Annotated in this window: 103 protein-coding genes, 3 tRNA genes, 3 rRNA genes, 1 other RNA gene and 6 pseudogenes (2 of these 116 running past the window's edge); 93 read left to right on the top strand and 23 right to left on the bottom strand. The window is 42.5% G+C overall.

The features are described 5' to 3' along the window. The 8 genes from STRCR_RS12095 to STRCR_RS01125 form a co-directional block, all read left to right on the top strand. A protein-coding gene (locus tag STRCR_RS12095; protein WP_004229265.1) for a hypothetical protein crosses the window boundary here: on the top strand, positions 1–108 show its 3' portion. 42 nt of this gene lie to the left of the window's left edge; only the last 108 of its 150 coding nucleotides appear in the window; the start codon falls outside the window, past its left edge; its stop codon occupies positions 106–108. 12 nt (positions 109–120) lie between these two features. Next, entirely contained in the window at positions 121–480 is a 360-nt protein-coding gene (locus STRCR_RS11290; RefSeq protein ID WP_050897008.1) for a hypothetical protein, read from the top strand. Continuing rightward, complete coding sequence (locus STRCR_RS11285) at positions 470–958, top strand: hypothetical protein (RefSeq protein WP_142743697.1); 489 nt, start codon at positions 470–472, stop codon at positions 956–958. The genes STRCR_RS11290 and STRCR_RS11285 overlap by 11 nt, the downstream gene beginning before the upstream one ends. Further along, positions 955–1101 (top strand): hypothetical protein, encoded by a 147-nt coding sequence (locus tag STRCR_RS12090; RefSeq protein WP_004225805.1) that lies wholly within the window; start codon positions 955–957, stop codon positions 1099–1101. Before STRCR_RS11285 ends, STRCR_RS12090 begins: the two co-directional genes overlap by 4 nt. Positions 1102–1113: 12 nt before the next feature. Further along, entirely contained in the window at positions 1114–1947 is an 834-nt protein-coding gene (locus tag STRCR_RS01140; RefSeq protein ID WP_004229812.1) for a hypothetical protein, read from the top strand. A gap of 163 nt (positions 1948–2110) precedes the next feature. Then, entirely contained in the window at positions 2111–2356 is a 246-nt protein-coding gene (locus STRCR_RS01135) for a hypothetical protein (RefSeq protein WP_004228364.1), read from the top strand. A 380-nt stretch (positions 2357–2736) separates the two neighbouring features. After that, on the top strand, positions 2737–4398 hold the full coding sequence (locus tag STRCR_RS01130) for a CHAP domain-containing protein (RefSeq protein ID WP_004228075.1): 1662 nt from the start codon (positions 2737–2739) through the stop codon (positions 4396–4398). Between the two features lie 154 nt (positions 4399–4552). Further along, complete coding sequence (locus STRCR_RS01125; protein WP_004229053.1) at positions 4553–6448, top strand: M13 family metallopeptidase; 1896 nt, start codon at positions 4553–4555, stop codon at positions 6446–6448. A gap of 343 nt (positions 6449–6791) precedes the next feature. Here the strand turns inward: STRCR_RS01125 and STRCR_RS01120 are convergent, their stop codons facing one another. The 6 genes and pseudogenes from STRCR_RS01120 to ptcA all read right to left on the bottom strand — a co-directional run bounded on the left by STRCR_RS01120 (position 6792) and on the right by ptcA (position 12889). Beyond that, the gene (locus STRCR_RS01120; protein ID WP_004229595.1) at positions 6792–7358 is read right to left on the bottom strand and encodes a hypothetical protein; all 567 of its coding nucleotides are present in this window, start codon (positions 7356–7358) and stop codon (positions 6792–6794) included. Between the two features lie 288 nt (positions 7359–7646). Then, positions 7647–7717 (bottom strand) — tRNA-Cys (locus tag STRCR_RS01115). A 102-nt stretch (positions 7718–7819) separates the two neighbouring features. Next, the gene (gene arcC, locus STRCR_RS01110) at positions 7820–8770 is read right to left on the bottom strand and encodes a carbamate kinase (protein WP_004228731.1); all 951 of its coding nucleotides are present in this window, start codon (positions 8768–8770) and stop codon (positions 7820–7822) included. Positions 8771–9341: 571 nt separating this feature from the next. Next, positions 9342–10439 (bottom strand): annotated as a pseudogene (aguA, locus tag STRCR_RS01105) (agmatine deiminase). Between the two features lie 31 nt (positions 10440–10470). Continuing rightward, positions 10471–11823 carry an APC family permease gene (locus STRCR_RS01100; protein WP_004229732.1) on the bottom strand — a complete coding sequence of 451 codons (1353 nt, stop codon included), beginning with the start codon at positions 11821–11823 and terminating at the stop codon, positions 10471–10473. 52 nt (positions 11824–11875) lie between these two features. Further along, entirely contained in the window at positions 11876–12889 is a 1014-nt protein-coding gene (gene ptcA, locus STRCR_RS01095) for a putrescine carbamoyltransferase (RefSeq protein WP_004228040.1), read from the bottom strand. Between the two features lie 232 nt (positions 12890–13121). Between ptcA and STRCR_RS12450 the strand changes: the two are divergent. The 11 genes and pseudogenes from STRCR_RS12450 to STRCR_RS01040 all read left to right on the top strand — a co-directional run bounded on the left by STRCR_RS12450 (position 13122) and on the right by STRCR_RS01040 (position 26958). After that, a pseudogene (locus STRCR_RS12450) lies at positions 13122–14066 on the top strand (helix-turn-helix transcriptional regulator). A 162-nt stretch (positions 14067–14228) separates the two neighbouring features. Next, positions 14229–15005 carry a 30S ribosomal protein S2 gene (gene rpsB, locus STRCR_RS01085; protein ID WP_004229073.1) on the top strand — a complete coding sequence of 259 codons (777 nt, stop codon included), beginning with the start codon at positions 14229–14231 and terminating at the stop codon, positions 15003–15005. A gap of 264 nt (positions 15006–15269) precedes the next feature. Next, positions 15270–16310: a translation elongation factor Ts gene (gene tsf / locus STRCR_RS01080; protein ID WP_004226391.1), complete on the top strand. Its 1041-nt coding sequence runs from the start codon at positions 15270–15272 to the stop codon at positions 16308–16310. Positions 16311–16673: 363 nt separating this feature from the next. Next, positions 16674–17139 (top strand): annotated as a pseudogene (gene tnpA / locus STRCR_RS01075) (IS200/IS605 family transposase). 1173 nt (positions 17140–18312) lie between these two features. Continuing rightward, a 16S ribosomal RNA gene (locus STRCR_RS01070) occupies positions 18313–19869 on the top strand. A 202-nt stretch (positions 19870–20071) separates the two neighbouring features. Beyond that, positions 20072–20144 (top strand) — tRNA-Ala (locus STRCR_RS01065). A gap of 354 nt (positions 20145–20498) precedes the next feature. Beyond that, a 23S ribosomal RNA gene (locus STRCR_RS01060) occupies positions 20499–23399 on the top strand. A gap of 129 nt (positions 23400–23528) precedes the next feature. Then, positions 23529–23644 (top strand): 5S ribosomal RNA (rrf, locus tag STRCR_RS01055). Together the 16S, 23S and 5S rRNA genes with 2 tRNA genes alongside form the textbook arrangement of a ribosomal RNA operon. 5 nt (positions 23645–23649) lie before the next feature. Further along, positions 23650–23723 (top strand) — tRNA-Asn (locus STRCR_RS01050). 333 nt (positions 23724–24056) lie between these two features. Further along, a complete protein-coding gene (locus STRCR_RS01045; RefSeq protein WP_004228934.1) occupies positions 24057–24524 on the top strand; it encodes a CtsR family transcriptional regulator in 468 nt (155 codons plus the stop codon). Beyond that, positions 24517–26958, top strand: coding sequence for an ATP-dependent Clp protease ATP-binding subunit (locus STRCR_RS01040; protein WP_004227079.1), 2442 nt, complete (start codon positions 24517–24519; stop codon positions 26956–26958). The genes STRCR_RS01045 and STRCR_RS01040 overlap by 8 nt, the downstream gene beginning before the upstream one ends. Before the next feature lie 267 nt (positions 26959–27225). On the opposite strand, the gene STRCR_RS11455 is transcribed toward STRCR_RS01040, so the two are convergent. From STRCR_RS11455 to hslO, 4 genes are all read right to left on the bottom strand, one after another. Next, a protein-coding gene (locus STRCR_RS11455; RefSeq protein WP_100207970.1) for an IS630 family transposase occupies positions 27226–28279 on the bottom strand; the annotation gives its coding sequence in 2 pieces (ribosomal slippage) (positions 27226–27840 and positions 27842–28279; 1053 coding nt in all). Positions 28280–28767: 488 nt separating this feature from the next. Then, the gene (locus tag STRCR_RS01025; RefSeq protein ID WP_004228560.1) at positions 28768–29529 is read right to left on the bottom strand and encodes a TDT family transporter; all 762 of its coding nucleotides are present in this window, start codon (positions 29527–29529) and stop codon (positions 28768–28770) included. 36 nt (positions 29530–29565) lie between these two features. Beyond that, a complete protein-coding gene (dusB, locus tag STRCR_RS01020) occupies positions 29566–30546 on the bottom strand; it encodes a tRNA dihydrouridine synthase DusB (RefSeq protein ID WP_004228134.1) in 981 nt (326 codons plus the stop codon). Further along, a complete protein-coding gene (gene hslO, locus STRCR_RS01015) occupies positions 30533–31405 on the bottom strand; it encodes an Hsp33 family molecular chaperone HslO (protein WP_004225769.1) in 873 nt (290 codons plus the stop codon). The genes dusB and hslO overlap by 14 nt, the downstream gene beginning before the upstream one ends. A 187-nt stretch (positions 31406–31592) precedes the next feature. On the opposite strand from hslO, the gene yajC reads away from it, so the two are divergent. Next, a complete protein-coding gene (gene yajC, locus STRCR_RS01010) occupies positions 31593–31940 on the top strand; it encodes a preprotein translocase subunit YajC (RefSeq protein WP_004227868.1) in 348 nt (115 codons plus the stop codon). A 48-nt stretch (positions 31941–31988) separates the two neighbouring features. Here the strand turns inward: yajC and STRCR_RS12445 are convergent. After that, positions 31989–32261: pseudogene (locus STRCR_RS12445) on the bottom strand (hypothetical protein); the annotation flags it as partial. A 334-nt stretch (positions 32262–32595) separates the two neighbouring features. On the opposite strand from STRCR_RS12445, the gene STRCR_RS01005 reads away from it, so the two are divergent. From STRCR_RS01005 to STRCR_RS00915, 20 genes and pseudogenes are all read left to right on the top strand, one after another. Further along, complete coding sequence (locus STRCR_RS01005; RefSeq protein WP_004226957.1) at positions 32596–33351, top strand: isoprenyl transferase; 756 nt, start codon at positions 32596–32598, stop codon at positions 33349–33351. Between the two features lie 11 nt (positions 33352–33362). Continuing rightward, positions 33363–34157 (top strand): phosphatidate cytidylyltransferase, encoded by a 795-nt coding sequence (locus tag STRCR_RS01000; protein ID WP_004225314.1) that lies wholly within the window; start codon positions 33363–33365, stop codon positions 34155–34157. A 45-nt stretch (positions 34158–34202) separates the two neighbouring features. Then, positions 34203–35468, top strand: a complete 1266-nt coding sequence (gene rseP, locus STRCR_RS00995) for an RIP metalloprotease RseP (protein ID WP_004229258.1) — start codon at positions 34203–34205, stop codon at positions 35466–35468. Between the two features lie 76 nt (positions 35469–35544). Further along, positions 35545–37407: a proline--tRNA ligase gene (locus STRCR_RS00990; protein ID WP_100207969.1), complete on the top strand. Its 1863-nt coding sequence runs from the start codon at positions 35545–35547 to the stop codon at positions 37405–37407. 125 nt (positions 37408–37532) lie between these two features. Next, complete coding sequence (locus STRCR_RS00985) at positions 37533–38309, top strand: MBL fold metallo-hydrolase (protein ID WP_004226647.1); 777 nt, start codon at positions 37533–37535, stop codon at positions 38307–38309. Continuing rightward, positions 38309–38806, top strand: a complete 498-nt coding sequence (gene tadA, locus STRCR_RS00980; RefSeq protein WP_004225286.1) for a tRNA adenosine(34) deaminase TadA — start codon at positions 38309–38311, stop codon at positions 38804–38806. The genes STRCR_RS00985 and tadA overlap by 1 nt, the downstream gene beginning before the upstream one ends. 39 nt (positions 38807–38845) lie before the next feature. Continuing rightward, an RNA gene (ffs, locus tag STRCR_RS11270) (signal recognition particle sRNA small type) lies at positions 38846–38931 on the top strand. A gap of 330 nt (positions 38932–39261) precedes the next feature. Next, positions 39262–40611: a glucose-6-phosphate isomerase gene (locus STRCR_RS00975; RefSeq protein WP_004226807.1), complete on the top strand. Its 1350-nt coding sequence runs from the start codon at positions 39262–39264 to the stop codon at positions 40609–40611. A gap of 395 nt (positions 40612–41006) precedes the next feature. Further along, positions 41007–41807 carry an SDR family oxidoreductase gene (locus tag STRCR_RS00970; protein WP_004228296.1) on the top strand — a complete coding sequence of 267 codons (801 nt, stop codon included), beginning with the start codon at positions 41007–41009 and terminating at the stop codon, positions 41805–41807. A gap of 141 nt (positions 41808–41948) precedes the next feature. Next, positions 41949–43814 (top strand): BglG family transcription antiterminator, encoded by a 1866-nt coding sequence (locus STRCR_RS00965; protein WP_004229056.1) that lies wholly within the window; start codon positions 41949–41951, stop codon positions 43812–43814. Beyond that, entirely contained in the window at positions 43814–44287 is a 474-nt protein-coding gene (locus tag STRCR_RS00960) for a transcriptional regulator GutM (protein ID WP_004228593.1), read from the top strand. Before STRCR_RS00965 ends, STRCR_RS00960 begins: the two co-directional genes overlap by 1 nt. 61 nt (positions 44288–44348) lie before the next feature. Beyond that, positions 44349–44894 (top strand): PTS glucitol/sorbitol transporter subunit IIC, encoded by a 546-nt coding sequence (srlA, locus tag STRCR_RS00955; protein WP_004229962.1) that lies wholly within the window; start codon positions 44349–44351, stop codon positions 44892–44894. A gap of 23 nt (positions 44895–44917) precedes the next feature. Beyond that, a complete protein-coding gene (gene srlE, locus STRCR_RS00950) occupies positions 44918–45916 on the top strand; it encodes a PTS glucitol/sorbitol transporter subunit IIB (protein WP_004226316.1) in 999 nt (332 codons plus the stop codon). 26 nt (positions 45917–45942) lie between these two features. Continuing rightward, positions 45943–46311, top strand: coding sequence for a PTS glucitol/sorbitol transporter subunit IIA (locus tag STRCR_RS00945; RefSeq protein ID WP_004226475.1), 369 nt, complete (start codon positions 45943–45945; stop codon positions 46309–46311). A 169-nt stretch (positions 46312–46480) separates the two neighbouring features. Further along, positions 46481–48556, top strand: a complete 2076-nt coding sequence (locus tag STRCR_RS00940) for a BglG family transcription antiterminator (protein WP_004229197.1) — start codon at positions 46481–46483, stop codon at positions 48554–48556. A 1-nt stretch (position 48557) separates the two neighbouring features. Further along, a complete protein-coding gene (locus STRCR_RS00935) occupies positions 48558–48866 on the top strand; it encodes a PTS sugar transporter subunit IIB (protein ID WP_004225481.1) in 309 nt (102 codons plus the stop codon). 26 nt (positions 48867–48892) lie between these two features. Further along, positions 48893–50176, top strand: a complete 1284-nt coding sequence (locus STRCR_RS00930; protein ID WP_004226970.1) for a PTS sugar transporter subunit IIC — start codon at positions 48893–48895, stop codon at positions 50174–50176. Positions 50177–50208: 32 nt separating this feature from the next. Continuing rightward, positions 50209–50606: pseudogene (locus STRCR_RS00925) on the top strand (tetratricopeptide repeat protein). Between the two features lie 2 nt (positions 50607–50608). Continuing rightward, positions 50609–51466, top strand: a complete 858-nt coding sequence (locus STRCR_RS00920; protein ID WP_004227647.1) for a class II fructose-bisphosphate aldolase — start codon at positions 50609–50611, stop codon at positions 51464–51466. A 9-nt stretch (positions 51467–51475) separates the two neighbouring features. After that, positions 51476–52078, top strand: a complete 603-nt coding sequence (locus STRCR_RS00915) for a P-loop nucleotide/nucleoside kinase family protein (protein ID WP_004225497.1) — start codon at positions 51476–51478, stop codon at positions 52076–52078. A gap of 191 nt (positions 52079–52269) precedes the next feature. Here STRCR_RS00915 and STRCR_RS00910 read toward each other — a convergent pair whose 3' ends face one another. The 3 genes from STRCR_RS00910 to STRCR_RS00900 all read right to left on the bottom strand — a co-directional run bounded on the left by STRCR_RS00910 (position 52270) and on the right by STRCR_RS00900 (position 54814). Beyond that, positions 52270–52659, bottom strand: a complete 390-nt coding sequence (locus STRCR_RS00910; RefSeq protein ID WP_004226530.1) for a hypothetical protein — start codon at positions 52657–52659, stop codon at positions 52270–52272. Positions 52660–52846: 187 nt separating this feature from the next. Beyond that, complete coding sequence (gene galU / locus STRCR_RS00905; RefSeq protein ID WP_040804741.1) at positions 52847–53749, bottom strand: UTP--glucose-1-phosphate uridylyltransferase GalU; 903 nt, start codon at positions 53747–53749, stop codon at positions 52847–52849. Between the two features lie 36 nt (positions 53750–53785). Continuing rightward, positions 53786–54814 carry an NAD(P)H-dependent glycerol-3-phosphate dehydrogenase gene (locus tag STRCR_RS00900; RefSeq protein WP_004226263.1) on the bottom strand — a complete coding sequence of 343 codons (1029 nt, stop codon included), beginning with the start codon at positions 54812–54814 and terminating at the stop codon, positions 53786–53788. 434 nt (positions 54815–55248) lie between these two features. Between STRCR_RS00900 and STRCR_RS00895 the strand changes: the two genes are divergently transcribed. The 8 genes from STRCR_RS00895 (at position 55249) to STRCR_RS00860 (ending at position 62422) form a co-directional block, all read left to right on the top strand. Continuing rightward, a complete protein-coding gene (locus STRCR_RS00895; protein WP_004226255.1) occupies positions 55249–55695 on the top strand; it encodes a dUTP diphosphatase in 447 nt (148 codons plus the stop codon). 24 nt (positions 55696–55719) lie between these two features. Further along, positions 55720–57084: a DNA repair protein RadA gene (gene radA / locus STRCR_RS00890; RefSeq protein ID WP_050897007.1), complete on the top strand. Its 1365-nt coding sequence runs from the start codon at positions 55720–55722 to the stop codon at positions 57082–57084. Further along, positions 57081–57818, top strand: coding sequence for a 23S rRNA (guanosine(2251)-2'-O)-methyltransferase RlmB (gene rlmB, locus STRCR_RS00885; protein ID WP_004228523.1), 738 nt, complete (start codon positions 57081–57083; stop codon positions 57816–57818). Before radA ends, rlmB begins: the two co-directional genes overlap by 4 nt. 341 nt (positions 57819–58159) lie before the next feature. Continuing rightward, positions 58160–58672, top strand: coding sequence for an NYN domain-containing protein (locus STRCR_RS00880; protein ID WP_004226936.1), 513 nt, complete (start codon positions 58160–58162; stop codon positions 58670–58672). Positions 58673–58822: 150 nt separating this feature from the next. Next, entirely contained in the window at positions 58823–59683 is an 861-nt protein-coding gene (locus STRCR_RS00875) for a DegV family protein (RefSeq protein ID WP_004229784.1), read from the top strand. 851 nt (positions 59684–60534) lie between these two features. Then, a complete protein-coding gene (locus STRCR_RS00870; RefSeq protein ID WP_157769173.1) occupies positions 60535–60990 on the top strand; it encodes a hypothetical protein in 456 nt (151 codons plus the stop codon). 12 nt (positions 60991–61002) lie between these two features. Beyond that, a complete protein-coding gene (locus STRCR_RS00865; protein WP_004227182.1) occupies positions 61003–61713 on the top strand; it encodes a CPBP family intramembrane glutamic endopeptidase in 711 nt (236 codons plus the stop codon). A 34-nt stretch (positions 61714–61747) separates the two neighbouring features. Beyond that, entirely contained in the window at positions 61748–62422 is a 675-nt protein-coding gene (locus tag STRCR_RS00860) for a CPBP family intramembrane glutamic endopeptidase (protein WP_004225180.1), read from the top strand. A 419-nt stretch (positions 62423–62841) separates the two neighbouring features. On the opposite strand, the gene proC is transcribed toward STRCR_RS00860, so the two are convergent. Together proC and pepA are read right to left on the bottom strand one after the other, a co-directional pair. Next, positions 62842–63642, bottom strand: a complete 801-nt coding sequence (gene proC / locus STRCR_RS00855; RefSeq protein ID WP_268739570.1) for a pyrroline-5-carboxylate reductase — start codon at positions 63640–63642, stop codon at positions 62842–62844. 34 nt (positions 63643–63676) lie between these two features. Beyond that, positions 63677–64744 carry a glutamyl aminopeptidase gene (gene pepA / locus STRCR_RS00850; RefSeq protein ID WP_004226003.1) on the bottom strand — a complete coding sequence of 356 codons (1068 nt, stop codon included), beginning with the start codon at positions 64742–64744 and terminating at the stop codon, positions 63677–63679. A 108-nt stretch (positions 64745–64852) separates the two neighbouring features. On the opposite strand from pepA, the gene STRCR_RS00845 reads away from it, so the two are divergent. The 7 genes from STRCR_RS00845 (at position 64853) to groL (ending at position 70323) form a co-directional block, all read left to right on the top strand. Next, a complete protein-coding gene (locus STRCR_RS00845; RefSeq protein ID WP_040804737.1) occupies positions 64853–65143 on the top strand; it encodes a DUF4651 domain-containing protein in 291 nt (96 codons plus the stop codon). After that, positions 65136–65453, top strand: coding sequence for a thioredoxin family protein (locus STRCR_RS00840; RefSeq protein ID WP_004227759.1), 318 nt, complete (start codon positions 65136–65138; stop codon positions 65451–65453). Before STRCR_RS00845 ends, STRCR_RS00840 begins: the two co-directional genes overlap by 8 nt. A gap of 20 nt (positions 65454–65473) precedes the next feature. Then, positions 65474–66100 (top strand): YtpR family tRNA-binding protein, encoded by a 627-nt coding sequence (ytpR, locus tag STRCR_RS00835; RefSeq protein WP_004227402.1) that lies wholly within the window; start codon positions 65474–65476, stop codon positions 66098–66100. A gap of 372 nt (positions 66101–66472) precedes the next feature. Continuing rightward, positions 66473–66868 carry a single-stranded DNA-binding protein gene (locus STRCR_RS00830; RefSeq protein WP_004227959.1) on the top strand — a complete coding sequence of 132 codons (396 nt, stop codon included), beginning with the start codon at positions 66473–66475 and terminating at the stop codon, positions 66866–66868. 130 nt (positions 66869–66998) lie between these two features. Beyond that, on the top strand, positions 66999–67790 hold the full coding sequence (locus STRCR_RS00825) for a Cof-type HAD-IIB family hydrolase (protein WP_004229683.1): 792 nt from the start codon (positions 66999–67001) through the stop codon (positions 67788–67790). A gap of 422 nt (positions 67791–68212) precedes the next feature. Continuing rightward, positions 68213–68497 carry a co-chaperone GroES gene (gene groES, locus STRCR_RS00820; protein WP_003048875.1) on the top strand — a complete coding sequence of 95 codons (285 nt, stop codon included), beginning with the start codon at positions 68213–68215 and terminating at the stop codon, positions 68495–68497. A 200-nt stretch (positions 68498–68697) separates the two neighbouring features. Next, entirely contained in the window at positions 68698–70323 is a 1626-nt protein-coding gene (gene groL, locus STRCR_RS00815) for a chaperonin GroEL (protein WP_004226944.1), read from the top strand. Between the two features lie 398 nt (positions 70324–70721). Here groL and STRCR_RS12225 read toward each other — a convergent pair whose 3' ends face one another. Next, a complete protein-coding gene (locus tag STRCR_RS12225) occupies positions 70722–71276 on the bottom strand; it encodes a DUF975 family protein (protein ID WP_234944252.1) in 555 nt (184 codons plus the stop codon). Between the two features lie 331 nt (positions 71277–71607). Next, positions 71608–72480, bottom strand: a complete 873-nt coding sequence (locus STRCR_RS00800) for an RluA family pseudouridine synthase (protein WP_004226472.1) — start codon at positions 72478–72480, stop codon at positions 71608–71610. A gap of 68 nt (positions 72481–72548) precedes the next feature. Between STRCR_RS00800 and pbp2a the strand changes: the two genes are divergently transcribed. The 3 genes from pbp2a to secE all read left to right on the top strand — a co-directional run bounded on the left by pbp2a (position 72549) and on the right by secE (position 75513). After that, positions 72549–74894 (top strand): penicillin-binding protein PBP2A, encoded by a 2346-nt coding sequence (gene pbp2a / locus STRCR_RS00795; protein ID WP_004228797.1) that lies wholly within the window; start codon positions 72549–72551, stop codon positions 74892–74894. Between the two features lie 251 nt (positions 74895–75145). After that, positions 75146–75298, top strand: coding sequence for a 50S ribosomal protein L33 (gene rpmG, locus STRCR_RS11445; protein ID WP_081478736.1), 153 nt, complete (start codon positions 75146–75148; stop codon positions 75296–75298). 26 nt (positions 75299–75324) lie between these two features. Then, positions 75325–75513, top strand: a complete 189-nt coding sequence (gene secE / locus STRCR_RS00785; protein ID WP_004229424.1) for a preprotein translocase subunit SecE — start codon at positions 75325–75327, stop codon at positions 75511–75513. Between the two features lie 520 nt (positions 75514–76033). Here the strand turns inward: secE and STRCR_RS00780 are convergent. Next, positions 76034–77110 (bottom strand): hypothetical protein, encoded by a 1077-nt coding sequence (locus STRCR_RS00780; protein ID WP_040804288.1) that lies wholly within the window; start codon positions 77108–77110, stop codon positions 76034–76036. Between the two features lie 199 nt (positions 77111–77309). Here STRCR_RS00780 and nusG point away from each other — a divergent pair, with 199 nt between their 5' ends. Beyond that, positions 77310–77852: a transcription termination/antitermination protein NusG gene (gene nusG / locus STRCR_RS00775; protein ID WP_004227945.1), complete on the top strand. Its 543-nt coding sequence runs from the start codon at positions 77310–77312 to the stop codon at positions 77850–77852. A 701-nt stretch (positions 77853–78553) separates the two neighbouring features. Here the strand turns inward: nusG and STRCR_RS00770 are convergent. Then, on the bottom strand, positions 78554–79738 hold the full coding sequence (locus STRCR_RS00770) for an SAM-dependent methyltransferase (protein WP_004229586.1): 1185 nt from the start codon (positions 79736–79738) through the stop codon (positions 78554–78556). A 1022-nt stretch (positions 79739–80760) separates the two neighbouring features. Between STRCR_RS00770 and STRCR_RS00765 the strand changes: the two genes are divergently transcribed. From STRCR_RS00765 to STRCR_RS00730, 8 genes are all read left to right on the top strand, one after another. Continuing rightward, on the top strand, positions 80761–82194 hold the full coding sequence (locus tag STRCR_RS00765) for a 6-phospho-beta-glucosidase (RefSeq protein ID WP_004227159.1): 1434 nt from the start codon (positions 80761–80763) through the stop codon (positions 82192–82194). Between the two features lie 39 nt (positions 82195–82233). Then, positions 82234–82629, top strand: coding sequence for a hypothetical protein (locus tag STRCR_RS11280; protein ID WP_234944251.1), 396 nt, complete (start codon positions 82234–82236; stop codon positions 82627–82629). A gap of 181 nt (positions 82630–82810) precedes the next feature. After that, positions 82811–83128 (top strand): PTS cellobiose transporter subunit IIB, encoded by a 318-nt coding sequence (locus STRCR_RS00755; RefSeq protein WP_004230081.1) that lies wholly within the window; start codon positions 82811–82813, stop codon positions 83126–83128. Between the two features lie 23 nt (positions 83129–83151). Beyond that, complete coding sequence (locus STRCR_RS00750) at positions 83152–85137, top strand: BglG family transcription antiterminator (RefSeq protein ID WP_004225931.1); 1986 nt, start codon at positions 83152–83154, stop codon at positions 85135–85137. Between the two features lie 4 nt (positions 85138–85141). Beyond that, positions 85142–85462, top strand: a complete 321-nt coding sequence (locus STRCR_RS00745) for a PTS cellobiose transporter subunit IIA (RefSeq protein WP_004226597.1) — start codon at positions 85142–85144, stop codon at positions 85460–85462. A 17-nt stretch (positions 85463–85479) separates the two neighbouring features. Next, the gene (locus tag STRCR_RS00740; protein WP_004228740.1) at positions 85480–85992 is read left to right on the top strand and encodes a hypothetical protein; all 513 of its coding nucleotides are present in this window, start codon (positions 85480–85482) and stop codon (positions 85990–85992) included. 20 nt (positions 85993–86012) lie between these two features. Continuing rightward, positions 86013–87359 (top strand): PTS cellobiose transporter subunit IIC, encoded by a 1347-nt coding sequence (celB, locus tag STRCR_RS00735; RefSeq protein ID WP_004227765.1) that lies wholly within the window; start codon positions 86013–86015, stop codon positions 87357–87359. Positions 87360–87472: 113 nt separating this feature from the next. Next, positions 87473–87817 (top strand): DUF6568 family protein, encoded by a 345-nt coding sequence (locus tag STRCR_RS00730; protein ID WP_004229179.1) that lies wholly within the window; start codon positions 87473–87475, stop codon positions 87815–87817. A 115-nt stretch (positions 87818–87932) separates the two neighbouring features. Here the strand turns inward: STRCR_RS00730 and gshAB are convergent, their stop codons facing one another. Then, positions 87933–90188, bottom strand: a complete 2256-nt coding sequence (gene gshAB, locus STRCR_RS00725; protein WP_004225492.1) for a bifunctional glutamate--cysteine ligase GshA/glutathione synthetase GshB — start codon at positions 90186–90188, stop codon at positions 87933–87935. Between the two features lie 224 nt (positions 90189–90412). Then, entirely contained in the window at positions 90413–91366 is a 954-nt protein-coding gene (locus tag STRCR_RS00720) for an IS30 family transposase (protein ID WP_004225294.1), read from the bottom strand. Between the two features lie 265 nt (positions 91367–91631). Here STRCR_RS00720 and STRCR_RS00715 point away from each other — a divergent pair, with 265 nt between their 5' ends. The 18 genes and pseudogenes from STRCR_RS00715 (at position 91632) to STRCR_RS00640 (ending at position 103279) form a co-directional block, all read left to right on the top strand. Beyond that, complete coding sequence (locus tag STRCR_RS00715) at positions 91632–92924, top strand: adenylosuccinate synthase (protein ID WP_004228346.1); 1293 nt, start codon at positions 91632–91634, stop codon at positions 92922–92924. A gap of 158 nt (positions 92925–93082) precedes the next feature. Further along, a complete protein-coding gene (locus STRCR_RS00710) occupies positions 93083–93364 on the top strand; it encodes a TIGR04197 family type VII secretion effector (protein ID WP_004229719.1) in 282 nt (93 codons plus the stop codon). Between the two features lie 458 nt (positions 93365–93822). After that, positions 93823–94431 (top strand): hypothetical protein, encoded by a 609-nt coding sequence (locus tag STRCR_RS00705; RefSeq protein WP_040804284.1) that lies wholly within the window; start codon positions 93823–93825, stop codon positions 94429–94431. Then, positions 94428–96212, top strand: coding sequence for a DUF3114 domain-containing protein (locus tag STRCR_RS11275; protein WP_004227496.1), 1785 nt, complete (start codon positions 94428–94430; stop codon positions 96210–96212). Before STRCR_RS00705 ends, STRCR_RS11275 begins: the two co-directional genes overlap by 4 nt. Beyond that, positions 96209–96811 (top strand): hypothetical protein, encoded by a 603-nt coding sequence (locus STRCR_RS00695; RefSeq protein ID WP_004226098.1) that lies wholly within the window; start codon positions 96209–96211, stop codon positions 96809–96811. Before STRCR_RS11275 ends, STRCR_RS00695 begins: the two co-directional genes overlap by 4 nt. Next, entirely contained in the window at positions 96808–97497 is a 690-nt protein-coding gene (locus tag STRCR_RS00690; protein WP_004225510.1) for a DUF3114 domain-containing protein, read from the top strand. Before STRCR_RS00695 ends, STRCR_RS00690 begins: the two co-directional genes overlap by 4 nt. 43 nt (positions 97498–97540) lie before the next feature. Beyond that, positions 97541–98119, top strand: coding sequence for a hypothetical protein (locus STRCR_RS00685; protein WP_004228590.1), 579 nt, complete (start codon positions 97541–97543; stop codon positions 98117–98119). Positions 98120–98139: 20 nt separating this feature from the next. Continuing rightward, the gene (locus tag STRCR_RS12395; protein WP_081478735.1) at positions 98140–98337 is read left to right on the top strand and encodes a DUF3114 domain-containing protein; all 198 of its coding nucleotides are present in this window, start codon (positions 98140–98142) and stop codon (positions 98335–98337) included. Further along, positions 98313–98819: pseudogene (locus STRCR_RS00680) on the top strand (DUF3114 domain-containing protein); the annotation flags it as partial. The gene STRCR_RS12395 and the pseudogene STRCR_RS00680, both read left to right, overlap by 25 nt. A gap of 48 nt (positions 98820–98867) precedes the next feature. Further along, a complete protein-coding gene (locus STRCR_RS00675) occupies positions 98868–99491 on the top strand; it encodes a hypothetical protein (protein ID WP_003048816.1) in 624 nt (207 codons plus the stop codon). Positions 99492–99521: 30 nt separating this feature from the next. Further along, complete coding sequence (locus STRCR_RS12475; RefSeq protein ID WP_081478765.1) at positions 99522–99857, top strand: DUF3114 domain-containing protein; 336 nt, start codon at positions 99522–99524, stop codon at positions 99855–99857. A 5-nt stretch (positions 99858–99862) separates the two neighbouring features. Beyond that, the gene (locus STRCR_RS00670) at positions 99863–100468 is read left to right on the top strand and encodes a hypothetical protein (RefSeq protein ID WP_004229156.1); all 606 of its coding nucleotides are present in this window, start codon (positions 99863–99865) and stop codon (positions 100466–100468) included. Positions 100469–100498: 30 nt separating this feature from the next. Next, positions 100499–100702, top strand: coding sequence for a hypothetical protein (locus tag STRCR_RS00665; protein ID WP_004228907.1), 204 nt, complete (start codon positions 100499–100501; stop codon positions 100700–100702). A 5-nt stretch (positions 100703–100707) separates the two neighbouring features. Beyond that, positions 100708–101322 carry a hypothetical protein gene (locus STRCR_RS00660; protein WP_004229296.1) on the top strand — a complete coding sequence of 205 codons (615 nt, stop codon included), beginning with the start codon at positions 100708–100710 and terminating at the stop codon, positions 101320–101322. Then, positions 101312–101590, top strand: a complete 279-nt coding sequence (locus tag STRCR_RS00655; protein ID WP_004229913.1) for a DUF3114 domain-containing protein — start codon at positions 101312–101314, stop codon at positions 101588–101590. The genes STRCR_RS00660 and STRCR_RS00655 overlap by 11 nt, the downstream gene beginning before the upstream one ends. A gap of 75 nt (positions 101591–101665) precedes the next feature. After that, positions 101666–102280, top strand: coding sequence for a PAS domain-containing protein (locus tag STRCR_RS00650; protein WP_004227856.1), 615 nt, complete (start codon positions 101666–101668; stop codon positions 102278–102280). Beyond that, positions 102252–102677 carry a DUF3114 domain-containing protein gene (locus STRCR_RS00645; RefSeq protein WP_004228985.1) on the top strand — a complete coding sequence of 142 codons (426 nt, stop codon included), beginning with the start codon at positions 102252–102254 and terminating at the stop codon, positions 102675–102677. The genes STRCR_RS00650 and STRCR_RS00645 overlap by 29 nt, the downstream gene beginning before the upstream one ends. Next, the gene (locus STRCR_RS00640; RefSeq protein WP_004225642.1) at positions 102674–103279 is read left to right on the top strand and encodes a hypothetical protein; all 606 of its coding nucleotides are present in this window, start codon (positions 102674–102676) and stop codon (positions 103277–103279) included. The genes STRCR_RS00645 and STRCR_RS00640 overlap by 4 nt, the downstream gene beginning before the upstream one ends. Positions 103280–103493: 214 nt before the next feature. Here the strand turns inward: STRCR_RS00640 and STRCR_RS00635 are convergent, their stop codons facing one another. Then, complete coding sequence (locus tag STRCR_RS00635; RefSeq protein ID WP_004226876.1) at positions 103494–104204, bottom strand: UTRA domain-containing protein; 711 nt, start codon at positions 104202–104204, stop codon at positions 103494–103496. A 212-nt stretch (positions 104205–104416) separates the two neighbouring features. Here STRCR_RS00635 and malQ point away from each other — a divergent pair, with 212 nt between their 5' ends. The 8 genes from malQ to STRCR_RS00595 form a co-directional block, all read left to right on the top strand. Further along, positions 104417–105910 carry a 4-alpha-glucanotransferase gene (gene malQ, locus STRCR_RS00630; protein WP_004228747.1) on the top strand — a complete coding sequence of 498 codons (1494 nt, stop codon included), beginning with the start codon at positions 104417–104419 and terminating at the stop codon, positions 105908–105910. 17 nt (positions 105911–105927) lie between these two features. Further along, positions 105928–108189, top strand: a complete 2262-nt coding sequence (gene glgP / locus STRCR_RS00625; protein ID WP_004228042.1) for a glycogen/starch/alpha-glucan family phosphorylase — start codon at positions 105928–105930, stop codon at positions 108187–108189. A 221-nt stretch (positions 108190–108410) separates the two neighbouring features. Continuing rightward, a complete protein-coding gene (locus tag STRCR_RS00620; RefSeq protein ID WP_004228824.1) occupies positions 108411–109202 on the top strand; it encodes an endonuclease/exonuclease/phosphatase family protein in 792 nt (263 codons plus the stop codon). A 244-nt stretch (positions 109203–109446) separates the two neighbouring features. After that, on the top strand, positions 109447–111621 hold the full coding sequence (locus STRCR_RS00615; protein ID WP_004229271.1) for a PTS transporter subunit IIBC: 2175 nt from the start codon (positions 109447–109449) through the stop codon (positions 111619–111621). Positions 111622–111806: 185 nt separating this feature from the next. After that, a complete protein-coding gene (gene tgt / locus STRCR_RS00610; protein WP_004228222.1) occupies positions 111807–112949 on the top strand; it encodes a tRNA guanosine(34) transglycosylase Tgt in 1143 nt (380 codons plus the stop codon). Positions 112950–113069: 120 nt separating this feature from the next. Next, positions 113070–113372 carry a CHY zinc finger protein gene (locus STRCR_RS00605; RefSeq protein ID WP_004229337.1) on the top strand — a complete coding sequence of 101 codons (303 nt, stop codon included), beginning with the start codon at positions 113070–113072 and terminating at the stop codon, positions 113370–113372. Between the two features lie 330 nt (positions 113373–113702). Continuing rightward, on the top strand, positions 113703–114242 hold the full coding sequence (locus STRCR_RS00600) for a biotin transporter BioY (RefSeq protein WP_004225971.1): 540 nt from the start codon (positions 113703–113705) through the stop codon (positions 114240–114242). A 169-nt stretch (positions 114243–114411) separates the two neighbouring features. Next, on the top strand, positions 114412–115343 hold the 5' portion of the coding sequence (locus tag STRCR_RS00595; protein WP_004227032.1) for a DUF975 family protein. It continues 325 nt past the right edge of the window; 932 of the gene's 1257 nt are visible here — the first part of the coding sequence; the start codon lies at positions 114412–114414; its stop codon lies beyond the right edge, outside the window.

The following is a 115343-nucleotide window of genomic DNA, read 5'->3' as shown; positions in this document are numbered from 1 at the left end:
GAAGATAATATGATAAGTAACCAAATCCTTTTCGATAAAGATGTCGTTTCCTCGGCTGGCAAGGGCTTCTCAAAAATGGCCTCAGCGGTAGGCGGCTGGTTCGGCTAGGAGGTGATTCAGATGAAGCAGACAATTTTTAACGCCTCTCTGGAGGAGAGCATGAACCTCGTCACCGATAAGTATATTCAGACATCTATGGAGGAATCTAAGCATAAAAAGATAATAAAAAAAATATTTGGTGGTCTGTTTATCCTTTTGGTCATGTACTTATTCTCACTTATGAAAGTTTATGCAAGAGCAGAGGGAGTAACTTTCCTATTTTTAGATGTCAATATATCTTTTTGGTTTTTGATTTTATGCGCATTTAGTGTTTTTATTAGCTATATCTATAAATTATTTTCAGTCAAGAATTATAGTATTTTATCCTATTGTTACTATATGCAAAGTTTTTCTCTGCTGGCATTTTTTTTTGGCACTTGAAATAGCTGTTCTTAGTATTGCTGGGGCTGGTATTGTATTAGGTAATATATGGTCGACGATCATTTATGGAGTATTTTACTTAGTTATTTTTATCGAACGCTACTTATCTATAAAGAAAGATTTCATGAATACCCTGTACGGTGAACAAATAGCTTCTAATAAACTTATGAGTGTATTAGAAAACTTTACAGAGATATCAAAACGATATGGTGGCTTTGTTGTGCTTATTATCATAGTTTTGCGATTTTTTATGACAGATAATATTTATCAAAATGATATTACTCGAACTATTGGATTATTGGGATTTCCAATTGTTATAGGATTTGGTCTTTACTTTGCTTTTGCACTAATAATAGATAGTTTTTCTGGCTATTATCTCAAAAAATATTTGGAAGATTATCGTAAATTATCGGGTTATTCTATTGAAGAGTGGTATGGGCCAAAATCGAAAAAATACAAAGAATCACTAACAAAATGAGATTAAAGAATTGGTTTTACAGCGCTGTTGATGCCGTCTCCAAGGCCGGTAAGGCAGCGGCTGCCAAGGTTGGTGATGTCGTTTCCTCGGCTGGCAAGGGCTTCTCAAAAATGGCCTCCGCAGTAGGCGGCTGGTTCGGCTAGGAGGTGATTCAGATGAAGCAGACAATTTTTAACGCCTCTCTGGAGGAGAGCATGAACCTCGTCACTGATAAGTATATTCAGACATCTATGGAGGATATCAATGAAAAAGGGGTTAAACGGAAAGTTTTAGGGTTTATCACGATACTCTTTTTCATGTATTTAGACTGTCTGGTAGGAAATATAGTAGATGGCTTAAAGGTCACCTTTTTATTCATAACCCCATCCTATATAGCTAAGTTTTTCTTTGTTTTAGGCTTTATTCCAATAACCCTTTATTTTTATTCTATTTTTAGGCTTCGTAACAATCGAATTTTATCTTATTATTACTATAATATCTATGCCTATCTGTTGACATTTTTATTTTGTTTACAAGCGGCAGTATTATTTATTGCAGCATCATCAATAGCTTTGGGACCGATACTATCTACTTTGATATACGGTGTTCTTCTAATAATTCTCTTATTAGAACGTGCTAACTGGTTTAAACGTTCCACTTTAAAAGCATTATATAATCAAGAAAAATTTGTTAATGCTCAATCTGATTTTATGGAGAAATTCGTTGCCTTTTCTAAAAAATATGGGGGTGTTGTTCTTTTTATCCTTATTATTCGCTGGTTCTTGCCAGGGCAGGCTAAGGATAATGATTTCACTAGGATGTTAGGATTAGCTTTTATGCCGCTGCTATTCCTTCTGGGGATTTATTTTACCTTGTCATTAGTAAGTGAAAGTATCGAAGGCTATTATCTCAAAAAATATTTAGAAGACTATCGTAAATTATCGGGTTATTCTATTGAAGAGTGGTATGGTCCAAAGTCGAAAAAATACAAAGAATCGCTGACAAAATGAGATTAAAGAATTGGTTTTACAGAGTTGGCAGCTCGAGACCATCAATATATTCATGATAATGTTCAATCGGCTGTTAAAGATTATTTCCGACCAGAGTTCTTAAATCGTATTGATGAGACAGTTGTTTTTAGACCTTTGGATGATGATAATATTTTAGAGATCATTGCTGCAGCAGGAACAAGTTATACTGGCACAGCAAGGAATTGAAGCTGATTTTGATGAAAAAGTTGCAGCTTATATTGCAAAGGCATGTTTTGATCCTATCAACAGTGCTCGTCCAATCAAACGAGGGATTGCCCGTCTAATTGAAGATAAGCTATCTCAACTTTTGATTTATCAAGAAATTACAAAAGGCGATCATATCCTGATTACAGAAGATAATCAAGAAATTAAAATTGTCAGATATTAATTTTTGGATGGGCGGATAGCAGCCAGATAAAGCAGTTAATCAAAGCTTTCAGATATAAAACAGTCCGCCTGCGCTCCAAGTTTCTATATGGATGAACCTTTGTTTTAAAAGAGCCAGAAATATAGCAATTTTGAGCTCAATCGATTGACAAAGAGCTACCCAATGGCATAAAATTGTTTATATACCAGTGATAAGAGCCACTTTTTAAAAGCGTAGTCCTTTTCACAGACTTAGTATTTTATTACAAGAGCAGAGCATCTACTCTACTAAAAGCTTCAAGAAAAAGATTACCGCTCTTATCTTCAAAGACATGGCCTTACTCTCTTATTTTTTCTTGACGCCTTTAGTATTCTACAAAGAAAGGAAAGTGATAATCACTTATGAAACTCCCTAAATGGCTATCTTTAGCCATGCTGGTGACCCTTTCGGGGCCTTATCTAGCACCAAGTTTAGTTCTAGCACAAACGAATGATAGTCTTTTGCCATCCAGCGAAACCGCTTCGCAACAGCCCCAAGAGTCTTCCAAAGCTCAAGAGGATAATGATCATAACGGCATTCCCGACCATGAGGAAGACAAGAACCATAACGGTGTCCCAGATGACGAAGAGGATGCCAATAAAAACGGTATCCCTGATGATTTAGATGCCAAAGAGGAGCAGTCCTCATCAAGTTCTGAAGCTAGTTCTAGCCAAGAGACAGGCACTGACCAGGGGCAGTCTCAAGCTGCTTCGAGTCCGCAAAGCTCTCAAAGCAGTTCGGCGACTGAACCTAGCTCAGATGAATCTGATGATCAGTCTAAAACTGAAAGTTCTGCATCATCGTCTAGTGAAGAGGGGACAAAGACTGGTCCTTCAAGTTCGAAGGAAAACGATACACCCGCTAAGGAAGAGCCTAAAACTAACATAGATAAAAGTTCAGCTGAAAGTAAAAGGCAAGTTGTCTTAAATTCTCTTCAAGTAGACTTCAAGCTCCCGTCAAGCTCAGTGAGTGGCCCGACACAAACCCATCAAGCTGATTGGTCTGGACCTGTTGATAATATTCCGACAACACCGCCAAGTTATACCGCCTATGTTGAGCACTGGTCTGGTGACTCTGCCTACACATCCAACCTCCTCGCCCATCGTTACGGGATTACGGCTGAGCAGTTGGATGGCTATTTGAACTCTCTGGGAGTCGCTTACGATCATAATCGGATTAATGGGAAACTCTTGTTGCAATGGCAAAAGGATAGTGGTTTGGATGTTCGGGCGATTATCGCTATTGCTATGGCTGAAAGTTCTCTTGGAACTGCAGGTGTTGCCACCATTCAAGGCTCTAATATGTTTGGCTATGGTGCTTTTGATACGAACCCTGATAATGCAGCTAACTTTTCTGATGATAAGGCCATTACCAAAATGACAGCTGAGACCATCATTCAAAATAAAAACTGGACTTTCAAGATTCAGGATGATAAGGCAAAAAAGAATGCTATGGGTCAGCTTAATGCTGTCATTGACGGTGGTGTTTACTTTACGGACACCTCGGGTACTGGCAAGCGCCGGGCACAAATCATGCAGGAGGTGGATACTTGGATTGACCAGCATGGCGGGACACCGCCTATTCCAGAGGAACTCAAGCACCTCGGTGGGACCAGTACACAAATAGTACCGGCAGGCTATCAGATTTCACATCCAATGCATACAGACAGCTACCTTGCGGCTTCTTACCCTTGGGGGCAATGCACTTGGTATGTATATAACCGCGCTACAGAACTGGGTTATAGTTATGATTCTTATATGGGAAATGGTGGAGACTGGCAGCATAAGGCTGGTTACGAAACCACACATACGCCAAAAGTTGGCTATGCCGTTTCCTTTGCACCAGGACAAGCCGGAGCCGATCCTAACTATGGCCATGTGGCTATTGTCGAAGAGGTCAAATCCGATGGCTCTATCCTTATTTCTGAGTCCAATGCCATGGGACTTGGCGTCATCTCTTATCGGACGTTCTCAGCCCCTCAAGCAAGCACCTTAACTTATGTCGTTGGACAAAAAGTACATTGAGAATATGTTAAAAGTAGTCTAAATGGCTGCTTTTTTGTTACAATAAACCTGTTCTGTTGTTTCTATAGAAAATTTAAAGTGGAAGTCAGTCGGTAGACTAGATAATGAATATTGCCCCCACTTCCACTAGATAGACGAAAGGTTGAGTATTATTATGGTACGTTTACAAGATGATTTTTTTGAAGCGGTCAATGGTGAATGGGAAAAGACGGCTGTGATTCCCGATGATAAGCCCCGTACTGGCGGTTTTTCTGATCTATCCGATGAGATTGAAGCCTTGATGTTGGCGACCACAGATGAGTGGTTAGCGGGTAAAAATTTACCTAGCGACCAGATTCTAACCAACTTTGTTAAGTTCCACAAATTAGTAGCCGACTATGATCAACGCGAGGCTCTAGGTGTGGCTCCTGTTTTGCCTTTGATTGAAGAGTATCAAGCTTATAATTCTTTTTCGGAATTCGCCCAAGACGCTGGCAAATTAGAAATGTTGGGCAAGCCAAATCTTTTGCCATTCAGTGTCTCACCTGATTTTCTGGACGCCAGAACTAATGTTCTCTGGGCAGAAGCGCCAAAAACTATCTTGCCGGATACTACTTACTATGCGGAAGGTAATGATAAGGGCAAGGAGCTCCTAGCCCTCTGGCGTAAGTGTCAAGAAGACCTCCTGCCTAAGTTTGGTTTCTCAAAACAAGAAATCGCTGACATGCTGGACAAGATTTTGGAACTAGATGCCAAGTTGGCCAAGTACATCCTCTCTAACGAGGAATCTTCAGAGTATGCTAAGCTTTACCACCCATACAGCTGGACTGATTTCACCAAGCTGGTTCCCGAATTGCCTCTGGATACTATCTTTATGGATATCTTGGGCCAAGTTCCAGACAAGGTCATTGTGCCTGAAGAACGCTTTTGGATTGATTTTGCAAAAGATTATTACAGTCAAGCTAACTGGCCGGCTCTTAAGGCTGTCTTGGTTCGCTCTGCAGCCTGTTCTTACAATTCCTACCTAACCGATGAGATTCGTGTGATGTCAGGAGCCTTTGGACGTGCTCTTTCAGGAACTCCGCAAGCCATGGACAAGAAAAAAGCAGCCTACTATTTGGCTCAAACACCTTACAATCAAGCTATCGGGCTCTGGTATGCGGGTGAAAAATTCTCCCCTGAAGCCAAAGCAGACGTAGAAACTAAAGTCGCGACCATGATTGAAGTTTACAAAGAACGTTTATCTAAGAATGATTGGCTCCAAAAGGCTACGATTGATAAGGCTATCACCAAGCTCAATGCTATTACGCCACACATTGGCTACCCTGAAAAATTACCAGAAACCTACGAGAAAAAGATTATTGACGAAAGCTTGTCACTAGTAGAAAATGCTCAAAAGCTGGCTCAAATTTCTATTGCCCATGCTTGGAGTAAGTGGAACCAGCCGGTAGACCGCAGTGAGTGGCACATGCCTGCCCACATGGTCAATGCTTACTACGATCCGCAGCAGAATCAAATTGTCTTCCCGGCAGCTATTTTGCAAGCGCCATTTTATTCACTGGAGCAAAACTCATCGGCTAACTACGGTGGTATCGGAGCTGTCATCGCTCACGAAATCTCCCACGCTTTTGATACCAATGGGGCTTCATTTGACGAAAACGGCAGTCTCAAGAACTGGTGGACTGAGGAAGACTATGCAGCCTTCCAGAAGCGCACAGATAAGGTAGTTGCGCAGTTTGACGGGATTGACTTTGCTGGCGGCAAGATTAATGGGAAGTTAACTGTCTCAGAGAACGTGGCTGACTTAGGAGGTCTGGCCTGCGCCCTAGAAGCAGCTAAAAAGGATGCAGATTTTTCAGCCAAGGGTTATTTCATCAACTTTGCCACCATCTGGCGGATGAAGGCAAGAGAAGAGTACCTACAACTTCTGATTTCCATTGATGTTCATGCCCCAGGTAAGCTCCGTACCAATGTCCAAGTGGCTAACTTTGATGATTTCTTTAGTACCTTTGAGGTCAAAGAAGGTGATGGCATGTGGCGAGCTCCAGAGGAACGGATCCTTATTTGGTAAAATTTTTCTTCAGCAACAGTTATTAAGGTCACTTTAAGTGATCCCAGTTATACTATAGTTAATCCTAAATAAACTTTTCTTTTTCATAATCTCCGGAGAGTGCCTGACCGTTTGGTCAGGTTCTTTCTTTATATCCAAGCAAACAATTTTTTCTAATGACTCCGCTGCGTATGCAGGCCGTCCGTACTTTTAATTGTCAAGAAAGAGTTTTGATTTAGCTGGTTTCTTTTGGTAGAGCTCAGGACCTAATATAGCTCCGCTGACTTAAACTCGACTCGTCTAGATTATCACTTTAATCATAAAAAATGCCCAGCCAAAAGCTGAGCATTTTTGAATTTAAATATTATTGTTGGTTGAGTTCATCCACCAAATCTTTGACCTTTTTATTGTAATTGTCAATTCTGGGGAGGTTATATTGACTTTGCAGGCTGGCAAGCCCTGTTGAATTGGAAGGATCCAAGGTTGTCCCATCTGTTAGGTTTACTTGATAGGAGCCATCCTCGTAGGTGGTTAAAGAAATTCCCTTAGCAGTTGTTAGGAAGTAAGTCTCATCTGCATAGGTTCTCGCTTCGGCCCCATCTCTAGTTTTGAAATCATAGGTATTATCAGCGTATGTAGTCAATACTGAACCATCTTGATAGTTGGCTTTAAGGGTTTGATTTTCATTGACTGTGACTTGAGCCCCATCCTTGGTCTTATATTGACCAGGTTTAGCCTTGACAATAGTCGTCTCCAACTGGACAGCCTCACTGCTGCTTGTTGATGGTTGACTCACTGCCTGACTCGTCGACGCTTGATTAGTTGTAATAGCAGTAGCGCTAGTCTTAACCCGGTTAGGATTGATGATAACGGCTAAAATTGTTGCTACCGCCACTAACAAGGTTAGATAGGTCAATTTTTTCATAATCATTTATATCTCCTTAACTTGTATTATACTAGAGGCACAAATAGAAGGCAAGAAAAAATCTGCAGAAAGACAAAAATTTAACTTAATCTTAATAAAATGGAGAGATAAAAAGCAAGACTAAAATGGGAGTGGGATCAATCCAAAAATTGAAAATTTTGGTTCTCCCCCACACACAGTTGGCTAGGTTTTCCGATTTGGCCTTGTGGCAAAAGGAAAACTAACCACTGTGCTAAAAGTTTATTACAAAACAAGAAGACTGGACGAGTTTTTGTCCAGCCTCATAGATATTTAAGGCGGTAGACGGATTTGAACCGACGATCAAGCTTTTGCAGAGCCGTGCCTTACCACTTGGCTATACCGCCCAATAACGAAGACTATTCTATCTTAAAAATGCTACTTCGTCAAGTAGACGGCAAAGTGAATATTAACGATTAAGAAATGGATCTCAAATTATAAGTTTATATCTAGCCTTTAACGATCCAAGTTCCTACCCCTTCTTTAATGGCCGTGCCAAGGTTTTGGAGAGAAGTAATAATGGCTTGTCGTTTAGGATTGTTTTCAGTAAAAAGAATGGCTGAAGATACTTTTGGTAGCATACTGCCAGCAGCAAATTGTCCTTGATCAATATAGTCCATCAATTCAGATGTTGTCACTTGTTCCAGTCGCATTTGATTACTTTGGCCGAAATTGATATATACATAATCCACCCCAGTTAAGATTATTAATAAATCAGCATCAATGAGATCAGCTAGGGTTTGGCTAGCAAAATCTTTATCGATTACGGCCTCAATTCCTTGTAAATCTCCTGTGTCAGTTCGGACAACAGGAACTCCGCCCCCTCCAGCAGCTATTGTAACTATTCCAAGATTTAGGAGGTCTTCAATAATTGGACTTTCCTTAATGGAAATAGGCAAAGGTGAAGGAACAACTTTGCGCCATCCCCGGCCAGAATCTTCCTTGAAAACAACAGATTTACTACGCTTAGCCTCTTTCAGAGCTTCTGTATGTGTTAAGAATGGACCGATTGGTTTGCTGGGTTTTGTAAAAGCAGGGTCTTTTGCAGAAACCTCAACTTGAGTCACTAAAGCAGCGACTTTCTTGTTAACTCCTCTGCGGTTCAAAACATTATCTAAAGCATTCTGTAGCCAGTAGCCAATAGCTCCTTCAGTCATGGCTCCACAAGTATCGAGCGGCATAGCAGGATTATTTTCAGAATCAGCAGCCATCTGCTGCAAAAGTAAATTTCCAACTTGGGGCCCATTACCGTGAGTAATAACAAGCTCATAGCCTTCTTCAATTAAGTCAGTCAAGTATTCAGCAGAGTCAGCCACTGCTTGCTGCTGACTAAGTGCAGAGGCGTCCTTGGATAAGATAGCATTGCCACCAAGGGCTATAACTGCTTTTTTATGTATCATACCGTTCCTCCTAAGTAGCTTTCCCTAATAAAATGTGCTGGAGTTAGAACTTGTATTCACATTTTTTTGACAGTTAGCCTTATGTGCTAAGGATGCAAGCGACCTCCTAACGGAGTTCCATTGCTCATTTTCAAGCCTAGGGTCTTGAAAATCCCCTCGACGATTGACTTAAATAGGGCCAATCGTCTTTTTACCACGACGGCAACTGTCTGTTTTGAAAGTGGGACAGAAGTCGATTTTTTATATAAATTGACTTCGTTGTCCCACCTCCGCACAGTTGATTAGGATGGCCGCTAACACTTGCGGAGTCGTTAAACAGTCCAGTGGACTGTTTAAGGGGGCGCCTGGAATAAGACAGCATCTCAGGTCAGGACCTCCAATCAACAGTGGTTCATTGGTGCTAAAGCACCTAATGAACTGTGCAGGGGAAAGATTTCTTGGCAGTGCCAACAAGTCTTTCTCCCAACCCCTGCGTCAAACTGTTATTACTGCAAAAATAGAAGGCTGGAATACTTTTTTTCCAGACTTTTTCCAGCTGACGCTAAGAATTTAAACTTGTGAATACAGTTTCTTAAATAGCTGGCTGTTGTTGAGTGATGCAGTGAATATTGCCTCCCCCGTAAGCAACTTCTTCACTTCTAACACCAACTATCTTATAATCTGGGAACATAGCCTGAACCTGTTGGATGGCTTAGTCATCATTGTTATCGCCATACTGAGGCAAGATAATTCCGCCATTAACAATAAGAAAGTTCATATAGGAAGCAATGGAAATTTCCCCTTCTTCACGAGGAAGAGTCCCTTCCACCAAGTCGATGGTATCAGCATCCTTAAGATAGCAAGGCTTTTCCGTGACACAAAGTTTGTGAACTTTTAGCTTTCGACCTTTGGCATCTGTTGCATGACTCAAAGTTGCATAGGCCGCCTGAGCGACCTTGTAGAAGGGGTGGTTCTGATCCTCGGTATAGATACAAGCAACTTCACTAGGGCGAATAAAGCAGGCGACATCATCAATATGCCCATTGGTTTCGTAAGGATCAATGCCATCCTTAATCCAAATAATCTTTTCCAAGTTGAGATGGTTCTTTAATTTAGCTTCAATTTCTTCCTTGGTCATGCTCGGGTTGCGACCAGGGCTGATCAAGCACATCTCTGTTGTGATAAGGGTGCCTTCTCTATCAACTGTGATCGATCCACCTTCTAAAACAAAATCATCGGTCCGATAGCTATCTACCCCTTCGATTTCACAAATCTTCTGGGCCACTTGGTCGTCCTTATCCCAAGGGAAATAAAGTCCATCTACTAAACCACCCCAAGCATTGAAGGTCCAGTCGTTAGCTCGCATTTGACCTCTATCATTTACCACAAAAGTGGGGCCTGAATCCCGCCCCCAGGAATCGTCGCTGGCTATTTCAATGACTCGGACTTGACTAGGTAGCTGGGCTCTAGCATTTTGATACTGACTTGGATTTACACACATAGTAACAGGTTCAAATTGGCTGATAGCTGTTGCTACATTGACGAAAGTCTTTTGAGCTGGTTTAGCTCCCCAACGCCAGTTGTCTGGTCGTTCTGGCCATACCATCCAGATTTGTTTTTGAGGTTCGAATTCGGCTGGCATCCGGAATCCATCTTGCTTTGGAGTAGTGGTTTCAATACGTTTTGCCATAATAAAATCCTTTCAATAATCTGTAGGAGCACTACTTTTTAATTTTTTTCATCAAAATAATGGCCTCGCCGATGGCGATGCAGATAATGGAACCAATAGTAATTGGAAGTTTTTCGCCAAGTTCATTTATCGATAGAGGCAAGGCTGTAAAAATTAAGGAAATTAGGATAATCCCCATTGGGAGAAGAACTAAAAATTTTAAGAAGTCATCCTTGCCACTTACTTTAAAGGGACGAGGGGTATCTGGATCGATTTGTCGCAAGCGGTAAAAGGCTGGAAAAACAGGTACATAGGAGAGTAAGAACATGACTAGATTAAGAGAGAAGAAAGCCCAGAACAAATCTTGATTAGGAAGAAATGGTGCGATAATAACAACTAAACTGGCTACAACCCCATTCATAATAGCTGATCCAATTGGCATTTGATTTTTCTGGCTGCGTTTAGCGAAGAATTTTGGCATATCCCCATTTTCAGCAGCATAGCAGGCGGTATTATTAACACCGAGTGACCAAGAAAGCATATTACCAAAGAGAGTTAGCAAGAAGAGAAAGGCCATGGACATAATGAACCATCCTCTACTTGAATTAGTCAGGAGTTTAAAGCTGTCCATCATTCCACTGCTAGTCGAAATGTCGCTGGTAGGAACAGCTACCCCAATACCAAAAGCTGAGAAAATATAGATAGCAGCAATCACTAAACCACCTACAATAATGGCCTGAGGAATCTGCTTCTTAGGCTTTTCCATACCATCAGCGAAAGTACAGATAACTTCAAATCCCAATAGGTTAAAGATGATGACTGAAATAAAGGATAGGCTATTGAGATCGAAACTTGGCAATAAAGAACTTAGGGTCATCTTGTTGGCCATTCCCTTGGTTAAGGCGACATAGACCCCTAGTCCGCCAACTAAGAGAGCTAGTATCATCTTAATGACAGCAGCCCCGTTGAGAATCCAAATACTGTCGCTGACTGGATAAAAACTAATCCAGATAATAATCCAAGTGAAAACTAACTCAGCCACAATACTGGCTAGAATAGAAAACTGGTAGCCAGTTATCGTTTCAATAAGAGTAGGAGTCATGACGGCTAGAGAGGCCAACCACAGGGGAAAATTAATCCAATAGTACCAGGAAACTCGAGCTCCCCATCTATGACCGAAGGCCTTAGTAACCCAATCGTAGATACCTCCTTCCCCAATATAGGTAGTGCCCAGCTCTGAAGATATGAGACCATAGGGAAGCAAAAAAGCTACCAAAAGGAAAATCCACCAAAAGAATTGAGAGTTACCAATTGCGGCAACTGGAGCTGCAGCCTCTGCCACAAAAACGACACAAATAACAGATAAAACTGCACTAAATAAGCTAAATTTTTTCTTGCCATCCATAGTTGCCATCCTTCCCAATGAGAGACTAATAGGCCTCGTCTCTAGTCCCTAACTAATTATTTAAGAAGTACTCAAGTTCTTTCCTAGCTTGAGCCTGTTTGTCCAAGTCATAAGGGTTTTTATCGTCGTAGTCCCTGAGAAGATAAACGAGGATACCTCGAATTGAGGTTAGACGGTTTTCAGCTTCGTCGAAGCAAATGGAATTCGGGCCATCCATAACTTCATCAGTGACTTCTTCGCCTCGAGTGGCAGGCAGGCAATGCATGAATTGGCAGTTTTGACCAGCTTTTTTCATCATGGCCGCATTTACTTGATATTTAGGATAAAAAATTTTCATCCGTTCTTCTTCAGAAAGTTCAGCTTCATAGAGTCCGTACCAAACATCCGTATAGAGAAAGTCGGCACCGACAATTGCATCTTCATTATCTGTAATAGTATATTTTCCGCCTGAAATAGTACAGACTTCATCTAGCTTGGCCTTGTGCGTCTCGTTGAGTTGGAAACCCTTTGGACCAAAATGAACAAATTCCATACCCATCTTAGTCGTTATCAATCCTAAAGAGAAGCAGACTTGGGTAGCATCTCCAACAAATACCACCTTGCAGTCTTCCAACTTCTTATCTCTAGGGAGGTGTTCGATCATGGTGCAGAGATCGCCTAGTTCTTGAGTAGGGTGGTTGTAGTCGGACATTCCGTTGATAACAGGAACAGAAGAAAATCTCGCCAAGTCTACTACACTCTTATGACGTTCAACGCGAGACATGATTATATCGGTTAGCCGAGAAACGACTTGAGCGGTGTCTCCAATCGTTTCATGTCCCCCAAGTTGAATTTGGCCAGGAGCCAGATATTGCGCGTGCCCCCCTAATTGGGTCATAGCCGTTTCGAAAGAAACCCGTGTCCTTGTGGATGACTGTTGAAAAATCATCCCTAGGGTTTTATTTTTTAAGAGAGGAGGGTAATAGCCGTTCTTGATACAGGCCTTGAGTTTAAGAGAGAGTTCAACGATATGCAGCAATTCTTCCTTACTATAGGTTTCAGTTGTAATATAATCTCTTTTAGCCATAGGAAGAGACCCCTTTCTTGATGTGTTAATGTTAGTCTAATAAAGTTTGGAAGGGTTTACAATAAACTGTTCAGAAACATTCAGTTATAAAAATGTAAACTTCTTCTAATAGCCCGGTTTTATTAGGTCTATAAGATGAAATTATAGTGGAGTTTAGATAAGTTTAGACTCAGGGATTAGAGGCAAATGAAAGCGCTTGTGTTATACTAAACCTGAGATTAGGAGAGAAAATATGGCAATTGTTAATTACTTATACAACACCCTGTTGTTAATTGTTTATTCCATCACAATGGCTCTGGCATTTAATTATGCTTTCAAAGAGAAGGAAAAAGCCCGAAGTCAGCTCTTTTTTGTGCTGGGAATTTATCTTCTTTTCTTCATTCTTGACAATTTGATTGTCTCTTTGACAGAAATCTTTGCCAGTTTTGCCCATGTTTATAATAGTGGCTTTATGGGAATGCCCTTTGCCAAAACCCTAATCTATACAGTTAATAATTTTTGCCAAGTTTGGATTTTAAGGCGCTTAGTGGGGAAATCTGTTCAAATTCCTCAATGGCTCATTTTAATTTTTATAACAGCTTGGATGTCTCTCATCCCTCTCTCTAGTAGCTCAGCTTTTACCGTTTATCTTTACTACTTGCCTAATTAGTTGTTTTTAATCTACTTGGCCTGGTTAGCTTGGCATCAGAAAAAAGATCTAATAGGCGAGAATTTTCTAGTTCCCTCCTACTTGACTTGGATAAGCCTCATCAGTCTAGTCTTTGGCCTGTTAATTTTGCTGGAAGATAGTTATGTGATTTTCCATGTTGATAGCTACCACTCCTTGAACATCAAAATTCAGAATCGAAATTTCTCTGAGGACATTTTTAGTATTTTTATTTGTCTGATCGCTAATCATTACTTCTTATTCGATTATCCCAAGAAAAAACATCTGGCTAATGGGAATACCAATCAATTAACAAAGAAAGAGGAACAATTTTTCAGTTACTATAGATTGACAGATAGAGAGTGTGAAATTTGTCAACTCTTACTCGAGCATAAAAATAATCAGGAAATTGCTGATTGCCTCTATCTATCCATTGGAACAGTCAAGGCACATATCCATAATATCTATCTTAAGATGGCTATTCATCAACGGGACCAAATCTATACTCTCTTCGAAAATTTCCAAGTGTAAAAGAGTAGTTAATGACTTGCAAATACGCGAGATTTCTGTTACGATAATGAAGTCGCGGTCTGCGATAATACTCATCTTGGACGAATCGTGGGTCTGTTGCCTTTGAGGTTGACTTGCGAGTTGAAATCTAAGAGAGGAAAAAAACAAAAGGAGAAACTACTCATGTCAGTAATTTCAATGAAACAATTGCTTGAGGCTGGTGTTCACTTTGGCCATCAAACTCGTCGCTGGAATCCTAAGATGGCTAAGTACATCTTCACAGAACGTAATGGTATCCACGTCATCGACTTACAACAAACTGTAAAATTGGCTGATCAAGCTTACGAATTTGTTCGTGATGCTGCAGCTAACGATGCCGTCATCTTGTTTGTTGGTACTAAGAAGCAAGCGGCTGAAGCGATCGCTGAAGAAGCAACTCGTGCTGGTCAATTCTACATCAACCACCGTTGGTTGGGTGGTACCTTGACTAACTGGGATACTATCCAAAAGCGTATCCGCCGTTTGAAAGAGATTAAACAAATGGAGGCTGATGGCACTTTCGAAGTGCTTCCTAAGAAAGAAGTTGCTCTTCTTAACAAGCAACGTGCCCGTCTTGAAAAATTCTTGGGCGGTATCGAAGATATGCCACGGATTCCGGACGTGATGTATGTTGTTGACCCACATAAAGAACAAATCGCTGTTAAAGAAGCTAAGAAGCTTGGTATTCCGGTTGTTGCTATGGTTGATACTAACACCGATCCAGATGACATTGATGTCATCATCCCAGCAAACGATGATGCTATCCGTGCTGTCAAATTAATTACTTCTAAATTGGCTGATGCTATTATTGAAGGTAAACAAGGCGAAGACAACTCAGTTGAAGAAGAAATGACCGAACAGGCTGCCTCAACTGAATCTCTTGAGGAATTAGTTGAAGTTGTCGAAGGTGATAACAAGTAAATAGAGTAGCAAAAACCTTTATGATAGGAAACTGATGGAGAATTTTGGTTTTTTTAAGACTGTTTATATCTAAATAGTTATAGATTTAAGAGCTAGAACTCTAACCTTATTCCTTTTTCATTAGGATTTTGTGCTATTACAATTCAGAAATGATTCATTGGTAATCGTTTTGAATTGTCTTATTGTTGTAAAACTACGAAAGGGGCGGGGCCGGCCTAGCCCTCGTCCCTTTCTTTCATTATATAATTTGGAGGAAGAGAACTCATGGCAGAAATTACAGCTAAGCTGGTTAAAGAATTGCGTGAAAAATCAGGTGCAGGCGTTATGGACGCTAAGAAAGCCTTGGTTGAAACTGATGGAGACATGGACAAGGCCATCGAATTACTTCGTGAAAAGGGTATGGCAAAAGCTGCTAAGAAAGCTGACCGTGTTGCTGCTGAAGGTTTGACTGGTGTTTATGTTTCTGGTAACGTAGCTGCAGTTGTTGAAGTTAACGCTGAAACAGACTTTGTTGCGAAAAACGCTCAGTTCGTTGAATTGGTAAATGAAACAGCTAAAGCTATCGCAGAACAAAAACCTGCTGATAACGACGCTGCTCAAAACGTTAAATTAGCTTCAGGTGAAACCTTGACCGATGCCTACGTTAATGCAACGGCCACAATCGGAGAAAAAATTTCTTTCCGTCGTTTTCAAGTTTTGGAAAAAACAGATGCTCAACACTTTGGTGCTTACCAACACAACGGTGGCCGTATCGGTGTTATCACTGTTGTTGAAGGTGGCGATGAAGCCTTGGCTAAACAAATCTCAATGCACATTGCTGCAATGAATCCAAAAGTTTTATCATACAAGGAACTGGACTCGCAATTTATTCATGACGAATTGGCTCAAATGAACCACAAAATTGATCAGGACAATGAAAGCCGTGCAATGGTTAACAAGCCGGCTCTTCCGCACCTGCAGTATGGTTCTAAAGGTCAATTGACTGATGAAGTTCTGGCTCAAGCAGAAGCAGATATCAAGGCTGAATTGCAGGCCGAAGGCAAACCAGAAAAAATCTGGGATAAAATCATCCCAGGTAAGATGGATCGCTTCAAACTAGACAACACTAAGGTTGATCAAGAATACACATTGCTTGCTCAAGTTTACATCATGGACGACAGCAAGACTGTTGAAGCTTACCTTGACTCAGTAAACGCTAAAGTTACTGAATTTGCTCGTTTTGAAGTTGGTGAAGGAATTGAAAAAGCTTCTAACGACTTTGAAAACGAAGTAGCTGCAACAATGGCTGCAGCGCTAAACAAGTAACAAGCTAAGTTACTAGCGGCTCAAAGGATTAGATAGGCCCTCTAACCAAACTTGAAAATAAAAAATCAAGGTATAAAAAACAGGCGAAGGGGTATTGGGCTCCAATTCCACTTTATCCTTTTTAATAAAGAGTGGGAGGGCGACCTTAGTTCAGCCCAACTAGTCCGTGTACAAATATTGAAGGAGCTTGGGATTGCTGTCCCAAGCTCCTTTAATTATGTGACTTTTAGTCCGTCTCGCTCCGTAAGGTGCGAGACAAATAAACCACCCGCTATGCGGGTGCGCAAAGGAGGTTATACCAAAAACTCCAAACGCGTTACAATAGAGGTGTTCAAGCCCACTGTAAAGCGAAAAGAGAAAAGTATGGCACAAAAGGCGCATAGTTTATCACACACAAAGTGGAATTGTAACTATCACATTGTGTTCACCCCTAAGTATAGACGAAAAATTATCTATAATCAATACCGCAGCAGTCTAGGCGAGATATTCCACCGTTTATGTCGCTACAAAGGTGTTGACATTATTGAAGGTCATCTCATGCCAGACCATGTTCATATGTTGGTTAGTATTCCTCCAAGAATCAGTGTATCAAGTTTTGTGGGGTACTTAAAGGGTAAAAGTGCACTTATGATGTTTGACAAACACGCTAATCTCAAATATAAGTTTGGGAATCGCCATTTTTTGGGCAGAGGGCTATTACGTGAGTACAGTCGGTCTTAATGAAGCCACAATAAAGAAATAGATTCAAGAACAGGAAAAGCATGATATTGCACTTGATAAACTGAGTGTGAAAGAATATGAAGATCCCTTTAGGGATAGTGGCAAGTAATACTAGCACCTCTTTGAGAGGTTTGTGACGAGTCAAGAGCAATGAGGCTTGAACAAAGTGAAAGCCAGCGTCTTTAGGCGCTGGCTGGTGATGTGGGCTTATAGCCCTTGTTCAAACCACCCGTTTGACGGTGGTTATGACTACTGACTTACAAGTCCGTCTCACGTCCGTTGGCGCGAGGCAATATGGGCAAAAACTTGTCTAGTATCCTTGTTTCGGAATGAACTCTTGGCGCAGTGGTTAGCAGGTTTCCTTTTGCCACGAGGCCAAAACGAAAAACCTAGCCAACTGTGCGGGAGTGGAATACGAATCAAAATTTTCAATTTTTGGGTTCTTTCCCACTCCCATGATTTATGTAGCATTAAATTGACATAGCGGAAAATTAGAAAGCTTCATTTCTCGTTACCGCAAGTGGATGGCGGCCAACCTAATAATAAACTGGAGGTAGAAATGAAAGGCTCCAATGTAAGGTTTTGATCCAATCTTATACATTAAAGGACAAGGGAAATCAGAGCTTTATCCACGTATTTCTGATCCACTATCTTATAGATGACGTGATTGTACGGGAAGTACGCGGGTGTCTATTCATTCTTTTGTTTCTAAAAGCTCCATAAACTTTCTCACTTTTTGCAGTCACAATGACCCGATGCGAGTCTATTAAGGAATTTTGACATTAATAGTCGACTGTACCCAATTGGGAGAGTTAGATGCACAGATGCTAGGCGGAATCATCCTGCACCCTGAGTATCTGTCAGAAACTAAAAAGATGATTTCTATTGGTTTCCTATTACAAAAATGGAGTATGTGGTTTAATTCAAAGCAACACGAAGAACCTTATCAGTTCTTGACATCCCAGTGACCATCCTAGATATAGGATTTTTTTCGGAACACTGAAGACAGGTGGTGCATGGTTGTCGCCAGCTCGTTAATCTTTCAGGCGGTTTGTCCCTTTTCCAGCCGGGCTTGACATAACTTTGAACAGGAATCACTAAAAAAATAATAAAAAAGTATTGACAGAGCGGTAGGTGTTTGCTAGAATAAAGGAGCTGTCCTCGACAGGGGACAAGACCTTTGAGAACTGAATAGAGACGAACCAAGACGTGCGGGTTAAGAGATTAACCTGTCAAGGAACAATAAACGGATAAGCCAGAGTGCTTAGCCGGACAAACTAGCATTAATGAGAGTTTGATCCTGGCTCAGGACGAACGCTGGCGGCGTGCCTAATACATGCAAGTGGAACGCTTCTTTTTTACCGAGTGCTTGCACTCACAAGGAAGAAGAGTCGCGAACGGGTGAGTAACGCGTAGGTAACCTGCCTGGTAGCGGGGGATAACTATTGGAAACGATAGCTAATACCGCATAATAGTGATTAACTCATGTTAATGACTTGAAAGGTGCAATGGCACCACTATCAGATGGACCTGCGTTGTATTAGCTAGTAGGTAGGGTAAAGGCCTACCTAGGCTGCGATACATAGCCGACCTGAGAGGGTGAACGGCCACACTGGGACTGAGACACGGCCCAGACTCCTACGGGAGGCAGCAGTAGGGAATCTTCGGCAATGGGGGGAACCCTGACCGAGCAACGCCGCGTGAGTGAAGAAGGTTTTCGGATCGTAAAGCTCTGTTGTAAGAGAAGAACGTTGAGTAGAGTGGAAAGTTACTCAAGTGACGGTATCTTACCAGAAAGGGACGGCTAACTACGTGCCAGCAGCCGCGGTAATACGTAGGTCCCGAGCGTTGTCCGGATTTATTGGGCGTAAAGCGAGCGCAGGCGGTTTAGTAAGTCTGAAGTTAAAGGCATTGGCTCAACCAATGTTTGCTTTGGAAACTGTTAAACTTGAGTGCAGAAGGGGAGAGTGGAATTCCATGTGTAGCGGTGAAATGCGTAGATATATGGAGGAACACCGGTGGCGAAAGCGGCTCTCTGGTCTGTAACTGACGCTGAGGCTCGAAAGCGTGGGTAGCGAACAGGATTAGATACCCTGGTAGTCCACGCCGTAAACGCTGAGTGCTAGGTGTTGGGTCCTTTCCGGGACTCAGTGCCGGAGCTAACGCATTAAGCACTCCGCCTGGGGAGTACGACCGCAAGGTTGAAACTCAAAGGAATTGACGGGGGCCCGCACAAGCGGTGGAGCATGTGGTTTAATTCGAAGCAACGCGAAGAACCTTACCAGGTCTTGACATCCCGATGCCATCCCTAGAGATAGGGAGTTACTTCGGTACATCGGTGACAGGTGGTGCATGGTTGTCGTCAGCTCGTGTCGTGAGATGTTGGGTTAAGTCCCGCAACGAGCGCAACCCTTATTGTTAGTTGCCATCATTGAGTTGGGCACTCTAGCGAGACTGCCGGTAATAAACCGGAGGAAGGTGGGGATGACGTCAAATCATCATGCCCCTTATGACCTGGGCTACACACGTGCTACAATGGTTGGTACAACGAGTCGCAAGCCGGTGACGGCAAGCTAATCTCTGAAAGCCAATCTCAGTTCGGATTGGAGGCTGCAACTCGCCTCCATGAAGTCGGAATCGCTAGTAATCGCGGATCAGCACGCCGCGGTGAATACGTTCCCGGGCCTTGTACACACCGCCCGTCACACCACGAGAGTTTGTAACACCCAAAGTCGGTGAGGTAACCTTCGGGAGCCAGCCGCCTAAGGTGGGACGGATGATTGGGGTGAAGTCGTAACAAGGTAGCCGTATCGGAAGGTGCGGCTGGATCACCTCCTTTCTAAGGAAAAACTAAGTAACGGAGGGCGTTTAAAAGCGACTTGATTTTAGGAAACCAAGGCAGTATGCTTGCATACAAGGTGGTTTATCTAAATCACAAGCTTTTAGCCCGAGTACAATTTAGCCGATAAGGTTAATGGTACCCTTATTTAGCTACGGAAGCACGTTTTGGGGAGTGTCTATTTAGTTTTCAGAGGTTTTGTGGGGCCTTAGCTCAGCTGGGAGAGCGCCTGCTTTGCACGCAGGAGGTCAGCGGTTCGATCCCGCTAGGCTCCATTATCTAGGATACAAAGAGATGTTCGGCTTGCCGAAATTTCTGTAGAAAAATAGGAAATCGACGCAGTGTGTCTTGCACACAAGGAGATTTATCTTTTTTCCTAAGAAATTAATCTCGTGTTCAACTAGATAAGCTGATATTAGAATACGATCCTAAACTTTCTAGGAATAAGTCAAAACCACCTAGTGTCTTAGCGACACGTCGTTGGTTGTCTCCTTATTCTACGCAAGTTTTGCGACAGGTCGCACCGGATCTTGATATCATGCACTTGTCCATTGACAATTGAATATCTATCAAATAGTAACAAGAAAATAAACCGAAACGCTGTAAATATTTAATGAGTTAATTAATAAGGTTAAGTTAATAAGGGCGCACGGTGGATGCCTTGGCACTAGGAGCCGATGAAGGACGTGATTAACGACGAAATGCTTTGGGGAGCTGTAAGTAAGCAGAGATCCAGAGATATCCGAATGGGGGAACCCGGCAACTACAGGTTGTCATCACTAATTGTTAAGATTAGTTGAGGGAAGACGCGGTGAACTGAAACATCTCAGTAGCTGCAGGAAGAGAAAGCAAAAGCGATTGCCTGAGTAGCGGCGAGCGAAAGGGCAAGAGGGCAAACCAGGATGTTTACATTCTGGGGTTGTAGGACTGCAATGAGGACTTATAGATGATAGAAGAAGACTCTGGGAAGGGTCGCCAAAGAGAGTAACAGCCTCGTATTTGAAATCGTTTATAAGCCTAGCAGGATCCTGAGTACGGCGAGACACGAGGAATCTCGTCGGAAACTGGGAGGCCCATCTCCCAACCCTAAATACTCCCTAGTGACCGATAGTGAACCAGTACCGTGAGGGAAAGGTGAAAAGCACCCCGGAAGGGGAGTGAAAGAGAACCTGAAACCGTGTGCCTACAAGAAGTTCGAGCCCGTTAATGGGTGAGAGCGTGCCTTTTGTAGAATGAACCGGCGAGTTACGTTATTGTGCGAGGTTAAGTTGAAGAGACGGAGCCGTAGGGAAACCGAGTCTGAATAGGGCGAGTGAGTACAATGATGTAGACCCGAAACCAGGTGACCTACCCATGAGCAGGGTGAAGGTGAGGTAAGACTCACTGGAGGCCCGAACCAGAGTACGTTGAAAAGTGCTTGGATGACTTGTGGGTAGCGGAGAAATTCCAAACGAACTTGGAGATAGCTGGTTCTCTCCGAAATAGCTTTAGGGCTAGCGTCGACATTGAGAATCTTGGAGGTAGAGCACTGTTTGGGTGAGGGGTCCATCCCGGATTACCAATCTCAGATAAACTCCGAATGCCAAGTATTTATGGTCGGCAGTCAGACTGCGAGTGCTAAGATCCGTAGTCGAAAGGGAAACAGCCCAGACCACCAGCTAAGGTCCCCAAATAATTGTTAAGTGGAAAAGGATGTGGGGTTGCACAGACAACTAGGATGTTAGCTTAGAAGCAGCTATTCATTCAAAGAGTGCGTAATAGCTCACTAGTCGAGTGACCCTGCGCCGAAAATGTACCGGGGCTAAAACAATTTACCGAAGCTGTGGATTCCGAAAGGGATGGTAGGAGAGCGTTCTATGTGTGATGAAGGCATACCGTGAGGAGTGCTGGAGTGCATAGAAGTGAGAATGCCGGTATGAGTAGCGCAAGACAGGTGAGAATCCTGTCCACCGTAAGACTAAGGTTTCCAGGGGAAGGCTCGTCCGCCCTGGGTTAGTCGGGACCTAAGGAGAGACCGACAGGTGTATCCGATGGGCAACAGGTTGATAGTCCTGTACTAGAGTATAGAGTGAAGGAGGGACGCAGAAGGCTAACTCAACCAGACGATTGGACGTGTCTGGCCAAGCAGTGAGGCGTGAACTGAGTTAAATGCTTAGTTCTGTAACGTTGAGCTGTGAAGGGGAGCGAAGTTTAGTAGTGAAGTGAGTGATGTCACGCTGCCAAGAAAAGCTTCTAGCGTTAATGTATACTCTACCCGTACCGCAAACCGACACAGGTAGTCGAGGCGAGTAGCCTCAGGTGAGCGAGCGAACTCTCGTTAAGGAACTCGGCAAAATGGCCCCGTAACTTCGGGAGAAGGGGCGCTGGCTTAAAGTCAGCCGCAGTGAAAAGGCCCAAGCAACTGTTTATCAAAAACACAGCTCTCTGCGAAATCGCAAGATGAAGTATAGGGGGTGACGCCTGCCCGGTGCTGGAAGGTTAAGAGGAGTGCTTAGCGGTAACGCGAAGGTATGAATTGAAGCCCCAGTAAACGGCGGCCGTAACTATAACGGTCCTAAGGTAGCGAAATTCCTTGTCGGGTAAGTTCCGACCCGCACGAAAGGCGTAATGATTTGGGCACTGTCTCAACGAGAGACTCGGTGAAATTTTAGTACCTGTGAAGATGCAGGTTACCCGCGACAGGACGGAAAGACCCCATGGAGCTTTACTGCAGTTTGATATTGAGTATCTGTACCACATGTACAGGATAGGTAGGAGCCATAGAAGCCGGGACGCTAGTTTCGGCAGAGGCGCTGTTGGGATACTACCCTTGTGTTATGGCTACTCTAACCCGATTGGCTAAACGTCAATGGAGACAGTGTCTGACGGGCAGTTTGACTGGGGCGGTCGCCTCCTAAAAGGTAACGGAGGCGCCCAAAGGTTCCCTCAGATTGGTTGGAAATCAATCGCAGAGTGTAAAGGTATAAGGGAGCTTGACTGCGAGAGCGACAACTCGAGCAGGGACGAAAGTCGGGCTTAGTGATCCGGTGGTTCCGCATGGAAGGGCCATCGCTCAACGGATAAAAGCTACCCTGGGGATAACAGGCTTATCTCCCCCAAGAGTTCACATCGACGGGGAGGTTTGGCACCTCGATGTCGGCTCGTCGCATCCTGGGGCTGTAGTCGGTCCCAAGGGTTGGGCTGTTCGCCCATTAAAGCGGCACGCGAGCTGGGTTCAGAACGTCGTGAGACAGTTCGGTCCCTATCCGTCGCGGGCGAAGGAAATTTGAGAGGATCTGCTCCTAGTACGAGAGGACCAGAGTGGACTTACCGCTGGTGTACCAGTTGTTCTGCCAAGAGCATTGCTGGGTAGCTATGTAGGGAGGGGATAAACGCTGAAAGCATCTAAGTGTGAAGCCCCCCTCAAGATGAGATTTCCCATGATTTTATATCAGTAAGAGCCCTGAGAGACGATCAGGTAGATAGGTTGGGAGTGGAAGCATGGTGACATGTGAAGCGGACCAATACTAATCGCTCGAGGACTTATCCAAAGGTATTGACAGCGAGAGGTTGAGCTTGGTACAATAGATAGGTATTCAATTTTGAGTGCACAAACAATCCAGAGGATTGTTTGGGTTGGGGAATCAGGAAACGACGTTTCCCACCTAACCCATTCATAGTTAAGTGATGATAGCCTAGGAGAGACACCTGTTCCCATGCCGAACACAGCAGTTAAGTCCTAGCACGCCTGAAGTAATTGGGGGTTGCCCCCTGTGAGATAAGGGAGTCGCTTAGCGTTGATCCGCCATAGCTCAGTTGGTAGTAGCGCATGACTGTTAATCATGATGTCGTAGGTTCGAGTCCTACTGGCGGAGTAGAGATATCACTTGAAAGAGTTCTTCTAAGAACTCTTTCTTTTTTTAGTTAGCCAAGCGAGGTTGGGAGTGTCACCAGCCTTTAGTGCTGCCATCACTTGGCGGGAAGTTTTATCGTTGTTGGACATCGGTAACTAACTTGTAACTAGATGTAAGTCGAATTTTTTCAAGTATAAATTTTCAAGTATAAAAAGGAAGATGGTTTACCCGCTGTGTTTAATGGTTCTTATGTTAATCTTGCTATTGACTTCTGAGTTCTTGCTTTTAGCTTTTAAAATTTTCTCTTTTAGGGTATAATAGTCAAAGTTAGTCAAAGATAAGGAAGTGGAGTCTATGCCTGTGAAAAATACTTCGGATAGTATCGAAGAATATATTAAAAACATTTTGGCCCAGTCGGGGATTGTAGAACTTAAACGTTCCCACCTAGCGGACTCATTCGATGTTGTCCCCAGCCAAATTAACTATGTCATCAAGACTCGCTTTACTGAAAGTCGTGGCTATGTGGTTGAAAGCAAGCGAGGTGGCGGTGGGTATATCCGTATTGCCAAGGTTGCTTTTTCGGACAAGCACCACCTACTTAATGCTCTGGCAAACTCGATTGGAGAAGCTATCAGCAGTCAGGTCTTTGATGATCTTATCCAACAGCTCTATGATCAAGGAATTATTAGCGAGCGGGAAGGAAATATTATCCTAGCTTCATCCTCTGATGATGTCCTAGGTGCTGATGCGGCGCGGATTCGCGCCCGAATGCTTAAGAGAATTATTCAACGAGTAGATAGAAAAGGAAATCCAGATGACTGATTATTCCCTGAAAATGCAAGAAATCTTTAGCCGTGCCCAGTATCAGGCCACTCGTTTTCAAAGTCAATTTTTGGAAACTTGGCATGTCCTTTTGGCTATGGTCGATACTGATGAGACAGTGGCCCACCTAGCTCTAATGGATTTTGCTGATCAAATTGATTTGGACGAATATGAGGATGCGGCTGTCTTGGTAGTTCGTCGCAAGCCCCTTAAAGCTGTCAAGGTCCAAGAGATTTTACCAGCTTCAAGAGCCTTGGAGCGAATTTTGACTCATGCTGGTCGGATTGCTCAGGCGGTTAAGTCACCTGAGATTGGCAGTGAACATGTTCTTTTGTCTATGATGTTTGGCCGCGATAATCTAGCAGCTCGGATTTTAGAACAGGTTGGTTTTCGCTTTCAAGACGAAGGCAAGGATACTCTCCGTCTGATTGATCTGCGTAAGGTTTTAGAACGTTATGCTGGTTTTTCTAAGGAAGATGTTAAAGCCATTTTTGACTTGGCTAAACCGAAGAAATCTGGTAATAACAATTTTAGCAATATGATGGGACCTCAGCCCACTGCTGGGGATCTAGCTGATTTCACAAGAGATCTGACAGCCCTAGCCGCTCAAGGACAATTGGATAGGGTTATCGGCCGTGATGAAGAAATTACCCGTATCTTGCAAATTCTCAGCCGCAAGACTAAGAACAATCCAGTCTTGGTTGGTGATGCTGGTGTCGGAAAAACTGCTCTAGCTTACGGCCTAGCTCAGCGGATTGTTGAAGGAGAGGTTCCTTATGAATTAGCTGAATTTCGAGTCTTAGAATTAGACATGATGTCAGTTGTGGCTGGTACCCGTTTCCGAGGGGATTTTGAAGAGCGGATGAATCAGATTATTGCTGATATCGAAACTGATGGTCATATTATCCTCTTTGTTGATGAAGTCCACACCATCATGGGGTCTGGTAGTGGTATTGATAGCACTCTAGATGCTGCCAATATTCTCAAGCCAGCCCTCTCAAGAGGAACCCTCCACATGATTGGGGCAACGACCCAGGAAGAATATTCTAAGCACATTGAAAAAGATGCAGCTCTTTCGCGTCGTTTTGCCAGGGTTTTGATTGAAGAACCTTCAGTTGACGAGGCCTATCAGATTCTTTTGGGACTTAAAGGAAGTTATGAGGCCTACCACAATGTTACCATCTCTGATCAAGCTGTTTTGACGACTGTAAAGTCAGCCCACCGCTATTTGACCAGTAAGAATCTTCCGGATTCAGCCGTCGATTTGTTGGATGAGACTAGTGCCATGGTGCAAAATACGGTTAAACGTTCTCTGCCAACCTTCCTAAGTTCAGCCGACCAGGCCCTCTTATCGGGGAATCTAGGAGCGGTCGCAAATCTACTTCGTGTGGAGGATAAGCAAAAGATTCGCAAGCCTGTTGCTGTCGGAGAAGAAGATATCCTGCGGACCCTCAGTAAGCTGTCTGGCATTCCGTTAGAGAAGATGACTCAGGCCGATAATCAACGCTACCTTAATCTGGAAAGGGAACTCCATAAACGAGTTATTGGCCAAGAGGATGCCGTCTCTGCTGTTTCTAGGGCGATTCGCCGTAACCGGTCGGGAATTCGAACAGGCAAGCGCCCAATCGGCTCCTTCATGTTCTTAGGGCCAACTGGAGTCGGTAAGACTGAGTTGGCCAAGGCTCTGGCTGAACTTCTCTTTGACGATGAGTCAGCCTTGATTCGCTTCGATATGTCTGAGTACATGGAAAAATTTGCTGCCAGCCGTCTCAATGGGGCACCTCCAGGTTATGTTGGCTATGAAGAAGGTGGCGAGTTGACTGAAAAAGTTAGGCAGAAACCCTACTCTGTTCTTCTTTTTGATGAGGTAGAAAAGGCCCACCCAGATATCTTTAATGTCCTCTTGCAAGTTTTGGATGATGGAGTATTGACCGACAGTCGCGGTCGTCAGGTCAATTTTTCTAACACTATCATTATCATGACCAGTAATCTGGGGGCAACTGCTTTGCGTGATGATAAGACTGTTGGTTTTGGAGCCAAAGCCATCAGTCATGACTATGAAGCTATGCAGAGTCGGATTATGGAAGAACTCAAGAAAACCTACCGTCCGGAATTCATTAATCGAATTGATGAAAAGATTGTTTTCCACAGTCTGACACCAGACCATATGCGTCAAGTTGTTAAGCTAATGATCAAGCCATTGGAAGCTACCTTGGCTGAAAAAGATATCGTTCTAAAGGTTCAGCCGTCTGCTCTCAAACTTTTGGCAGAGCATGGCTATGACCCTGAAATGGGAGCTCGTCCGCTACGTCGGACCATCCAAATAGAAATTGAAGATAAGTTATCTGAATTGCTCTTGTCAGGTCAATTAAAAGCAGGTGCGAGCTTGAAAATTGGCAGCCATAAGGGAACCTTGAAATTTAATCTGGTATAAGATAAAAAGAGAGTGAGACAGAAGTCAATTCTTTATATAAATTGACTTCGTTGTTCCACCTCCGCACAGTTGATTAGGATGGCCGCTAACACTTGCGGAGTAGTTAAACAGTCCAGTGGACTGTTTAAGGGGGGCCTGAAAATAAGACAGCGTCCCAGATCAGGACCCCCAACCACTGCATCAAACTATTATTACTGCAAAAATAGAAGGCTGGAATACTTTTTCCCAGCCTTTTTGCCTATAGAGATTAAATGACTCTCTTTATACTCAAAGAAAATCAAGCATAGCCGAAGTCCATTTTCTATGGACAATCGTTTTTAACTCTTTCCAATGAAAACTTTGAATAACCTCTTGAAGTTGATTAATAACCTCCTCCAAAGTTTTGAAGGCTTTGTTTTTAAACCCACGTTTTCTTATTTCAGCCCAGACCTGTTCAATAGGATTCATTTCAGGAGTATAAGGCGGAATAAAAGCAAAGTCTATATTATGTGGAACTTCTAAAGCCTTTGATTTATGCCAAATGGCATTATCCATAACCAAAACAATGTAATCGTCAGGAAAAGCTTGACTTAATTGTCTTAAAAATTCGTTCATCCATTCAGTATTACAACCTCCTGCGATGAGGAAAAAAGATTCTCCTGTATGGGCATCAACGGCTCCGTAACAATAACGGTATTCTCGAATGTAGTGGCTGGCTACATGTGGCCTATAACCTTTAGGTGCCCAACAAGCTCCTAGCTTACTGATACGACCAAAACCCGCTTCATCTTGATACATGAGACGGACTTTCTTGTAACGTCGGCTATGCTTAAAGCGCTTTCTTGTCTTCCTGAATATAGATTTTATTTTTTGACGCATAAATCGTTTTAGCGTCTGCTTTTTTAGGATGTTTTGGACGAGGAGTTACCTTTCGCCATCCGTGGCGTTTTAATAAAGCATAGAATCCCTCACGAGTGGTTGACTTTCCAACTTCAGCTTGATAGGCTTCAAACAAGCTTTGAACAGTTACGTGCTCCCCCTTTAATGCCCGTTCTAGTTGTTGGTTTAGGAATCTTTCTTCCTCTTCGATGGTCATATAAGCACGTCTACGACCACCGCGATTTTCTTTAAATAGAGCTGTTAGTCCCCCCTTTTGATAACGGGTAATTAAGTTGCGAACAGACTGGTGAACGAGCCCAACCTCTTTGCCGATTGCTGTTAAGCTCATTCCTTGTGAACGAAGGAGGAGGGCATGCAATTTGCGATAATGAGTATTATTTTTCTTATCTTTAATAGCTTTTTCTAACTCTTGGATTTGTAAATCGGTAAATTCTTTTTTCATACAACCATTATATAGCTATTTTTGAAATTTGTTTAGTATTAGTTATCGGAGAAGCGCCATAGCTATAAAAAGTACTGAGTCATGGAAAATCTGTTTGTGCCAGCCTCTCTGAATAATCAGAGTGAGGATGCTTGCGGGTAAATCGCACTCTCCTTATCGATGTAACTGATAAAAGACTCTTGTGTTTCCATTGAACCATTTTCCAAACTACGATTATTATTAAAATCAGTAATCAGATTTAAAAAGCTGGATAATGAGATAAACATTGATGGTTAAGAACCGACCGCAGTTAAAGTCATATAGCTCAAGCCAAGAATTATACTATTCCTAAAAATTGTTTTTGAATCTAGGTTAGATTCTAGATCTAAGGAGATAGCAGCAGTAAGCAAGAGTAACATAGACAACAATAACTGTAGCTAAACTAATTTCAAAAATACTCAGACCAGCAAACCAGTATTGAGTCAGATGTAGTCTAATCAGACCTAACTTTAAGGCCGTTGCTGTGCTGACACTGGGGAAAGTAAAGGCTGAAAACTGGGAGCAAACCAAGTTTTGATACGGCATACAAGGTAGAGAAAGGTTCCCCAATAAAATCCTTGCGATAGTAAGAGTAGGAGGGTTAGAAAAACAGAATGTCCACAAGGGTAAAGTTGCAAGAAGGCTAAAAGTAACAGAGAACTCGGAGCTGCCATGATGGCCATGTTGGGCAATTCCTGCTCACTCAAAGGCCACTTAGATAACCGATAAAACAAGGCAACCATCAGGATCAGATAGGCTAGAAAGGTCAAGTAAAAAATCATCTGCCCTAAAAGAATCTGTCCAACCACTCTGGCTGTTATAGAAGCAGCAGCTGGCCCAACATAGATAACAAACCAGCCTGGATAGACCTGCTTCCATGTTGCTTGTTTTTTAGCCCTGATACTAAACATCCCCAGAAAAACTAAGTGTCCAACTAAACCGATAGCCCAGATGCTGAGTAGGTAAGGCCTGGCTAGAGGAAGAACCAAAGGCGAAAGCATCATGGCCATGAAATAGGTTGGAAAAGTTGAAGCTGTTAAGAGGCTGGTCAATTGTTTTTGGCAGTCTTCTTTTTCCAGACAGAAATAGACCGTTAAAAGAAGCCACAGCCCTAGACTTAGAAAGAGCAGCCCCTGAGCTGCGAGCGGATTGACAAATTTGAAAATTAAGTTCGTCAGAGCAGTCAGTCCCAGTAAAAGCCCTGTCAGAGCCAATGGCAGTCTACTTTTCATTATTTTCCCCATTCAAATGCTTCGGAACAGAATTCCTTAGGTTGGAATACCATCAAAAATTTCTTTGACTTGGGCTAAACTTTCAGCCCGAGCGACAGCCCCGCGGATTTTAGCAGCACCAGAGGTTCCTCGCAGATAGTAAGGGGCTAAGCCACGGAATTCTCGTACAGCAATTGTTTCGCCCTTGAGGCCAACCAGACGGCTGAGGTGGTCATAGGCAATCTCTAACTTTTTAGCGAAGGTAAGATTAGGTAGAACTTCCCCAGTCTCGAAGTAGTGGTTGATTTGGGTAAAGAGATAAGGATTGTTGAGGGCTCCACGACCAATCATAACAGCATCGGTACCGACTTCTTCCAGCATGAACTTAGCGTCTTCAACAGTCTTAATATCCCCATTACCAATGAAAGGGATCGTTTTGAGGGCCTCAGCTACCCTAGCTAAGGTTTCATGGTCACAGCGACCAGTGTACATCTGCTCACGGGTCCGACCGTGCATGGCCAGAGCAGCTACACCAGCTTCCTCTGCAGCCAGAGCATTTTCCACAGCCAAGGAGCTGTCAGCCCAGCCTGTTCGCATTTTAACAGTCAGCGGGATATTGAGGACAGACTTAACAGTTTTTACCACCTGATAAATCTTTTCGGGATCCTTGAGCCACATGGCACCAGCTTCATTTTTGACAATCTTATTGACGGGGCACCCCATATTGATGTCAACTATGTCAGTCTCCGTATTGGTTTGAATAAATTCGGCAGCTCGCGCCAAGCTATCGCCATCATTGCCAAAAAGCTGGATGGAAACAGGATGTTCACCTTCGTCAATGTGGAGCATGTGAAGAGTTTTTTCATTATTGTAGAGGATTCCCTTATCAGAAACCATTTCCATAACAGCTAAGCCGGCTCCAAATTCCTTAGCGATAGTACGAAAGGCTGAATTAGTTACACCAGCCATGGGAGCTAGAACTGTACGGTGGGGAATTTCTACATTCCCAATCATAAAGGACGAATTAAGCTTGGTCATCAATAATTTCCTCCAGATCTTTTTCATCAAAGTTGTAAGTTTTACCACAGAACTGGCAGGTGATTTCAGCACCATGGTCCTCATCCTTCATGGCCTGTAGTTCATCTTTACCCAAACTGGCCAGAGCAGCCCGAAAACGCCCCTTGCTACAATCGCAGGCAAAACTCAACACTTCCTCAGCCAAAATCTTGTAAGAGTCGTCACCATAGAGGGCATCGATCAGTGCCTGTGTATGATTGTCGGACTCCAAAAGAGTAGAGATAGCAGGCATCTCTTGAATACGTTTCTCGAAACGGGTAATGTCTTCTTCTTTGGCATCTGGCAGGACTTGAAGCATAAATCCTCCAGCCACCTTGACTTGGTCCTTGTCATCCAAGAGGACATTGAGGCCTACAGCAGACGGAGTCTGTTCACTTTCGGTCAAGTAGTAGGCGAAGTCTTCGCCGATTTCTCCGGAAACCAATGGCGTTGTCGAAGTATAAGGACGACCTGTTCCGTAGTCAATGATGGAGACAAATTGTCCCTGACCCATGAAAGGTCCCACCAAGACTTCACCGGTCTCAGTTTTCTTAATATCAACACCGGGATTTTGAATGTAGCCCTTAACATGACCAGCCGTATCTGCGACAGAAATGATGTGACCAAAAGAACTGTTACCGATAACCTTGACCGTCACCTTGGCCTCTCCTTTTTGGTTGGCAGCTAAAATTTGATTGGCAATCAAGGTTCGTCCCAAAGCGACAGTTGATGATGACAGGGTGTGGTGTTTGTCTTGGGCAGCCCGAACAGTTTCGGTACTATCCAAGATATAGGCCCGGAAAGAGCCAGATGTTGCAATTGTTTTAATCAGTTTATCCATAATGCCTCTATTATAGCATAAAACAGAGATTGAAAGGGTCCGGTTGATATGAGAAAGGAGTGGAACAGACCGTTACAAACGGTACTGACTTTGGAGCTTTACATTGGTTATATCCAGCAAGTTTTCTTGCCCGCCTTGGCAAAATTTGATATAGTTATGGTTAGTTATATTCTTGGAGGGATTTTTTATGCAATACACAACCATTCTTATTTTAGCCATCTTTCTCGGAGGAATGATATTTGTTAATTCTCGCGCTCAAAGAAAACAAAAACAAGCGCGTGATGATATGCAAAATAAGCTAGTCAAGGGAGCGGAAGTTGAAACTATCGGTGGTTTAATTGCGACCGTGGATGAAGTCGACCAAGCCAACAATCGTATCGTTCTCGATGTCGAAGGCGTTTACTTGACTTTCGACTTGAGCCGTTCGATTTTAAAAGTCAATGCCTCACCAGCAGATACTTCAGTTGTTTCAGCTGAGTCAACGGATGACCAAGCGGAGGATAATGATAAAACAGAATCAGCTATTGAAGACTAAGGAATTTATAGTATCTCGCTTTTGAAGCTAGAGCTGCCCAGTCTATCACCACTGAGCTGTTGACTGCAAACTCGGCGTAAACTTATTAAAGCGACTCAATTCTCGCTTACAGATAACGTGATAGCCCGATTTAATTGTTGACCTATACTCTCCCTGAGTGGTAAAATGCAGGGGAGTAATGGTAGGAAAATCAGGTTGAGAACTCTCACTCTCAACAGGCTTCGATACTGTCCTTGAGGCGTTAGCTCCTAAAGAATCGGGATTGCGATGCAAACCGTCCGCATTACTAAGCTCTTGGCTTTGGCTAAGAGTTTTTTCTTGCTATGGTCACTAGGATTTGTTCATCAAGTTCCTTTATCTGCTGTTGAATTGATTCTTATTCCAGTCAGTCAATAGTCAAGTCTAAGATTCGCTGTTGCTGGGCAAAACGATTTTCATTTTAGAATTTCTCTGCCACCATTCCATGTTTCTTAATACTAAAAGTCAAAAATGAACAAAATTAGAATTTTCTTCACCAGAACTCTAACTCTGTTCGTTTTTTAATGCTGTCGGTGGACTTTTTATAAGAGCAGGACAGACAGCTTTTTGAAGTTGCTGATTGCGTGTCACAACTAGAAGTGCAATCTCCCTTGATTTATGGTAAAATTCTAAGAGTATGGCTGTATTTAAGTTTAAGAAAAAACAAGAGACGCAAATTCTGGAAAAAATTCCCAAACATATTGGGATTATTATGGATGGCAATGGTCGCTGGGCTAAGAAACGCCTGCAACCACGTGTCATGGGCCACAAGGCAGGAATGGATGCCCTGCAAAGAGTGACCATCAAGGCCTCTGAGCTTGGTGTTAAGGTCCTGACGGTCTACGCCTTTTCAACAGAAAATTGGTCACGGCCTGCTGATGAAGTTAAATTCATTATGAATCTTCCGGTAGAATTTTTTGATAAATATGTTCCAGAACTCCATAAAAACAATGTTCGGGTTCAGGTTATCGGGGATACCAGTAAGTTGCCTCAGGCTACTTTTGAGGCTATGGAGCGGGCCTGTACTAAGACTCAACATAACTCAGGACTGATATTAAATTTTGCCCTCAACTACGGTGGCCGAGCAGAGATTACAACAGCTGTTAAGGCTCTGGCGCAAGAAGTGAAAGATGGTCACTTGCAACCGGAAGCTATTGATGAAGACCTGATCGCTAGGCACTTAATGACTAAGGCCCTTCCTTATTTGTATCGCGACCCTGATCTGATTATTCGAACGAGTGGAGAGCTGCGGCTTAGTAACTTCCTGCCCTGGCAGGCGGCCTACAGTGAGTTTTATTTTACCAAGGTGCTCTGGCCTGATTTCAATGAAGACGAACTAGTCAAGGCTATTGCAGAATTCAACCACCGCCAAAGACGCTTTGGTGGTGTCTAAAGGAGACAAGTATGCGTGAACGTGTGATTTACGGAGGGATTGCGGGTGCTATCTTCCTGGCCTTTTTAGTGCTGGGGCATCTCCCCTTTCAATTATTCGTCGGAGTTTTGGCTATGGTTGGCATCTCCGAGCTTTTCAAGATGAAGGGGTTAGAAATTTTTTCTTTTGAGGGAGTTCTAGCTATGTTGGCAGCCTTTGTCCTGACGGTTCCTATGGGGACCTATCTGACCTTCCTGCCTCTAGATGCTAGTTGGACCTGCTTTGGCCTACTCAGCTTTATAATTTTGGCTGGGACAGTGCTTAATAGTGATACTTATTCTTTCGATGATGCGGTCTTCCCGATTGCTTCAGCGGTCTATATTGGTTTTGGTTTCCAAAATTTGGTCAATGCTCGGCTGGATAGTGTCAATAAGGTTCTCTTCGCCATCTTTATTGTCTGGGCAACCGACATCGGTGCCTACATGATTGGTCGGCAATTCGGTCAGAATAAGCTCATGCCGAAGGTATCCCCCAACAAGACCATTGAGGGGAGTTTGGGAGGAATTCTCTCAGCCTTGGCTGTCTCCTTGATTTTCATGTTGGTGGACAAGTCTGTTTACAGTCCCAAATCCTTCCTAGTTACCATGATTTTAGTTGTTGTCTTTAGTATCTTTGCCCAATTTGGCGATTTGGTAGAAAGTGCCATCAAGCGTCATTTTGGTGTTAAGGATTCAGGGAAATTAATTCCTGGACACGGAGGAATCTTGGACCGTTTCGACAGTATGATTTTTGTTTTCCCAATCATGCATTTCTTTGGATTATTCTAAGCACTGGGTGGGTTAAACCTACCCAGCATTATTTAGAGGTTATCAATGCTTTTAAACATTATTATCTTTATCATCGTCTTTGGTGTCATCGTAATGGTACATGAATTTGGTCACTTTTATTTTGCTAAAAAATCTGGCATTCTAGTTCGTGAATTTGCCATCGGGATGGGGCCAAAGATTTTTGCCCATATCGGGCAGGATGGTACGGCTTATACCATCCGCATGCTTCCCCTTGGTGGTTATGTTCGGATGGCTGGATGGGGCGACGACAAGACGGAAATTAAGACAGGAACACCCGTCAGCCTGACTTTAAATGATCAGGGCCTTGTCAGTCGGATTAATCTGTCTGACAAACAACTGGATACTGACAGCCTGCCCATGAATGTGACTGCCTATGATTTGGAAGATCAGCTGCACATCACAGGTCTGGTTCTCGATGAAACCAGAACCTACTCGGTTGATCACGATGCCACAATTATTGAAGAAGACGGGACCGAAATTAGGATTGCTCCGCTGGATGTTCAGTATCAGAATGCCAGTGTCTGGGGACGGATGATTACCAACTTTGCTGGCCCCATGAACAATTTTATTTTGGGAACTGTGGTTCTCATCATCATGGCTTTCGTACAGGGAGGAGCACCCAATCCCAATACCAACGCTATCCGTGTTGCTGACGGTGGACCAGCTCAAACAGCTGGAATTAAGTCTGGCGATAGAATCTTAAGTATTGCGGATAAAAAGGTCGAGAATTGGGATGACCTAACTGAGGCAGTCGCCAGCTCAACCAAGGAGTTAAAAAAGGGCGAGCAGATTAGCCTTACCATCCAAGATAAATCTAAGCACACTAAAAAGGTGCAGGTCAAGCCCAAAAAGGTTAATGGCAGCTACCTAATTGGTGTTCAGCAAGCTATAAAAACCGATTTTTGGAGCAAACTAATCAGTGGCTTCAATTTAGCTCTGACCGCCATGACCCAACTGATTCGAGCTGTGGGAAATATTATTCTCCACTTTAGTCTTAATAAGCTAGGGGGGCCTGTTGCTATGTATCAGATGGTCGGTCAGGCAGCTCACTCAGGTCTTGTGGATGTCCTCTTTCTCATGGGGATGCTGTCTATGAATCTGGGAGTGGTCAACCTTTTCCCAATCCCAGCTTTAGATGGCGGCAAGATTCTCATCAATATCATTGAGGCGATTCGTCGCAAACCCCTCAGGCAGGAAACAGAAACCTATATCACTCTAATCGGTGTGGCTATTATGTTGGTACTCATGGTTGCCGTCACTTGGAACGACATCATGCGGGCCTTCTTCTAAAAAATAATTAGTTTCCCTACAGTCATTACTCTAGTTGAAAGGAAAGCCTTGTCCAGCGATAGGGCAAAACAAACTCATGAAACAATCTCAAATGTTGATCCCAACCTTGCGTGAAATGCCAAGTGATGCTCAGGTTATCAGTCACGCCCTCATGGTTCGGGCTGGCTATGTCCAACAAGTTACCTCTGGTGTTTACTCTTATCTACCTCTGGCCAATCGGGTTATTGAGAAATTCAAAACCATCATGCGAGAAGAATTTGATAAGATTGGTGCAGTGGAAATGCTGGCACCGGCTCTTCTGACAGCGGACCTCTGGAAGGAGTCAGGTCGTTACGATACTTATGGTGAAGACCTTTATAAGTTGAAAAATCGCGATCAGGCTGATTTTATCCTAGGACCAACTCACGAAGAAACCTTTACAGCCATAGTGCGAGATGCAGTGAAATCTTACAAGCAGCTGCCAATAAATCTTTACCAAATTCAGTCTAAATATCGTGATGAGAAACGTCCCCGTAATGGGCTCCTACGGACACGTGAATTTATCATGAAGGACGGCTACAGCTTCCATGCCAACTATGACAGCTTGGACGATACCTATGAAGATTACCGCCAGGCTTATGAAGCCATCTTTACCCGAGCTGGTCTTGATTTCAAGGGCATTATTGGTGATGGCGGTGCCATGGGCGGTAAGGATAGCCAAGAATTTATGGCGGTTACCCCTGACCGAACTGATCTAGAGCACTGGCTGGTGCTGGATAAATCCATTGCTTCTGTGGATGAAATTCCAGAAGATGTTCTGCTCCAAATCAGGGAGGAACTCAATAATTGGTTAGTTTCAGGAGAAGATACAATTGCCTACTCTAACCAGTCCAACTATGCGGCTAATCTGGAAATGGCTACTAGCCTTTACAAACCCAGTCAGGCTGTCACGATTCAGGAAGACTTGACCAAAGTTGAAACCCCAGATTGTAGAACTATTGATGAAGTGGCTGCCTTCCTTAAGGTTGATGAAGCGCAAACCATCAAGACTTTACTCTTTATGGCAGATGATCATCCAGTTGTCGCTCTTCTGGTTGGTAATGACCAAGTCAATGATGTTAAGCTCAAGAATTATCTGGGGGCTGATTTCCTTGAGCCAGCCGATGAAAAACAGGCTAAGGCTACCTTTGGAGCTCATTTCGGTTCACTGGGGCCGGTTGGTCTGCCAGAAGAAGTGACAATCATCGCTGACCGTAAAATTCAAGACTTGGCTAATGCTGTCGCTGGTGCCAACGAGGATGGCTATCACTTGACTAGTGTCAACCCAGGTCGTGACTTTACGCCTAAAGACTATGTTGATATCCGCGAAGTCAAAGAGGGAGAACCGTCACCAGACGGTCAAGGCACCCTTAAATTTGCGCGTGGTATTGAAATCGGTCATATCTTTAAATTGGGCATTCGTTATTCAGATAGCATGGGAGCCAATATTCTCGATGAAAATGGCCGTTCAGTCCCAATCATTATGGGGTGTTACGGCATTGGTGTTAGTCGAATTCTCTCAGCGGTCATCGAGCAGCATGCCCGCCTCTTTGTCAACAAGACACCAAAAGGATCTTACCGCTTGGCATGGGGAATTAACTTCCCTAAAGAGCTGGCGCCATTTGATGTTCACTTGATTACGGTTAACATCAAAGATCAGGAAGCTCAAGATTTAACAGCTAAGTTGGAATCTCAGCTGACAGCAGCTGGCTATCAAGTACTGACTGATGACCGCAACGAGCGGGTTGGATCTAAATTCTCAGACAGTGACCTGATTGGCTTGCCAATTCGTGTTACCGTTGGCAAGAAGGCTGCCGAAGGTGTTGTTGAAGTCAAAATCAAAGCGACTGGAGATACCATTGAAGTTAATGCCGAAAATCTCTTAGAAACCCTGCCAATCCTAACGAAGGATGCGGATTAACTATAAAATAAATAAAGGTCATCGCTCAGTGATGGCCTTTTATCGCAAAATCAGTACTGGATTTGCTACCTATTTTTCATCTGAGTTTTGTTATAATAGACCTACTAAGAAAAGAAGGTGATTCTATGAAACTAACGACTTTAGGGCGCTGGGGAGCCTATCCCTACCAAGACGGAGGAACAACGTCCTATTTGGTGACCGGCCATGATGGTTTTCAGTTACTCATGGATTGTGGCAGTCGGGCTGTAACCGAGCTGGAAAAGGAAATCAGTCCGCTGGATTTGGATGCGGTCATCATCAGTCATTATCATCCCGACCATGTGGCTGATCTGGGTGTGCTGCGTCATTATTTTCAACTCTATCCCAAACACCTTTGGGAGCCAAAGGTGCTCCCCATCTATGGTCATGATGAAGACAATTATGAGTTTGCCAAGCTGACCATGGACGGAGTCTCTCAAGGTCATGCCTACGATGTGACAGGTACTCAGCAAATCGGTCCTTTTGATATTCGTTTTATCAAGACAGTCCATCCTGTGCCTTGTTATGCCTTTAGGATTTTGGAAAGAGAAACTGGGCAGGTTCTGGTCTTCACGGGAGATACGGGTTATTTCGATGGTCTAGCTGATTTTGCCAAGGGAGCGGATCTCTTCTTAGCGGATGTCTATCTTTACGAAGGAAATGAAAATCACCCAGCCCACCTGACTTCTAAGGAAGCTGGTGAGATGGCTAAGCAAGCTAGTGTCAAAAAGCTAGTCCTGACACATGTCCCACCCCTACCACCGCAAGAGATCGATCCCGATCAGCACCTAGAAATTCTGCAGGAGCAAACTCAGGGATCTGCTGGGGCTATCCCAGTAGAATTGGCTGAACCCCACAAGGCTTGGAATCTGGGAGCTAACTGATGACGGAGTTTACCCAGAATCAAAAAGAAGTCTTCATGCGAGAAGCTCTCAAGGAGGCGCAGAAGTCTTTAGCCAAGGAAGAAATTCCCATCGGCTGTGTTATTGTTAAGAACGGCCAAGTTATCGGCCGAGGTCACAATGCGCGTGAGGAGCTCAACCAAGCCATCATGCACGCCGAGATTATGGCTATCAATCAAGCCAACCAAGCAGAAGGCAACTGGCGGCTTTTGGACACGATCCTCTTTGTTACCATTGAGCCCTGTGTCATGTGCAGCGGGGCTATCGGGCTGGCTCGGATTCCTCAGGTCATTTATGGGGCTCCTAACCAAAAATTTGGAGCCGCCGGCAGTCTTTATGATATTTTGAGCGACCAGCGCCTCAACCATCGCGTTCAAGTTGAGGCTGGTGTTCTGGAAGCAGACTGTGCTAGGATTATGCAGGACTTCTTTCGCAAACGACGGGAGAAGAAATCCCAGCCCAATCTTAGCCGGACTTAATTTTCAAGTTTGCAGGCTGTTAAAATTATGCTATAATAGTCACCGGAGCGACACTTTCGCGTGAAGTGGGTCAGGGGAGGAATCCAGCAGCCCTAAGCGATGCTAAGTGTGTGCTCTTTTTACGTATAGAAAAAACCTATGAAATCAAGGCTTCACGGGATTTTATAGTGTATTGCAAAATAAATGAGACAAAGCAAAAGACAATCCAGATAGCCCCCCTCGTTTTCGCAGTTTAGGATGCGGGTAAAAGAGACACTTTGATTTTAGCTTGATTTTTCTACCATGATATTAAGGTTTATGAAAAAGACAAAGGTCGATATGATGTGTTATACTAATGATTTTGACAAGGAAGCGGCACGACTGTTACCGTTTTCTTTTTTTACCAAAAAGGTTGAAAAATCATTGATAAAAGGGTACACTGTATAGGAAATATTGTTTTTAAAAGGGAGTACGTAATGGGACATATTAAATTTGATTATTCAAAAGTGCTTGATAAATTTGTGGCAGCTCAGGAAATTGATTATATGCAGCCACAAGTAACAGCGCTTGATAAAATGTTGCGCGATGGATCAGGCCAAGGCGGAGAAATGACAGGCTGGCTTAACTTACCGGAAACCTACGATAAGGAAGAATTTGCCCGTATCCAAAAAGCAGCAGCTAAAATTCAATCAGATAGCGATGTACTCGTCGTTATCGGTATTGGCGGTTCGTATCTCGGTGCCCGTGCTGCCATTGACTTTTTGAATAACGCGTTTGTCAACTTGCAGCCAGCTGATAAGCGTAAAGCACCGCAAATTCTTTACGCTGGGAACTCCATTTCTTCAAATTACTTAGCCGATTTGGTTGACTACGTGGCTGATAAAGACTTCTCTGTCAATGTTATCTCTAAATCTGGTACAACAACAGAGCCAGCTATTGCCTTTCGTGTTTTTAAGGAGCTCTTGGTTACAAAGTATGGTCAAGAAGAAGCTAATAAGCGCATTTACGCGACAACAGACCGTGCCAAGGGTGCCGTTAAGGTTGAAGCAGATGCCAACGGTTGGGAAACATTTGTCGTTCCAGACAGTGTCGGGGGGCGTTTTACCGTCCTGACACCAGTTGGTCTTTTGCCAATTGCTGCTTCAGGAGCCGATATCACTAAATTGATGGAAGGAGCTAATGCAGCTCGCAAGGCTTACTCATCAGACAAAATTGCAGAAAACGAAGCTTATCAATATGCCGTTATTCGTAATATCCTTTACAGAAAAGGCTATGTGACTGAAATCTTGGCTAACTATGAACCATCTCTTCAATACTTTAGCGAATGGTGGAAACAGTTGGCTGGTGAGTCAGAAGGTAAGGACCAAAAGGGTATCTACCCTACATCTGCTAACTTCTCAACTGATTTGCACTCACTCGGTCAATTTATCCAAGAAGGGATGCGCAATCTCTTTGAAACAGTTATCCGTGTTGAAAAACCTCGCAAGAATATCACAGTTCCAGAAATGACAGAAGATCTTGATGGCCTGGGCTATCTCCAAGGTAAGGATGTTGACTATGTCAACAAGAAAGCGACAGACGGTGTGCTTTTGGCCCACACAGATGGCGGTGTTCCAAATACTTATCTGACCCTCCCAGAACAGGATGAATATACGCTGGGTTACACTATTTACTTCTTTGAGCTGGCTATCGGTCTATCTGGTTACCTCAATGGTGTCAATCCATTTAACCAGCCAGGTGTAGAAGCATACAAGAAAAACATGTTTGCCCTGCTTGGTAAACCAGGTTTTGAAGAACTAGGCGCTGAATTGAACGCCCGTTTGTAAAAGTATCTCCTTATTAAGACTAATCAGAAGCAGTTCCCTTGGGGTTCTGCTTTTTTGGTGGCAATTAGTGCACGATTTTTTATGAGCTTGCAAAAAAGAGTGTCTTAATTATTTTTTGTAAGCGCTTTATAATGTGATTAGAAAGCAACTGATACATTGAAATCGCTGATACTTCTGTGAAAAAAGGTCCATTGAATCTATGTAATTCATCGTCAGGTTTCTTATTTTTCTTTGGAGTGCTTCACGGTTTAGTATCTTGTTGTCTGTTAATTGAGCACGAGCTGAAATCTTAATAAAAAAGATAAACTTCCTTGTGCCTTAGTGGCACGATGTCAGTTTCCTATTTTTATATAGATTTTTAAAGCTCTTTATATCTTAAATAAAGGAGTAAGAAGATGAAAGATTGGTTAAATATCGCTGGAAAAACTGTTATTGTTACAGGCGCTTCATCTGGAATCGGTCACGCCATTGTAGAAGAATTGCTTGATTTAGAGGTTAATGTTGCCAACTTTGATATTACTGACAATGCTGTCAAGCATGACCACTATCTCTTTGTGAAAGTTGATGTGACTTTGCGTCAAGAAGTTGAGGCAGGTGTGACAGCAGTGCTCGAGCGCTTTGGTACGGTTGATGCAGTTGTCAACAATGCTGGAATTAATGTTCCTCGTCTCCTTGTCGATCCTAAAGATCCTCACGGTCAGTATGAACTGGATGATGCGACCTTTGAAAAGATTACCATGATTAATCAAAAGGGTGTTTTCCTCGTTAGTCAGGCTGTCGGTCGTATCTTGGTAGATAAAAAACAAGGGGTAATCATCAATATGGCTTCTGAAGCAGGTCTCGAGGGTTCCGAAGGTCAAAGCGCTTATGCAGCAACCAAGGCAGCTGTTTATAGCTATACGCGATCTTGGGCTAAAGAACTTGGTAAGCATGGTGTTAGAGTTGTCGGAATTGCCCCAGGAATCATGGAAGCAACCGGACTGAGAACGCTTGCATACGAAGAAGCTCTTGGTTATACTAGAGGAAAAACAGTAGATGATATCCGAGCTGGCTATGCCTCAACGAGTACAACGCCACTTGGTCGTAGCGGTAAGTTGAGTGAAGTGGCTGATTTAGTTGCTTACTATATTTCAGATCGTTCGAGTTATATCACTGGAATTACAACCAATGTAGCCGGAGGTAAGACTCGTGGATAATTAAAAACAGGATACAAAGGGCGCCCGCGGATAAAGTCAAATTAGGGAGTGCGACGACGAATCCCTAAAGATTCTAGGAAGCCCCATCTTTTTGGCACAATCCGCAGCCCGTGTTCAATTAAATTAGAAGGATTAGGAAAAGTGGCAGTAGTTAATCGCTGGTATCGAATCTTAGATGTCCTAGTTGCTCAACATCATGTTTCGGTAGATGACATGCTGGAGATACTCGGAGTCAGTCCTCAAACGCTTCAAAGCAGCATTGAGCAACTAAACGATATCTTAGATCGAGATATTCAAATTAGACAAGAAGCTAATACTCTTTATCTAAATGTGCTTGACTATGCTCGTTTAGAAGATATTTTATTGGGGCAATTGAGAAAAGAGACAGATTTCAATTCCTCCAGCAAGAGGGTGTCCTATTTAATTAAGCGCCTTTTGCAAACAGCTCAGCCCCTTCTCATTGATGATTTGGCTGAGGATATGGGGGTCAGCCGCTCAACCATTAATAAGGATTTAAAGAAGGTTAAGCGGCTGGCTAGCGATTATCAGGTCACCATCACAGGAACCCCTAATCGAGGCCTAGAAGCGGAAGGAAAAGAGCTCAGCCTCAGACTCTTTTACATTGATAATGTTTATACCTATTTTGAATCCAGTCACCTAAAAGATGAGACCCAATTATTCCTAGATCAACTCCGAGAAGACTATTTTCTCCCTAAAAACACTGAGGACTTGCTCAAAAAGGTTTTAGCCATCACAGTTTCGCGTATCAGTCGTCAACGATTCTTACCCGATGAGATTCCTTACTTCACTAATGAGCTGAGAGAATCCGAGATTATGGCGAAGTTAATTTACCATGTGGAATTAATTTATCAAATTTCCTTAAGTCAATACGAGCAGGACTTCCTCAGTTATCCGCTCAATATTCAGTTTATTGACGGACTGGATTATCAATCTTCTTTATCTAGTAATTTAAAGCTCATTTATCAGGCCATGGTTGACCATGTAAAAGAGACACTTGATATTGATTTTGATCAAAACAAGCTCTTCCAAAACTTACAAACACATTTTAAATTCATGATTAATCGCTTGATTTTTCATGCTCAGGCTAATGATATTTTCCATGGTGAGATTCGTTTAAAATACCCCTTTGCCTATGAAATGTCACGAGTAGCTGTTGAAAAGTTGCAGACTTATTTTAAGTATCCGATTGCTCCCTCAGAAATCAGCTATCTTGCCCTGTACTTCGAATTAGTGTTAAATGAACGGGATTTAGAATCAACGGCTCCCCGTCCCCAAATTGCGGTTGTTTGTACAACTGGACGGGGAACAGCAGCGATGATTAGTCACCAACTCACACATGTTCTAGGAAATAATGTCGAGATTACTCAATTCTCTGAGGAAAACTTTAATCCGCAAAATGACGATAATTATTTTGCTATCTTTACAACCATTCCTTTAAAACTGGAACAGTTAAAATCTCCCGTTATTAAAATCAGCAACCTCTTTGATGACCAATGGTTGCGGGAGGAATGGCAGAAGATTAACGCTTACCATAAAAGTCGTTTGGAGACAGTCCAGCTGAGATTTGTCAGACTGGCTCCCAGCAAGTCCTATCTGCACTATCTAGAAACGATGTGTCAGTTACTTGCTGATGAGGGATTGGTCGATAGTGACTTTAAAAGGCGCATTTTGAGCCGTGAGCAAAGGCAGTCAACCATTTTTAGTAATGATATTGCATTTCCCCATGCTATTAATCACGCGAGTAGGCAAACAATTTTAATGTTAGGTGTACTAGAGGAGACCTACAAGAGTGATAATTATTCGGTCGATTTCATCTTCATGGTAGCTATTTCTGAGCAGGTGGATGAACGAACCGAGGCAGAGCTCTTAGATCTCTATGATGATATTTTCCGCATTGCCAGTGACCAGTCCATCAAGGATGAGTTGAAGTTGGTTGAGACTCAGGAAGATTTTCTCGATTTAGCTAAAAGCAAAGGAGTATTCTAATGAATTATATCTATACTTTTGCGGCCTTTGTAGTACTTGCCTACCTTGTGCAAGTAATCTTAGGCCTGCGACAGCTCAAACATTTCAACCAAGTTTATGCCCGCTTACGGCAAAAAGGCCGTGTTGCGATTGGCCGTAATTCGGGGCGGATTAAGGCTGGAACCATTGTCATGTTTGCTATTGATAAACAGGGGACGGTCCTAGAGGCACAAAAAATGCAAGGGGTCACAATCGCAGCTAAATTTAAACCCATGCCAGCTTATCTTGGTCAGGACATTCATTACTTTGATCACTATAATCCTTTGGTTCGCCAAGAGAATAAATTGCTGCAGGCAGCCATTGAAGATGCTCGGGATATCTTTTTAAAAACAGAGGCTGGTGTTTATCGCGATGCTCCACAATCGAGTCCGTTTTCAGATCTCGGCTTGCGTGCTAAGCTCTTCTTGGCCCGCTTGAAAAATCATACACAGTAAATGCAACTAAGTTTTAAAAATCATTACTGATAAGACTAAAAGATCATATAAGGAGTTTCTTATGAATTACGTTACGAAATTTGCTGAGGGCTTTATGAAGCTCTTCCAGTCAGGCGGTGAAACCTTCATGTCTTGGATGACAAGTATTGTTCCGGTTGTCCTCATGCTTCTGGTCGCCATGAATGCCTTGATTGCTCTCCTAGGTGAGGAGAGGGTTAATAAGCTGGCTGCGATTTCTGCCAGTAACCCGATCAGTCGTTACATGATCCTACCCTTCATCTCAGCTTTCATGCTGGGGAATCCTATGGCAATTAGTATGGGACGCTTCATGCCGGAATACTACAAGCCTAGCTATGTTGCCTCACAAATGCAATTCTGTCATACCTCGAACGGTGTGTTCCCTCATATCAATCCAGGTGAACTCTTTGTTTGGTTAGGGATTGCTTCGGGAATCAAAACTTTGGGATTAAGCCAGATGGATTTGGCAATCCGCTATATGCTGGTAGGGATTATTATGAATTTCCTTGCTGGCTGGATTACGGACTTTACAACCGCTTGGGTTTGTAAGCAACAAGGTGTTAGCTTGAGCAAGTCATTGAACAGTTGATGTGAGCGAGAAAGAGGTTTCTTATGAGTTACAGAAGTATACAAGTCGTCAAGGGGAATGGTGGTTTTGGTGGCCCTCTGATCATTACCCCAACGGATGAAAAGCATAAATTTATCTATATTACAGGTGGCGGAGAAAAGCCAGACATTGTGGATAAAATCGTTGAATTAACCGGAATGGAAGCTGTCAATGGTTTTAAGACTTCTATTCCAGATGAAGAAATCGCCCTTGCTATTGTTGACTGTGGCGGAACTCTCCGCTGCGGTATTTATCCAAAGAAGGGCATTCCAACCATCAATATTGTGGCCACTGGTAAAAGCGGTCCGCTGGCCCAATACATTACAGAAGATATCTATGTTTCAGCCGTAGGTCTCAATCAAATCACTGCTACCGATGAAGTTGGAGAAGCTAGCCAGCCTGTCGCTGCTAGTCCTGAAAGCTCGTCAACAAGTACTTATGATACCAGTAAAAAAATTACAGAGCAACGGGCTGAGACAAGCCTTGTGGCCCGAATTGGTATGGGAGCTGGTAAGGTTGTAGCTGTCTTTAATCAGGCTGCGCGTGAAGCGATCCAAACTATGTTGAATACCATTCTCCCTTTCATGGCTTTTGTGTCCCTCTTGATTGGTATTATCAATGGTTCAGGAATCGGGAACTGGATTGCTAAGCTGATGATACCTCTAGCTGGAAATATCTGGGGGCTAATTCTAATTGGATTTATTTGCTCCCTGCCATTCCTCTCTCCCCTTCTAGGGCCAGGGGCCGTAATCTCCCAAATTATCGGTACCCTGATTGGTGTTGAAATTGGTAAGGGCCATATTCCTCCTCAAATGGCCTTGCCAGCCCTATTTGCTATCAATACTCAAAATGGCTGTGACTTTATTCCAGTAGCCCTCGGTTTATCTGAAGCTAACGCTGAAACGGTTGAAGTCGGGGTACCATCTGTCCTGTATTCTCGTTTCTTAAGCGGTGTTCCCCGTGTTATCGTCGCTTGGCTGGCCAGCATTGGTCTGTATCAATGAGAAAATAAGTTAGAAAAGAGGTCCGCATGGTGAAGATATTTGAAACAAAAGTACTTGAAGTTGGTCCAGAAGCTCAAGGGATGATTGATGGGGCTGATATGATGATTCTCTTTGGAGAAGGAGCTCCTCAGGATTTAGCAGAATACTGCTTCATGATTGATAATAAGAATTTAACTGGTTCAATAAAAGTTGGCGGCCGCCTAGTTGTTGATGGAGAAACCTTTCCCATTACCTCTGTTGGTGAGGTTGTTGAGAAGAATCTCGTCAACCTAGGGCATATCACCATTTCCTTCGATGGTGATAAAGAAGGTAGCCTACCTGGCACCTTGCATGTTTCTGCTCCAGACAAGGTTCAGCTGAGATCGGGCTCAATCATCCAGCTATTTAGTGATTAAAAATAATACAGTCAATCAGGCTTGACATTCAAGCCTGATTTTCTTTTATGTTCAGTTAATCTTCATCAATTAGGAGGTGGAGTTTTTTGCCATTTATTTTGGAAAAAACATCTACTTTTTAATACCATGAAAACGCTTTATAATTGAAACAGATGGGAGAAAGAATCGTATGAAGGACAGAACGCATGCCATCTTGGATCGCTTGTTAGACTCTGAAATTCCGCTAACCGTAAGGTACCTTTCGACAGAATTTAAGGTCAGTGAAAGAACCATTCGGAATGAAATAAGTGCCATAAACGAGCTATTGCGACAGTGCCAGCTACCTTTAGTAGATGCCATCCGCTCCAAGGGACTAGAGTTAAATCTATCTCAGCTCGATAGAGAACGGCTAATAACCTTTATTGGCCAGCATTCAGGCTTCAAGTATCTTAGTCGAGAAGAGAGAGTACTAGATTTAATTTTGGATATAGCCTTTGGAAAAGAGCCCGTCTTTTTAAAGAAAAAGGAGGAATGTTATCAGGTGTCAAAATCTTCTATTGATGAAGATATTCGGCAGGTCAGAAAAAGTTTAGCCTATTACCAAGTAGAAGTTGTTAGCCTACCTAAGCAAGGTCTAAAGTTTCAAGCCAAAGAACAATTTATCAGGACCATGCTTTTTTCAATGGTGAGTTCAGTTTTAGTAGCTGAGGAGCAAGGGAAAAAAGAGCTTGTTTATAAGTATGTTGATAAAGAACGGCTGCATCATTTAGATACTATATATAGTAATTGCATTTCGCAAGTAGAAGTAAGTCCTTATCGGATAAACTTTAACCTTTTGACCTATATTTGGCTTAATCGTCTCAGTCGTGGTCATTACATTTCGCCTTCCAATGAAAGCGAGCGTCGCAGAGAGAAAAATGATCGCATTTCAGCTTATATCAGTCAGGTTTTGCGTGAGTTTAAGATCGAATCGAGCACAGAAGAAGAGCGGTATATTTATTTTTTGCTGAATAGCCTGAATAAAGAAGAAGCCTATCATCCCTCCAATTGGTTGGATCTTCAGCTATTAATCATGCAGCTTATTCAGTTTGTGGAGGAAGAAACGGGAATCCCCTTTAATAAAAAGGAAGCCCAGCTACAAGAAGCCTTATACGGCCACATGATTGGCATGGTTGACCGCATTAAAAACGGCCTCCAATTGGTCAATCCCCTTAAAGATAAAATCAAGCAAGCCTATGGTCAGGTATATTCTGGTCTTGAAAAATTTTTAAGAGGAGAACAGGACAAACTCGGCGGAATTATTACCGATGATGAAATTGCCTTTTTGACGATTCATTTTTCGACAGCCTTGAGCGAAATCAACCAAAATAACCAGTATTGGTACCGTGCCATTGTGATTTGTAACTATGGGATAGCAACAGGTCGTTTGCTGGCAGAAAACCTGAAAGAGTACTTCAATATAGAAGTTCTAGCAGTTTTAAGCAGCCGCGAAATTGACTTAGTCGAAAAATTTGATGTTGATCTAGTTTTTTCAACAGTGAAGCTTAACTATAAAGCTAAGCCCATCATGATTATGGATACTATTTTCAATGAGGAAACGAAGCTGATGGTCCACAATTTTCTAGAAGCGAATCGACAGCATCAGAGGTTGATTACTCGAAAAAGCGACTATACAGAAATGTTTCAAATTCTACTCAAAACGATAGAATCCCAGTTCGGAAAGTTGACTAAAAATTTTTATAACGATTTGGAAAACCTATTTCGAAAAAATGGGCTAACAATCAACCAAAAGGAGGTACAGCCTATGATTCAAGATGTGCTATCTGATGATAATATCTTGTTTGAAAAGGGAGATTTTACATGGCAGGAGGCCATTCAGCAGGTCGCCAAGCCATTATTGAGGAAAAAGAATATCACCGAAGACTATGTTCAAGCCATGATAGAGGATGTTAAAAAGTACGGTCCTTATATTGTGATCGGTCCCCATCTGGCTTTAGCACATGCTCGTCCGGAAGACGGTGCAAATCAGCTGGGGTTAAGTCTGGCTATTTTCCAGAAACCTGTCAGCTTTGGTCATGAATTCAACGACCCTGTGAAAGTTATTTTCTGCCTATCTGCGGTGGATTCCTATTCGCATTTAAATATTATGAAAAGTTTAGTCAGCCTGATTAGAAAGGAGGACAATATAAAAAAATTAGCTGACGCCTCAAATATTCAAATGGTTAAAAAAATTTTGTTTACAGATGATTCGGAGGAGGAAAAATAATATGGCTAAAAAATTAAATATCTTGTTTGTCTGTGGAGCAGGATTAGGTTCTAGCTTTGCTGCTCAAATGGCTGCAGAGGATGTCCTCAATAAATATGGTATAGATGCTAAATTAGATCACGTTGATATTTCGACAGCCGCCTCGGTTGGCCCTGATGTTATCATTACTGCTCAGAACTTTGAAAAACAATTTGCTCAGTTTTCAATTGACCCAGAAAAAACAGCCTTAGTTTTTTTGAAGAATATTGTTTCCAGTCAGGAGATAGAAGAAAAATTACTGCCGGTTTTGCGAGAACGTAACTTCATTTAGGTCACTACCATAAGGGAGGTAATACTATGGGAATCATTAATTTTATTATCAATAATATTTTGACCCAAGCCTCAATTACGATTGCTTTAATTGCTATGCTTGGGCTGATCCTGCAGAAAAAATCCATAGGTCAAATTATTTCAGGGACGCTAAAAACGCTGCTCGGTTTTCAAGTCTTGAGTGCGGGTTCTAACATCATTGTGGCTAGTTTGACCTACTTTGGCAAGATTTTTCAAAAGGGTTTTCATACCCACGGCATTGTTCCTTCAATCGAAGCCATTAATGGTCAAGCCATGAATGATTTGGGCTTGGGTAGAGAGATTGCCTTAACCTTTCTAGCTATCTTTATTGTTAATATTTTAATTGCCCGTTTTACAAAATGGAACTATATCTTTTTAACTGGTCAGGCCTTACTCTGGATGGCTACCATGACCACGGTATTTGGTTATTTTGCTGGCTTACGAGGTCTCTTACTGATTGTAATTGGCGGTATTGTTGGTGGAATTTTTACAGTCGCCATGCCTGCTCTAGCTCAGCCGATTATTCGTAAAGTCACTGGTAATAATGATATAGCTCTGGGACATTTTTGCACTATTGGTTATTTATTTGAAGCCGGTGTCGCAAAAATATTTGGAGAACGCGGAGACAAAAAGAGGTCTATTGAAGACATTGAAATGCCCAAGTCCTTTGAATTTTTGCAAGATACGTACCTATCTGTAATGGTTGTTATGGTTCCACTGTACCTCATTACAGCAGCCTTTGCAGGATCAGGAGCCGTTAATACGGGTAGCCAAAACTATTTGATGTATGCTTTCTTGCAGTCCATTCAGTTTGTTGTTGGGATCTATGTCTTGCTGGCGGGTGTTCGACTCTTACTCGGAGAAATTGTTCCTGCCTTCCGCGGTATTGCGATGAAGCTGGTTCCAGATGCTATTCCCGCCTTGGATTGCCCCGTCTTCTTCCCCTATTCTCCTAACGCTGTTATCCTAGGCTTTATTACAACCACCATTGGTACTATCGTGGCCATGTTTGTCCTACCAGTATTTGGATTAGCCATGATTCTTCCAGGAATGCTGACCAATTTCTTCGCTGGCGGTACCGCTGGGATATTTGGAAATGCTGTAGGCGGACGCAGAGGAGCGATTATTGGAGGAATTGCTCATGGCTTTTTCATCACGCTTTTACCAGCTTTATTGGTCACAGCCTTTAGTTCATTGGGCTTTGTCAATGCAACAGCTACTGATGTTGATACGGTGACTGCAGCGCTCCTCTACTACTGGATACTAAGTCCCATTTTCAAAATGTTTTAGCTAACCTATCAATTTAAGGAAGGAGGATAGCCATGTTCAAATTTTTAAAGAAAACAACCAAACCCAGCTCGGAAAGCCAAACAGCTCCTCCAAAATACAGTGAGGAAGAGCTTAAAAAATTTAAGCAGGAACTTGAAAACTTGCTGCAGGTAAAAGAAGAGCACCTAGAAGATGCCCAATACTTTGAAAAGTTAGGCTTGCTCTATGCCCAAGTTTCTCAAGAAGAGGATGCGATTAAAAATCTTGAAAAGAGCCTGTCCATTAAATTATCTATGGGGACGGTTATAAAAAGCTGATGTCGCTGTACAATCAAAAAAGAAAAGAAGCGGCCCGCTCTCAGGATGATGAATTGATAGCGTACTATATGGGAAAAATGGATGATATGCGAAATATCGCTAAAAAAGTGACCTTAACGGCCAAGGAGGATTAGAGATGTATAAAACCTTAAAAGAAATTACAGATGCTGCAGATAAATTAAATATGACTGTCGGAGCCTTTAATATGCACAATTTAGAAATGCTCCCCAGCATGATCAGAGGCGCCCAAGAAGTTGGTCTCCCAATTGTGATTCAAACCAGTGTAGCCACGGCTCAATACATTGGCTATGACGTTATTGTAGCCGTATGTAAGCAGTTAGCTAATAATGATTTGGTTGATGTCGCCCTTCACTTGGATCACGCCAGAGATTTTGACGCGATTAGAGCTGCTATTGCAGCCGGCTATTCGAGTGTCATGTTCGACGGCTCAAACCTGCCCTTTAAAGAAAATATTGCAAAAACCAAGGCAGTCGTTGATTATGCTCATGCTAGAGGCGTTTCGGTAGAAGGGGAACTGGGCACTATTGGGGGAACAGAAGAAGGCATTTCGGTTTCTGAGGATGATAAGGAATATACGAGACCTAATGATGCTGTTCGATTTTTAGCAGAAACTGGGGTTGATGCCTTAGCAGTCGGCATTGGGACTAACCATGGCCAATTCAAATCTAAAACCAATGTCAAGATACCTCTGCTAAAAGAAATTCATAGTCTTGTTGATGTTCCGCTCGTTATACATGGAGGGACTGGTGTTAAAGAAGAGGATTATCCAGAATTAATTAATAATGGCATTAGAAAATTTAATGTCGGGACTGAGCTACTGGTCGGCTGGACAGCGGTTGCTAAGGAAACATTTGGAGCAACTGAGGTTAATAAATCCCTGCGTTACAATATTATTCCATGCAATGATAAGGTCAAAGAAATTGTCAAACACAAACTAAGCCTCTTTATGAATAGTGACAGTCCTCTAAAATAGGAGGAGTCAATGAAAGAAACCTTACTTTTAATAGCTGGTCCGCCGGCGACAGGAAAATCTTATTTAGTCGGTTTAATTGAAAAAATTCAGCCAACCTTATATAAAATAACACCTGATGAACTAAAAGAGGCAATTGCTGACAGTAAAGGATTTAACAGTTTAGAAGAAAAGGCAGCTTTGGAAATCATTGTCTGGAAATCTTATTATCAAGCCTTGGAGGCTTATATGATGGTTGGTAAAAAGATTGTTGTCAGTGAGTATCCTTTTTCCGATAAACAAAAGCCTGCTTTGCTAGCTTTAGCGAGCCGTTATTCATACGAAATCATTACCGTTCGCTTGGTGGCTGATTTTGAGGTTCTGTGGCAAAGACGCTATCACAGAGATCGCGAAATCAGTAGGCATCTGAGCCATATTATGACACATTATCACTACGGCGATCAGCTACTCCAGCGTGAATTAGCAGATAATCATATTACAAAAAACGAATTTTGGGATATCCTCAAGAAGAGAGATTACAATCATTTTCAATTAGGTCAACTATTTGAATTTGATGTCAGCGATTTCGCAAGGGTTGATTACACTGACCTTTTGTCCTACCTTGCCAAATTATAATTTGCGGTTCCCCCTTTGGAAACCCAAATGGTACGTTGTACACTATCGGACAAAGTCTTGCCTGCACTTTGGTACCTTATCTATTTTGAATTTCTTTGAAATAGGGAATCCCAATCCCTTAACAAAGAGAAAATACCGTCATATACTAAAAAACAGCCCCATTGTTAAAGTGGAGCTGTTTTTGAAGAGGGTTAGTATTCTTTCGTCGTATGCCGTTTTCCCGCTGCAATAGCGTCGCTTTCTTTCATTTGAACAACTCGACTTTTATTCGTATTTGCGGGCATATTATCCATTGAGTACCAGTAAACATCAGCCGTCCCGTCACGAGCCACATAAACTATCCGGTCTTGTTCTTGACTTGGCTGTTCTTCATCTGATATTTGAGGCACTGTCTGTGATGGCTCTGACTGCACACTAGAGGAGCCTTCCTGAGTTGATGAAGAAGAGTCTGCCCTTTCAGAAGAGCTTTTTGAAGTTGTAGAATACTTAGCCGGATGATTGGTTGAAGTTGAATCATCGCTACAAGCGCTAAAAGCAACAATGGCTAATAAGGCTACTAATATGTAAGTGATTTTTTTCATAGAATCCTCTCCTATATGAAATAATAGTATTTACAAAACTATTATATAAGTTATTTTTTAATAAAATAATAAAAATTTTAAAAATTAACATAAATATGAATATAATATTATAAAATTACAATTTAAAAAGAGCGTAAAAAAGCCCTCTAGGCTTTATTCCTAAAGGATAGGGATTTACTATAGTTTTTCACTTTGCTTGCTTCCCAGACAGTTCTTTACCCAGTTGAATGATGTAATCTTTGAGATCATCCTTAACCTGTGGATGTTGTAAAGCATAATCAATAGAGGTTTTCATAAAGCCGAACTTATCGCCGACATCATAGCGTTTACCGGTAAATTCACGTGCAAAGACGCGTTGGGTCTTATTGAGGGTATCAATAGCATCGGTCAATTGAACTTCGTTACCTGCTCCCGGTGCTTGGGTTTCCAAGATTTCAAAAATTTCTGGTGTCAGGAGGTAGCGCCCGATGATAGCTAAATCACTTGGGGCATCTTCAGGCTCTGGCTTCTCGACAAAAGTTTCAACGGAGTACAGTCCCTTGCGCCCTTCACCTTGGGGAGCAATGACCCCGTAGGCAGAAACATCTTCGTGAGGGACAGGCATAACGGCGATGGTGGAGGCATGAGTTTCCTTGTAATCATTGATGAGTTGCTGAGTCAAAGGAATAGCCTTGTCATCAGTAATATCCATCAAGTCGTCCCCCAACATGACGACAAAGGGCTCGTTTCCAACGAAAGCTTTGGCTTGCAGGACAGCATCCCCAAGACCGCGTGGGTGGCTCTGGCGGATAAAGTGGAGGTTAATAGCTGTTGTATCATTAACCAATTTAAGTAGGTCAGTTTTGCCCTTCTGCTCCAAGTTGTATTCTAATTCAAAGTTAGAGTCAAAGTGGTCTTCGATGGAGCGTTTGGCTTTACCAGTTACCACCAAGATGTCTTCAATCCCTGATTTGAGGGCTTCTTCAACAATAAATTGGATAGTCGGTTTGTCTACAATCGGTAACATTTCCTTAGCTAAGGCCTTGGTTGCTGGCAGGAAACGAGTTCCTAACCCAGCAGCTGGAATGACGGCTTTTCTTACTTTAGTCATACTGTCTTTCATTTCCTTCTCATTTATTCTTTTAGTTTACTTTTTATCTTCCTGCCATTCATTTTCTGAACGCAGTTCATTAGACATCATATTAAAGATGGATTCCTTAATATCAGCACCTTCATAGATGGCCTTATAAATAGCTGTGGTGATCGGCATATAGACACCGAGTTGCTGCGCTAATTCATAGGCCACCTTTGTCGTTGAAATGCCTTCAATCACCATCCCCATGTTGCGCTCAACATCTTCTAATTTTTCACCGCGTCCTAGGGCATCACCAGCCCGCCAGTTGCGAGAATGGACAGAAGTCCCCGTAACAATCAAATCACCGACCCCAGACAGACCGCTATAGGTCAGAGGATTGGCTCCCATCTTAACGCCCAGACGGGTGATTTCAGCCAAGCCACGAGTGATAATAGCTGCCTTGGCATTGTCACCATACCCCATACCGTGAAGAGCACCAGCTCCAACGGCAATGATGTTTTTCAAAGCTCCAGCTGTTTCTACTCCAATGACATCTTGATTAGTATAGAGGCGGAAGTAATGGTTACTGAAGATAGCCTGAACATATTTGGCAGCTTCCAAATCTTTAGAAGCGGCTGTAATCAGGGTGATATCACGGACAATGGTTTCTTCGGCATGACTTGGACCAGAAACAACCACGATTTCACTGCGTAAATCAGCAGGAATCTCTTCTTCCAGAATGGTTGATAGGCGTTCATGGGTACCAGGCTCTAAGCCTTTGGAAGCGTGCATAATGATAACCTTGTGGTCGAGAATATCAGCCACCTGCTTAGCCACTAGACGTGTTACCTTGGTTGGCACTACAAAAAGAATAGCATCAATTCCATCCAAAGTTTGTCCTAAGTCCTTGTACGCTTTAATCTTACCATCCAGCACAACATCCTTGAAATACAAGGTGTTAGTATGCTGATCATTGATTTCATCAATCTGTTCGGGGATATTTCCCCAAATACGGACCTCATGCCCGTTGTCATTAAGTACCTGAGCGAGGGCAGTCCCCCAAGAGCCCGGTCCCAAGACAGCAACTTTTTGTTTTGTCATAATAGGTCTCCATATCATAGTATCGCTTTCATTATAACATAAAATGAAGATACCACGGACAAAGCAAGTTAAAATAATTCAAATGACTTGCTAGGGGGAGTGGAACAGACAGCCATGATGGTTTTGCCTTTATCTACAAATTAATGTCATCCCTGAAGATTAGGCATAAAAACCGGTAAATCGTTGTGAAATGGCAATTTCAATTTTCCTTGCTCTCCCATTTTAAGGCGGCAGGCTTTGGCAGTCTGTCTTTAGACCGCAAAATCGAGGGTCTAGTTTTCACAAGGTCTTAGTCCAATCAACTCAACGACAATTAATCCAGCTTGCTCGAAGATTTTCTTGAGAAATTCATAGACTAGGCTGGTTTTTTCCTTTTTAATGACGAATATCTTAGTGTATAATAGAAAACAGTAAAAACTGATGCGAGGTTAATAATGGCAAAAATTCGTGGTTTTGAGCTGGTCAGCTCTTACAGCAATCAAGATCTCTTACCCAAGCGTGAGACAGCTCATGCAGCTGGTTATGATTTGAAGGTGGCAGAAACCACCAAAATTGAACCGGGGGAAATTGTTCTCGTGCCGACAGGGGTCAAGGCTTATATGCAGCCAGGAGAGGTTCTCTATCTCTACGACCGTTCTTCCAATCCTCGAAAGAAAGGGTTGGTCCTCATTAACTCGGTTGGGGTTATCGATGGTGACTACTACGGCAATCCCAATAATGAGGGGCATATTTTTGCCCAAATGCAAAACATCACCCAAGAGCATGTGACTTTGGAGATCGGTGAGCGCATTGTCCAAGCTGTCTTTGCCCCTTATCTGGTAGCAGATGGCGATCAGGCAGAGGGAGTTCGCTCAGGTGGTTTTGGCAGTACAGGCCGATAAGTAGGTAGAAGGAGGATAAGGACTATCGCTAAGAAAAAATCAATCTTTGTCTGTCAGGAATGTGGTTACAATTCTCCCAAGTATCTGGGCCGTTGTCCTAACTGTGGCTCTTGGTCCTCTTTCGTTGAAGAAAAGGAGGCCGAGGAAGTCAAGAATGCTCGAGTGTCTTTGACAGGGGAAAAAACAAAACCAACCAAGTTAAAAGATGTCTCCTCTATTGATTATGCCAGAACCAAGACGAACATGGAGGAGTTTAACCGAGTACTCGGCGGCGGTGTTGTACCTGGCAGTCTGGTCCTTATCGGTGGGGATCCCGGTATCGGGAAGTCAACTCTCTTGCTGCAGGTCTCGACCCAGCTGGCCAATAAGGGAACGGTGCTCTATGTTTCTGGGGAAGAATCGGCCGAGCAAATCAAGCTGCGCAGTGAGCGCCTAGGCGATATTGACAATGAATTTTACATCTACGCTGAAACTAATATGCAAAATATCCGCTCTGAAATCGAGCGTCTGAAACCGAATTTCCTAATTATCGACTCTATCCAGACGGTCATGAGTCCTGAAATTACCAGTGTTCAGGGTTCCGTTTCTCAGGTGCGGGAGGTGACGGCTGAGCTTATGCAGCTGGCCAAGAGCAATAATATCGCCACCTTTATCGTGGGTCATGTGACCAAGGAAGGGACCTTAGCTGGTCCGCGGATGCTGGAGCACATGGTAGACACGGTTCTTTATTTTGAAGGGGAACGCCACCATACCTTTCGGATTTTGCGGGCAGTGAAAAACCGCTTTGGCTCAACCAATGAGATCGGGATTTTTGAAATGCAGACGGGTGGTCTGGTCGAGGTCCTCAACCCTAGTCAGCTCTTCTTGGAAGAGCGCTTGGATGGGGCGACAGGTTCGGCTATTGTCGTCACTATGGAAGGGACACGCCCGATTTTAGCTGAAGTTCAAGCCCTAGTCACACCGACGGTTTTTGGCAATGCCAAGCGAACCACAACAGGACTTGATTTCAACCGTGCCAGCCTGATTATGGCCGTCTTGGAAAAACGCTGTGGTCTCCTCCTGCAAAATCAAGATGCTTACCTCAAGTCAGCTGGTGGGGTCAAGCTGGACGAGCCAGCTATTGATCTGGCGGTGGCAGTCGCTATTGCATCTTCCTACAAGGAAGCACCGACTAATGCTCAGGATGCCTTCATCGGTGAAATCGGTTTGACAGGAGAAATTCGCCGTGTCAATCGAATTGAGCAACGCATCAATGAGGCTGCCAAGCTTGGTTTTACCAAAATCTATGCACCCAAGAATGCCCTGCATGGGATTGATATCCCCAAAAACATTGAAGTCATTGGAGTTTCAACAGTCGGGGAAGTTCTGAAGAAAGTGTTTAAATCATGATAGAAAAACAAACAAACGACATTGTCTATGGTGTCCATGCTGTAACCGAAAGCCTGCAAGCTAATACAGGTAATAAACTCTATATTCAAGACGACCTGAGGGGCAAGAATGTTGATAAAATCAAGGCCTTAGCAGCTCAGAAAAAGGTTGCTATTTCTTGGACTTCCAAGAAAGCTCTGTTCGAGATGACCCAGGGAGCTGTTCACCAAGGCTTTGTCCTGCGGGTTTCAGAATTTGCCTACAGTGATTTGACGACAATTTTAGCCAAGGCAGATCAGGAAGAAAATCCGCTGATTTTGATTTTAGATGGTTTGACGGACCCCCATAATTTCGGTTCGATCCTACGAACAGCCGATGCGACTGACGTTGCTGGTGTTGTTATCCCTAAGCACCGGGCGGTTGGCGTTACTCCAGTTGTTGCCAAAACATCAACAGGAGCGGTAGAACATGTCCCCATTGCCCGTGTGACCAACCTCAGTCAAACCTTGGATAAACTGAAAGAGTCTGGCTATTGGATTTTTGGAACTGATATGGATGGCACGCCCAGCCAAAAGTGGAATACAGCTGGCAAGCTAGCCCTGATTATCGGCAATGAGGGCAAGGGGATTTCCCCCAACCTCAAAAGGCAAGTGGATGAAATGATTACTATCCCTATGACTGGTCATGTGCAAAGTTTAAATGCCAGCGTAGCTGCGGCTATCCTCATGTACGAGGTTTTTCGGCATAAGCTCTAAGCAAAGTATGGAAATCTGATCTCCATCCGTTTAGAGGTCAGGCACAACCTTGTCCAATATTCCTTTTTTTGGAATAAACTCTTAGCGCAGTGGTTGCTTAGCAAGAGATGGGGCAAACAGTTTGGGAGACTGTTTGAGAAAACCAATATCAACTGTGCGGAAGTGGGCGTGAAATGCCCCAGTGGAGTTGGTCAGTCGGGGATAGACTGACAAAGCCTACCATCTTAAAACAAGAGTGCGACAGCAGTCTAAGCCTTGAAATGGGAGAGCAAGGAAAATTGAAATCGCCATTTCAATTTTCCCCACTCCTTTTTAGCTCCCTAAGAAAAGGAGGCCTTTTCGTGAAAAAGAAAATTCTTTTAGTTGATGGCTACAATATGATTGCCTTTTGGCAGGAAACCCATCGTCTCTTTAAAACCAACCAGCTGGATGCAGCTAGAACTATTCTGCTACGAAAACTCAGCCATTATGCCAGTTTTGAAGGTTTGGAAATTATCTGTGTCTTTGACGCCCAGTATGTTCCTGGCAGTCGCCAGAAGTATGATGACTACGCTCTGACAGTTATCTTTACCGAGAAAGATGAGACAGCTGACTCCTATATCGAGCGGACGGCTGCTGAGTTGAACAGTCCCCTCAATCGGGTCGAAGTAGCTACTAGCGACCTCAATGAACAATGGACGGTCTTTTCTCAAGGGGCTCTGCGAGTCTCTGCTCGAGAACTTGAAGAACGGGTTAATGTGGTCAAGTCAAACTTGGACAAGATGTCTAAAAATATTGATCTCTATACCCCTCGACTAGGATCTCTAGATAACGAACAGCTCGCCAAACTCCGATCTTATTTGGACGATCTTTAACTGGAGAGCAGGAAGAGTAAGCCGATTTTCTTTCATTTAATCAACACTATTGGCACGGTGCTTTTTAATGAAAGAAAATCATTTACAAATGCTTCAAAGTCGGTTATGCTAGTCTTTGGAGAGAGAACCATCATAAAAACGGAGGTTGGCATGACTTTTAAAATCATTACTGATTCGACTGCCGATTTAGACGAAAACTGGGCTCAGGCCCAAGATATTGATATTCTCGGATTAACCATTACCTTAAACGATAAAACCTATCCCACGGTTGGTCCTGAACGCGTGACAAGTGAGTTTCTTTTGCAGGCCATGAAAGCTGGTGCTCAGCCGACGACTAGTCAGGTTAATGTTGGTCAATTTGAAGCTAGTTTTAAAACTTATGCCCAAGAAGGGCGGCCAATTCTCTATCTAGCCTTTTCCTCGGTTCTTTCAGGGACTTACCAGTCCAGCCAGATTGCTAAAGATCTGGTCCTAGAGACCTATCCAGAAGCAGTCATTGAAATTATTGATACTAGGGCCGCTGCTGGAGGGGAAGGCTATCTTTCTATCCTCGCCGCTCAAATGCGGGACCAAGGGGCTAGCCTTGAGGAGGTCAAGGCAAAAATTATTGATGTTTTGCCTCGCTTGCGAACCTTCTTTTTAGTAGATGACCTTTATCACCTTATGCGAGGGGGGCGTCTATCTAAGAGTTCTGCTCTGATTGGCAGTTTAGTTAATATCAAACCCCTGCTTTGGCTGGATGCTGAGGGCAAGCTAGTTCCCTTAGCAAAGTTGCGGGGGCGTAAGAAGGCTATAAAGGAAATGCTGGTTCGGGCAACTCAGGATGTGGAAACCAGCACTGCTGTTGTCGCCTATTCTAACGATGAAGCCAGTGCCCAAGATCTCAAGGCTAGATTGCTGGAAAATTCCGCTATTTCTGAGGTACTCATGATGCCGCTGGGACCAGTTATCTCGGCCCATGTTGGCCCTAAGACCTTAGCCATCTTTACGATTGGCCATGAACCTCGCTAGGCGGGCCAGTACTGACAATTTTCGATGGCGAAATGGTTTTGACTGATTTGTAAACGGTGAGCTTTAACCATAAAAAAATTCAAGTTCTTGAACCACAATGTTCAGGAACTTATTTTTTCTTTTTACGAAAATGACCTTGTAGAATCGCCTTTGTTATGTTATCATGGTACAAAATTTAAATGAAGCTTTAAGAAAAGAATACTATGGCAATGTAAAAACCGCGCATGTCTATTAGGTTAGTCTGGAAATACTGGTCGTTACTGAAATCTTCATACGAGGACTGGGTTGCTTTATCGCTATTTGATTGCCCTTGTCCAAGATGGTGCCCTCCTTCTTATTTGCTGTTTTTTTTTCAGTGAGAAATTTATAGTTCTGTACGAAGGTGCTATTGGATTTTGACGACAAGTAAGCTAGTTTTATACGCAATTTTCAGAGCTTACAATATTTTATGGGTAATTGCGCAGCAATCACGGCTGTCTGTCCCCTTATCGTGTCCTCTTTATTAGGAGAAATTACCTTCATCGCAAGATTTGTTGGCATCTTCCTTATCCTTTGGTCTTGCAGCGAGTATTCTTGAAGGGTATCTTTTTATAGTCCTGATTCTAGGCTATTTGAGTAAGGAAGAAGTCCTGCCATAAGCAAAATCAAATAGGCAGTAACTTTTCAGGTCTTAGCTTTAGTAGCGGTATACGTGTTAACGTACTGGTTTGTACCAGTCTTGCCTTGATTTACTTTTTGTCCTCCTGTGTTGTAAGAAATTAGAGGAGCTCTACCCAATTTCTGGAAAATCCAGGTAATGCAGAAGTCAGCGAGGTTCTAAATTGTTAAACAAGAAAAAACAAGGAGAGGAAATGATGTCTGGAAAGATCAAACGAGGTCACCTAAAACTTTGGCAGAAAGCTACTGTAGTCTTGACCGGTTTGGTAACACTGCTAGGAGCTGCTGTCGTAATCTATACCCTATTTAGTGAGGGTTCCACATCTCCAAAATCCATTCAGAATGACTTTTTAATGGTTTTAACAGGGATTTTTATGATAGTAATGCTGATCTTTGTGGTTCTCTTACTGCTGGGAAAAGGCTGGGAGCAACTGGGGCCAGAGGAAATGTCACCGCAGGAGCGAAAATTTCGCTTTCGCTGGAGTAATTTCAACATGGGTAACATAATCTTGGTAGTCTTACATCAGATTTTTCATCTTCCCTTTTGGCTGGCTGCTCTAATTGATGTCATTGTACTCATCAATTTCTGTATTCTGATCTATGTCATGCTTACTCATAAAACCATTCGCTCAGACGAAAACTTACTGTAAAATGGAGATACTATGAAAATATTTTTAGAAAAACTCAAATGGATTGGTCTTGCTCTTGGCCTCTTTCTGGCCGAGCAGGCAGGAGTATTTGTTATTAGTTTTGCGGCTGTTGTTAAAACAATAGCAAAATATGGCCGACAAGCCGATTCCAATCATCTTTTACCGGCTGGCCCAGTTGGTGTTGGTCTAGCTGTCCTAGTGGAGCTGGGAGCTCTGGCCTTGGCCGTTTGGCTCCTTTATAGGTGGAATTTTATTAAGAAGAAAGGGCTGAACTGGAAAATCTTAGTTTTTGGTCTTATTCTTTCTTATGCTTTGGTGCTAGGGATTGAGCAGGTGGCTAGTTTTGTCATGCAGCTGGAAGACAAAACCAATACTTCCAACCAACAGGCTGTAGAAAGTATGCTGTCCTACGTTCCAGCTTTCTTTATGATTATTGCGGTGGCTATCACAGCACCGGTTATTGAAGAATTAATTTTTCGTGGCTTTATTCAGCAAAAGCTCTTTCGCAATCCTTGGCTGGGCTATCTCTTTGGCAGTCTAGCTTTTGGTTTGGCGCATACCCCTGATTCTTGGGGAGCAGCGCTGGCTTACATTGGTATGGGAGCTGTTATAGGTTTCTTTGCCTTTAAATACAAACGGCTGGAATATGGTATTGCTCTGCATATCCTCAATAATTTTATTTCTGTTTTAATCATGTACCAAATGATTAGCCTTCCTTGGTAGGTCAAGTTAGTAATTAAATGGGAAAGGAAAAGATATGAAAATTGCTTTTAATAAGTTGAAATGGCTGTTGTTAGCCTTCCTACTTTTTTATCTGGATAATGCTCTCCAAGTTTGGTTTATCCTTGGGAAAAACTTAAGCAAGACAGGAACCTCTCTAACGGCTACACTTGTATTTTTACTGGCCACTCTCCTTTTGTTTTTACTCTTTAAGTTTTTGAGAGAACCTCTGTCCATTAAATCCTTGGCCAGCACTAAGTTTGCTTGGTATTTATTAGCCCTGCCAGCTGTTTTTATCACCAATGTTATTGGCAGTTTGGTTCAACAACTGTTAACACATTCTAGCGCCAGCGCCAACCAAAATGCCTTGATGAACTTAGGGATGCCCTTTTATTTAGCGATTGCTTTTTTGGTTATTTTCGCTCCTGTTACTGAAGAATTGATTTTCCGCAAGTGCCTCTTAGAAAAGGTTTTTGGCTTTGAGGGCTACTGGAAATGGATTGGTTGGCTGGTGACGGCCGTCCTCTTTGCTGCCATTCATCTCATTCGGGATCCTGCTAATATTGGCGGTTGGATTACCTATGGAGGTATGGGCTTGGTCTTTGGTTTTGTGGCGATGCAATCCAAGCGGGTTGAATATAGCATCGCTATTCACATGTTTATGAATGCTTACGCTACCTTCATCATGATTTTGATGACCTTAGGTCAATAAGGGTTAAAGAAAAAAGCTGAAAGGCGAACGTCCGACTAAGCGGGCTAGATGTAATTGATAGCTGGCACGCCTGATTCTAGGCTCTATCGCATTGGTAACCCTGCTAGTCCCAACTTTACGGGATGCTTGCCTGATGGCAGGAAAATACTAAAACTCCTCAGAAACCAGTATTTCTGAGGAGTTTTGTTAAAGATAATATCTAAAGAAAATCAAAATAGACAAAGCGGACCTTAGTTAAATCTGCTGTCTCTGAATTTAACACGTCAAGTTTTATAGGATCGTGTCTAAGCCTCCATTAAAACACACCGATGACAAAACATTGATTGCTAGGGCTCGTGTCATAAGGCCCTTATAGACTGGGCGCACTTCTACCCATTTAGCCAAAGGTAGAAACGGGGAGTATTAACATTAAGTCAGGCTCAGAGCTCCTTAGCTCGAGCGATAGTGGCATCAATGCTGGAAATGGCAGAAGCGGTTAAACCAGTCTTTTCCAAATCTGCCAAGCCTGCGATGGTAGTACCGCCAGGGCTGGCAATCTTATCAATTAAATCATGGGGACTTTCCTGTCCCTGACTGAGATTCTGTGCACTGGCTAGGACAGTTTGTGTAACAATGCTCAGGGCTTGATCCTTAGGAAAGCCATGCTTGACACCAGCCAGAGCTAAGGCCTCCATGAAGAGGTAGATGTAGGCTGGACTTGACCCAGCCAGAGCTGTGAAAGTATCAAAATCCTTCTCAGCAATTTCAAAGGTAGTTCCGAAACAATCGGTGATGGTTTTCGCTAAGTCCCAGACTTGCTCATTCACATGCTGATTGGCGCAGATGGCTGTAGTACTTTGCAAAATCTGAGCATTAATATTAGGCATAATCCGAATCAGAGGTAGGCTAGGGTCGGTTAGCTCGGCCAAACGCTTTAGGCTGACCCCAGCTGCCATGGATATGATGGGTTGATGAAAGTCCAAGGGTGCAAGAACGGTAGGTAAGACCTGAGGCTTGACGCCCAAGATGATGAGGTCCGCCTCCGCAACTAGATCTGTTTGATTTGACAAGGCCCGGACACCCAATTGTTCAGCTTGACGGGCTGTTTTTTGCGGGTCACGTCCGGCCGCTAAAATATCAAAGTCTGTTTTCTCTAGGCCCTTGATGATGGCTGTTGCCATCTTTCCAAGGCCGATAAATCCAATTTTCATAGCTGATAACCAAGACTTCGCAGCCCGCAGACTAACACCAGTTGCGTTAGCAAAGTCCCTTTCCTTAATAGTTTTTGATCAGATTGACTGTTGAGCGATCCAATTTTTTAATAATTGCTTGCAAGAAAGCTTGAGCCTGATAAAAGTCGTCTATATTGTAGAGAGTTTGGTGGGAGTGGATGTAGCGAGCACAAACACCAATGGTCGTTGACGGCACCCCGCTGTTTTGCAGGTGGGCAGCTCCAGCATCAGTTCCCCCCTTAGCTGCATAGTACTGGTACTTGATGCCGGCTTCTTCAGCTGTTGTCAAAAGGAAGTCTCGCATATTAGCCAGCATAATATGACCTGGATCGTAGAAACGAATCAAGGTACCATCACCGATTTTACCTTGGTCCCCATAAACATCGCCTGCAGGTGAGCAATCAACGGCAAAACAGAGTTCAGGGTTAAACTTGTTTGTTGAAACATGAGCTCCTCGCAGGCCAACTTCTTCTTGAACATTGGCGCCAGCAATCAGGGTATTGTCCAGCTGGCTTGCTTTCAGACTGTCTAAGAGCTCAGTCACCATGAGAATTCCATAGCGATTATCCCAAGCCTTGCTGATGACGTTTTTCCGATTGGCTGTCAGGATTGCTTGACTGTCTGGCACAATAATGTCACCAGGAGTAATACCGAAGCTGTAAACCTCACTTTTATCACTAAAGCCCCCATCAAAGATAATATCAGCAACTGCTGGCAGGCTGGCCTGACCATTTTGTCCTCGCAAGAAATGTGGCGGAAGGGATCCCGAAATAATAGGCAGGTTCTGACCCGAGCGCGTGATTAAAGTAAAACGCTGCGAGGAGAGGACCAGTGGATTCCATCCTCCTATGGCAACAGCCCTCAGGGTACCGTCTTCCTTAATGTCACTAACCATAAAGCCGACTTCGTCCATGTGAGCAGCCACCATGACTCGCGGAGCATCAGACCTTGTACTTTCTTTAATCCCAAAAAGTCCTCCAAGCCCGTCAGTTTCAATTCTATCAACATGAGGTTCGATAGCCTGACGCAGGTAGTCTCTCACTTGACCTTCATGGCCAGCCAAACCTTTAAGATTTGTCACTTCTTGAATTTTTGTAAATAAGTCTGTCATTGCGTCCTCACTTTCTTAGTCTTATTTTAGCATAAAGCTAGTTGGATGGCTGTCCTTGTCCGATTTTGCCTGTCGCCAAAGGCCCTTATTTATGATAAAATGAAAGGCATGAAACATAAGAAATTACTGCTAACAACGGGTCTGGCAGGTCTAGCTGGATTGACAGCTCTGGGCTATGGTCTGCAACAAAAGATGGCTGACCGTAAGCAGGCCCGCATTGTAGCTGAAATCCGCGCTTATTTTAGTAAAATGGGGGACATTCAGGTTCTCTATATCAAGGATTATGAGACACAAGGTGCCAGTTTATCGGGCGGTCTGGTCTTTGAAGATGGCCGCGTCCTTGATTTTATCTATGATGACGGCCATATTTCCTACAGCGAGGGTCAAGAAAATGCTTAAACCAGAAACTTACGAAGAATTAGCTGCTTATTTAGAACAAGACGGCCGTTTTGTCTTCTTATTCACAGCGGATTGGTGCCCCGATTGCCAGTTTCTCTATCCGTTTTTGGATGAGTTAGAAGCCGACAATCCCCATGTCACCTTTATTCAAGTAGATCGTGACGCCTTTATGCCCTTGGCTCAAAAATGGGATATTTTTGGGATTCCCAGTCTGATTGTCGTGGAAAATGGTCAGGAGATTGGGCGCCTGGTCAATAAGCTTCGCAAGACCAAGCAGGAGATTAACAGTTTTTTAGCAGGATTGCATTAAACGAAAGGAAGTCAGTACCCATGATTTTTGCTTATAATAAAGAACAAGTCGGCGATGTCCTTATGGTCATCCTCCAAGATACCAAGCCAGTCGCCCGTCAAGTTGAACGCAAGGGCAAGATCGCCCGTATTTATGCAGAAAAAGACGGGCGTACCCTAGCTTGGAATATTTTTGAAGTTTCCAGCCTGATAGAGCTGACTGGTAATGGTCAAGTCTTTCCAAGCGAAAAGGATATAGAGATTCTCAATCAAGAATTAGCCAAGGAAGGCTTTGAGGAAAGTTTAGAAGTAACTCCTAGTCCAGTTTTTGTTGTTGGACAAATTAAAGATATGGGGCCTCATCCCGATAGCGATCACCTCAATATTTGTCAGGTAGCTATTGGCGGAGGCCAAACCATCCAAATAGTAGCTGGAGCTCCAAATGCTGCTGTTGGCCTTAAGACCATTGTAGCTCTGCCCGGAGCTATGATGCCCAGTGGCAGCCTGATTTTTCCAGGGAAGCTTCGAGGAGTGGATAGTTACGGCATGATGTGTGCCCCTCGGGAACTAGCCTTGCCAAACGCTCCGCAAAAGCGCGGCATCATTGAACTGCATGATACTGCCGTGGTCGGCGAAGCTTTTGACCCAGCCAAGCATTGGCAAAACTAGACCTGTCCAAATTTCAATTTGCTGGAGATATTTATAGAAATCAGGAAAGTGGGACAGACAGCTATGAGTGCCATACTCCTCACCCATAGAATACGATCTTTTTTGAAGGTGACGTATAAAAATCTATAGATGACAGCCTGATTTTTCTTACACTTTAATTTCTAAACTTAGGTTGGAATCCCCTTGCTGGAGCATTTCAATCTCGCTTCTGGGAAATGCTTTGTCATTAATCCATACATGATACGGAAAATCAAAAAGCGAATGAGATTAGATTTCTACTACGAAAATTCTAATTTGTTCGCTTTTTAATTTGTTTGTCCTAATCCTCCTTTTTAATTTCTTTTACGAATAAAAAAATAAGGAGGTGAAGATATGTATAATAAAGTCATTCTTATCGGCCGTTTGACAGCGACTCCCCAGATGGTTAAGACTCCTTCGGATAAATCCGTCTCTCGCGTGACCTTAGCTGTCAATCGCCGTTTTAAAACTCAGGACGGAGAGCGCCAAGCTGATTTTGTCACTGTCGTTTTATGGGGTAAACTGGCTGAAACGCTTGTCTCTTATGCTGGCAAAGGCAGTCTGGTTTCTATTGATGGTGAAATTAGGACTCGCCATTATGAAAAGGATGGACAGACCCATTATGTAACCGAGGTTCTGGCCCAGTCCTTTCAATTACTGGAAAGCCGTGCTCAACGAGCCTTACGTGAAAATAATGGCACCAGCGACCTGACAGACTTAGTGCTCGAAGAGGAAGAACTCCCTTTTTAAATCCTACATTCCTTATTTTGATACAACCGTACCTTTGTCTGGGGCGGTTTTTGTTTGTTTTAGAAATCATACGAAATACAAGCTTAGAAAATGTTATAATGGGGATAGTTAGGTTTAAGGAGGCTGACTTATGCAAATAATTTTCAGTGATATAGACGGTACTCTTCTCAATAAAGATCATCAGGTAACCCCAGCGACTGCCCGATCTATCAAGTTGTGTGTGGATAAGGGCCTCTATTTTGTGCCAGTGTCTGCTCGGATGCCTGAAGCCATTCGCCCAATCATTGATAACATCGGTATTTCTAGTCCCATCATCGCTTACAATGGTGCCTTGATTCAGGCTCAGGACGGGACAGTTGTCGATAGCAAGACCATAGCCATGCCTGAGGTCCTATCAGTCTGCCATACGGTTGAAAATCTGGGGCAGGATCTGGCCTGGAACATCTATAGCTATAGTGATTGGTATTCATCCCATCAAGGTCATGATTTGGTTCACAATGAAGAAGTGGTGGTTGACTTAGAGTCGCAAGTTGCCGATCTTGAACAGTTAGCCAGTCTTAAAGAAGCTCACAAGGTTTTAGTCATGTGTCCACCTAATCGGACTGACCAAGTTTTGCAGGCTCTCAAGCAGGGCTATCCGGACCTATCCATTGCCAAATCTGCTGCTCATCTGATTGAGGTCATGGCAGCAGGAATTGATAAAGGTCAGGCTGTTAAAACCTTAGCTGACTACTACAGAGTTCCTATAACTGAGACTTTGGCTTTTGGCGACAACTATAATGATTTAGAAATGTTGGAAACTGTCGGTTATGGCGTCCTCATGGGCAATGCTCCCAAAGCTCTGCAGAATCGAATTGGCAAGGTTACCTTGGATCATAACCACGATGGCATCGCTAAAGTACTGCAAGAAGAAATTCTCTGAGAAGTTCTTCTGGAGAATTCTGGGATGATGCTATTTAAAGGGCTGGTTTTTTAAGAACTTGTATTCACATTTTTTTGACAGTTAGCCTTATGTGGTAGGGACGTAAGCAACCTCCTAACGGAGTTCCACTGCTCATTTTCAAGCTTAGGGTCTTGAAAATCCCATCGACGATTGACTTAAATAGGGTCAATCGTCTTTTTACCACAACGGCAACTGTCTGTTTTGAGCGACCTTATGGTCGCTTTTTCCAGCTGACGCTAAGAATTTAAACTTGTGAATACAGTTTCTAACTTTTAGCATGTGGAAAAACTTTACCAATTTGGTAGAGTTTTTTCTTGACTATTTTTGACCAAATGCTAAAATAATAAATGTAATTAGCACTCGCACTGATAAAGTGCTAAAAAATTAATGGAGGTAAGACAATGTTAAAACCTTTAGGTGATCGTATTGTTGTAAAATTTGAAGAAGTAGAAGAAACCACAGCTAGTGGCTTTGTTTTGGCAGGTGGCTCGCATGAAGCAACGAAAACAGCAACCGTTTTAGCCGTTGGACCAGGTTCTCGGACACTGCATGGAGATTTGATTGCTCCGAGTGTAGCTAAGGACGATAAGGTTCTGGTTGAAAATGGCGCTGGTTTGGACGTTAAAGATGGTGATGATAAAGTTTCCATCGTCCGTGAATCTGATATTTTGGCTATTCTTAGCTAGGAGTAGGACTGAACCTCATTCAAAATTGTTAGCTACTAGCAAGTTAAGATAAAAAATTCTTAGGTTAGTTCTCATTGAGGAGAAGCTGCTAATGTCCTAGGTGCTCCCGAACGTGAAAAACTTAAAGGGCCCTGAAGCCTATCCTCCCCTAAAGTAGCTAGCCTAAGCAATATATAAACAAGAAAGACAGGTAATCATAAATGGCAAAAGATATTAAATTTTCAGCAGATGCGCGTTCTGCAATGGTGCGTGGTGTAGATGTTTTGGCTGATACCGTTAAGGTAACGCTTGGCCCTAAAGGTCGTAACGTTGTTTTGGAAAAATCCTTTGGTTCACCCTTGATCACGAATGACGGTGTCACTATTGCTAAGGAAATCGAACTAGAAGATCATTTTGAAAATATGGGAGCCAAATTGGTTTCAGAAGTTGCTTCAAAAACCAATGATATTGCCGGTGATGGTACAACAACTGCCACCGTTTTAACCCAAGCCATCGTTCGCGAAGGGCTTAAAAATGTAACAGCAGGAGCTAACCCAATCGGTATCCGTCGCGGTATCGAAAGAGCTGTTGCAACAGCTGTTGAAGGTCTAAAAGCTATCGCTCAACCAGTTTCTGGTAAAGAAGCTATTGCGCAAGTTGCTGCTGTATCTTCACGTTCTGAAAAAGTTGGTGAATACATTTCAGAAGCTATGGAAAAAGTTGGCAATGACGGTGTCATCACCATTGAAGAGTCTCGCGGTATGGAGACTGAACTGGACGTTGTTGAAGGTATGCAATTTGACCGCGGTTACCTCTCTCAATACATGGTAACCGATAACGAAAAGATGGTTGCTGATCTTGACAATCCTTACATCTTGATTACCGATAAGAAAATTTCAAATATCCAGGATGTCCTTCCTCTTTTAGAAGAAGTGCTTAAAACCAGCCGTCCGCTTTTAATCATTGCCGACGATGTTGATGGTGAAGCCCTGCCTACCTTAGTCCTTAATAAGATTCGTGGTACCTTTAATGTCGTAGCCGTTAAGGCACCTGGCTTTGGTGACCGCCGCAAGGCTATGCTGGAAGATATCGCTATTTTAACGGGCGGTACTGTTATCACGGAAGATCTTGGATTAGAGCTCAAAGATGCCAGCATCGCTTCGCTAGGTCAAGCTGCTAAAATTACTATTGATAAGGATTCAACGGTTATCGTTGAAGGAGCAGGCCAAGCTGATGCAATCGCAGAACGGGTCAATGTGATTAAGTCACAATTGGAAACAACAACATCAGACTTTGATCGTGAAAAATTGCAAGAACGGTTAGCAAAATTATCTGGCGGTGTTGCAGTTATCAAGGTTGGTGCTGCGACTGAAACAGAATTAAAAGAAATGAAACTTCGCATTGAAGACGCCCTTAATGCAACCCGCGCTGCCGTTGAAGAAGGCATCGTTGCCGGTGGTGGTACAGCCCTTGTTAATGTCATTGAAAAAGTTGCCTCTCTTGATGTGAAAGGGGATGAAGCAACTGGCCGTAACATTGTTCTGCGTGCGCTTGAAGAACCCGTTCGTCAAATTGCCCGTAATGCTGGCTATGAAGGTTCCGTTATCATCGAAAAACTTAAAGCTAGCGCTGTTGGTACAGGCTTTAATGCAGCCGATGGAAGCTGGGTAGATATGGTTGAAGCAGGAATCATTGATCCTGTCAAAGTTAGTCGTTCAGCCCTGCAAAATGCAGCTTCTGTAGCTAGCCTCATTTTGACAACTGAAGCCGTTGTTGCCGATCATCCAGAAGAAAAAACTCCAGCTGCCCCAGCAATGGATCCAAGTATGATGGGCGGCATGATGTAATAGAAAAAAACTATCTAAGCAGCAAAGACACCTGATAGTTAACGGGAGTGGGATCAACCCAAAAATTGAAAATTTTGGCTCTCACCACTTCCTAATTTCTAGGCGGTGACCTGAAACGGTCTCTCCCCAGACCGTTTCACTCTCCCTCTGTGTCAAGAGGTTGAATAGGCATACTGGACGAGCTTTTGTCCAGCCTCAATCTCTCTTACTAATCATTTAAAAGAGACAGTGTTATCAGCTGTCTCTTTTTCGTATCGTAAGGTTAATGGCTTTCTAGTTATCAACATTAGCTGAAAGATTAGGCTGGCTTGCTATGATGAAGGAACTATATTCCTCACTAACTTATAAAAACGGAAGGCTCATCTGAACCTTCCGTTTTTTCAATATGGGAGTAGCTTTTAATCTGCTAAGACAGTTGGATTTTGAGCAATGAGGCCACGATAGAACTCGGCGCGTGTCGTTAGGATGTAAGGGTAGAGCCAGAGATAGCCGATTCCAAGGGTTAAGGTTGCTAAGAACCACCAACCAAGAAAACTGAGATCAAGGACGAAAAGTTCCCATTTGTGTCCCTTCATCAAATGCTTAGATCTGGTAATTGCTTCAGTAGCGGATAGATTTTTTCCTTGCCGTTTAAGATCATCAACGATATAAATAGACATGGCATAAGAATAAGCTTTGATGATGCCAGGAATAATGAGGAGCAAAGTCCAAAGTAGTGTAAAAATATATTGAAGAATCCAAGTCAGAATGAAGGCCCAAATACGACCTTCCGTAAATCCTGCGAAAACACTGGCCAGAACATTTTCATCCTTACGATTGTCAATGAAGTGCAGGAAGCCCAGAATAGTACTAGCAGCAATCAGGCCAAGGACTAGGCCTCCGGTCTGTACCAAGGGTGAAATATAAAAAGTGATATGTACACCAGTGATAAGGCCATTGTGATGAGTAAGCATTTCCTTTGTGGTTAGGATATCATGGATGCTATTCACTTGAAGAAAAATTTGAATAATTCAAACGATGGCAACAACCCCGATAGCCCATTTCCAATTGCCAGAAAGCTTTTGTTTAGCTCGGGATTTTAATTCACTGCGTTTCATGATTGTTCTCCTTTGAACGCTAACTTTTTTGTGGGAAGTAACGATAGCGTAATTTCTTTTAGTATCATTGTATAATTGAACCACTTCCTTACTACAATAATTATAATGGATCTCCTGAAATCTGTAAAGCCCTAAATTGAAAAATTCTCCTAAATCGAAATCTGCTGGAAGTAAAAAACGGCCTGCCTTATTTGGGCAAGCCCTTTTCAAAACTAGGGGATTGAGCCTTGATAGTGATTTTTTCACGACTGAAAGGATGGAGAAAACTGAGTTCATGTGCATGAAGCATGAGCCGTTCAGCAGGGACCTTGCTGTAGAGAGGATCCCCGATAATAGCGTGGCCGTGGTGGGCTAGGTGGACTCGAATTTGGTGGGTGCGACCGGTTTCCAGCTGACAGTTGACTAGGCTATAGGGGCCCTTGGGTCCACAATATTCTTTGAGGCTCTTGACATGGGTGATGGCAGATTGGCCCTTAGCGGTTATCAGACGTTTTCGGCGGTCGTGGCGATCCCGGCTAATTTTATCACGATAGGTTATAGATTCTTTTGGTAACCATCCTTGAGCAAGAGCCCAATATTGTCGAGAAATTTTCTTATCCTCCAGCAGTCGGTTAAGAATAGGCAGAACAAAAGGATTTTTGGCAAAGAGGACCAGACCGCTGGTCTCCTTATCCAGCCGATGGACCACATAGCAGGTATCTCCGACGTAGGCTGAGACGTGGTTGAGGAGGGCAATTTCGTTGGGCTGGTTAGCGTGCGTCTTCATTCCTTCGGGCTTATTGACAATAATCAAATGTTGGTCTTGATAGAGGCAGTCCACCAGTTGAGCTTGACCCATGGGGAGACTCTTCTTGGGATAATCCTCTTCGTCAAAAATCAGACTAATGTTGTCTCCAGCTTGAACTTGGCCTTGCCAGTGAATGCTTTGACCGTTGACTAAGAGATGTTTCTTAGTTCTAAGAAAATGACGGATTTTTCGCGGGACCAGCCAATGATTTTCCAAGAGGTCTTTGACAGTCGTTGGCGGAAAGGAAACTGGAAGTTTGATATGAAATTTCATGCTTTCGATTTTAACACAAAAGACGTTTTCTCTCTAGGTTTTTAGAAGAAACTTGCTATAATAGGGCTATGAAGTTTTTAGAAATGATTAAAAAGGGGGTCAAGAAACTTGGCAGTAAGCTCTTGACTCTGATTTCGAATAAAAAACAAAATAGACAATCATCTGTTAAGGCCAGCCCATCTGATGAGGATAATGGCCTGTCCATGACTCAAAAGCTGGAGTCGGTCCCAGTTCGTGAAAGTGATTATCATCGTAGTCGAACTCATCATCAGAGCCGTCTGGATAAGTTAGTTGAGAAGTATCCTAGACTAGCCTTTCTCAAGCTTATTATTCCTGACAAGCAGTCTTGGATTCGTCGTTTCTGGCGCCGTTACAATCTCAGCCGGATTTTACTGCTGGGGGTCAGTCTTTTTGTCCTCTTTACAGCGGCCTATCTCTTTTATCTGGCTAAGACGACCAATGTCTCTGACCTTCAGGATGCCCTCAAGTCCTCAACGGTTATTTATGATCGCAAGGGCAAGGAAGCAGGTACCCTTATGGGGAACAAGGGTACCTATGTTGAACTGGATCAGATTTCCGATGATTTGGAAAATGCAGTTATTGCAACGGAAGACCGCAGTTTCTATAAAAACCATGGGATCAACTACAAGCGTTTTTTCTTGGCAGTCTTTACAGCTGGTAGGTTTGGCGGTGGCTCAACCATTACCCAGCAGTTGGCTAAAAATGCCTACCTTAGTCAGGAGCAGACAGTTACACGGAAAGCCAAAGAATTCTTTTTGGCTGTTGAGCTCAATAAGAAATATTCCAAGAAGCAAATCCTGACCATGTACCTCAACAATGCCTACTTTGGTAATGGGGTTTGGGGAGTAGAGGATGCCAGTCAAAAATATTTTGGCACCTCGGCTGCTGATTTGACCACTGATGAAGCAGCAACCTTGGCAGGCATGCTCAAGGGGCCGGAAATTTATAACCCTCTCTACTCAAAAGAGAATGCGACCAATCGCCGTGATACTGTCTTGCAGAATATGGTCAATGCCGGGTTCCTCAAGGAAGCTGATGCTAGGTCTTTTAAGGCGGTGGATGTGTCCAGCCGTTTGCAAGATACCTACTCAGGTAAGAATGAGTCCTATAACTATCCCTCCTATTTCGATGCTGTGGTCAATGAAGCCATCAATAAATATGGGGTGTCTGAGAAAGATATCCTCAATAATGGTTATAAAATTTATACAGAATTAGATTCTGACTATCAAGAAGGAATGCAGACGGTCTATTCAGATACGTCGATCTTTCCAACTTCTCCTTATGATGGCTCATCAGCCCAATCGGCTAGTGTTGCTGTCGATCCGTCGACTGGTGGGGTCCGCAGTCTGGTTGGTCGCCTTAATTCGACAGAAGATCCAACCTTTAGGAGCTACAACTATGCGACTCAATCGTCGCGAAGTCCAGGATCAACTATTAAACCCTTGGTGGTTTATTCTCCAGCTATATCAGAGGGTTATGATATTGACGAAGACCTACCCAATACGGTTCAGGATTACGATGGCTATGCCCCATCTAACTATGCAGGCATCGAGTCTGATAAAATCCCTATGTATCAAGCCTTAGCCAACTCTTACAATATTCCAGCCGTCTACCTCTTGCATGAAATGGGAGTGGATACTGCCTTTGACTATGGTAAGAAGTTTGGTCTAAATATGGATAAAGTACCGAAAAATCTGGGAGTTGCTCTGGGTGGCAGTGTAACGACCAATCCTTTGGAAATGGCACAAGCTTATTCGACCTTCGCCAATGATGGAGTCATGAACGAGGCCCACTTTATTACTAAGATTGAAACAGCCTCAGGAAAACCTGTAGCGGAATACAAGAAAGCCTCTTCTCGTGTTATCAGCAAGTCGGTCAGCGACAAGATGACCAGCATGATGCTGGGTACTTTCTCCAATGGTACGGCGGTCAGTGCCAATGCCTATGGTTATACCATGGCGGGTAAGACCGGGACAACCGAAACCAGCTTTAATGAAGATCTGATTGGTGATGAGTGGGTTATTGGTTATACTCCTGATGTAGTCATTGCCCAATGGATGGGCTTCGAGCATACCGATGAAAATCATTATATCGTTGATGACTACGGAGCTTCGGACAATGTCTTTAGCCAGACAGCGAGTTATATCCTCCCTTATACCAAGGGAACGGAGTTTACGCAGCGGAACGCCTATGCTTCGGACGGTCAAAGTCTAACCTACGATGCTAGTAATAAAGATAGCAGCAGTAATTCCGATGAATCCAAAGATATTATTGATAAAATTCAAGATGCTGCAGAGAATGCTAAAGATAAGGTCAACAAGGCTGTTGATGATTCTGGTCTGGTGGATAAAGCCAAAGATGCTTGGGATACTGTCAAAGGATGGTTCCAATAAAGGGCTAGCCGTCAGCAGCAAGCTGAACAGTGTTAAGAAGTGCAGGTGCTGAAAACATCGGGGATGAACTGACTAAGAATATTGTTAAAAGTTATGTTGAAGCTGCTACGATGGTGGCCGTCATCAAGTCCGTGTGGATATGCTTAATAAAATGCCTGAACAAAATTTACGCCCCCTACCTGCCTAGTGCCTCAGCTTGCCTACTAGCTAAAATCATGGTAAAATAGTTTGGATTAAAAGGGGAGGCAGCTATGGCGCAAAAAAAAGCAAGCCTAGCCTGTTCGGAATGTGGCTCACGAAACTATTCAATTGCTGTGAGTTCTACTCCTAAACCGACACGCTTGGAAGTCAATAAATATTGTAAACATTGTAAAAAATATACCCTACACAAGGAAACTCGCTAACAGTCGAGCAGAAAGAGAGAGACATCGTGAAATTTTTAGCAGGAATTTTTCAAATCCTAGAACACACTAATTGGCCAACGCCTAAGCAGCGTTGGAAAGATTTTCTGGCTATCTTAGAATATACATTCTTCTTTACCGTTATCATTTACGCATGTGATTTAGCTTTACATTGGGGAGTTAATTACCTGCTCAATCATGTGAACCTACCTTTCTAGGAGAAAATTTAGCAAATAAAAGAAATGAGGCTGGACGAAAACTCGTCCAGCCTTCTTGTTTTGTAATAAACTTTTGGCGCAATGGTTGGAAGCAAGACTTGTTGGCTAGGCCAAGAAGCACCCCCTGCACAGTTCATTAGAGAGTGAGACAGTTGATTAGGATGGCCGCTAACACTTGCAGAGTAGTTAAACAGTCCGGACTGTTTAAGGAGGTGCCTGAAATGAAGCTTGCAAAGCAAGTGTCAAAAACGGTCTGGGAAGAGAGTCTCAGGTCACCGCTTAGAAATTAAGAAGAGTCTGGGACAAACAGCCATGATGGCTTCGCTTTCACTCACAAAACATTGTAATCTTTGAAGATTACGTATAAAAAGTTTCAGGTCAAACAAAAACATTCCATTTTTTCTTTATGATTTTAAAAAATAACGAATCGATAATGTATTTGACTGAGAAGCAAGTGGCTCGATTAACTTAGCTTGCTCTACTAAAAAATCCTTGAGAAGAGTCTCAAGGATTGGGCTTCTTAACCAGCTTGGAAATCGCTGTGATCAGAGTCATCAACATTTGAATAGTCATCTGAGTCATCGCCATTCACTTTATTGTAGAAATCTTTGTAGGAAATGTAGTAGTCTTTAGCATTGCGCTTAGCTTTTTTAGCGCGAGCACCTGATATTGACTTGTAAGTTTCCTTGAAATAAGGCTGATCATCATCGTAATAAACAATAGTCAGCTCTTGATCCTTGACAAAGAACTTAGCCTTCAAATCATCGAATGGGACATGATCCTTCGTTTTAGCAGGGTAATAGTTGAAGTAGTCATCATCATCAATCCTGACCTCAACAGCCTGACCCTTTTTATTAATGTTGAAAGTCAAAGAAGGGTGGGCAGGAGAAGCAAAGGCAAAAATATAATCCCCATTATAGGTTGAAACCGTAGTAGCGTTATAAGAAACAAGGCCCCCATTTTTGCTGGTTAGATAGGTATCGAATTGAACATTTTCATAATCTGATTGAGAGTCGCCGTCAACAATCTTGCCATCCCGAGAGAAGGTCGTCCAGTCGTCGCTCTTATAGTAGGCGGTTTCAGTCAGCTGCCAGTCACCAGAGATGTCCTTTTGCGAAGCTTTCTCTTGGGCACTGTGGCCAAAAATCCCCAAAATTAAGAGGACCAAGGCAATGACCACCATAATGCCAATATTGAGCCAGAGAGGCCAACCTTTATGGCCGTCTTTTTTCTTGAAGGCTTGGCCCATTTTTTTGAAAACCGATGGCTTAGCTGGGGCAGCTATTGGAGCCATCGCAGGAGCAGGTGACGCTGGTCCATTGGCGGGAGTGACTTGAGGCTGGCTGGGAATTGACGTTGCTCCTGTTGCAGCTGTCATTGGCTGGGTATTTTGCTCAGTCGAACCTGTAGCAGATACGGGATTGCTGGGCTCTTGTTGTTTGTTCAGCCCCTCAGCAGGAGTCTGATTAGCCGGCTCAACAACGGTTTGGTCAGGCTGATATTCGCCAGCTAAAGCAGCTTTTTGATAATCCTCAGGCTGAGGTTTTCGTCCTTGAGTTAATTCAAAAAACTCAGCCCATTCTTTTTCATTCATCATAGCAATGGTCTCCTTGGTTAAATTTTCTTCTAAAAGAGCTAGATAGCAATAGTATATCATTTTTTAAGAAATTTTGAAAATCTGCTAAAAATTCTTTGCAAGGTCTAGAAATATGCTATAATAGTGAGGAAGCAAAGCCCAAGAAAGGCTTTTTTATATTGCTCTTAGCTAGCTAAGAAGGAAAGAAAGGAAAATTAAGATGTTAGATTCATTTGATAAGGGCTGGTTTGTTCTGCAAACTTACTCTGGTTACGAAAACAAGGTTAAGGAAAACCTTCTGCAGCGCGCTCAAACCTACAACATGACAGAAAATATCCTGCGCGTGGAAATCCCAACCCAAACCGTTAATGTTGAAAAGAATGGTAAGGTTAAGGAAGTTGAAGAAAATCGCTTCCCCGGTTATGTCCTTGTAGAAATGGTAATGACCGATGATGCTTGGTTTGTCGTACGTAATACCCCTAATGTTACCGGTTTCGTCGGCTCCCACGGGAACCGTTCAAAACCAACGCCACTCTTGGAGGAGGAAATCCGTGCCATCCTTGTTTCTATGGGACAAACCGTTGACGTGATTGATACCAATATCAAAGTTGGTGATGTCGTACAAATTATCGACGGCGCCTTCATGGGACAAGAGGGGCGTGTTATTGAAATTGAAAATAACAAAGTCAAAATCATGATCAACATGTTTGGTTCTGAAACAGCCGCTGAAGTCGAGCTCTACCAAATTGCAGAATTAAATTAAGAGGCTAAGGGCGTTAAAAAAGATGTATGATTTTAAGGGCTTCTCAAAAAATCCTGATTTTAGAGAGAAGACATCTAAATCACTGGTCTTTTTACCTGAGCTCAATCGAACTAAGATACAAAGCCGTTAAGCAAGGCAAAGGAATTTAAGAAAATCTCCTAGGTGATAAAACACCAAGGAGATTTTATACTGTCAGCAGCCATATTGTAAGAGGCTGGAAAAAGGTATTCCAGCCTTCTATTTTTGCAGTCATAACAGTTTGGCGCAGTGGTTGGGAGTCCTTATCTTGGGGTGCAGTCCCATTTTCAAGCACCCCCTTAAACAAGTCCACTGGACTGTTTAACTACTCCGCAATTGTTAGCGGCCATCCTAATCAATTGTGCGGAGGTGGGACAACTATGTCTCTAATTCTACAGCATTGTAGGCGTGTTCAATTATTAGCTATCACTTGCAGGGGTAAGACTAAGTTGTCTTAGCCAACAAGTCTTACTCCCCTCTACTGCATCAAAGTGTTTAACGAGTTAAAGTGTGAGGAAGCAAGGCTTTTCTCTGCCAAGGGATTCCTTACTAAGTCCATCAAGAAGGCGTTTTGGCTGTCGCGTTTTCATTTGTCACGAACCAAGCAAAGCATTATTGTCTGAAAATCGCTAAAATTAAAAAGCTGGGCCTAGGAAAACTCCTAGACTCAGCTTTTTGTCTGTTTATTTATACATATAGTCCCTAGTCATGGGCATGGTAGATTTTGTTTTGCCTTTCGATAGCAAGTATTGAACAACATCAATATTTCCTGCTTGGAAGGAGCCGGCACAAGCCTGTAAATATAAGTCCCACATTCGGATGAAGCGTTCGTCGTGGAGTTTCCGAACCTCTGGCAGGGCCTTGTGGAAGTTCTCTGTCCACATCTCAAGAGTCTTTTGGTAGTGACGACGCAGGAATTCAATATCAGCAACTTGAAGTCCTGCATCAGAAATATGGTCTAGATTTTCAGTTAGCCGAGGAATGTAACCGCCAGGAAAAATATATTTATTAATCCAGCCATTATAGCCATTGCCATGGTTTCCTCCAGCTTGACCAGTAATCCCATGAATCAGAGCTAGGCCATCATCTGCAAGGTAACGAGAGATAGTGTCAAAGTACTGGCCTAAATTCTCTTTACCGACATGTTCAAACATGCCAACACTAGTAATATAATCATAAGGCCCCTCTTCAATATCGCGGTAGTCTTTGAGAATGACTTTTGCTCGATCCTCTAGGCCCTTTTCTTTGATGCGTTGATTGACATAGTTGGCTTGTTCTTCACTAAGTGTAATACCTGCGACTTTTAAGCCATATTCTTCACAGGCTGTCAGCATGAGAGTACCCCAGCCGCAGCCAATATCTAATAATGTTTTTCCAGACTTAGGGTTCAGTTTCTTAATAATATGGTGGACCTTATTGATTTGGGCGTCTTCCAAGCTATCATCCTCATGTTTGAAGTAAGCACAAGAATAGGTTGCTGTTTTATCCAGCCATAGGCGATAAAAATCATTTCCAATATCATAATGACTTTGGACATCGGATTTACTATCACTCTTAGTATGGGATTGCTTCGGCAAGAAGCGGGCAAATTTACTATTTTTCAAAAAACTATCAGAGGCACGGTAGGCCGACACAATCAATTCTTGAATCGAACCTTCAATTTCAATATCGCCATCCATGACAGCTTCCCCTAAAACAATAGAAGCATTTTGGGTAAGATTAGCTACCGAAATTTTCTTATTAAATTTAATTTTGACCCGTGGATTTTCGCCATTATAAACTTCAGTTTTGCCATTAGGGTAGGTAACCTGCAGCGGAATATCGAATGAGTTTTTTATGAGTTGCTTAACAATTAAGTTATCCATCATGGAACAAAAAACCTCCAATTCTATTGTTAGTCCTATTATAGTTCTTGGAGAAGCTGAGCGTAAAAGATTTGATTTGTTCTTGGACAAATCTGGAAAAGATGTCTAATTTTAAGAAAACAGTATGTTTTGGCTGTTTGATGATTTGGCATCAGTGCTGATACAGGGGCTTTTAAAGTGCAAAAACGCTCTATTCTCCAGTGGATAATTGGAAGTAGGAAATAGCGCTTGCCCAGCAAGTTCAATGAAAGGCACAAGAGAGTGGGACTCAATCAGTAAACCGTGATAAAATCATGGCCTTGATTTTCCTCGCTCTTCCATTTTAAGGCTCAGGCTTCTGCCACTTTCCTATTTTTAGGTGACAGGCTTTGGCAGCCTATCCCCAGACTTCCCCACTACCTCTGCACAGAGCCTGAGACAAAAGCAGTCCCAGACTCTTCGTATTAATTGTTGCTTTTTAATTTAGGAACCAAGCTTCAACAGTCTCTACCCAGCTTGCTGAACGCCTTAGAGTGGCAAGTGGATTCAAAATAAACCGAAACCGTTTTCCTTATTGGTGCGGAAAAAGTTTAACTGGTCATTTTTCATCTCCCCTCTTATAATGTAAGTGAATAAGTGGGTGACTGTTCAGAAATCAGATCAAGTATCTTTAGTGGCCTTGCTTCTTCAAAAACTTGGCTGTTTAAGGGCTCAGCGCTACGACATTTGCTATCAAGTACAAAGCACTTAGATAACCAGCCTCTGCCGTATCTTGAGAATTGCGACACTTCGAACCTGCGGTCGATCATACCGAAGGTTTGAAGTTAGTAATTGGCATAGCAAACTACCATAGTAGTTTGCGTAGTAGAGCAAGACCTAAGGTCTTAGCGATACTTTGTCAATTGAACACGGGACTAATTCCCTTGGAAAAAAGATAGCTTGTCTCGGAAATCAGGATTTCCGGTCAACCTTCTATTTTTCTGTCGGGAATTTTCGCTAAAGCGAACCGTCCCTTTGTATCTTAAATTAAATAAAGGAGGCAGATTATGTCTAAATTATCAAACAACTTTTTATGGGGCGGTGCGGTAGCGGCCCATCAACTGGAAGGCGGCTGGCAGGAAGGCGGCAAGGGGATTTCCGTTGCTGATGTCATGACAGCAGGCCGACACGGTGTCCCGCGTGAAATCACTGATGGTGTGATTGAAGGCAAATACTATCCCAATCATGAAGCTATTGATTTCTACCATCATTACAAGGAAGATATCAAACTCTTTGCAGAGATGGGTTTTAAGTGTTTCCGGACGTCCATCGCCTGGACCCGCATCTTTCCCAATGGGGATGAAACTGAGCCCAATGAAGCAGGCCTGCAATTTTACGATGACCTTTTTGATGAGTGCTTGAAATATGGTATAGAGCCGGTTGTAACCCTGTCGCATTTTGAACTGCCCTACCATTTAGTAACTGAATACGGCGGTTTTACCAACCGCAAGGTTATTGATTTCTTTGTCCGTTTCGCAGAAGTTTGCTTCTGTCGTTATAAAGACAAGGTTAAATATTGGATGACCTTCAATGAAATCAACAACCAAGCCAACTATCAAGAAGATTTTGCTCCCTTTACCAATTCAGGCATTGTCTATAAAGAAGGCGATGACCGTGAAGCCATCATGTACAAGGCTGCCCACTATGAACTGGTGGCTTCTGCGCGTGCAGTCAAGATTGGTCACGAGATTAATCCTCATTTGCAGATTGGCTGCATGATTGCCATGTGCCCGATCTATCCGGCAACCTGCAAGCCATCTGATGTTTTGATGGCGCAAAAGGCTATGCAAAAACGTTATTACTTTGCTGATGTGCATGTGCATGGCTATTATCCAGAACATATCCTAAAATACTGGCAACGTAAAGGTATTGAAGTTGATGTGACAGAAGAAGATAAGGCTGCCCTGCTGGCTGGTACAGTAGATTATATCGGCTTTAGCTACTATATGTCCTTTGCTATTGACAGCCACCGTCCAAATAACCCACATTATGACTATCTGGAAACCGAAGATTTAGTCAAAAACACCTATGTTAAAGCATCTGAATGGGACTGGCAGATTGATCCTGAGGGTCTGCGCTATGCCCTCAACTGGTTTACTGATATGTATCACTTGCCGCTCTTTATCGTAGAAAATGGCTTTGGCGCTATCGACCAAGTGGCAGAAGATGGTATGGTGCATGATGATTACCGGATTGATTACCTTAAAGCTCATATTGAACAGATGATTAAGGCTGTCGATGAAGACGGTGTTGACCTCATGGGCTACACGCCTTGGGGCTGTATCGACCTTGTATCTGCTGGAACAGGTGAAATGCGCAAGCGCTATGGTTTCATCTATGTGGACAAGCACGATGACGGTTCAGGAACTTACGCTCGTTCGCCGAAGCTGTCCTTTGACTGGTACAAGAAAGTTATTGCTTCAAATGGAGAGAACTTATAGGCTGTTAGCCTAGTTGCTATATCTAAGGGCTGAAAATCCATGTCATGTAAAAAGGCTCTTGATGTTGTTACAGAAAGAAAGGTGACGTTTATGTGGTATAATATTTTAGGAATTTTGGTTACCGTTGCTATAATAGGCTTGGTATTTTACCTTATTTTTGGGGTAAGAAAAAGAATAACCACGCCTACCTATCAGGAGAAAAATGGCAAAACAGCTAGTACTTATTTCATTAATTTTAAGGGAACTGATAAGCCAGATATTCGCCAAAATTCCAAACTGATGGATATTTTATCCATAAAATATGAAACGTCGGATGGTTTTGTAGTCGCATCAACCATTAATGATGTTAAATTGCGGCAGTTAATCATGCAGGAATATCAATTGAAGCTCAAAAACGTTATTGTAACTTACCGTCAGGTTGGGCTTTATCTATAAAGACAGGAGATCAACTGTAAGGTTGGTCTTTTTTTGCGGAAATTTTAAAGAAATAGATTTCCATAGTTTCCGTATCCATAGAGAGATTTTCCGTTGAGATACGGAAAAAGTAGCCATGCACATATTGAAAACGCTGTTATATAATAAAGGCAGAAATAAACTAATAAAGGAGTTTAATATTATGGCAAAACAAGCATTGATTATCTGCGCAGGCGGTATGTCTTCTTCGATGATTGCTAAAAAAACAATGACTATGCTGCAAGAGCAGGGAGAAGATATTGAAATGGATGCGGTAGGCGTACCAGAAGGTCAAAAACGTATTGAAGCAGACAAATATGATCTTTATCTAGTCAGTCCGCAGACAAAAATGAACTTCAAACAGCTGGCTGATGCTGCTGCTAAAAAGAATAAACCTATCGTTCAAATTCCGCCGCAAGCCTATATTCCTATTCCGATGGGAATTGAAAAGATGGCTGCCTTGGTCAAGGAAAATATCTAAATCTGATGAGGGGAGAGCGTCTTATGCTGAATAAACGTGAAAGACAGATTCTCCAGATTCTTATTAAAAATAAGGATCATTATATGACCAGTCAGGAATTGGCTGATCAATTAGCCTGTTCAGATAGGACAGTTAGAACCTATTGCAAATCCTTAGTGGATAAATTATCACCCTATCCCAAATTAGAGTTGACCTCAAAGCAAGGACATGGTTACAAACTTATCATTTCCGATGATGATCAGTATTCTGCCTTCTTGGAAGAAAATCATCTGAATCTAGCTCAGCTCCCCTATAAGGAAATTTCTGATATTAACGATCGTTATAATTATTTGCTTAACAAGCTTCTCTTCGAGCAAAATGAGATTTATTTTGATGATTTAGCGGATGAACTCTATGTCAGCCGTTCAACGCTGTCAAGTGACTTTAAGAAAATTCGTGAAAAGTTTATTCCCTACCATCTAGGAATTGAAAGTAAGCCTAATAAAGGGGTTTATATTACCGGCAGTGAGCGTGATAAGAGACGCTTTATTATGGATTACTTTATCAGTTCGGGTTTTGTCAATACCATGCATACCTATGTTGATAATGATCTTTTCAGCCAGAAAATCAGCTTTGAAGAACTCACCATTATTGTCTTAGATGAGTGCCGTGAGGGGAAATTAAAACTCTCCGATTACGTTATTCAAAATTTAGTCATTCATATTGCTTTGGCTATTCGGCGGATTACGGAAGGATTCAAGATTAGTAAGCTCAGCGAGGCAGTTGACATAGCCGATTGGTATGAACGCAAGATTGCTCAGCGTATCCTTGACAGAATTAGTTCAGTGACAGGTATTGATTTTCCTAGTGAAGAAGTCGACTATATTACCTTGCATCTAGTGACTAAAAAACAAGCCACTGCTAATCACCTCGTGCAGGAGCAAGAAGATCGTCTCCGTCAGGAATTGCTGGCAGCCATTGAAACCTTAAATCCAGCAGTCAAGAATGATTTTCAGCTGATTGAAGGCTTGTTATCCCACCTCTCAACCATGCTGATACGTTTGGAAAATGAGGTGATTTTAGATAATCCGCTGACGGATGAGATTGAGAAAAAATCTCCAGATATGTATCAACTGGCTGAAAAGACCCTGTCACTCATGCCGACCTTCAGCCAGTTTTCTGTGTCAAAAGATGAGCTGGCCTATATCGCTCTTCATTTTATGGCAGCTAAAGAGCGCTATAAGGAACATAAAAAATATAATATCCTCGTTATCTGTGCGACGGGTTATGGCAGTGCCCAAATGCTCAAAAGCCGTATTGAAAATGAATTGGGGAATATCGTTCGTGTCGTTGATGTGATCGGCTATTATGAAATCAGCGATGAAAAGCTAAAAGATATTGATTTTATCATTTCATCTATTGATTTATCAACCTTGATTTTTAATATCCCCGTATTTACAGTATCGGTATTTTTAGATGATGAGGAAATTAATCATATCAGGCAAGAAATAGCCAGTTTGTACACCAAAAGTCGCCTAGCCCACTATGCTAATAATGAGAGATTTTCACTAGGGCAGGTTTTTGATGAGTTTTTTACAAAAGAGACCTTCTTTATTTTTGACAAGGGTGATAAAGATGAGGTGCTTGCCCAGCTGATCCACAGTATGGCGGATTGTGAAGGAAAACATTTTGAAAGCCGTATGCAGGAGATGATTAAGCAAAGAGAACTGATGAGTTCTGTCGTCTTCAGTGACAGCATTGCTGTTCCCCATCCGCTTAAGGCAGTGGGAACGAAACACCGAGTAGCCGTAGCAATCATCCATCAGGGCTTAAAATGGAACGACGATTATCCAATGATTAAGTTGATTTTTCTAACTTCCATGTCAATTTATGAAAATGACGGTCTGCCCGTTATTGCCAGCAGTATCGTTGACTTAGTAGACAGGCCTGAATTACAGACTAAAATCCTAGCTTGCCAAACTTTTGAAGCGTTTAAAGAGCTGTTTTTACAATTAGAAGAAAGGAAATAACGATATGAATACAGAAGAGCTACAGGTTGCCGCATTTGAAATTATCCTCAATTCGGGGAATGCCCGTGCTATCGTTCATGAAGCCTTCGACGCCATGCGACAGGGTGACTATGATTTGGCGGAAACAAAGCTCGACCAAGCTAATGAAGAATTTCTGAAGGCTCATCAATCACAGACAGAACTTTTACAAGAATATGCAGGCGGGACTGAAATCAAGGTAGAAATTATCATGGTCCATGCCCAAGATCACCTAATGACAACCATGACCCTACGGGAAGTGGCGCTTGAAATGCTTGAGTTGTATAAAAAGCTTGATAAAAAGTAAAGACTAGAGGAGAAGATATGGCAGAAAAGCAGAAAAACAAGCGGATACCTGACCCACAGCTAAAGAAGGAAATGGCGTGGAAGAATAATTTATTTGCTCGCTATATCTTATTGCGGTATTCTTTGGCCCTTTTCTTCTTTTCCAATCTTTACTGGGCTATGATTCTAGTTTATCATTCTAGCCCAGTCATCGTTGTACCGCTCTTAGCTATCATCTTGATTGTTTTGGGGAGTGCTGAGCAATTAAGATTATATGGTAAAAAAGAAGCTATCCTGACTTGGACTAAGCGTGCCTTCCAATTTCAGACAATCACCAATTTTCTAGCTTTGGCACTGATTTTTATTCCAAATCAATTTTCAACCGTTTTTCCAATCTTTTCAGATAACCTGACAGGTAAAATTTTTGTCATAATCTTGCAGGGGCTTGGACTAGCGGTTGTCCTCCTCAATTTGAGGAAGGTTGGTCGGATTGAAAGAAAGACTGACCGCTTTTACCTTCGCTTCCAACAAACATTTGGGAAATCCATTTAATTTTTTGAAAGGAGTTCATTATGGATGAACAAAAAGGATTCTTCGGTTTATTAGATAAATATCTGATGGGCCCTATGAGTTATATTGCTCAGTTTAAAGTAGTGCGTGCTATCACGGCAGCGGGTATGGCGGCAGTGCCTTTCACCATCGTTGGATCAGCCTTCTTGGTATTGAGTATCTTGCCTCAGGCATTTTCATTCTGGCCAGTCGTAGCTGATGTGTTTGCAGCTTCCTTTGATAAAGTTACGCCACTTTATATGGTAGCTAACTACGCCACTATGGGATCTCTGTCTCTTTATTTTGTCCTAGCTATGGCTTACGAATTGACAAAAATTTATGCCGATGAAGAAGAATTGAATCTCAATCCTCTCAATGGTGCTCTCTTGGCTCTCTTTGCCTTTATCATGACAGTCCCTCAAATCGTCTTTAAGGGTGGTGTGATGAATGCTGTCGTCAGCTTAAAAAAAGATTCCGTTATTGCAGATGGTTGGGCTATGGCTAATGGTGTTACCCGCTTTGGTACAAGCGGTATCTTCACGGGTATCATTATGGCCGTTGTCACCGTTCTCCTTTATCGCATGTGTGTGAAGAATAACTGGGTTATTAAAATGCCAGAATCCGTTCCTGAAGGGGTAGCCCGTGGTTTTACTGCCCTTATTCCAGGATTTGTTGTTGCTTTCACCGTTATCGTCATTAACGGTATCCTAATTATATTTGGTACAGATATTTTCCAAGTAATTGGAATCCCATTTAGCTTTGTTACGAAACTGACTGATACTTGGTTAGGTCTCGTTGTTATTTATTTCCTGATGCAATGTCTTTGGATTGTGGGTATCCACGGTGCAAACATTATTACTGCCTTCATCAATCCGATTATCTTAGCTAACATGGCAGCCAATGCTAAAGGAGCACATTATATTGTTGCAGGTGAATTTTCAAATATGTTCGTTATCGCTGGTGGTTCCGGTGCAACCTTAGGATTAGTTATCTGGTGTGCCTTCCGGGCAAAATCAGCACAGATTAGTGCTATCGGTAAAGCAGCTATTGTCCCTGGTATCTTCAATATCAATGAACCCCTGATTTTTGGTTTGCCAATCATCTATAATCCAGCTCTAGCTATTCCATTCATGTTGGCACCGATTGCTTCCATGTCTGTATACTATTTGTCAATGAAATTAAACTTTATACATGCAGTCATTGCCCAAGTACCATGGCCAACGCCAATTGGTATTGGTGCCTTTCTTGGTACAACAGACCTTAAAGCTATTCCTGTAGCTTTCGTCTGTGCCATTGTAGCCTTCTTGGTTTATTGGCCATTTATCCGCCGTTATGACCAAAAACTTTTGAAAGAAGAGCAAGGTGCTTGATTTAGAACTCTTTTATAAGCCTGCAAACTTGCGGGCTTTTTTCATAGCCAAAATTTGCATGGCTCCTAGTTTTGTTTTATGATAGGGACAAAAGAATAAAGTGAGGGAATCTTATGTCTAGTTTTGATCAAGCTGTATCGCTTATGGAACCTATTTCTGCGGCAGAAGCCCGCAATCGTATTGCTGCTCAAGAGAAGTTTATCCTTTTTATCGGCCGTCCGACCTGCCCATTTTGCCGGCGTTTTGCGCCTAAGCTGGGTCAGGCAGTGCAAGAGACAGGTGCTGAAGTTTACTACTTGCACAGTGAGGATATGTCACAAATCGATGATATTCAGGCCCTTCGCAATCGCCACGGCGTAGCCACAGTACCCGGACTTTTGGTCTCTCAAAATGGTTCTGTAAAAGTCGTTTGTGATTCATCATTAACACCAGAAGATATCAAAGATTTTATGGGTTAAAGCAAAGCTATAAAAGGGTGCCTACATTCCGTCCCTTTCTATAAGTATCATAAAAATTCCTAACAGTTCATCAAACTGCTAGGAATTTTTTGTTTATGATATTAGCGTCGCGGTCTTATAGTTCTGGAAAAAGTTTTTCAATAACTCGAGTTGAAACAATCTGTCCGGGCCCTTGAGCACAGTAGGTGTGCATATACATGAGAGGGTTGAAGTTGAGCTCGATACAGGTAGCGTTGGCAGCCTCTTTGGAATAGGGCTCTCGATAATCAGGGATGATGAGATCCACACCGCAGACCCAGGCGTCCATAGCTTCTGCCATTTGAGCAGCTAATTCTAGGTAACTGGGATGCATCTGCTCGGTCATGTCAATCGAATCTCCGCCAGTTGAAATGTTGGAATTCTCTCTCAGATTAATGCGGCTATCCTTGTCTGGGATACTGTCAAGCGTGTAACCTTGCTGTTCTAACATGAGCCGTTCAATCTCTCCCAGCTCAATTTTTTCTAAGGGTGAACGGTGGCCAGTGCCGCGCAGAGGATTGCTGTTTTTCTTGTCAACCAGCTTTTTGATGGTAGAGTGTCCATCGCCAATGATATTGGCTGGCTGCCGTAAAAGAACAGCCAATGTCTCCCCTTCTAAAACAAAGAAGCGATACTCAGTTCCAGCAACATAGTCCTCAACCAAAATGCTGTCGTCTTCCGCAAAAGCCAGCTTCACAGCCTTGGTATAATCATCTTGACTGACATTGTCTTTAAAAATAGAGATACCCAGCCCAAAATTTGTACTCTTAGGTTTGATGACGATCCCCTTCGTATGACTGAAACGGGCAAAATCATCAAGAGCCTCCTCTAAGCAATGGAATTCGGCCCCCTCTGGAACTGGAAAGCCAGCCTGTCGCAGAATTTTTTTAGTGACGGTTTTATTTTCCATGGCCAAGGGAACAATATAGCTATCCTTAGAGGTCATATTCCCATTTTTGACATATTCGGTATGATCGCCAAGGGTCAATTTGAGGAATTGATCACTTTCGTCCAAGATTTCCAGCTGAATCCCCTTTTGAATGACATCAAACATGATAAGCTGGGTTGATAGTTCCATCGTCTCAAAACCCTTGAGAGCATAAGGCGCCTGCCAAGCTAGATTGCTGAAAGTCTGTCCTTGTTTGCGGCCAAATTCTTCTAAAGAGGCCCCTTTGATTTCCTTAGCTAGTCTGCCGCCAATAGTCAAACGAGGATCCGCCAATTGGGTTTCCAGCTGGTCGACCAGCTGGCTATAATAAGGAGGTAGGCTAAAGTGTTCAATAACGGCTCGCATGGCCTGCAGCAGGTCCTCGATAGGGGCCTGATTAGGCAGGGGCTCCAAAGGATTTGCCTTGGCAATGTGTTCATTTAGCTTTTCAGCAGCAGCCAGTTCCTTATCAACAGCTTCGGGACCATCCAACCAGAGCAGGGCTAGGACCAGAAGGTGAACGGTGTCCAATGTTTCTTGAGCAATTCCCTGCTGGTCAAAGGGATCAATGTCAAAGCAGCGAAATTCTAAATAAGTAATCCCTCGTTCCAAAAAGTCTCGGCTGCGTTTTGATCCGCGCAGGCGAACCGGCGAGTAAAATTCTTTTTCTGCAATCAGCCGCCCATCAGCCACACAGGCCTCGATGTCTGCCACATACTGTTTTAGGCTGCTGTAGGAAATTTTGACAGATTCATGGTTAACATAACCCAGTGAACTGTTGCGAATAGAGCGAACAGGGCTATCCCAATCGTGGTCAAAGAAGCCTTTTTCCGCAATCGGACTTGCTCCATAAAGATAGGTCAGGAACCAGCGGTACTTGATAAAGTTTTGGGCCAGCTTGAGATAAAGATCATTTTTAAAGGCAACCAAATCCTGATAATTACTTTGCTGGAAAAGCTGGTTCAATAAATCCGTTCCCAGCCCAAAATTATAATGAATACCTGAGATAGTCTGCAATCTTTTACCGTAGACTTTAGCGAGATGCTCCCGATATTCCCGTTCAAAAGCATCCTCTAAGTGAGCAATAACGATCTCGTCTTCGCTAACCTGCGGTGGCATAGATAGAGGCCAGAGATAGTCTTCTTTAGCGATGGAACGGCCAGCGACATCTGTGATAGCCCGCAAAAAGCGGCGTGCTTCCTTGGTCGATTGGCTGATTGGTGTAATCAGTTCAATCTGAGGCTCGCTGTAGTCGGTCTGAATATAGGGATGAAAATTGCGTGAGCCCAGCCGATCAGGGTGGGATCTTTGGGACAGGTGGTTGCTTTGGCGGTCAATCCTCAGACTTTCATGTTCCAGTCCAAAAGTCCCTTGGAGAATGGGAAGGCTGGTGGAGCTATTTTGTAGGATTTGGTCGACAGTCATAAAATCTCCTCTTCTAGCAGTTCTTATATCCTATTAAATGAAATAATCAGTCTATCCCCACTATACAACGAAATACCTTGGCATTCAAACGTTGGCTATAGATTAGTCATAGTTTTTTCTTATGGCAGGAGAAATGGTTTCATCAGGAAGAAAAAACTAGAAAGTTCGGTTTTTACTTACAAAATGATATTATAAAAAGTTTTTCACTAAATTTCAAGTTCAAGTTAGCCAGTCTGTAAAAACTCTTTAGGAGATTTATAATTGAATAGTTTCTTTGGATAGTTGTTAATCCAGTTTTCAATAAATGCGACTTGTTGTTGAGTCGCATTTTTGCTTCCCTTAGGCAACCAGCGCCGGATGAGTCTATTATGATTCTCATTAGTTCCACGCTCCCAAGAAGAATAGGGGTGGGCATAGTAGATATGAGCAGGGTCAAAAACTTCTGCTAAACGACTGAATTCAGCCCCGTTATCAGCTGTGATAGAGTTAATTTGATAATCCCTGAGGATTGCTTTCAGAGCTTGATTGACTGAAGACGTGGACTTATCGGGAATGAGTCGAATGATTTGATAACGACTCTTTCTATCCGTTAGAGTCAACAGGCACTCGTTTTTTGCCCGAGTTTGAATAACCGTATCAATTTCAAAATCACCAACATTCTCACGCTTGTTAATGCTTTCTGGTCGTTCCTCGATAGACTTTCCAGCTGGCTTAAAGTTGGGACTGGCATGCTTTTTCTTAGTTTTCTCCTTGCGAGGATAAAGCATGTCAGCTTTAGTCAATCCTAAGTGTCCATGATGAATCCAGTAGTAAATAGTGGAGATGGGAACAGGTAATCCTTTTGCCTTTACTATCATCTCAGGAGAATATTTCTGTTTGATGTAGTGAGTTATCTTTTCTTTGAGTCCCTTGGTCAGGGAGACTTGTTTAACAGAACGTTTACGATTGTTTTGATAGGCTTTTTGGGCGAAGTCAGCTGAGTAGATCACCTCAAATTTTCCTTTACGCACTTGTTGTCTAACCTGACCACGTTTGACTTCGTTGTGAATGGTTTGAGGAGCTTTAGCCAATCTCCTAGCGATTTCACGATTTGAGAGCCCTTCTTGAAGCCAACGTTCAATTATTCTACGTTCAGTTAGTGTCAAATGTTTACTTTTTGGTGTATAATAGTTTTGCATCTCAGAGTCTTTCTAATTGTTATTGTGGTGATTACAATTATATCTCTCTGAGATGTTTTTTGATACTCTTAGGTGGCTAACTTCATTTTAGAACTTTCCATAAAAAGTTTTTCCTTCACTTTTAGCCAATTTCATTGACCAAATCTTGAAAAAAAGTCAGAAATTTCCTATAATAAGATGTTGTAGAAAGCTGATAGGTGAAAGTCCTATCGTCTATTTTCCAGAAAGGTGAGAGGGTCTTATTCAGCCCCTCCAAAGTATTTATATGACATCAGTAGTAGTCGTCAGAACCCAGTGGGGAGACGAAGGTAAGGGAAAAATTACAGATTTTTTGAGTCAGGATGCAGAGGTCATCGCCCGCTATCAGGGGGGTGATAACGCTGGTCACACTATTGTGATTGATGGCAAGAAGTTCAAGCTTCACTTGATTCCATCAGGAATCTTCTTCCCAGAAAAACTGGCAGTTATTGGCAATGGTGTTGTGATCAATCCTAAGTCTTTGGTGAAAGAGTTAGATTATCTTCATGCAGAAGGTGTCAGCACTGATAACTTACGCATTTCGGATCGGGCCCATGTTATTCTCCCTTATCATATTAAATTGGACCAGCTGCAGGAGGCCGCTAAGGGAGATAATAAAATCGGAACAACCAACAAGGGTATCGGCCCTGCTTATATGGACAAAGCGGCCCGTGTCGGGATTCGTATTGCCGATCTTTTAGACAAAGACATTTTTGCAGAACGTTTAAAAGTTAATTTAGCTGAAAAAAATCGGCTCTTTGAAAAGATGTATGAATGTTCTCCCCTTCAATTTGAGGATATTTTCCAAGAATACTATGACTATGGTCAAATCATTAAGGACTATGTCACAGATACTTCTGTCATATTGAATGATGCCCTTGACAGCGGCAAACGCGTTCTTTTCGAAGGAGCACAAGGAGTTATGCTGGATATCGACCAAGGAACCTATCCTTTTGTCACCTCATCCAATCCCGTTGCCGGAGGAGTGACCATCGGTTCTGGTGTCGGACCAAGCAAGATTAACAAGGTTGTCGGAGTCTGCAAGGCTTATACCAGTCGTGTCGGAGATGGTCCTTTCCCGACAGAATTAAATGATGAAACGGGTGATCGTATTCGGGAGATTGGCCATGAATATGGGACAACAACAGGTCGCCCGCGCCGGGTTGGCTGGTTTGACTCCGTTGTCATGCGCCATAGCCGCCGGGTTTCAGGGATTACCAATCTTTCGCTGAATTCTATTGATGTTTTATCGGGCTTAGATACGGTGAAAATCTGTGTCGCTTACGATTTAGACGGTGAACGCATTGACCACTACCCAGCTAGCTTGGAACAGCTCAAACGCTGTCAGCCAATCTATGAAGAATTGCCGGGGTGGTCAGAAGACATTACTGGTTGCCGCAGTCTCGATGAACTGCCGGAAGCTGCTCGCAACTACGTTCGCCGTGTCGGTGAATTGGTCGGTGTCCGCATTTCGACTTTCTCAGTCGGACCGGACCGCGACCAAACCAACATTTTAGATAGTGTGTGGGCGAATATTTAATGTGGCTTAATAAAATGTAGGTTCTTAATAGAATCTGCATTTTTTAATATCCTATTTTCTCTTAAATCAAATCTTCCAAATTCCTTAAATCTCTTGACAGATAGAAAGATGTCGGTAAAATAAAACTATAATATTTTTTTAAGGAAGGAAAACAAGCGATGTCTACGATTCAAAGTCACATGGCCGCTGTCAACAGCCATACCAGCGCTCTTCACAGTGTTGAAGGGAACTTAAGCGGTATCAATGAAGCCGGAACCGATGATCAAACCACCGTTTCTGGCAACGCTAAAGCCCATGAAGCCATTTCAGAAGCAGCAGCGACTGTTAAGGAGCTCAGCACCAACCTATCTGCTCTCTCTGACAGTTTTAAAAGTATTGCGGCAGGCTTTGAGAGTGCCGATCAATCCGCTACTCAGAGTCTCCATGCCCAAATATTATGAGGTAATGCCCTATGTTTCAGTTTTTGAAACAACTCTTCCGACGTTCAGCTGTCACCCCTAATGGCCCGTACCCAGTTTTTCACCAACCCCAACAGATGAAACCAGCTCCACAATCTGTTCAAGGACTGGGCCAGACTGGTTAGCCGCTTTCAAGCTCTGCCCAGCCTTCTCAGTATTGGACCGCTCAATCTGCCTTTGCTTCCCCAGTGTCTCAACCGGCCAATCGGTCAGTTGAGCTGACCGTCGGCCAGCCAGTAGAGAGTTATCCGATAAATAGCGGAAATGGTTCTCCGGTATCGGCTGTAGGTACCATCCCGATTCAGTCGGCCTCGCCAGTCCAAGCTGTCTCTATACCATCAAATCCTCAGCTTGTTCCGTCACCAACATCGGTTGTCTCATCCGTTTCGTCATCATCATCTAAATTGGATCAAGCACCAGTCCTGTCGAAGCCTTCCTCAGTGTCTAAGCAACCCTCAGCTTCATCCAAGCCCAATCCGGCTAAGCCGCCGTTTTTAAACGTTCCTGATGAGGAAGATGATGGGGTTCGGATGCCGACCCCTGAGGAAGCCAGACGCTGGAATGAGTGGATGGCCCAGCGTTTAAAGGAGGACAAGGAAAGATTTCAGGCTCACTATGCCAAAGCCACCTCTTCCCAAAAGACTGGTGCTCAGTCAGCAGACCAATTAACTGCTGCTCAAAAAGCTTATGCCAAAGCCCAGACCAAGGAAGAAAAGCGTCAGGCCAGCACCGACCGCTTGGAAGAACTCCGACAAGAAAAGATCGCACTTGAGACCAAAGAAAGTGATTTGGGCGCGAAAAAAATATATGTTGAATCTCAGGAAGAGTGGTTTGACAGTTATAAACGCAAGGTTTCCGCGCTTTTGACCTTGTCCTATGATTTTGAGGAGTTTTCAGATAGCTGGACCAAACACAACAGAAAACTATCGATGGCTTTAGAAACCGACCGTGAGACCCTGTTCAAAGACCGTTCTCAAATACTTGGACGCTTGGACGACATAGACAGGGAACGCCGTCGGATTAACATCACAGGGGAGGTCTCATCATGAGTATTGATATGTATTTAGAATTGTCTCTGGCACAGGCAGACAGTGTGGCTGCGATGGTTGACCAAGCCTTATCAGCTTTGGATCAGCTGGACAGTGCCATCAACCGCCTTTTAGAGAGCGGATCGGAATTAAAGGGAATGAGTTACGATTCCTTGCGTGACCATGTGGAAACCGTTATTGTTCCTCACAAGGATGGTGCCCGCCGTTATCTGGAAGAGGTTAAAGAAGCGGTCCGGCGCTTTCCGGAAGCCTATCAGGAAGAGGTGGGACCTGAGAGTCTGCGCCAGTCCGATTTAGAAGCTCAGCTAGAACAATGCAACGCCGTGATCAGTGATGGTCAGGCCCTCTTAGCCGAAATGCAGGCCCACCCTGTCGGGGATCACGCCCAAGAGCGGATCGGTGATATGCAGGCAAGTCTTGATATAGCCAAGCAGGCCAAGGCCAAGATTCAGGATAAGCTGGATCGGCTGCTGGCTTTTGATGCCAGCTCGCCCAGAATCTTTGAGGGCTTAGACGAACTGGCTGCTTCCTTGAAAGCGATGAGCCAGTTCACACAGGCTGCTTGGAATCCGCAGACGAAAACATTTGCCAGCGTTGATTTCAGAGGGATGGATCTGATGAACAGCAGCCAAATCCAAGAACTAACAAGGGATGTCCTCTTTGTGTTAAGGTATGATGTCCACCGCCCAGAAGGAATGTCGGATGCCGAATTTAAAGAGTATGTCAGCACCCTTCGGACCCAAGTCCAGAGTTTGGAATCAGACGGCTGGACCAAGAAGGCCATCAAGGACGGCTATATTGACACGGTTAATGTGGCTTATGATCCTAATAAGGAGATGAGCATTGCCACTCAGCTGGGCGAGTACTTCAATAATGCCCACACTTTTGGTTCAGGTATCTTCCAGAAGATGTGGGGGATTGATTATCAGACCGCCAAGAACCATAAAGACTCGGCGGCAGCTGAGAAGCTTCTGGGGATTGCCATGAAGTATACGGGCATGCCTCAAGAGCTTGATGGCAGTGCCGAGCAGACGCAGGCTATCTTGGACAAGATGTCCGACAGCCTAGCGCCAGACGATGACTTTTGGGATGACTTTGCGGGGACAGTGCAGGTGGCTTATCCGGATAAAAAAGGTGCTAACGCCTTAGGCGATAAAGGCGGCAATGAGGCACTGAAACAGAAGGTTCATCAGTTCCGCTATGTCATCTCAGCCCAACAAGCGCAATGGGTACGGGATTGGGCAAGGGAAAGGTATGGCAATGATATCAGTGATGAACAGGCTCTAGCTGCCTACCTGAATGACGGTCATAAATCCAATTACGATTTCGATGATACCGCCCGCCTGCATAACAAAGTAACAGACAATGGTGTTTATCCTGGGGGAAAGAAGCAGGTCAATTATAAAATCTTGTCTAAAGATTTCCACACAGAGTTTATCATCAGTGAAGACGGTAGTTTTGTCAATGAAATTGACCCTGAAAAAGATGCTTCAGAGAACCAAAACGGTGTGGTCAACGGAGCCAGCTTTAATTATGCGAATGATGGAGATGAAGAAGGTCACAATCATTGGGATGTTGAGACACCAAGTAAATATGACCCAGAATTTAGGACGGATATTATTGATAATGGTGGTGATAAATTTAGATCACCAGACATGGAAGATTATAAGGATTCTAAAAACGAAATTTTTGGATTTAAAAAGGGCAATGATAATCAGTCAACGTATGATAGAGAGCAGGCGCAAAAAGATAACTTTAAAGAGAAGGTAGGTGAAGAATGAAAAAATATATTGTTATTTGTATGGTACTCTGTACCTTCTTATTAGCTGCCTGTCAGGCAAAAAGTCCAAAAAATTCTTCTAAGCCTAAACAATCAGAAACTGTGCGCTTAGAAAAAGCTAAGACATTAGAAGTTGGTATCACTTATAAACTTGGAGATGATTTTAATGATTTGAATACTTTTTACGTGAAATTGACTGACGACAAGCATTATGTTTATATGATTGACCACAGTCATTATACTCAAGATGAATTAGATGAAATAAATGCTGATGAGGATTCTGTTGACTATTATCCCGTCATCCACTTTACGGAAGGGGAATATACTAGAGAGGGTGAAAATATCACTCTAACTCCAAAAAAGAGAGTTATCACTGAATTTAAAGATCCCCAGCATGTTAAAGACAAGATTATCGCATCCAAAAGATTAAGTGATAAAGATAAGGCTGGTAGGACACTAACAATTGTCAAAGAGGATGGCGGCTACGTCGAAAATAATCAAGGTAATTCCCTCTCTCTTTATAAAATAGCTAAAAAACTCCCAAATTCAATTGATGATTTTTTAGCTCAGTACGACTATCAGCCAGAAGAGTTAGAGTGATTTTAAAGGCTCATCAGTTCCGCTACGTCATTTCACAGCAGCAGGTGCAGTATATCCGAGATTGGGCTATTAAGGAATATGGTGCCGATCAAGCTAAGCGCATGACTGATAGGGATAAACTGGTCGCCTATGTGGCTGATTCGGATGTCAAAGTTTCCTCCGCTGATGAATCTTCTCGATTGCATAATAAAGCTAAATATAATAAAGATACTCACGAGATGGAATACGCAGATGGTAACTCTGATCAGATGAATTATAAGGTCTTACTAGGTTCAGGCGGTCATTCCGAGTTTATCGTTGATGAAAATGGGAACTTTCTAAATGAGATTGATTCCCATAAGGAGATCGAGGATAATACAAATGGTATTGTTAACGGAGCAAGTTTCAACTATGCGAATGCAAATGATGGTACTCATATCCAGATGGATGTTCATACTGCGAAGTATTTAGACACAAGTTTTAGAGATATAGCGGGTAAATATAAATCTCCTAACAATCTTAACAGTAATATTCAAGACGGTTGGGAAGATTTTTGGGGATCTGTACAAGGTAAAGGTGGTAATGGAGAAGATTGGAATAGCAGCTATTGGAATAGTAGAGGTGCTTACAGTAAAGATGGTATAAGTGCCCATGATAGAGTGGAAAAGGAACGAGAAAACTTTAGAAAAATGATTAAAAATTATTAAGATAATGAGTATTGTACTAAGTTTTAAAGCTACAGGAGATTGTATGAAAAAATATTTACTGCTAATATGCTGCCTCTGCTTTCTATTTTTAGCGTCTTGTTCTAAAATAATGAGTAACACTACGGACTCGCTAAAAGATAAAAAAGGAATCACTCATTTTGAGATAGGACAGACCTACCATCAAGATAATGGGTTGTATTTTAAGCTTGTGGATGAGGGTACTTATATCATGTATGATGACGAGGCCTCTATTTATAAAACAGAAGAAGATTTAAAAAACGAGGCCGACAAGGAAGAAGCCAGACAGTATCCAAGTTTATATTTCTATCAGGGACATTACAAAAAAGAAGGGACAGACCTTATCTTAGAGGATAAAACTGAAATTGACTTATTGTTTGCAAGTGTGGCTAACTATAAAAAAGGGATTTACTTCAGAGTTGATTATACAAAGTCTACTGGCACCGTCAGGGTAAAATACAGTAGTCAAGGATTATATTTTGTAAGACCAAGACCTATAAAAAATTATTATCATAAATCTAATAAGAAAATCCCAAATTCCAAGGATGACTTTGTTTCGCAATATACCTATGATCCATTAACGAGAAACGATTATCCTAGATGATTTAGTAAAAACTCTTTAAAATTATCACTTATAAGGTTCACCAGTTCCGCTATGTGATTTCTGCCCAACAGGCTCAATGGGTACGAGATAATTATAAGAAGGACGGCATGACAGACGAGGAAGCTTTAGCTGCTTACCTCTCTACTTTGAAGGAAGGAGACGATTCTGGTGAATATAGCTTGATGAGTCCTCACGCTTGCATAATAAAGGAAAGCTAGTTGATTCTGATGGAGATGGAGAACCTGATTCTGTGTCTTATCCTGGAGGTTCTACTGCTAATTATAAAGTAACTATTGGTTTCCGCTCAGAATTTATTATAGACAGTGAAGGAAATTTTCTAAATGAAATAGATTCTGAAGGTACTACTGAAAATGGTATTGTTAATGGAGCAAGTTTTAATTATGCCAATGAGAATGATAATATACATAAGCAACTTGATGTAGACTCAGTTAAGCCTTATGATCCAGAATATCACAGTAAGGTTGCCAAACAATATATTTCTCCTAATAATATAGGTGGTGATATCTTGAGTAGAGCAAAAGATGCTTGGGAAGATTATTGGGAAAATGGCAATGGTGAAAATTGGGATGACAGCTATTGGAATGATAGTGGGTACTATTCAAAAAATGGTGCTAGCGCTCATGATAGAGTTGAAGAAGCTAGAGATGAACTTAGAGACATGATAAAAAATCAATCCTAGATAAGCATCGACACTTAAGGCAAATATCAAATTAGTTAGGAGATATTTATGAAAAGAGAAAAATCCCAGAAACTTTTATTATATCTCGTAGGAGCAGTCAGTTTATTATCACTAATAATTTTAGTATGGAAAATAAATTCTGACAGTAGGGAGACTGCTCCTAATGGAAAGGGTCATAACGTCGCATTGAATCAAACCTACCAATACCATGTTGATAGTAACGGTGTACGTAATAGTCAAATTAAACTTCTTAAGAATCATAGGTATGTTATTTATATTGAGAAATATACGTATTTATCTGATAAGAAGCTGAAAGAGAAAGAGCGCTTAGAAGAACAAGCGATTTATCCTGAATTGACCTTTACTCAAGGGAACTATAAAAAAACAGGCAATTATATCTCCTTGGAACCTCAGCACTCTACTATAATCAGATTTTATGATATTTCAGTATTTCATCAAAAAAAATATTTTGAAAAAGAAAATAAAAAACTTATGTTAAATTCAGGGGGAAAAATTATTTCTTCTTGGAAAGGCCTTTACTACCAGACAAAGGGAATTAACAATAAAATGAACAAGATTAAATTGAAAAAAAGCTCAAAAGTTATTCCAAGTTCAGAAGAAGATTTTTTAGAGCAGTATACTTACGATCCTTCAACAAAAGACGATAGGTAATTTTGTGTCAGAACTAGTACGGAAAATCGGATCGAAAATGATGTTATCAATGGTTCCAGCTTTAACTATGCGGATTTCCAACAGGATAAAGCCGATGAAGATGACGGCACTGCTAAACAGAAAGGCTATGTCTCATCCCATGATAGATTAGACGTCAATACGCCTAAACAGTGGGATCCTGAGTTTAGAGAAGATCAATCAGAAGGCTACATCTCTCCCAACAAAGATAAAAAGGGTGATGATGGCTGGAATGACAGCTTTAAGAATCCAAAGGGTAGCTATGCCAAAGATGGTAAGAGTGCCAAAGAGCGAACTGACGAGGCAGCTAAAGCATTCAATGAGATGGTTGATGGTTATGAGGAGTGACTGCTATGAAAAAGAAATTGGCAATAAGTATTTTATTAGTAGCAATTCTGTTAGGAGCTATCAGTATGACTGCCTTAGTGATGCGAAATAACAAGCAGTCCTTGCATTCAGTCTCCCATAGCTCCTCTTCTCATAAACAAGAAAGTTACGAAAAAACAATTGAGTTGGATCAGGTTTATAAAGAAGAAAATGATGATGCTATTTACTATGACATCTTTAAATCAGATGGAACTTATATTTCTATTCAAGATCGAGCTAGCATTTATAAATCAGAAACTGATCTGGATAAAGCAGGAAATGAAGAGGAGGCACGAATTTTTCCAAATATTTATTATAATATAGGAACATATAAATTTAATGGAGATAATATTGAATATAAAATAGAGCAATCAACTGAAATTTATTTTAATGATGTTAAAACTTACAAGAGAGGTAAATATTACACGATAAAGCACGAACATTATAACCAAAGAGTAATTTGGAAAAAAGGTAAAAAGGGCTACTATATTAATGGAGCTCTTCTAAAGTTTCAAAAATCAAATTATGTTATTCCTAACTCAGAAGAGGAATTTCTAACCCAATATACTTATGATCCGAGCACAAGAAAGTAAAATTGCCCCTTTCCTAGCCATTAATCTCTTATGAAAATGTGGGATCCTAAGTTTAGAGAAGAACAATCAGAAGGCTACATCTCTCCCAACAAGGATAAAAAGGGTGATGATGGCTGGAATGACAGCTTTAAGAATCCAAAGGGTAGCTATGCTAAAGACGGTAAGAGTGCCAAAGAGCGAACTGACGAGGCAGCTGAAGCCTTCAATGAGATGGTTGATGGTTATGAGGAGTGATTGCTATGAAAAAGAAACTGACTGTAAGTATTTTAATAGTAACGATTTTGTTAGGAGCTATCAGTATGACTGCCTTAGTGATGCGAAATAGCAAGCAGTCCTCGCATTCAGTCTCCCATAGCTCCTCTTCTCATAAACAAGAAAGTTACAAAAAAACCATTGAATTGGACCAAGTTTATGAATACACCATACATGAAATTAATTGTTATTTCATTTTAAAATCTGATGGTAGTTACATCTATATAGAGGATAAAGCTGGTATTTATGAAAACGAAGCAGACTTGGGGGAAAAAGAAAATGAAGAAGAATCTGTAATTTATCCAAGCGTAAATTACACTATAGGCACTTATACATCCAATGGGAAGAACTATACTACGACCTTAAAAAATTCAACTATATTGTATTTTAAAAACGTTATTAATTTTAAAAGTGGCAGATATTTTGAAAAGGAGTCAAAAAAATTGGATATCCAAAATAGCCTAAAAATTTCTAGTAAGGGATATATAGATCAAAATAGTGATTTGATAAAGCTTCGTAAATCCAACTATTTCATTCCTGATTCGGAAAAACAGTTTTTAGATCAGTATACTTACGATCCTTCAACGAAAGATGATAGATAATTTTATATCAAAATTAGATACTGAAAATGATGTGATCAATGGTTCCAGCTTTAACTATGCGGATTTTCAGCAAGATAAAGCTGATGAAGATGACGGCACTGCTAAACAGAAAGGCTATGTCTCATCCCATGATAGATTAGACGTCAATACGCCTAAACAGTGGGATCCTGAGTTTAGAAGAGAACAATCAGAAGATTATGCTTCTCCTAATAAAGCAAATGAAGGAAAAAAAGGGTGGAAAAGAAGCTTTAAAAATCCAAAAGGGTAGCTATGCTAAAGATCGAACTGACGAGGCAGCTAAAGCATTCAATGAGATGGTAGATGGTTATGAGGAGTGACTGCAATGAAAAAGAAATTGGCAATAAGTATTTTATTAGTAGCAATTTTGTTAGGAGCTATCAGTATGACTGCCTTAGTGATGCGAAATAACAAGCAGTCCTCGCATTCAGCCCCTCCCAGCTCTTCCTCTCATAAACAGGAAAGTTATGAAAAAACAATTGAGTTGGATCAGGTTTATAAAGAAAGTGATACTTACGCTACTTACTATAGAGTATTAAAATCTGATGGAACCTACATTGTGGTTCAAGATCGTGCTAATATCTATAGGACTCAAGCAGATCTAGATAAGGCAGGAAATGAAGAGGAAATGGCAGTAACTCCTAGTATTCATTATCGTACAGGAACATATAAAATTAATGGAAATGATATAAAATATACATCAAATAGCTCAACTGCTATTTATTTTAGTACAGTTGCTAATGTCAAAGATGGGAAATATTATTCGATAGAACAACAAAATCATAACAGTAACACTGTGTGGACAAAAAAGAAAAATGGATACAATACTAAAGAGAATGTCGTATTAAAATTATATAAATCTGATTATTCTATTCCGAATACTGAGGAAGATTTTTTAGAACAGTATACTTATGATCCTTCAACAAAAGACGATAGGTAATTTTATATCAAAATTAGATACTGAAAATCGTACTGACAATGATGTCATCAATGGTTCCAGCTTTAACTATGCGGATTCAGGAAATGATGCTCAGCACAATCGCTTAGACCGAGATTCCGTCACGAGTTGGGATCCTGAGTTTCGTAAAAATATGTCTGATGATTACGAGAAGCCGAACCTATCAGACGATCCAGATGAAACCTACAAATCTGGTGAGAAAGCTAAGGAACATGATGAACGGGCCGATAAACATGACCAGTGCAATGGTACCTCTAAATACGCAGATAGCTGGGCGAATGAAGATGGCCGTTTTGCCCAAGATGGCAAAAGCGTCAAAGAAGCCACTCAGGGTGCTGGCAAGGCCTTTGAGGAAGATGTTAAGGAGGCCAAGTCATGAAAAAGATAGTTCCTTTAGTCAGTTTCATAGCTTGCCTCGTATTAGTGGTAGGATGTCAGTCAAAAGATAGTAAAAAGCCTAGTTCTAGCCAGCATCAGTCAAAAGAAAACTCCTCAAAGGGAGTCACCTCTTTTGAAGTTGGTCAGACCTATATCTGTGATGACGGTGTCTATTTTAAAATAGTTGATGAGGATACCTATGTTTTATTTGATGATGCAGCTTCCCAATATAAGACAGAGCAAGATTTAAGGGATGCTAGTCGTGATAGCGAGCAGTCTATTCATCCTCTCTTATATTTTTATGATTGCCACTATACGAAAAAAGGAGACAATTATATTGGAAGTGGTAGCACTGAAACCATGATGGTTTTCTCAACTGTAGCTAATTTTAAGGACGGTAAATATTATCGAACTTCTGATGAAGTTAGAAATTATAAGGATCCTGTCCGCATTAAGCTGGGGGAAAATGGCTATTATTTGGCGAGTGGCTCTAAACCTTATGATCATTATTATAAATCGAATAAAAAAATCCCAAGTACCAAGGAAGAATTTTTGAAGCAGTATACCTATGCGCCTGAGACTGAGGATGATGGCAGGTATTAAGGAATTGGGATAACATCGATTTTAGAAATGGTAGATTACGAGACCTTTGAAGGATATCTCAGAGCTGTAAGTTAAACTTTGAAATTATCAATAAATTGAAACGGTTATCTTTATTGAGTGGACAATTAAAACGAACCAATATAAATTAAAGGACTGAATTCCGCACAGAATTCAGTCCTTTTTATAAAGTAATTTATCTAATGAGATGTTCTTTTTACCGCTTAGCCATAGTGACAAAGGTGAATTTATCAGGGCGATAGCTAATGGTGCCGTATTGGAAGAGCTGACCGTTTGAGAGATAGGTCAGGCTGGTGACAACCGCCACCATATTGAAGTCGCCGAGATCCATATTATCCTTTTCCTCCTGAGTAGCGTAGCGGAAGGAAATTTCTCGACGAGAGTGGGTAATTTTTAGTCCCAACTGATTTTCTAAATATTGGTAGATGGACGTTTCAGCAATCTCTTTATTAAGATAGGGAACTACCCGACGGTCGAAGTAAGAGAGCTCGAATTCCAATCTTTCATCATCAATCAGACGGCTGCGGCTAACACGGTAAAAGTCAACGCTGTCATCAACCTTGAAGATATCCATTAACTCTTGTTCCCCTTGAACAATGTAGAGATTGTCCAGCTGAGTTTTGATATCAAGGTGCTCATCACGATTGAGTTCATCAGAGGTTTTGATTTCAGAGAGATAGTTGTTTTTAGTGCGACCGTGCTCCATGACAATGGAATTGCGGCCTCGCATCTTTTGGATATAGCCATCTAATTCCAAGAGTGATAAAGCCTTGCGAATGGTATCCTTGGAGTAGCCATAAATGGCCATCAATTCATTTTCAGTTGGCAATTCTTGATTGGGCTGGAGCTTGCCCTCTTCAATTTGTTTTTTAATATCTTCATAGACCTGTTTGTACTTGCTCATCATCACTATATCCTTCAGTTTTATACAATTATTCTATCATAAATTGTCGTTAAAAACTAGTTTAATACGTATCAAAGAAAAATTAAAAAAAAGAATTACGTAAAACTATTGACAAAGGAAATCGCTTCCACTATAATGAAGACTGTAAAATGAGATTTAAGGCCATCCCGGCGAGTTTAAACAAAGCTCTAATCTGGTAATTATGGAGGATATTTATGGGAAAACGAAAAAGCGGTGTCTTGATGCACATTACGTCACTGGCAGGAGACAGAGGGATCGGTAGCTTTGGGCAGGCAGCTTATGATTTTGTCGATTTTCTAGTGGAGACCAAGCAAACCTATTGGCAAATTCTGCCACTGACTACGACCAGCTATGGAGATTCTCCCTACCAATCCTTTTCAGCTATTGCTGGTAATACCAATCTGATTGACTTAGATATTTTGCTTGACCAAGGTTGGCTAGAAGAGGAAGATTTAGCAGGCCTTGATTTCGGAGACAATCCTAATAAGGTTGATTATGGCCTGCTTTTTGAGGTTCGACGTCCCCTCTTGGAAAAGGCTGTAAAAGCCTTTTTAGTGGATAAAAATGCCCAAGAGGCTCTGGCTAAGTTTGAAAAGGATAATCAATCCTGGTTAGCTGACTATGCGGAATTTATGGCCATTAAGGAGCATTTTGGACTCAAAGCCCTGCAAGAATGGGATGATAAAAAAGCTGTCCAACGTGATAAGGAAACCCTAGCCAAGCTACGTAAAAACTTGGCAGATACCATTGCCTACCATAAAGTGACTCAGTATTTCTTCTTTGAACAATGGCAGGCGCTTAAGTCCTACGCCAATAGAGCAGGGATTGAAATTATCGGAGATATGCCTATTTACGTTTCGGCTGATAGTGTGGAAATGTGGACACAGCCCCAACTCTTCAAGGCTGATGATAATCGTAAACCACTCTATGTAGCGGGCGTACCTGCCGATGAATTCAGCGATGAAGGTCAATATTGGGGCAATCCTATTTATGATTGGGAAGCCCATAAGAAGACTGGCTATGCTTGGTGGATTTACCGCATGGAAGAAACCCTCAAGCTCTATGATGTTATTCGGATTGACCACTTCAAAGGTTTTTCTGATTTTTGGCAGGTTGATGCTAGTCATGATACGGCTAAGTATGGGACCTGGCAGCCAGGCCCTGGTTATGAGCTCTTCGCAGCGATCAAGGAAGCACTTGGCGACTTACCCATTATCGCTGAAAATCTAGGTTATATTGATGAGAAGGCTGAGAAACTTTTAGCAGACACAGCCTTCCCGGGCATGAAGATTTTAGAGTTTGGTTTACAGGGGCCGAATGAAAGCAATTTTGATTTGCCGCACTTCTACACGAGTCACTCAGTGGCTTATACAGGCACCCATGATAATGAAGTAGTGCGCGGATGGTATCAAGGCTTAAGCGAAGAAACGAGAGCCTATACAGACCGTTACACCCATCGGGCACCAGGAGAACCCGTGACACAAGCACTGCTTCGCACACTCTATGCGACGGTTAGCGATATAGCTATAGCGACCATGCAGGATATTTTAGATTTACCGGCTTCCAGTCGGATGAATACGCCAAATACCGTCGGTACCAACTGGCGATGGCGGATGACAGCCGACCAATTAACGGATGATAAGAAAGAATTTTTAAAGACTATTACAGAAACCTATCACAGAGGATAAGAAAAGAGGATAAGAAAATGAGTGTTACACAGTATATAGAAGAGAAACAAGGGACTAAGTTAGCCGATTTGGATAACAAGGCCATCTATTTAACTCTGATGGACTATGTTAAGGAAAGGGCTCGTCAGCTTCCTAAAAATACAGGAAAACGCAAGGTCTACTACATTTCAGCGGAGTTTCTAATTGGGAAGCTCTTATCCAATAACCTTATTAATCTAGGGATCTATCAGGAAACCAAAGAAGCCTTAGCGGCAGCTGGGAAATCTATCGCTCAGATTGAAGATGAAGAGCTGGAACCTTCTTTAGGTAATGGCGGACTGGGGCGTCTGGCATCCTGCTTCATCGATTCTATGGCTAATCTTGGTATTAATGGTGAAGGTGTTGGCCTTAACTACCATTGTGGTCTTTTCAAACAGGTCTTCCACGATAATCAGCAAGAAGCGCAGCCTAACTACTGGATTGAAGATGACTCTTGGCTGGTGCCGACAGATATCAGTTATGACGTGCCTTTTAAGGACTTTACCCTAAAGTCCCGTCTAAATCGCATTGATGTGCTGGGCTACCACAAGGGCAGCAAAAACTACCTCAATCTCTTTGATGTCGACGGTTTGGACTACGACCTAATTGAGGATGGCATTACCTTTGATAAAACACAAATCCAAAAGAACCTAACCCTCTTTCTCTATCCTGATGATTCAGATAAGAGCGGTGAACTTCTGCGGATTTATCAACAGTACTTCATGGTCTCAAATGCGGCCCAGCTTCTGATTGATGAGGCCTTGGAACGTGGTTCTAACCTCCATGATTTGGCGGATTATGCCTATGTCCAAATCAACGATACCCATCCGTCTATGGTCATTCCAGAGCTCATCCGTCTTTTGACTGAGCAACATGGTCTTGATTTTGAGGAAGCCGTTACGATCGTGTCTCAGATGGTCGGCTATACCAACCACACTATTTTGGCTGAAGCCTTGGAAAAATGGCCTCTGGATTATCTCAATGAGGTAGTACCCCATTTAGTGACTATTATTGAAAAACTGGATGCCTTGATCCGAGACAAGTACAGCAACCCAACTGTGCACATTATTGATAAGGACCAGCGCGTCCACATGGCCAACATGGATATTCATTACTCGACCAGTGTCAATGGGGTCGCTGCCCTTCATACAGAAATTCTGAAGACTAGTGAACTCAAGGATTTCTATCAGCTTTACCCAGAGAAATTTAACAACAAAACCAACGGTATTACCTTTCGCCGCTGGTTGGAATTTGCCAATCAAGATTTAGCGGCCTATCTCAAGGAACTCATTGGCGATAGCTATCTGACTGATGCTACGAAATTGGAGAAACTCTTGGCCTTTGTCGATGATGAAAGGGTTCAAAACCGTCTGGCTGAGATTAAATTCAACAACAAGCTGGCCCTTAAGCGTTACCTCAGGGAAAATAAGGGGATTGATTTGGATGAAAATTCTATCATTGACACCCAGATCAAACGTTTCCACGAGTACAAGCGGCAACAGATGAATGCCCTCTATGTTATCCACAAATACTTGGAAATCAAGCGAGGTCATTTGCCTGAGAAGAAAATCACCATCATCTTCGGTGGTAAGGCAGCACCGGCCTACACCATCGCTCAGGATGTCATTCATCTTATCCTCAGTCTGTCAGAGCTGATTAATAATGACCCTGAGGTCAGTCCTTACCTTAATGTACATCTGGTGGAAAATTACAATGTTACCGTGGCCGAACACCTGATTCCAGCAACTGATATTTCAGAACAAATTTCCTTGGCTTCTAAAGAAGCGTCAGGTACGGGAAACATGAAATTCATGCTCAATGGTGCCCTGACCTTGGGAACCATGGACGGAGCCAATGTCGAAATTGCTGAGCTGGCTGGTAAGGATAATATCTATAGCTTCGGTAAAGATTCCGATACCATCATTGATCTTTATGCTAAGTCTGGTTATGTTTCTAAAGATTATTATGATAAGGACGCTGAAATTAAAGAAGCTGTAGACTTTATTGTCAGTCCTGAACTCAAGACAATCGGTAATGAAGAGCGGCTCAACCGCCTGCATCAGGAACTGATTTCTAAGGATTGGTTTATGACTTTGATTGATCTAAAAGACTACATTGCTACCAAGGAAAGAATGTTGACAGACTATCAAGATCAAGCAGCTTGGAACCGTAAGGTTATCCACAACATCGCCAAAGCAGGTTTCTTCTCATCTGACCGGACCATTGCTCAGTACAACGAAGACATTTGGCATAGCTATTAATCCCTGATTACAAGGGGGAAAATAAATAGGCTGGAGGCCAAGGCTTCTGGCTTTTTTAATGCTATATAGTGATAAAGTGATTTTTGTTTCGGAATTAAAACAAAAAAATAAAAAGAAATCCGTAAAACATATTGACAAAGGAAAGCGCTTACGGTATAATAAAAAAGTCTTAAGGAGATTACAGGAATTATTTATTGATTCCCTTATGAAGGAGTGTGGAGATGAACCTATTAAGCTTAAATGTTCATGCTTGGTTAGAAGAAAATCAAGATGAAAAGCTTGAACATCTGGCGGAGACTATCACTGAAAAAGATTACGATGTGATAGCTCTGCAGGAAGTCAATCAGACGATCTCGGCACCAAAGGTTAGCGGAGAGCTGGGCAAGGATAACTACGGCTTGGTTCTGCTTGACTTGCTTAGGCAAAGAGGACTAACGGCTTATTCTTACTATTGGTCGATTTCTCATATTGGCTATGGTATCTACGATGAAGGGATTGCCATCCTGACCAAGTACAAGGTCTTAGAAGCTGAAGGCTTTTACACCTCAAAAAGTCAGGATATTCATACCATTGATTCGCGGAAAATTATTCGGCTCAAGCTGGAAGTTAATAATCGGTCCTTGGAAGTTTATTCTTGCCACATGAACCTACCAACCAGTCAAAGGGAAAGTCAGATTGATAATTTGCGAAGATTAGTTGACCATTCTCATTTTTCTGGACTTAAAATTTTTATGGGAGATTTTAATACTGATGCCCTAGGCAATCCAGAGGACTATCAAACCATCCTTAATCAGGGGCTGCTGGACACTTACCAGTTAGCCAAGGAAAAGGATTCTGGTGTGACAGTTTCCAAATCTATTGACGGTTGGAAGGGTCAAAATCAGGGCAAGCGTCTGGATTATGTCTTCGTCAACCAAGAAATTCCAGTCCAGTCCAGTCGGGTTATCTTCAATGGCCAGAACAAGCCAATCGTTTCCGACCACTTCGGATTAGAAGTGACCTTGGAGATTTAACGGACGGAAATTCAAGTGAAAAGTCCCTGAGAGAGCTTAGTCAGCAAATTCTAGTTTTCTCGCTGGGCTCCTAATTTCCCATCATCCTAAATTTTTAATGTAACGGAACCCGAACCTAATTTCTTAGAAAAAAAGATAAACGCCCCTGTGCCTCGCTGATACTGCACTAGTTTTCTATTTTTTACAGAAATTTTCGCAAGGCGAAATGGTTCTCGGTATCATATATATAAAGGAGTAGTTTTAAATGAAAAATCTTAAAAGCTTAGCTAGCTTCGAATTTTGGCAAAAATTCGGAAAGTGTTTAATGGTTGTTATCGCCGTCATGCCTGCTGCGGGTCTAATGATTTCTATCGGTAACTCCCTTGCTTTGATTGCCCCAGATAATACAACTTGGACACAAGTCACTAACCTGATATCTCAAATTGGTTGGGGGTTCCTCAATAATTTGCATCTGCTCTTTGCTCTAGCCATTGGCGGCAGCTGGGCTAAGGAAAAAGCTGGCGGTGCCTTTGCTGCAGGTATCTCCTTCATTCTGATTAACTTAATTACAGGTAACTTCTATGGGGTAACCACTGATATGTTAGCCGATGATAAAGCGGTTGTTCATAATATCTTTGGCGGAACCATGCGAGTTGCTGACTACTTTATCAATGTCCTTAACCAACCGGCCCTCAACATGGGAGTCTTTGTTGGTATCATCGCTGGTTTTGTTGGTGCAACTGCTTACAACAAGTACTACAACTTCCGTAAGCTTCCAGATGTCTTGACCTTCTTCAATGGTAAACGTTTCGTACCATTTGTGGTTATCCTGCGTTCTGCTATTGTCGGTATTATCATGGCTATCTTTTGGCCACTGATCCAGACAGCGATTAACAACTTTGGTCAATGGTTGGCTAACTCACAAGATACCGCTCCATTTTTGGCACCATTCCTTTATGGAACTCTAGAACGTCTGCTTCTGCCATTTGGTCTGCACCACATGCTGACCATTCCTATGAATTATACTCAGCTTGGTGGTACCTATCACTCAATCACAACGGGTAAAGATGTCCTTGGTCAAGACCCACTGTGGTTGGCTTGGGTAACTGACTTGATCCACCTCAAAGGTTCTCACCCTGGTCAGTACCAACATTTATTGACTCACGTCACACCTGCTCGTTTCAAAGTGGGTCAAATGATTGGTGCGTCCGGTATTCTGATGGGAATGACTGTTGCTATGTACCGCAATGTTGACCCTGATAAGAAGAAAAAATACAAATCAATGTTCATCTCGGCAGCAGCGGCCACTTTCTTAACAGGGGTTACGGAACCTCTCGAATACATGTTCATGTTTGCTGCAATGCCACTCTACCTTGTCTATGCCTTTATCCAAGGATGTGCCTTCGCTATGGCTGACCTTGTTCATTTGCGCCTCCATTCTTTTGGTAATATCGAACTCTTAACTCGTACCCCAATGGCTATTAAGGCTGGTCTGGGTGTAGATGTCATCAATTTTATTTGGGTATCTGTCCTCTTTGGCCTGATAACTTACTTTATCGGGAACTTCATGATTCAAAAGATGAATCTTGCCACTGCTGGACGTAACGGTAATTACGACAGCGAAGAAGTTGATGAAGCCATCCATGCCAACAATGGGGATGCTAACACTTCTGTTGATTCACAAATCGTTCAAATTATCAATCTACTTGGTGGTCAAGACAATATTGACGATGTTGATGCCTGTATGACACGCTTGCGTGTAACGGTTAAAGACCCAGAACAGGTTGGCGGAGAAAATGACTGGAAGAAGGCTGGTGCCCTCGGTCTGGTTGTCAAAGGCCATGGTGTTCAAGCCGTTTATGGGCCTAAGGCCGACGGTCTTAAATCTGATATCCAAGATTTGCTTGATTCAGGTGCTCGTATCCCAATTGTTGACTTCTCTAAAAAAGAAGACGTTGTTGCCCCTGAAAATACCTTCAAAGGCGTGACGGAAAATGTACTCTCTGTTGCTGAAGGGGAAATCATCTCAATCGACCAAGTTAAAGACCCAGTCTTCTCTGGTAGGATGATGGGTGATGGCTTCGCTGTTCAACCAACAGATGGCCATATTTACTCACCAGTAGCTGGCGTGGTTACGAGTGTTTTCCCTACGAAACACGCTTATGGGCTCCTGACTGATGAAGGCCTAGAAGTTCTGGTTCACATTGGTATTGATACTGTTAGCCTTAATGGCATTCCATTTTCGCCTAAGGTGACAGATGGTCAACGTGTAGAAGCCGGTGATCTCTTAGCAGTAGTTGATTTAGATGCTCTAGAAGCTGCAGGTAAAGAAAAATCTGTCATTGTTGTCTTCACGAATGCGGCAGAAGTTAAATCTGTTACCCTAGAAAACTTAGGCAAACAACCAGCTAAGGCTTTAGCTGCTAAGGTTGAGATCTAAGAGAAAGTCTAAGTCCATCAAGAAAAAGGCTTGCTGAACGGTGAGCCTCAAGAAAGAATGTTTGAGAAGTCGGGCTGGCCGACTTCTTTTTTTAGATGCAAATCCGAGTGACATCTTTTTTATATTTTGATAGAATAGTAGGGCTAAAATCGCCCTTGCAAGGGGCTTACAAGGGAGAAATATCAATGACTGATGTACCGATTAAATATCGTCTGATTAAAAAAGAAAAACACACAGGTGCCCGCCTAGGGGAGATTATCACCCCGCATGGCACCTTTCCAACTCCCATGTTTATGCCAGTGGGGACTCAGGCGACGGTCAAGACCCAGTCACCTGAGGAACTGAAAGAAATGGGATCAGGGATTATCCTCTCCAACACCTACCACCTCTGGCTGCGTCCAGGAGACGAACTGATTGCTGAGGCTGGTGGTCTCCACAAGTTTATGAATTGGGACCAGGCTATCCTGACAGATAGTGGCGGTTTTCAGGTTTACTCATTAGCTGATAGTCGTAATATTACAGAAGAAGGCGTTACGTTCAAAAATCACCTCAATGGGGCTAAGATGTTTCTCTCACCTGAGAAAGCCATCTCTATCCAGAATAATTTGGGATCAGATATCATGATGTCTTTTGATGAGTGTCCTCAGTTCTACCAACCTTATGACTATGTCAAAAAATCCATTGAGCGTACGAGTCGTTGGGCCGAGCGTGGTCTCAAGGCTCATCGCCGCCCGCATGACCAAGGCCTTTTTGGGATTGTGCAGGGAGCAGGATTTGAAGATCTGCGCCGTCAATCGGCAGCTGATCTTGTCAGCATGGACTTTCCTGGTTATTCTATCGGTGGTTTAGCTGTTGGAGAGAGTCACGAAGAGATGAATGCTGTTCTGGACTTCACCACCCAGCTCCTGCCAGAAAATAAACCGCGTTATCTTATGGGCGTCGGAGCACCAGATAGTTTGATTGACGGGGTTATCCGAGGAGTAGATATGTTTGATTGTGTGCTTCCTACTCGTATCGCCCGTAATGGCACCTGCATGACCAGTCAGGGACGTCTTGTGGTCAAAAATGCTGCCTTTGCTAAGGACTTTGGACCTTTAGATCCAGCTTGTGATTGTTACACCTGTCGTCATTACAGTCGAGCCTATATTCGCCATCTGCTCAAGGCAGATGAAACTTTTGGACTGCGTTTAACCAGCTACCACAATCTTTATTTCTTGGTTAATCTCATGAAGAAAGTTCGCCAAGCTATTAAGGATGATAACCTGCTGGAATTCCGTCAAGATTTCATGGACCGTTATGGTTATGGTAAAAATGGCCGCAATTTCTAGGGGAATAGCCGCTCCTCACAAGGGGAGCTTTTTATCACTCTCTTTGTCAACCTTTATAAAAAAATAGGTTGACAAACTGAAACTGAGATGGTAGTATAAGATTATACTTAGGAGAAGAAAATGCTGGAAATTTTAGGCTTAGATTTAGATAGAGCAGGCCGTTGTCAACACTACCATGGTCTCAATGATATTCTTGCTTTGAAGTGCAGGGACTGTCAGAGATTTTATGCCTGTTACCAATGCCATGATGCTCTTTGCAATCATCCCTTTAAAGCTATGGATAAACGAGAAGTAGAGTTGGTTCTTTGTGGCAATTGCCGGAGCCTCTTGAATTGGCAGGATTACCAGACGGGAGCCTGTCCCTCTTGTCAGCACGCTTTTAATCCTAACTGTTCTCGCCATCACGCCATTTATTTTGAATAGAATAAATTCGCTTACGATTCTGTGGGAACAGATAATCATTCCTAGGTGTCAGTGTATCTTTGCCACAGTTACGATTTTTCTTTGAGTTGTTTCATGGCTTAGTACCCTGTTAATAGAATGCGGGCTAAAAGTTAGCTTCTCCCAGAGTCTTTGGGACTCAGCATCCAATCTCCTATTTTAGCGGTGTCTATGGTGCTCTGTGTATCTTAGTAATTGAACCCGCCCCCACTCTGTAAAATACTCACTGTCCTTGAATCTATGTGATTTATTGTTAGGTTCCTTGTTTTTGGGGAGTATTTAATGGTTTAGTATCTTATGAAAGGAAGTCTTATGAAGACTAAAGATTTGGCTTCAATTGCCATGATGACAACCCTTCTAGTCGTTCTCAGTTATGTTCCAGGAATTCCTTTGGGCTTTATTCCTGTTCCCATTGTTTTGCAGAATCTAGGGGTCATGTTGGCTGGATGTTTGCTAGGCGGTAAAAAAGGCAGTCTGTCGGTTTGCTTACTCTTTTTAGTCGGCCTAGCCATTCCAGCTTTTTCTGGTTTTACTACAACTATCCAAGTTCTTATTGGTCCAACTGCTGGTTATGTTTGGACTTGGCTATTTGTCCCCCTCTTGCTCGACTGTGGTCTGTCTCATCTGCGAAAAATTACGGCCTTGACAAGTTTTATTGTTATCTGGTTGACTGGTGTTTTCTTCGTTGACTTACTGGGTGGCCTCTATTTGGCGGTTTATACAGGAATGTCGCTTTTTACAGCGGTCGTTTCCAGCAGTCTCGCTTTTATTCCTGGGGACACTCTTAAGGTTTTAGTAGCGACCCTTGTTTTTCTGCGTTTTCATAAAATTTCAGAAGGTCGTAAGTCTTAGAAAGGCTTTTTTCTGAGGATATGTCGCCGTCCTTTGTGGTCAGGCGACTTTTTTACATTGACAACCCCCATCAAGCGTAATAGAATAGTGGTATTAAACTGTAAAATAACAAAAGGGTTTAAAAGATTAGTCTATCTGCCCTTTGAAAACAATAGTGAAGGAGTTTACTGTGAAAACAAGGAAAGATTTAAAAGAGCAAGCGAAAACAGCCCTTCGAGGGAATTGGCCCTGGGCAGTTGGGGTCCTTTGGGTTCCGACTATCATTCTGGGGCTCATCTTCACCTTTTTGCTGGGAGTGCTGGCTCTCGTTTGGAGAGCAGCCTCATCAGACCTTACCGCCACATCTAATGTTGTCCTGATTTTTATCGTAATGGCTTTCTTGTTGCTGGTGCTCTTTACCTTCTTTGCCTCTGTTGGTATCGGTACGGGAGCCAGTTATGCCTACTTGGATTTGATTCGTGGCCGTAAGCAATCCTTTAGAGAAGCGGCGACTTATGCCTTCAAAGAGCAGCGTTTCGATAGTATTTTTGGGGTCGTTCTGATGACTGCCATTTATACTTTGCTTTGGATGGTGCTTTTGATTATCCCTGGCTATATGAAAGCCGTGTCCTACTCCCAAGGTCTTTTCATCCTTAAGGATGATATGGAAGCAGGTAAGGGAATTACCACAACCTCTGCTATTACCAAAAGTAAATTGATGATGGAAGGGCACAAGAAGGATTATTTCGTGCTTATCTTGAGTTTTTTGGGGTGGTTCTTGGTACCGGCAATCTTTGCTGCTCTGTCAGCTTTTCTTTTCGCAAATCAGCAATTAGTCTGGGGCACTCTCATCTTCCTTTGCTATTTCCTTACTCTAGCTATCTGGATTCCCTATGTGGCAACAACTCAAGCGGCTTTCTATGAGGATTTGATTCATCAGGAACTGCCAAAAGAAATTACCCAGCTTGAAGAAAAACTAGCCAATGCTAAGTTAGATGCTGACAAAGCTGTGTCGGACTATAATGACCGTATTGCCGAACGTAAGGCTGATAAGAAAAAGGCTCACGACGAAAAGATGGCCAAAAAGTTGAAGGCTAAGAAGGAACGTGAAGAAAAACGCCG

The sequence above is a fragment of the Streptococcus criceti HS-6 genome (assembly GCF_000187975.2).
In the GTDB taxonomy this organism is placed as follows: Bacteria; Bacillota; Bacilli; order Lactobacillales; family Streptococcaceae; genus Streptococcus; species Streptococcus criceti.
The sequence above is the reverse complement of the archived record's forward strand: the minus strand, read 5'-3'. Positions and strand labels throughout refer to the sequence as shown.

Bases quoted from the DNA above. Each gene is read 5' to 3' on its own strand.
- STRCR_RS00670 (WP_004229156.1), top strand. From the start codon at position 99,863: ATGAAAAAGAAATTGGCAATAAGTATTTTATTAGTAGCAATTCTGTTA.
- STRCR_RS00600 (WP_004225971.1), top strand. From the start codon at position 113,703: ATGAAGACTAAAGATTTGGCTTCAATTGCCATGATGACAACCCTTCTA.
- STRCR_RS00615 (WP_004229271.1), top strand. From the start codon at position 109,447: ATGAAAAATCTTAAAAGCTTAGCTAGCTTCGAATTTTGGCAAAAATTC.
- STRCR_RS00985 (WP_004226647.1), top strand. From the start codon at position 37,533: ATGAAACTAACGACTTTAGGGCGCTGGGGAGCCTATCCCTACCAAGAC.
- STRCR_RS11290 (WP_050897008.1), top strand. From the start codon at position 121: ATGAAGCAGACAATTTTTAACGCCTCTCTGGAGGAGAGCATGAACCTC.
- STRCR_RS00730 (WP_004229179.1), top strand. From the start codon at position 87,473: ATGTCTAGTTTTGATCAAGCTGTATCGCTTATGGAACCTATTTCTGCG.
- STRCR_RS01025 (WP_004228560.1), bottom strand. From the start codon at position 29,529: ATGAAAAGTAGACTGCCATTGGCTCTGACAGGGCTTTTACTGGGACTG.
- STRCR_RS12225 (WP_234944252.1), bottom strand. From the start codon at position 71,276: ATGCTTACTCATCACAATGGCCTTATCACTGGTGTACATATCACTTTT.
- STRCR_RS01125 (WP_004229053.1), top strand. From the start codon at position 4,553: ATGGTACGTTTACAAGATGATTTTTTTGAAGCGGTCAATGGTGAATGG.
- STRCR_RS00720 (WP_004225294.1), bottom strand. From the start codon at position 91,366: ATGCAAAACTATTATACACCAAAAAGTAAACATTTGACACTAACTGAA.
- STRCR_RS00665 (WP_004228907.1), top strand. From the start codon at position 100,499: ATGAAAATGTGGGATCCTAAGTTTAGAGAAGAACAATCAGAAGGCTAC.
- STRCR_RS01100 (WP_004229732.1), bottom strand. From the start codon at position 11,823: ATGGATGGCAAGAAAAAATTTAGCTTATTTAGTGCAGTTTTATCTGTT.
- STRCR_RS00695 (WP_004226098.1), top strand. From the start codon at position 96,209: ATGAAAAAATATATTGTTATTTGTATGGTACTCTGTACCTTCTTATTA.
- hslO (WP_004225769.1), bottom strand. From the start codon at position 31,405: ATGGATAAACTGATTAAAACAATTGCAACATCTGGCTCTTTCCGGGCC.
- glgP (WP_004228042.1), top strand. From the start codon at position 105,928: ATGAGTGTTACACAGTATATAGAAGAGAAACAAGGGACTAAGTTAGCC.
- STRCR_RS01130 (WP_004228075.1), top strand. From the start codon at position 2,737: ATGAAACTCCCTAAATGGCTATCTTTAGCCATGCTGGTGACCCTTTCG.
- ytpR (WP_004227402.1), top strand. From the start codon at position 65,474: ATGATTTTTGCTTATAATAAAGAACAAGTCGGCGATGTCCTTATGGTC.
- rseP (WP_004229258.1), top strand. From the start codon at position 34,203: ATGCTTTTAAACATTATTATCTTTATCATCGTCTTTGGTGTCATCGTA.
- galU (WP_040804741.1), bottom strand. From the start codon at position 53,749: ATGACTAAAGTAAGAAAAGCCGTCATTCCAGCTGCTGGGTTAGGAACT.
- yajC (WP_004227868.1), top strand. From the start codon at position 31,593: ATGCAATACACAACCATTCTTATTTTAGCCATCTTTCTCGGAGGAATG.
- tsf (WP_004226391.1), top strand. From the start codon at position 15,270: ATGGCAGAAATTACAGCTAAGCTGGTTAAAGAATTGCGTGAAAAATCA.
- STRCR_RS00895 (WP_004226255.1), top strand. From the start codon at position 55,249: ATGGCAAAAATTCGTGGTTTTGAGCTGGTCAGCTCTTACAGCAATCAA.
- STRCR_RS00640 (WP_004225642.1), top strand. From the start codon at position 102,674: ATGAAAAAGATAGTTCCTTTAGTCAGTTTCATAGCTTGCCTCGTATTA.
- STRCR_RS00675 (WP_003048816.1), top strand. From the start codon at position 98,868: ATGAAAAGAGAAAAATCCCAGAAACTTTTATTATATCTCGTAGGAGCA.
- STRCR_RS00770 (WP_004229586.1), bottom strand. From the start codon at position 79,738: ATGATGGATAACTTAATTGTTAAGCAACTCATAAAAAACTCATTCGAT.
- STRCR_RS00660 (WP_004229296.1), top strand. From the start codon at position 100,708: ATGAAAAAGAAACTGACTGTAAGTATTTTAATAGTAACGATTTTGTTA.
- STRCR_RS00745 (WP_004226597.1), top strand. From the start codon at position 85,142: ATGAATACAGAAGAGCTACAGGTTGCCGCATTTGAAATTATCCTCAAT.
- srlE (WP_004226316.1), top strand. From the start codon at position 44,918: ATGAGTTACAGAAGTATACAAGTCGTCAAGGGGAATGGTGGTTTTGGT.
- STRCR_RS00780 (WP_040804288.1), bottom strand. From the start codon at position 77,110: ATGATGAATGAAAAAGAATGGGCTGAGTTTTTTGAATTAACTCAAGGA.
- rpsB (WP_004229073.1), top strand. From the start codon at position 14,229: ATGTCAGTAATTTCAATGAAACAATTGCTTGAGGCTGGTGTTCACTTT.
- STRCR_RS01140 (WP_004229812.1), top strand. From the start codon at position 1,114: ATGAAGCAGACAATTTTTAACGCCTCTCTGGAGGAGAGCATGAACCTC.
- STRCR_RS00715 (WP_004228346.1), top strand. From the start codon at position 91,632: ATGACATCAGTAGTAGTCGTCAGAACCCAGTGGGGAGACGAAGGTAAG.
- STRCR_RS00740 (WP_004228740.1), top strand. From the start codon at position 85,480: ATGGCAGAAAAGCAGAAAAACAAGCGGATACCTGACCCACAGCTAAAG.
- rpmG (WP_081478736.1), top strand. From the start codon at position 75,146: ATGGCGCAAAAAAAAGCAAGCCTAGCCTGTTCGGAATGTGGCTCACGA.
- STRCR_RS01005 (WP_004226957.1), top strand. From the start codon at position 32,596: ATGGCTGTATTTAAGTTTAAGAAAAAACAAGAGACGCAAATTCTGGAA.
- srlA (WP_004229962.1), top strand. From the start codon at position 44,349: ATGAATTACGTTACGAAATTTGCTGAGGGCTTTATGAAGCTCTTCCAG.
- STRCR_RS00915 (WP_004225497.1), top strand. From the start codon at position 51,476: ATGAAAGAAACCTTACTTTTAATAGCTGGTCCGCCGGCGACAGGAAAA.
- celB (WP_004227765.1), top strand. From the start codon at position 86,013: ATGGATGAACAAAAAGGATTCTTCGGTTTATTAGATAAATATCTGATG.
- STRCR_RS00960 (WP_004228593.1), top strand. From the start codon at position 43,814: ATGAATTATATCTATACTTTTGCGGCCTTTGTAGTACTTGCCTACCTT.
- gshAB (WP_004225492.1), bottom strand. From the start codon at position 90,188: ATGACTGTCGACCAAATCCTACAAAATAGCTCCACCAGCCTTCCCATT.
- STRCR_RS00865 (WP_004227182.1), top strand. From the start codon at position 61,003: ATGAAAATATTTTTAGAAAAACTCAAATGGATTGGTCTTGCTCTTGGC.
- STRCR_RS00975 (WP_004226807.1), top strand. From the start codon at position 39,262: ATGGGACATATTAAATTTGATTATTCAAAAGTGCTTGATAAATTTGTG.
- STRCR_RS00635 (WP_004226876.1), bottom strand. From the start codon at position 104,204: ATGATGAGCAAGTACAAACAGGTCTATGAAGATATTAAAAAACAAATT.
- dusB (WP_004228134.1), bottom strand. From the start codon at position 30,546: ATGACCAAGCTTAATTCGTCCTTTATGATTGGGAATGTAGAAATTCCC.
- STRCR_RS00620 (WP_004228824.1), top strand. From the start codon at position 108,411: ATGAACCTATTAAGCTTAAATGTTCATGCTTGGTTAGAAGAAAATCAA.
- STRCR_RS00970 (WP_004228296.1), top strand. From the start codon at position 41,007: ATGAAAGATTGGTTAAATATCGCTGGAAAAACTGTTATTGTTACAGGC.
- pepA (WP_004226003.1), bottom strand. From the start codon at position 64,744: ATGACAGACTTATTTACAAAAATTCAAGAAGTGACAAATCTTAAAGGT.
- pbp2a (WP_004228797.1), top strand. From the start codon at position 72,549: ATGAAGTTTTTAGAAATGATTAAAAAGGGGGTCAAGAAACTTGGCAGT.
- STRCR_RS01120 (WP_004229595.1), bottom strand. From the start codon at position 7,358: ATGATTATGAAAAAATTGACCTATCTAACCTTGTTAGTGGCGGTAGCA.
- STRCR_RS00900 (WP_004226263.1), bottom strand. From the start codon at position 54,814: ATGACAAAACAAAAAGTTGCTGTCTTGGGACCGGGCTCTTGGGGGACT.
- STRCR_RS00605 (WP_004229337.1), top strand. From the start codon at position 113,070: ATGCTGGAAATTTTAGGCTTAGATTTAGATAGAGCAGGCCGTTGTCAA.
- STRCR_RS00840 (WP_004227759.1), top strand. From the start codon at position 65,136: ATGCTTAAACCAGAAACTTACGAAGAATTAGCTGCTTATTTAGAACAA.
- STRCR_RS00655 (WP_004229913.1), top strand. From the start codon at position 101,312: ATGATAGATAATTTTATATCAAAATTAGATACTGAAAATGATGTGATC.
- STRCR_RS00940 (WP_004229197.1), top strand. From the start codon at position 46,481: ATGAAGGACAGAACGCATGCCATCTTGGATCGCTTGTTAGACTCTGAA.
- STRCR_RS12090 (WP_004225805.1), top strand. From the start codon at position 955: ATGAGATTAAAGAATTGGTTTTACAGCGCTGTTGATGCCGTCTCCAAG.
- STRCR_RS00710 (WP_004229719.1), top strand. From the start codon at position 93,083: ATGTCTACGATTCAAAGTCACATGGCCGCTGTCAACAGCCATACCAGC.
- STRCR_RS00920 (WP_004227647.1), top strand. From the start codon at position 50,609: ATGTATAAAACCTTAAAAGAAATTACAGATGCTGCAGATAAATTAAAT.
- STRCR_RS00825 (WP_004229683.1), top strand. From the start codon at position 66,999: ATGCAAATAATTTTCAGTGATATAGACGGTACTCTTCTCAATAAAGAT.
- rlmB (WP_004228523.1), top strand. From the start codon at position 57,081: ATGATAGAAAAACAAACAAACGACATTGTCTATGGTGTCCATGCTGTA.
- STRCR_RS00645 (WP_004228985.1), top strand. From the start codon at position 102,252: ATGATCCTTCAACAAAAGACGATAGGTAATTTTATATCAAAATTAGAT.
- STRCR_RS00845 (WP_040804737.1), top strand. From the start codon at position 64,853: ATGAAACATAAGAAATTACTGCTAACAACGGGTCTGGCAGGTCTAGCT.
- STRCR_RS01040 (WP_004227079.1), top strand. From the start codon at position 24,517: ATGACTGATTATTCCCTGAAAATGCAAGAAATCTTTAGCCGTGCCCAG.
- STRCR_RS11280 (WP_234944251.1), top strand. From the start codon at position 82,234: ATGTCATGTAAAAAGGCTCTTGATGTTGTTACAGAAAGAAAGGTGACG.
- STRCR_RS00870 (WP_157769173.1), top strand. From the start codon at position 60,535: ATGATGTCTGGAAAGATCAAACGAGGTCACCTAAAACTTTGGCAGAAA.
- ptcA (WP_004228040.1), bottom strand. From the start codon at position 12,889: ATGGCTAAAAGAGATTATATTACAACTGAAACCTATAGTAAGGAAGAA.
- malQ (WP_004228747.1), top strand. From the start codon at position 104,417: ATGGGAAAACGAAAAAGCGGTGTCTTGATGCACATTACGTCACTGGCA.
- groL (WP_004226944.1), top strand. From the start codon at position 68,698: ATGGCAAAAGATATTAAATTTTCAGCAGATGCGCGTTCTGCAATGGTG.
- STRCR_RS01045 (WP_004228934.1), top strand. From the start codon at position 24,057: ATGCCTGTGAAAAATACTTCGGATAGTATCGAAGAATATATTAAAAAC.
- nusG (WP_004227945.1), top strand. From the start codon at position 77,310: ATGTTAGATTCATTTGATAAGGGCTGGTTTGTTCTGCAAACTTACTCT.
- STRCR_RS00800 (WP_004226472.1), bottom strand. From the start codon at position 72,480: ATGAAATTTCATATCAAACTTCCAGTTTCCTTTCCGCCAACGACTGTC.
- STRCR_RS00935 (WP_004225481.1), top strand. From the start codon at position 48,558: ATGGCTAAAAAATTAAATATCTTGTTTGTCTGTGGAGCAGGATTAGGT.
- STRCR_RS00765 (WP_004227159.1), top strand. From the start codon at position 80,761: ATGTCTAAATTATCAAACAACTTTTTATGGGGCGGTGCGGTAGCGGCC.
- STRCR_RS00750 (WP_004225931.1), top strand. From the start codon at position 83,152: ATGCTGAATAAACGTGAAAGACAGATTCTCCAGATTCTTATTAAAAAT.
- tgt (WP_004228222.1), top strand. From the start codon at position 111,807: ATGACTGATGTACCGATTAAATATCGTCTGATTAAAAAAGAAAAACAC.
- tadA (WP_004225286.1), top strand. From the start codon at position 38,309: ATGACGGAGTTTACCCAGAATCAAAAAGAAGTCTTCATGCGAGAAGCT.
- STRCR_RS00830 (WP_004227959.1), top strand. From the start codon at position 66,473: ATGTATAATAAAGTCATTCTTATCGGCCGTTTGACAGCGACTCCCCAG.
- STRCR_RS11275 (WP_004227496.1), top strand. From the start codon at position 94,428: ATGAGTATTGATATGTATTTAGAATTGTCTCTGGCACAGGCAGACAGT.
- STRCR_RS00650 (WP_004227856.1), top strand. From the start codon at position 101,666: ATGAAAAAGAAATTGGCAATAAGTATTTTATTAGTAGCAATTTTGTTA.
- arcC (WP_004228731.1), bottom strand. From the start codon at position 8,770: ATGATACATAAAAAAGCAGTTATAGCCCTTGGTGGCAATGCTATCTTA.
- STRCR_RS00755 (WP_004230081.1), top strand. From the start codon at position 82,811: ATGGCAAAACAAGCATTGATTATCTGCGCAGGCGGTATGTCTTCTTCG.
- STRCR_RS00875 (WP_004229784.1), top strand. From the start codon at position 58,823: ATGACTTTTAAAATCATTACTGATTCGACTGCCGATTTAGACGAAAAC.
- STRCR_RS00860 (WP_004225180.1), top strand. From the start codon at position 61,748: ATGAAAATTGCTTTTAATAAGTTGAAATGGCTGTTGTTAGCCTTCCTA.
- STRCR_RS01000 (WP_004225314.1), top strand. From the start codon at position 33,363: ATGCGTGAACGTGTGATTTACGGAGGGATTGCGGGTGCTATCTTCCTG.
- STRCR_RS00685 (WP_004228590.1), top strand. From the start codon at position 97,541: ATGAAAAAATATTTACTGCTAATATGCTGCCTCTGCTTTCTATTTTTA.
- STRCR_RS00930 (WP_004226970.1), top strand. From the start codon at position 48,893: ATGGGAATCATTAATTTTATTATCAATAATATTTTGACCCAAGCCTCA.
- STRCR_RS00990 (WP_100207969.1), top strand. From the start codon at position 35,545: ATGAAACAATCTCAAATGTTGATCCCAACCTTGCGTGAAATGCCAAGT.
- STRCR_RS00945 (WP_004226475.1), top strand. From the start codon at position 45,943: ATGGTGAAGATATTTGAAACAAAAGTACTTGAAGTTGGTCCAGAAGCT.
- STRCR_RS00910 (WP_004226530.1), bottom strand. From the start codon at position 52,659: ATGAAAAAAATCACTTACATATTAGTAGCCTTATTAGCCATTGTTGCT.
- groES (WP_003048875.1), top strand. From the start codon at position 68,213: ATGTTAAAACCTTTAGGTGATCGTATTGTTGTAAAATTTGAAGAAGTA.